At 66.1% G+C, this 113,184-nt stretch carries 108 protein-coding genes and 1 tRNA gene (1 of these 109 only partly in view); 47 read left to right on the top strand and 62 right to left on the bottom strand.

Going from position 1 to position 113,184, the window contains the following annotated elements; all coding sequences use genetic code 11:
* From E8M83_RS24965 to E8M83_RS24955, 3 genes are all read right to left on the bottom strand, one after another.
* A protein-coding gene (locus E8M83_RS24965; RefSeq protein WP_137176050.1) for an efflux RND transporter periplasmic adaptor subunit crosses the window boundary here: on the bottom strand, positions 1–472 show its beginning. It extends 689 nt beyond the left edge of the window; 472 of the gene's 1,161 nt are visible here — the first part of the coding sequence; the start codon lies at positions 470–472; the stop codon falls past the left edge of the window.
* 136 nt (positions 473–608) lie between these two features.
* Positions 609–1,415 (bottom strand): alpha/beta hydrolase, encoded by an 807-nt coding sequence (locus E8M83_RS24960; RefSeq protein ID WP_137176049.1) that lies wholly within the window; start codon positions 1,413–1,415, stop codon positions 609–611.
* Between the two features lie 85 nt (positions 1,416–1,500).
* A complete protein-coding gene (locus E8M83_RS24955) occupies positions 1,501–2,430 on the bottom strand; it encodes a LysR family transcriptional regulator (protein ID WP_137176048.1) in 930 nt (309 codons plus the stop codon).
* A gap of 198 nt (positions 2,431–2,628) precedes the next feature.
* Between E8M83_RS24955 and E8M83_RS24950 the strand changes: the two genes are divergently transcribed.
* The gene (locus E8M83_RS24950) at positions 2,629–3,549 is read left to right on the top strand and encodes a LysR family transcriptional regulator (protein ID WP_229491909.1); all 921 of its coding nucleotides are present in this window, start codon (positions 2,629–2,631) and stop codon (positions 3,547–3,549) included.
* A 27-nt stretch (positions 3,550–3,576) separates the two neighbouring features.
* On the opposite strand, the gene E8M83_RS24945 is transcribed toward E8M83_RS24950, so the two are convergent.
* Genes E8M83_RS24945 through E8M83_RS24930 form a run of 4 tightly spaced genes read right to left on the bottom strand, consistent with a single transcriptional unit; the run spans position 3,577 to position 7,666 of the window.
* A complete protein-coding gene (locus E8M83_RS24945; protein WP_137176047.1) occupies positions 3,577–4,377 on the bottom strand; it encodes a TatD family hydrolase in 801 nt (266 codons plus the stop codon).
* A gap of 3 nt (positions 4,378–4,380) precedes the next feature.
* Positions 4,381–5,076: a lipoprotein-releasing ABC transporter ATP-binding protein LolD gene (gene lolD / locus E8M83_RS24940; protein ID WP_137176046.1), complete on the bottom strand. Its 696-nt coding sequence runs from the start codon at positions 5,074–5,076 to the stop codon at positions 4,381–4,383.
* A complete protein-coding gene (locus tag E8M83_RS24935; protein ID WP_137176045.1) occupies positions 5,069–6,334 on the bottom strand; it encodes a lipoprotein-releasing ABC transporter permease subunit in 1,266 nt (421 codons plus the stop codon). Before E8M83_RS24935 ends, lolD begins: the two co-directional genes overlap by 8 nt.
* 48 nt (positions 6,335–6,382) lie before the next feature.
* Positions 6,383–7,666 carry a lipoprotein-releasing ABC transporter permease subunit gene (locus E8M83_RS24930; protein ID WP_137176044.1) on the bottom strand — a complete coding sequence of 428 codons (1,284 nt, stop codon included), beginning with the start codon at positions 7,664–7,666 and terminating at the stop codon, positions 6,383–6,385.
* 176 nt (positions 7,667–7,842) lie between these two features.
* Between E8M83_RS24930 and E8M83_RS24925 the strand changes: the two genes are divergently transcribed.
* Positions 7,843–8,859, top strand: coding sequence for a hypothetical protein (locus E8M83_RS24925; protein ID WP_137176043.1), 1,017 nt, complete (start codon positions 7,843–7,845; stop codon positions 8,857–8,859).
* A 7-nt stretch (positions 8,860–8,866) separates the two neighbouring features.
* Positions 8,867–10,570 (top strand): single-stranded-DNA-specific exonuclease RecJ, encoded by a 1,704-nt coding sequence (gene recJ, locus E8M83_RS24920; RefSeq protein ID WP_137176042.1) that lies wholly within the window; start codon positions 8,867–8,869, stop codon positions 10,568–10,570.
* 2 nt (positions 10,571–10,572) lie between these two features.
* Here recJ and E8M83_RS24915 read toward each other — a convergent pair whose 3' ends face one another.
* Positions 10,573–11,334 (bottom strand): YdcF family protein, encoded by a 762-nt coding sequence (locus E8M83_RS24915; RefSeq protein ID WP_137176041.1) that lies wholly within the window; start codon positions 11,332–11,334, stop codon positions 10,573–10,575.
* 133 nt (positions 11,335–11,467) lie between these two features.
* Here E8M83_RS24915 and E8M83_RS24910 point away from each other — a divergent pair, with 133 nt between their 5' ends.
* Positions 11,468–12,580, top strand: a complete 1,113-nt coding sequence (locus tag E8M83_RS24910; RefSeq protein WP_137176040.1) for a metallophosphoesterase — start codon at positions 11,468–11,470, stop codon at positions 12,578–12,580.
* 3 nt (positions 12,581–12,583) lie between these two features.
* On the opposite strand, the gene E8M83_RS24905 is transcribed toward E8M83_RS24910, so the two are convergent.
* Positions 12,584–13,720, bottom strand: coding sequence for an MBL fold metallo-hydrolase (locus E8M83_RS24905; RefSeq protein ID WP_229491907.1), 1,137 nt, complete (start codon positions 13,718–13,720; stop codon positions 12,584–12,586).
* A gap of 328 nt (positions 13,721–14,048) precedes the next feature.
* On the opposite strand from E8M83_RS24905, the gene E8M83_RS24900 reads away from it, so the two are divergent.
* The 3 genes from E8M83_RS24900 to E8M83_RS24890 are packed head-to-tail and all read left to right on the top strand — an operon-like array spanning position 14,049 to position 16,757.
* Positions 14,049–15,212 carry an exo-alpha-sialidase gene (locus E8M83_RS24900; protein WP_137176039.1) on the top strand — a complete coding sequence of 388 codons (1,164 nt, stop codon included), beginning with the start codon at positions 14,049–14,051 and terminating at the stop codon, positions 15,210–15,212.
* Entirely contained in the window at positions 15,212–15,931 is a 720-nt protein-coding gene (locus E8M83_RS24895; protein ID WP_137176082.1) for a hypothetical protein, read from the top strand. The genes E8M83_RS24900 and E8M83_RS24895 overlap by 1 nt, the downstream gene beginning before the upstream one ends.
* A 4-nt stretch (positions 15,932–15,935) precedes the next feature.
* A complete protein-coding gene (locus E8M83_RS24890) occupies positions 15,936–16,757 on the top strand; it encodes a hypothetical protein (RefSeq protein ID WP_137176038.1) in 822 nt (273 codons plus the stop codon).
* An 80-nt stretch (positions 16,758–16,837) separates the two neighbouring features.
* Here the strand turns inward: E8M83_RS24890 and E8M83_RS24885 are convergent, their stop codons facing one another.
* Complete coding sequence (locus E8M83_RS24885; RefSeq protein ID WP_137176037.1) at positions 16,838–17,035, bottom strand: hypothetical protein; 198 nt, start codon at positions 17,033–17,035, stop codon at positions 16,838–16,840.
* Between the two features lie 75 nt (positions 17,036–17,110).
* Here E8M83_RS24885 and E8M83_RS24880 point away from each other — a divergent pair, with 75 nt between their 5' ends.
* On the top strand, positions 17,111–17,524 hold the full coding sequence (locus E8M83_RS24880; RefSeq protein WP_229491905.1) for a PACE efflux transporter: 414 nt from the start codon (positions 17,111–17,113) through the stop codon (positions 17,522–17,524).
* A gap of 6 nt (positions 17,525–17,530) precedes the next feature.
* On the opposite strand, the gene E8M83_RS24875 is transcribed toward E8M83_RS24880, so the two are convergent.
* Positions 17,531–17,974 (bottom strand): DUF4440 domain-containing protein, encoded by a 444-nt coding sequence (locus tag E8M83_RS24875; RefSeq protein ID WP_137176036.1) that lies wholly within the window; start codon positions 17,972–17,974, stop codon positions 17,531–17,533.
* A gap of 125 nt (positions 17,975–18,099) precedes the next feature.
* Here E8M83_RS24875 and E8M83_RS24870 point away from each other — a divergent pair, with 125 nt between their 5' ends.
* From E8M83_RS24870 to E8M83_RS24860, 3 genes are read left to right on the top strand one after another with little or no spacing between them, the layout of a single operon-like run.
* A complete protein-coding gene (locus tag E8M83_RS24870) occupies positions 18,100–18,537 on the top strand; it encodes an antitoxin Xre/MbcA/ParS toxin-binding domain-containing protein (protein WP_137176035.1) in 438 nt (145 codons plus the stop codon).
* An 11-nt stretch (positions 18,538–18,548) separates the two neighbouring features.
* A complete protein-coding gene (locus E8M83_RS24865; RefSeq protein ID WP_137176081.1) occupies positions 18,549–19,223 on the top strand; it encodes an RES family NAD+ phosphorylase in 675 nt (224 codons plus the stop codon).
* Between the two features lie 11 nt (positions 19,224–19,234).
* Positions 19,235–19,555 (top strand): DUF2288 domain-containing protein, encoded by a 321-nt coding sequence (locus E8M83_RS24860; protein WP_137176034.1) that lies wholly within the window; start codon positions 19,235–19,237, stop codon positions 19,553–19,555.
* Positions 19,556–19,672: 117 nt separating this feature from the next.
* On the opposite strand, the gene E8M83_RS24855 is transcribed toward E8M83_RS24860, so the two are convergent.
* The gene (locus E8M83_RS24855; protein WP_137176033.1) at positions 19,673–21,685 is read right to left on the bottom strand and encodes a bifunctional 2',3'-cyclic-nucleotide 2'-phosphodiesterase/3'-nucleotidase; all 2,013 of its coding nucleotides are present in this window, start codon (positions 21,683–21,685) and stop codon (positions 19,673–19,675) included.
* 133 nt (positions 21,686–21,818) lie between these two features.
* Between E8M83_RS24855 and prfB the strand changes: the two genes are divergently transcribed.
* The 3 genes from prfB to lysS all read left to right on the top strand — a co-directional run bounded on the left by prfB (position 21,819) and on the right by lysS (position 25,168).
* A protein-coding gene (prfB, locus tag E8M83_RS24850) for a peptide chain release factor 2 (RefSeq protein WP_137176032.1) occupies positions 21,819–22,923 on the top strand; the annotation gives its coding sequence in 2 pieces (ribosomal slippage) (positions 21,819–21,899 and positions 21,901–22,923; 1,104 coding nt in all).
* Between the two features lie 14 nt (positions 22,924–22,937).
* On the top strand, positions 22,938–23,603 hold the full coding sequence (locus E8M83_RS24845) for an HAD family phosphatase (RefSeq protein WP_137176031.1): 666 nt from the start codon (positions 22,938–22,940) through the stop codon (positions 23,601–23,603).
* 26 nt (positions 23,604–23,629) lie between these two features.
* The gene (lysS, locus tag E8M83_RS24840) at positions 23,630–25,168 is read left to right on the top strand and encodes a lysine--tRNA ligase (protein ID WP_137176030.1); all 1,539 of its coding nucleotides are present in this window, start codon (positions 23,630–23,632) and stop codon (positions 25,166–25,168) included.
* A 59-nt stretch (positions 25,169–25,227) separates the two neighbouring features.
* On the opposite strand, the gene ppnN is transcribed toward lysS, so the two are convergent.
* On the bottom strand, positions 25,228–26,634 hold the full coding sequence (ppnN, locus tag E8M83_RS24835) for a nucleotide 5'-monophosphate nucleosidase PpnN (protein WP_137176029.1): 1,407 nt from the start codon (positions 26,632–26,634) through the stop codon (positions 25,228–25,230).
* A gap of 255 nt (positions 26,635–26,889) precedes the next feature.
* Between ppnN and E8M83_RS24830 the strand changes: the two genes are divergently transcribed.
* Entirely contained in the window at positions 26,890–28,395 is a 1,506-nt protein-coding gene (locus tag E8M83_RS24830; RefSeq protein ID WP_137176028.1) for a peptide MFS transporter, read from the top strand.
* Positions 28,396–28,460: 65 nt separating this feature from the next.
* On the opposite strand, the gene E8M83_RS24825 is transcribed toward E8M83_RS24830, so the two are convergent.
* Positions 28,461–29,360: a LysR substrate-binding domain-containing protein gene (locus E8M83_RS24825; protein WP_137176027.1), complete on the bottom strand. Its 900-nt coding sequence runs from the start codon at positions 29,358–29,360 to the stop codon at positions 28,461–28,463.
* Positions 29,361–29,464: 104 nt separating this feature from the next.
* Between E8M83_RS24825 and E8M83_RS24820 the strand changes: the two genes are divergently transcribed.
* Complete coding sequence (locus E8M83_RS24820; protein WP_137176026.1) at positions 29,465–30,376, top strand: NAD-dependent epimerase/dehydratase family protein; 912 nt, start codon at positions 29,465–29,467, stop codon at positions 30,374–30,376.
* A gap of 54 nt (positions 30,377–30,430) precedes the next feature.
* Here the strand turns inward: E8M83_RS24820 and E8M83_RS24815 are convergent, their stop codons facing one another.
* Positions 30,431–32,701, bottom strand: a complete 2,271-nt coding sequence (locus E8M83_RS24815) for an OPT family oligopeptide transporter (RefSeq protein ID WP_137176025.1) — start codon at positions 32,699–32,701, stop codon at positions 30,431–30,433.
* A 209-nt stretch (positions 32,702–32,910) separates the two neighbouring features.
* Between E8M83_RS24815 and E8M83_RS24810 the strand changes: the two genes are divergently transcribed.
* The 11 genes from E8M83_RS24810 (at position 32,911) to E8M83_RS24760 (ending at position 43,581) form a co-directional block, all read left to right on the top strand.
* On the top strand, positions 32,911–35,328 hold the full coding sequence (locus E8M83_RS24810; RefSeq protein WP_137176080.1) for a penicillin-binding protein 1A: 2,418 nt from the start codon (positions 32,911–32,913) through the stop codon (positions 35,326–35,328).
* 96 nt (positions 35,329–35,424) lie between these two features.
* Positions 35,425–35,784, top strand: a complete 360-nt coding sequence (locus tag E8M83_RS24805; RefSeq protein ID WP_137176024.1) for a DUF1428 domain-containing protein — start codon at positions 35,425–35,427, stop codon at positions 35,782–35,784.
* Between the two features lie 83 nt (positions 35,785–35,867).
* Positions 35,868–36,227 carry a DUF1428 domain-containing protein gene (locus E8M83_RS24800; RefSeq protein ID WP_137176023.1) on the top strand — a complete coding sequence of 120 codons (360 nt, stop codon included), beginning with the start codon at positions 35,868–35,870 and terminating at the stop codon, positions 36,225–36,227.
* A gap of 134 nt (positions 36,228–36,361) precedes the next feature.
* A complete protein-coding gene (locus E8M83_RS24795; protein ID WP_137176022.1) occupies positions 36,362–36,754 on the top strand; it encodes a phosphonate transporter in 393 nt (130 codons plus the stop codon).
* Positions 36,751–37,569 (top strand): PAS domain S-box protein, encoded by an 819-nt coding sequence (locus E8M83_RS24790; protein ID WP_137176021.1) that lies wholly within the window; start codon positions 36,751–36,753, stop codon positions 37,567–37,569. Before E8M83_RS24795 ends, E8M83_RS24790 begins: the two co-directional genes overlap by 4 nt.
* Positions 37,559–39,325, top strand: coding sequence for a bifunctional diguanylate cyclase/phosphodiesterase (locus E8M83_RS24785; RefSeq protein WP_137176020.1), 1,767 nt, complete (start codon positions 37,559–37,561; stop codon positions 39,323–39,325). The genes E8M83_RS24790 and E8M83_RS24785 overlap by 11 nt, the downstream gene beginning before the upstream one ends.
* 118 nt (positions 39,326–39,443) lie before the next feature.
* The gene (locus tag E8M83_RS24780; RefSeq protein WP_137176019.1) at positions 39,444–39,707 is read left to right on the top strand and encodes a hypothetical protein; all 264 of its coding nucleotides are present in this window, start codon (positions 39,444–39,446) and stop codon (positions 39,705–39,707) included.
* Between the two features lie 125 nt (positions 39,708–39,832).
* Entirely contained in the window at positions 39,833–40,099 is a 267-nt protein-coding gene (locus E8M83_RS24775) for a hypothetical protein (RefSeq protein WP_137176018.1), read from the top strand.
* Positions 40,100–40,212: 113 nt separating this feature from the next.
* Positions 40,213–41,202, top strand: a complete 990-nt coding sequence (locus E8M83_RS24770; RefSeq protein WP_137176017.1) for an HDOD domain-containing protein — start codon at positions 40,213–40,215, stop codon at positions 41,200–41,202.
* Positions 41,203–41,235: 33 nt separating this feature from the next.
* Positions 41,236–42,564: an MFS transporter gene (locus E8M83_RS24765; RefSeq protein ID WP_137176016.1), complete on the top strand. Its 1,329-nt coding sequence runs from the start codon at positions 41,236–41,238 to the stop codon at positions 42,562–42,564.
* Between the two features lie 30 nt (positions 42,565–42,594).
* Positions 42,595–43,581, top strand: a complete 987-nt coding sequence (locus tag E8M83_RS24760; RefSeq protein WP_137176015.1) for a 5'-nucleotidase — start codon at positions 42,595–42,597, stop codon at positions 43,579–43,581.
* Here E8M83_RS24760 and E8M83_RS24755 read toward each other — a convergent pair.
* Both E8M83_RS24755 and E8M83_RS24750 read right to left on the bottom strand, forming a co-directional pair.
* A complete protein-coding gene (locus E8M83_RS24755; RefSeq protein WP_137176014.1) occupies positions 43,535–44,854 on the bottom strand; it encodes a GDSL-type esterase/lipase family protein in 1,320 nt (439 codons plus the stop codon). The genes E8M83_RS24760 and E8M83_RS24755 overlap by 47 nt on opposite strands.
* A 75-nt stretch (positions 44,855–44,929) precedes the next feature.
* Positions 44,930–45,601 (bottom strand): class I SAM-dependent methyltransferase, encoded by a 672-nt coding sequence (locus E8M83_RS24750; protein ID WP_137176013.1) that lies wholly within the window; start codon positions 45,599–45,601, stop codon positions 44,930–44,932.
* Positions 45,602–45,759: 158 nt separating this feature from the next.
* Here E8M83_RS24750 and mfd point away from each other — a divergent pair, with 158 nt between their 5' ends.
* From mfd to E8M83_RS24730, 4 genes are all read left to right on the top strand, one after another.
* Positions 45,760–49,206, top strand: coding sequence for a transcription-repair coupling factor (gene mfd, locus E8M83_RS24745; RefSeq protein WP_137176012.1), 3,447 nt, complete (start codon positions 45,760–45,762; stop codon positions 49,204–49,206).
* Positions 49,207–49,220: 14 nt separating this feature from the next.
* The gene (serB, locus tag E8M83_RS24740) at positions 49,221–50,069 is read left to right on the top strand and encodes a phosphoserine phosphatase SerB (protein ID WP_137176011.1); all 849 of its coding nucleotides are present in this window, start codon (positions 49,221–49,223) and stop codon (positions 50,067–50,069) included.
* A 272-nt stretch (positions 50,070–50,341) separates the two neighbouring features.
* Complete coding sequence (locus tag E8M83_RS24735) at positions 50,342–51,667, top strand: SGNH/GDSL hydrolase family protein (RefSeq protein ID WP_137176010.1); 1,326 nt, start codon at positions 50,342–50,344, stop codon at positions 51,665–51,667.
* A gap of 97 nt (positions 51,668–51,764) precedes the next feature.
* Complete coding sequence (locus E8M83_RS24730) at positions 51,765–52,226, top strand: hypothetical protein (RefSeq protein WP_137176009.1); 462 nt, start codon at positions 51,765–51,767, stop codon at positions 52,224–52,226.
* Positions 52,227–52,361: 135 nt separating this feature from the next.
* On the opposite strand, the gene E8M83_RS26015 is transcribed toward E8M83_RS24730, so the two are convergent.
* The 5 genes from E8M83_RS26015 to E8M83_RS24710 form a co-directional block, all read right to left on the bottom strand.
* Positions 52,362–52,508 (bottom strand): hypothetical protein, encoded by a 147-nt coding sequence (locus E8M83_RS26015; RefSeq protein WP_170976917.1) that lies wholly within the window; start codon positions 52,506–52,508, stop codon positions 52,362–52,364.
* A 28-nt stretch (positions 52,509–52,536) separates the two neighbouring features.
* Positions 52,537–52,923 (bottom strand): cupin domain-containing protein, encoded by a 387-nt coding sequence (locus E8M83_RS24725; protein WP_137176008.1) that lies wholly within the window; start codon positions 52,921–52,923, stop codon positions 52,537–52,539.
* Between the two features lie 135 nt (positions 52,924–53,058).
* Positions 53,059–53,448, bottom strand: coding sequence for a hypothetical protein (locus tag E8M83_RS24720; protein ID WP_137176079.1), 390 nt, complete (start codon positions 53,446–53,448; stop codon positions 53,059–53,061).
* A 53-nt stretch (positions 53,449–53,501) separates the two neighbouring features.
* A complete protein-coding gene (locus E8M83_RS24715; RefSeq protein WP_137176078.1) occupies positions 53,502–54,320 on the bottom strand; it encodes a Mut7-C RNAse domain-containing protein in 819 nt (272 codons plus the stop codon).
* A 23-nt stretch (positions 54,321–54,343) separates the two neighbouring features.
* Positions 54,344–55,099 carry a DUF72 domain-containing protein gene (locus tag E8M83_RS24710; protein WP_137176007.1) on the bottom strand — a complete coding sequence of 252 codons (756 nt, stop codon included), beginning with the start codon at positions 55,097–55,099 and terminating at the stop codon, positions 54,344–54,346.
* Positions 55,100–55,232: 133 nt separating this feature from the next.
* Here E8M83_RS24710 and trxC point away from each other — a divergent pair, with 133 nt between their 5' ends.
* Entirely contained in the window at positions 55,233–55,670 is a 438-nt protein-coding gene (gene trxC / locus E8M83_RS24705) for a thioredoxin TrxC (protein ID WP_137176006.1), read from the top strand.
* 100 nt (positions 55,671–55,770) lie between these two features.
* Positions 55,771–56,133 carry a hypothetical protein gene (locus tag E8M83_RS24700; protein ID WP_137176005.1) on the top strand — a complete coding sequence of 121 codons (363 nt, stop codon included), beginning with the start codon at positions 55,771–55,773 and terminating at the stop codon, positions 56,131–56,133.
* A 33-nt stretch (positions 56,134–56,166) separates the two neighbouring features.
* On the opposite strand, the gene E8M83_RS24695 is transcribed toward E8M83_RS24700, so the two are convergent.
* The 4 genes from E8M83_RS24695 to phaC form a co-directional block, all read right to left on the bottom strand.
* Positions 56,167–57,330, bottom strand: coding sequence for a cystathionine beta-lyase (locus E8M83_RS24695; RefSeq protein ID WP_137176004.1), 1,164 nt, complete (start codon positions 57,328–57,330; stop codon positions 56,167–56,169).
* A 32-nt stretch (positions 57,331–57,362) separates the two neighbouring features.
* The gene (gene rimO, locus E8M83_RS24690; protein ID WP_229491897.1) at positions 57,363–58,823 is read right to left on the bottom strand and encodes a 30S ribosomal protein S12 methylthiotransferase RimO; all 1,461 of its coding nucleotides are present in this window, start codon (positions 58,821–58,823) and stop codon (positions 57,363–57,365) included.
* A gap of 99 nt (positions 58,824–58,922) precedes the next feature.
* Positions 58,923–59,489, bottom strand: a complete 567-nt coding sequence (phaR, locus tag E8M83_RS24685; RefSeq protein ID WP_137176003.1) for a polyhydroxyalkanoate synthesis repressor PhaR — start codon at positions 59,487–59,489, stop codon at positions 58,923–58,925.
* Positions 59,490–59,694: 205 nt separating this feature from the next.
* Positions 59,695–61,446: a class I poly(R)-hydroxyalkanoic acid synthase gene (gene phaC / locus E8M83_RS24680; protein ID WP_137176002.1), complete on the bottom strand. Its 1,752-nt coding sequence runs from the start codon at positions 61,444–61,446 to the stop codon at positions 59,695–59,697.
* Positions 61,447–61,497: 51 nt separating this feature from the next.
* On the opposite strand from phaC, the gene E8M83_RS24675 reads away from it, so the two are divergent.
* Positions 61,498–61,749 (top strand): hypothetical protein, encoded by a 252-nt coding sequence (locus E8M83_RS24675; protein WP_137176001.1) that lies wholly within the window; start codon positions 61,498–61,500, stop codon positions 61,747–61,749.
* A gap of 26 nt (positions 61,750–61,775) precedes the next feature.
* On the opposite strand, the gene pgeF is transcribed toward E8M83_RS24675, so the two are convergent.
* Together pgeF and E8M83_RS24665 are read right to left on the bottom strand one after the other, a co-directional pair.
* Positions 61,776–62,567, bottom strand: a complete 792-nt coding sequence (gene pgeF, locus E8M83_RS24670) for a peptidoglycan editing factor PgeF (RefSeq protein WP_137176000.1) — start codon at positions 62,565–62,567, stop codon at positions 61,776–61,778.
* Positions 62,564–63,658: an RluA family pseudouridine synthase gene (locus E8M83_RS24665; protein ID WP_137175999.1), complete on the bottom strand. Its 1,095-nt coding sequence runs from the start codon at positions 63,656–63,658 to the stop codon at positions 62,564–62,566. The genes pgeF and E8M83_RS24665 overlap by 4 nt, the downstream gene beginning before the upstream one ends.
* 64 nt (positions 63,659–63,722) lie before the next feature.
* Here E8M83_RS24665 and E8M83_RS24660 point away from each other — a divergent pair, with 64 nt between their 5' ends.
* A complete protein-coding gene (locus E8M83_RS24660) occupies positions 63,723–64,625 on the top strand; it encodes an outer membrane protein assembly factor BamD (RefSeq protein ID WP_137175998.1) in 903 nt (300 codons plus the stop codon).
* Between the two features lie 41 nt (positions 64,626–64,666).
* Here the strand turns inward: E8M83_RS24660 and yaaA are convergent, their stop codons facing one another.
* Positions 64,667–65,437 carry a peroxide stress protein YaaA gene (gene yaaA, locus E8M83_RS24655; RefSeq protein WP_137175997.1) on the bottom strand — a complete coding sequence of 257 codons (771 nt, stop codon included), beginning with the start codon at positions 65,435–65,437 and terminating at the stop codon, positions 64,667–64,669.
* Positions 65,438–65,473: 36 nt separating this feature from the next.
* Here yaaA and E8M83_RS24650 point away from each other — a divergent pair, with 36 nt between their 5' ends.
* Together E8M83_RS24650 and E8M83_RS24645 are read left to right on the top strand one after the other, a co-directional pair.
* Positions 65,474–65,929 carry a putative toxin-antitoxin system toxin component, PIN family gene (locus E8M83_RS24650; protein WP_137175996.1) on the top strand — a complete coding sequence of 152 codons (456 nt, stop codon included), beginning with the start codon at positions 65,474–65,476 and terminating at the stop codon, positions 65,927–65,929.
* Between the two features lie 28 nt (positions 65,930–65,957).
* A complete protein-coding gene (locus E8M83_RS24645; RefSeq protein ID WP_137175995.1) occupies positions 65,958–67,115 on the top strand; it encodes a pyridoxal phosphate-dependent aminotransferase in 1,158 nt (385 codons plus the stop codon).
* Between the two features lie 3 nt (positions 67,116–67,118).
* Here the strand turns inward: E8M83_RS24645 and E8M83_RS24640 are convergent, their stop codons facing one another.
* The 16 genes from E8M83_RS24640 to E8M83_RS24565 form a co-directional block, all read right to left on the bottom strand.
* Entirely contained in the window at positions 67,119–67,595 is a 477-nt protein-coding gene (locus E8M83_RS24640) for a hypothetical protein (RefSeq protein WP_137175994.1), read from the bottom strand.
* A 107-nt stretch (positions 67,596–67,702) separates the two neighbouring features.
* The gene (locus E8M83_RS24635) at positions 67,703–69,034 is read right to left on the bottom strand and encodes a hemolysin family protein (protein ID WP_137175993.1); all 1,332 of its coding nucleotides are present in this window, start codon (positions 69,032–69,034) and stop codon (positions 67,703–67,705) included.
* Positions 69,035–69,204: 170 nt separating this feature from the next.
* The gene (locus E8M83_RS24630; protein ID WP_137175992.1) at positions 69,205–69,561 is read right to left on the bottom strand and encodes a translation initiation factor Sui1; all 357 of its coding nucleotides are present in this window, start codon (positions 69,559–69,561) and stop codon (positions 69,205–69,207) included.
* A 43-nt stretch (positions 69,562–69,604) separates the two neighbouring features.
* Positions 69,605–70,954, bottom strand: a complete 1,350-nt coding sequence (locus E8M83_RS24625; protein ID WP_170976916.1) for a TonB C-terminal domain-containing protein — start codon at positions 70,952–70,954, stop codon at positions 69,605–69,607.
* 116 nt (positions 70,955–71,070) lie between these two features.
* Complete coding sequence (locus E8M83_RS24620) at positions 71,071–71,274, bottom strand: hypothetical protein (protein ID WP_137175990.1); 204 nt, start codon at positions 71,272–71,274, stop codon at positions 71,071–71,073.
* 12 nt (positions 71,275–71,286) lie between these two features.
* The gene (locus E8M83_RS24615) at positions 71,287–72,183 is read right to left on the bottom strand and encodes an SPFH domain-containing protein (RefSeq protein WP_137175989.1); all 897 of its coding nucleotides are present in this window, start codon (positions 72,181–72,183) and stop codon (positions 71,287–71,289) included.
* A gap of 99 nt (positions 72,184–72,282) precedes the next feature.
* On the bottom strand, positions 72,283–73,296 hold the full coding sequence (locus E8M83_RS24610) for a lipopolysaccharide assembly protein LapB (RefSeq protein ID WP_137175988.1): 1,014 nt from the start codon (positions 73,294–73,296) through the stop codon (positions 72,283–72,285).
* Positions 73,293–74,183, bottom strand: a complete 891-nt coding sequence (locus tag E8M83_RS24605) for an ExeA family protein (protein WP_137175987.1) — start codon at positions 74,181–74,183, stop codon at positions 73,293–73,295. The genes E8M83_RS24610 and E8M83_RS24605 overlap by 4 nt, the downstream gene beginning before the upstream one ends.
* Positions 74,183–75,991 (bottom strand): pilus (MSHA type) biogenesis protein MshL, encoded by a 1,809-nt coding sequence (gene mshL, locus E8M83_RS24600; protein WP_137175986.1) that lies wholly within the window; start codon positions 75,989–75,991, stop codon positions 74,183–74,185. Before mshL ends, E8M83_RS24605 begins: the two co-directional genes overlap by 1 nt.
* Positions 75,992–76,005: 14 nt before the next feature.
* Positions 76,006–76,356: a hypothetical protein gene (locus E8M83_RS24595; protein WP_229491891.1), complete on the bottom strand. Its 351-nt coding sequence runs from the start codon at positions 76,354–76,356 to the stop codon at positions 76,006–76,008.
* On the bottom strand, positions 76,353–77,039 hold the full coding sequence (gene gspM / locus E8M83_RS24590) for a type II secretion system protein GspM (RefSeq protein WP_137175984.1): 687 nt from the start codon (positions 77,037–77,039) through the stop codon (positions 76,353–76,355). The genes E8M83_RS24595 and gspM overlap by 4 nt, the downstream gene beginning before the upstream one ends.
* Positions 77,036–77,695 (bottom strand): PilN domain-containing protein, encoded by a 660-nt coding sequence (locus E8M83_RS24585; RefSeq protein ID WP_137175983.1) that lies wholly within the window; start codon positions 77,693–77,695, stop codon positions 77,036–77,038. The genes gspM and E8M83_RS24585 overlap by 4 nt, the downstream gene beginning before the upstream one ends.
* Positions 77,692–78,624, bottom strand: a complete 933-nt coding sequence (pilM, locus tag E8M83_RS24580; RefSeq protein ID WP_137175982.1) for a type IV pilus biogenesis protein PilM — start codon at positions 78,622–78,624, stop codon at positions 77,692–77,694. Before pilM ends, E8M83_RS24585 begins: the two co-directional genes overlap by 4 nt.
* A 195-nt stretch (positions 78,625–78,819) precedes the next feature.
* Positions 78,820–79,260: a type II secretion system protein gene (locus E8M83_RS26555; protein WP_170976915.1), complete on the bottom strand. Its 441-nt coding sequence runs from the start codon at positions 79,258–79,260 to the stop codon at positions 78,820–78,822.
* A gap of 216 nt (positions 79,261–79,476) precedes the next feature.
* Entirely contained in the window at positions 79,477–80,709 is a 1,233-nt protein-coding gene (locus E8M83_RS24570) for a type II secretion system F family protein (RefSeq protein WP_137175980.1), read from the bottom strand.
* Between the two features lie 16 nt (positions 80,710–80,725).
* Positions 80,726–82,429 (bottom strand): GspE/PulE family protein, encoded by a 1,704-nt coding sequence (locus E8M83_RS24565; RefSeq protein WP_137175979.1) that lies wholly within the window; start codon positions 82,427–82,429, stop codon positions 80,726–80,728.
* 300 nt (positions 82,430–82,729) lie between these two features.
* Here E8M83_RS24565 and E8M83_RS24560 point away from each other — a divergent pair, with 300 nt between their 5' ends.
* Positions 82,730–86,851, top strand: coding sequence for a response regulator (locus E8M83_RS24560; protein WP_137175978.1), 4,122 nt, complete (start codon positions 82,730–82,732; stop codon positions 86,849–86,851).
* Positions 86,848–87,813, top strand: a complete 966-nt coding sequence (locus tag E8M83_RS24555) for a diguanylate cyclase domain-containing protein (protein WP_137175977.1) — start codon at positions 86,848–86,850, stop codon at positions 87,811–87,813. Before E8M83_RS24560 ends, E8M83_RS24555 begins: the two co-directional genes overlap by 4 nt.
* 62 nt (positions 87,814–87,875) lie before the next feature.
* Here the strand turns inward: E8M83_RS24555 and E8M83_RS24550 are convergent, their stop codons facing one another.
* The 11 genes from E8M83_RS24550 to E8M83_RS24500 all read right to left on the bottom strand — a co-directional run bounded on the left by E8M83_RS24550 (position 87,876) and on the right by E8M83_RS24500 (position 99,865).
* Positions 87,876–88,331, bottom strand: coding sequence for a MaoC family dehydratase (locus tag E8M83_RS24550; protein ID WP_137175976.1), 456 nt, complete (start codon positions 88,329–88,331; stop codon positions 87,876–87,878).
* Positions 88,331–88,864: a MaoC family dehydratase gene (locus E8M83_RS24545; RefSeq protein WP_137175975.1), complete on the bottom strand. Its 534-nt coding sequence runs from the start codon at positions 88,862–88,864 to the stop codon at positions 88,331–88,333. The genes E8M83_RS24550 and E8M83_RS24545 overlap by 1 nt, the downstream gene beginning before the upstream one ends.
* The gene (locus E8M83_RS24540; RefSeq protein WP_137175974.1) at positions 88,861–90,030 is read right to left on the bottom strand and encodes an acyl-CoA dehydrogenase family protein; all 1,170 of its coding nucleotides are present in this window, start codon (positions 90,028–90,030) and stop codon (positions 88,861–88,863) included. Before E8M83_RS24540 ends, E8M83_RS24545 begins: the two co-directional genes overlap by 4 nt.
* 7 nt (positions 90,031–90,037) lie before the next feature.
* The gene (locus E8M83_RS24535) at positions 90,038–91,240 is read right to left on the bottom strand and encodes an acyl-CoA dehydrogenase family protein (protein WP_137175973.1); all 1,203 of its coding nucleotides are present in this window, start codon (positions 91,238–91,240) and stop codon (positions 90,038–90,040) included.
* 119 nt (positions 91,241–91,359) lie between these two features.
* Positions 91,360–92,121 carry a PEP-CTERM sorting domain-containing protein gene (locus tag E8M83_RS24530; protein ID WP_137175972.1) on the bottom strand — a complete coding sequence of 254 codons (762 nt, stop codon included), beginning with the start codon at positions 92,119–92,121 and terminating at the stop codon, positions 91,360–91,362.
* A gap of 378 nt (positions 92,122–92,499) precedes the next feature.
* Positions 92,500–94,806, bottom strand: coding sequence for a carboxy terminal-processing peptidase (locus tag E8M83_RS24525; RefSeq protein WP_137175971.1), 2,307 nt, complete (start codon positions 94,804–94,806; stop codon positions 92,500–92,502).
* Positions 94,807–94,989: 183 nt separating this feature from the next.
* On the bottom strand, positions 94,990–95,568 hold the full coding sequence (locus E8M83_RS24520) for a hypothetical protein (protein WP_229491889.1): 579 nt from the start codon (positions 95,566–95,568) through the stop codon (positions 94,990–94,992).
* A 4-nt stretch (positions 95,569–95,572) separates the two neighbouring features.
* Positions 95,573–96,124, bottom strand: coding sequence for a thymidine kinase (locus E8M83_RS24515; RefSeq protein WP_137175970.1), 552 nt, complete (start codon positions 96,122–96,124; stop codon positions 95,573–95,575).
* Positions 96,125–96,235: 111 nt separating this feature from the next.
* A complete protein-coding gene (locus E8M83_RS24510; protein ID WP_307721873.1) occupies positions 96,236–96,763 on the bottom strand; it encodes a sugar O-acetyltransferase in 528 nt (175 codons plus the stop codon).
* 43 nt (positions 96,764–96,806) lie between these two features.
* Complete coding sequence (locus E8M83_RS24505; protein WP_137175968.1) at positions 96,807–99,050, bottom strand: penicillin acylase family protein; 2,244 nt, start codon at positions 99,048–99,050, stop codon at positions 96,807–96,809.
* A gap of 23 nt (positions 99,051–99,073) precedes the next feature.
* Positions 99,074–99,865 carry a hypothetical protein gene (locus E8M83_RS24500; protein WP_137175967.1) on the bottom strand — a complete coding sequence of 264 codons (792 nt, stop codon included), beginning with the start codon at positions 99,863–99,865 and terminating at the stop codon, positions 99,074–99,076.
* Positions 99,866–100,074: 209 nt separating this feature from the next.
* Between E8M83_RS24500 and E8M83_RS24495 the strand changes: the two genes are divergently transcribed.
* Positions 100,075–100,161: transfer RNA gene (locus E8M83_RS24495), tRNA-Leu, on the top strand.
* Between the two features lie 231 nt (positions 100,162–100,392).
* Here E8M83_RS24495 and E8M83_RS24490 read toward each other — a convergent pair.
* Positions 100,393–101,223 (bottom strand): oxidoreductase, encoded by an 831-nt coding sequence (locus E8M83_RS24490; protein ID WP_137175966.1) that lies wholly within the window; start codon positions 101,221–101,223, stop codon positions 100,393–100,395.
* A gap of 16 nt (positions 101,224–101,239) precedes the next feature.
* Positions 101,240–102,250 carry an alpha/beta hydrolase gene (locus E8M83_RS24485; RefSeq protein WP_137175965.1) on the bottom strand — a complete coding sequence of 337 codons (1,011 nt, stop codon included), beginning with the start codon at positions 102,248–102,250 and terminating at the stop codon, positions 101,240–101,242.
* A 149-nt stretch (positions 102,251–102,399) separates the two neighbouring features.
* On the opposite strand from E8M83_RS24485, the gene E8M83_RS24480 reads away from it, so the two are divergent.
* From E8M83_RS24480 to paoC, 6 genes are all read left to right on the top strand, one after another.
* A complete protein-coding gene (locus tag E8M83_RS24480; RefSeq protein ID WP_307721872.1) occupies positions 102,400–103,011 on the top strand; it encodes a TetR/AcrR family transcriptional regulator in 612 nt (203 codons plus the stop codon).
* Between the two features lie 382 nt (positions 103,012–103,393).
* Positions 103,394–104,242: a universal stress protein gene (locus E8M83_RS24475; RefSeq protein ID WP_137175963.1), complete on the top strand. Its 849-nt coding sequence runs from the start codon at positions 103,394–103,396 to the stop codon at positions 104,240–104,242.
* Positions 104,243–104,251: 9 nt separating this feature from the next.
* Positions 104,252–106,054, top strand: a complete 1,803-nt coding sequence (locus E8M83_RS24470) for an alpha/beta hydrolase (RefSeq protein WP_137175962.1) — start codon at positions 104,252–104,254, stop codon at positions 106,052–106,054.
* 269 nt (positions 106,055–106,323) lie between these two features.
* Positions 106,324–106,983 (top strand): aldehyde dehydrogenase iron-sulfur subunit PaoA, encoded by a 660-nt coding sequence (paoA, locus tag E8M83_RS24465; protein ID WP_137175961.1) that lies wholly within the window; start codon positions 106,324–106,326, stop codon positions 106,981–106,983.
* Positions 106,980–107,933, top strand: a complete 954-nt coding sequence (locus E8M83_RS24460) for a xanthine dehydrogenase family protein subunit M (protein WP_137175960.1) — start codon at positions 106,980–106,982, stop codon at positions 107,931–107,933. The genes paoA and E8M83_RS24460 overlap by 4 nt, the downstream gene beginning before the upstream one ends.
* Before the next feature lie 4 nt (positions 107,934–107,937).
* Positions 107,938–110,145 carry an aldehyde oxidoreductase molybdenum-binding subunit PaoC gene (gene paoC, locus E8M83_RS24455; protein ID WP_137175959.1) on the top strand — a complete coding sequence of 736 codons (2,208 nt, stop codon included), beginning with the start codon at positions 107,938–107,940 and terminating at the stop codon, positions 110,143–110,145.
* Between the two features lie 4 nt (positions 110,146–110,149).
* Here the strand turns inward: paoC and E8M83_RS24450 are convergent, their stop codons facing one another.
* From E8M83_RS24450 to E8M83_RS24440, 3 genes are all read right to left on the bottom strand, one after another.
* Positions 110,150–111,127 (bottom strand): GGDEF domain-containing protein, encoded by a 978-nt coding sequence (locus E8M83_RS24450; RefSeq protein ID WP_137175958.1) that lies wholly within the window; start codon positions 111,125–111,127, stop codon positions 110,150–110,152.
* A 99-nt stretch (positions 111,128–111,226) separates the two neighbouring features.
* Positions 111,227–111,436 (bottom strand): hypothetical protein, encoded by a 210-nt coding sequence (locus E8M83_RS24445; protein WP_137175957.1) that lies wholly within the window; start codon positions 111,434–111,436, stop codon positions 111,227–111,229.
* Entirely contained in the window at positions 111,437–111,841 is a 405-nt protein-coding gene (locus tag E8M83_RS24440; RefSeq protein ID WP_137175956.1) for a hypothetical protein, read from the bottom strand. It lies immediately after the preceding gene.
* A gap of 122 nt (positions 111,842–111,963) precedes the next feature.
* On the opposite strand from E8M83_RS24440, the gene E8M83_RS24435 reads away from it, so the two are divergent.
* Entirely contained in the window at positions 111,964–112,644 is a 681-nt protein-coding gene (locus E8M83_RS24435; RefSeq protein WP_137175955.1) for an SOS response-associated peptidase, read from the top strand.
* 68 nt (positions 112,645–112,712) lie between these two features.
* Here the strand turns inward: E8M83_RS24435 and E8M83_RS24430 are convergent.
* A partial coding sequence (locus tag E8M83_RS24430; protein WP_307721871.1) for a choice-of-anchor Q domain-containing protein occupies positions 112,713–113,184 on the bottom strand: 472 nt, incomplete at its 5' end.

Genomic DNA, 113,184 nt, shown 5'->3' with positions numbered 1-113,184 from the left:
TGAAACCGGACGCCTTTTCATCGTATTCGCGCTGGGCGATGGCGCGGTCTTCCAGCAGGCGCTCGGAGCGCCCGAGTTCGAGCTGCGCCAGGTCGGCCCTGGCCCTGGCCGAGGCCAGGGCCGCTTCGCCGTGGTCGAGTTCAGCCTGGTAGGGACGCGGATCGATCTCGAACAGCAGCTCGCCCTTCTTGACCATGTGGCCGGGACGAACCTTGATCGCGGTAAGGTAGCCGCCCACGCGGGGACGCACGTCGACCCGCTCGATCGCCTCAAGGCGACCGGAGAAATGCTGGGTCTCGGTATGCTCGCGTTCCACGACCTTGGCTGCCGCGACCGACGCCGCCGCAGGCGCCGGCGCTTCGGCCTTGCCATGGGCGTTGCAGCCTGACAGGCCAAGCGAAGCCAGCGCGGTCAGCACAAGTGCGGCAAGGACGGTCAGCAGATGCTTGCTGACTGGGGATATCTTTCTCATGATGCTTCCTTTACTTAAAATGACGGGCAAAAGGGGGCCCGCCGGGGCAATGCCGGTGAAAAAAAACGTCGGATTGTGTGGGGGGGGGGCGGCGCGGGCGGCGGGCAAGCCAGCCGGGCGCCGTGGACGAATGCCGCTATTCCTGCCGGCGCATGCCGCCGCCGGCAAAATTGGCGACTTCGTCGACTGCCATGGCGCGGCAGGCGCAGTCGTTGCGGGCGCTCTCGTCGAAGCGGGGTATCGGCGGCAGCCGCAACACCCGGGTCGGCACGCCAGCCGCGATCAGGCGCGCGCCGTATTGTTCGGCCTCATCCATCAGCGGATCGTTCTCGGCCGACAGGATCAGGGCCGGCGGCAACTGGCGCAGGCGGCTGGTGTGCAACGGCGAGGCATAGGGATGGAAGCGGTCGGCCGCGCGCGGCAGATAGTCCTTGTAGCCCGCTTCGAGCGCCTGCGCCATGCGCAGCGTGCCGGCCTGGTCGTTCTCGGTGGCGCGCATCGAGCGGCTCGACAGGCTGGGGTCGAGCATGGGTGTGATCAGCACCTGCCCTGCCAACGCGGGGCCGCCGCGGTCGCGCGCAATCAGCGCCGCGCCCGCTGCCAGGTTGGCGCCGGCTTCGATGCCGGCCACGAGCAGCCGGCGCCCGCTCCATTCCAGTTCAGGGGCGTGGGAGACGACCCATTCGAGCACCGCATAGGCATCGTCGACCGCTGCCGGGAACGGGCTCTGGCTGGCCAGCGTATAGTTGGCGGCCAGCACCGACAGACCTGGGGCAGCATGCGCCAGCAGTTGCAGGAAACGGTCGGCGTCCTCGAGGTCGCCGCCGCAAAAGCCACCGCTGTGCAGGAACACCATCAGCGCGTCGGCCGGGCCGTTGCTGTAGAGACGTGCCGCCAGCGGCGACGCGGCCCCTTGCACCACCATGTCACTTACCTTGTTCATGAATTCTGCTCCTGGGTTTTTTACCGTGAGCAAACTATAGGTCAGCGGGCTGTCCGGATAAACCAGCCGGCAACGAACCGACTGTTCAACCCGCCAAACAATCGCGCTGGAACGCGAGGCCAGACGCCGACAGTTCGGCCAGCCAATCGACAAACACGCCGACCTTGGCCGACAGTTGGCGGTTGCGGGCAAACACCACGTGCAGGGCCACGCCATCGAGCGACCAATCGGGCAGCAGCGGCTCGAGTCGTCCGGCCGCGACCTCGCGCTCACCGGCAAAGCGGGTGGTGCGCAGCAGGCCGAGCCCGGCGATGGCGGCCTCGATGCCGGCGTCGGCGTCGTTGACGGCCAGGTGGATCGGGACCTCGGCTTGCACCTGCTCTGCGCAGCGTCGCAAGGTCAGTTGCGCCGTGTTGGCGCGCTTGCCCGAGAAAGCGCCGATGCCACGGTGTCGGGCCAGGTCGTCCGGATGCTGGGGCCGTCCGGTCTGGTCCAGGTAGGCGGGCGAGGCGTAGAGCCCAAAGCCGAGGCTGCCGACGCGGCGCGCCACCAGGCTTTTGTCGGCCAGTTCACCGCACTGGATTGCGCAATCGGCGCCCGCCTCCAGCCCATCCGCGCGTTGCCCGCTGCTGCCGATGTCGAGCAGGATGTCCGGATAGCGGGAAAAGAAACCGGGCAGATGGGGAATCAGTTCGCCCGCCAGGAGTGCAGGCACGTCGATCCTCAGCAAGCCACCCGGCATATGGCGGGCACGTGACATGGCGTCTTCGGCCTCTTGCATGTCAGCGAGGATCTGCATGGAGCGGTCGTAGAAGGCGGCGCCGTCGGGCGTCACGCTGACCTGACGCGTGGTGCGATTCAGGAGCTGTACGCCGAGCATCTGCTCCAGTTCCTTGATCAGGATGGTGACGGTGGTCTTCGGCAAACCCATCTGCTCGGCGGTGCGCACGAACCTGCCCTGGTCGACCACATTGATGAACACCTCCATCGCCAGCAATTTGTTTACCGTGCCCATGCCACTAAAACTCCGATTAATTTAGTCGGAATTAATGATAGAGCGGTTTTGCGAACCTGGCAAGGCAGCATCTGCCTGGCAAAGAAGGCTTGCTCAACGGCGCATTCAGCGTTACGATATAACTACGACAAGATGAGTCGTAGTTACAGAAAGGCTGATAGGGAGATTGGCCGGAGCGTGCATATACGGGGAGACAAGGTGACAACGATCAATAAATTCCAGGCGATGGAAGTGTTTACGACCGTCGTCGAACACGGTAGTTTCGTGCGCGCCGCCGATACCCTGGACCTGCCCAAGGCCACTGTCACGAGGCTGATCCAGGCACTCGAACGGATGCTCGGCGTCAAATTGCTGCATCGGTCCACCCGGCTGGTGAGCGTGACGCCCGACGGCGCCCTGTTCTACGAACGCTGCGCGCGCATCCTGGGCGAAGTGCGCGAGGCCGAGGAGTCGATGTCGCGCGCCAACCAGAGGCCGAGCGGCCTGCTGCGCGTGGACACGCCCAAGCTGCTGGCAGGCGAATTGATTGCGCGCCTTCCGCATTTCCTTGCCCGCTACCCCGACATCCAGCTCGAGTTCGGCTCCAGCAACCATGCCGCCAACCTGGTCGAGGACAATATCGACTGCTCGATACACACCGGAAAGCTGCCCGATTCCGACCTGGTGGCGCGCCGCGTCGGCAATCTCACCTACGGCATCTATGCCTCACCCGCCTACATTGCCGGCCACGGCCGCCCGCTACACCCCGACGACCTGGAACGCCATCGCAGCATCGGCATGTCCGGATGCAGGCACGCCAGGGCGGTGCAGTGGGAATTGTCGCACGGCGGCGAGCGCCTGCTTGCGGCCGTTCCGCTGCAGATAGCGGTCAACGACAGCAAGGCGGCACTGGACGCCGCCGTGGCCGGGCTGGGACTGCTGCAAACGACGCATTTCGCCGCGGAGCGCGCGGTGGCCGCCGGGCTGCTGGAGCCCTTGCTGCCCGCCTGGCAGGCCGATCCGGTCGCCCTGCACGTCGTCTACCCCCACAATCGCCATCTGTCGGTCAAGGTCCGGGTGTTTGTCGAGTGGATGGCGGAACTGTTCGCCAGCCATCATGCGATCCGGCGTGCAGCCTGACACCGGCGCCTGGACCGTGCCGCCGCCTCAGGCCAACAGCGGCGCCAGGCGCGGAATGGCTGCCAGCGACGCGCGCCAGGCCGCTTCCCGCACCTCGTCCACGCCAATCCCGCGCAGTTCGGCCAGCGTCGCGCCGATGCCGGGAAGTTGATCGGGACTGTTGCGGCCCGGATGGATCCAGCTCGGCGCGATGTCGGGCGAGTCGGTTTCCAGCACGATAGCCGCCAGAGGCAGCTCGGCCGCCAGGCGGCGGATCTGCAGCGCACGCGTGAAGGTCATATTGCCGCCGAATCCCAGGTGGAATCCGAGGTCAATATAATTCTGCGCCTGCTGGAAGCTGCCGTTGAACGCATGGGCGATTCCCCCAGGCGGCCGAATCTGGCGCAGGTGCTTGAGCACCTGGTCTTGCGAGCGCCGCACATGGGTCAATACCGGCAGGCCGAAGTCGCGCGCGATGCGCAGCTGTTCGCGAAAGAAGCGCTCCTGCTTGTCGCGCATCTCGGGCGTGGTCAGCTCCGGGATGAAGAAATCCAGGCCGATCTCGCCGATGCCGACGAAGCGCGGATCGTTCAGAGCGTCTTTAACCCGCGTGCGCAGGTAGTCCAGGTCGTCGTCGCGCGCCTGCGGCACGCAGATCGGGTGGATGCCGAGCGCGTAGCAGGCGTTCGGGCTGGCGTGCCCAAGGCTCGCCACGGCATCGAAATTGCCCCGCTCGACCGCCACGATCACGATCATCGACACCCCGGCCTGTTGCGCCTTCAAGGCCACGCCGATGCCGTCGCCGCCGTACTCGCGGGCATCCAGGTGGACGTGGGTATCGATCCACATGACTCAGCCTTGCGCCGGCTGCAGGCCGTGCTCGGTCATGCGCAACACGCGGTCGCAGCGGCGCGCCAGTTCCATATCGTGGGTCACGATCACGAAGGCGGTACCGAGGGTGCGCGACAATTCGAGCATCAGGTCGAAGATGACTTGCGCCGTGGTGTGATCGAGGTTGCCGGTCGGTTCGTCGGCCAGCACGCAAGCCGGCTGCGTCACCAGCGCGCGCGCCAGCGCCACCCGCTGGCGTTCACCGCCGGACAGCTCGCCCGGACGGTGCACCACGCGCTTGCCCAGGCCCACGCGCTCCAGGATCGCCTGCGCGCGCTCGAGCGCCACCGGGCGCGCCTCACGCCGGATCAGGAGCGGCATCATGACGTTGTCGAGCGCCGTGAATTCTGGCAGCAGGTGGTGGAACTGGTAGACGAAGCCCAGCGCCGTGTTGCGCAACTCGCCGCGGCGCGCTTCGGACAGGGTCGCGAAATCCTCGCCCTTCAGGGTCACCGAGCCGCTGCTCGGCGTATCCAGGCCGCCCAGCAGGTGCAGCAAGGTCGATTTGCCGGAACCCGAGGCGCCGACGATGGCGACCCGCTCGCCGCGCTGGATGGCGAAATCGATCCCCTGGATTACGCGGACCTCGGCGTCGCCTTGCCTGAAGCTTTTACCAAGGCCGCGGCAAGCGAGGATGGGCGTCGTGACCTCACTCATAACGCAAGGCCTCCGCCGGTTTCACTCGCGAGGCCGCCCAGCTCGGATACAGCGTGGCGGCAAAGGCCAGCAGCACCGAGATGACGCCGATGATGGCGACGTCCGGACCATGCAGGTCGGATGGCACGGTACTGATCAAATATATATCTTTGGACAAGAACTCCACTCCCAGCAAACGTTCGATGAACGGGACGATGACATCGATGTTCAGGCTCACCGTCACGCCCATGGCGACGCCGGCCAGCGTCCCCAGCACGCCGACCACCGCGCCCTGCACCATGAAGATCTTCATGATCGATTGCGGCGACGATCCGAGCGTACGCAGGATCGCGATATCGGCCTGCTTCTCGGTCACCGTCATCACCAGGCTCGAGACCAGGTTGAAGGCGGCCACCGCGATGATCAGGGTGAGGATAATGAACATCATCTTCTTTTCGGTCTGTACCGCAGCGTACCAGTTGGCGTTGAGCTTGGGCCAGTCGCGCACCACCAGGTCGCCGCTCATCTGGCCCTTGAGCTGTTCTGCCACCTCGGGCGCCTCGCGCATGTTCGCGATGCGCAGGCGCAGGCCCGACGGCGCCTGCAGGCGTTCCAGGCGCTGGGCATCCTCGACGTGGATGAAGGACAGCGCCGCATCGAAATCGAAGTGCCCGGCCTCGAAGATCCCGGCGACCGTGAAACTGCGCGTGCGCGGCACCATGCCGGCCGGCGTGACCTGGCCCTGGGCCAGCACCATCGTGACCTTGTCGCCCATGCCGACGCCCAGCGCGCGCGCCAGCGCATAGCCCAGCACGATATTGAACTGGCCCGGCTTGAGCGCATCGAAGCTGCCGGCGCGCACCTGCCGGGCCACCGTGGACACCCGGTCTTCTTCGCCCGGCAACACGCCGCGCACGATCGAAGGCCGCATCACGCCGTCGCGCACCAGGAGGCCCTGGGTCTCGACGAAAGGCGCCGCGCCCAACACGTTGGGATTGCGCAGCGCCTCCCTGGCCGAGGCGCGCCAGTCCGGCAGGCTGCCGGACGCGTCGAACACCTCGATATGGGCCAGCACCGACAGCATGCGGTCGGTGACCTGCTTCTGAAAGCCGTTCATCACCGACAGCACGATGATCAGCGCCGCCACGCCGAGCGCGATGCCGGCCACCGATATCAGCGAAATGAAGGAGATAAAGCTGCTGCGCCCGCTGCGCCTGCCGGCGCGCGTATAGCGCAGGCCGACCTGCCACTCATACGGCAGTTTGTGGATGATACTCATGCGTTTCCGTGTTCAAGATGTGGGCGGCGACAAACCATCGATCGACGTTCACTCATACCGCAGCGCCTCGGCCGGTTTCACGCGCGAGGCGGCCCAGCTCGGGTAGATGGTGGCCAGGAAGGACAGCACCACGGCCACGCCGCCGATCCAGCCGACGTCGCGCCACAGCAGCTCGGACGGCATCTCGCTGATCAGGTAGACCTCTTGCGACAGGAAGTGCACGCCCAGCAGGCGCTCGATGGCCGGCACGATCACGTCGACGTTCAGCGCCACCAGCACGCCCAGGCCCACGCCGAGCAAGGCGCCCAGCAAGCCGACCAGCGTGCCCTGCACCATGAAGATCTTCATGATGCCGCGCGGCGAAGCGCCCAGCGTGCGCAGGATGGCGATGTCGGCCTGCTTGTCCTTGACCGTCATGACCAGGGTCGACACCAGGTTGAAGGCGGCCACCGCCACGATCATGGTGAGAATAATGAACATCATGTTCTTTTGCGATTGCACGGCGGCAAACCAGACGGTATTCACCTTGGTCCAGTCGCGCATGATCAGGTCGCCCGCCATCGACTGTTGCAGCTCATAGGCCACGCGCGGCGCCTGCTGCAGGTCGGCCAGGCGCAGGCGCAGGCCGGCCGGCATCGTGGCGCCGGTCACAGCCTCGGCATCGGCGATATTCACCAGGGCCAGCGTCGAATCGAATTCGAAGTGGCCGGCCTCGAAGATGCCGGACACGGTCAATGCGCGCGTGCGCGGCAGCGGATTTTCGCCGGGCGAAGCGGCGCCGCCCAGGATGCCGCTGCTGGCCACCAGCAGCGATACGCGGTCGCCCACCTCGACCCCGAGCGACTTGGCCAGCGCACGGCCCAGCACGATATTGAAGGAGCCCGGCCGCAGCGAATCGCAGCTGCCCTCTTTCATCTGCCTGGCGACGTCCGAGACCCTGGCCTCTTCGACCGGTTCCACGCCGCGCAGCAGCGCCGGCTTCATGACGCCGTCGACCAGCAGCATCGATTGCGCATCCAGGAAGGGCGCCGCGGCGCGCACCTCGGGGTGGCGCAGCACCTGAGCGCTGGTGGTGCGCCAGTCCGGCAGCGCCCCGCGCGCGTCGAAGATCTCGACGTGGGCCAGCATCGACAGCATGCGGGTGGTGACTTCCTTCTGGAAGCCGTTCATCACCGACAGCACCACGATCAGGGCGGCCACGCCCAGGGCGATGCCGGCCACCGACGCCATCGAGATGAAGGAAATAAAGCTGTTGCGGCCGCTGCGCTTGCCGGCGCGGGTGTAGCGCAGGCCGATCTGCCATTCGTAGGGAAGTTGTTGGGTGATGCTCATGGTTGGGTATTGCTCACGCTATCCGTTCGGTTCTTGTTCTTCTGGCTTCGCCAACCCGGCAGTTTGCCAGACAAACCACTTTTGTGGCGCGGATTATCAAAAAACCATGTGCAAACGCCTGTCGGCAAGCCAAGATCGAACCCGCCGAGCGGCCGATTTTGGCCTAGAATAGCGGGATGGCTCATATTACGCTTGTCCTGCCGTTCGCTCTTCCGCTCCCCGAATTCGCTCCCGACCTGATCCGCGCCCTGCAGGCGCCGGCCCTGGGTGCGCTGCTATCGCGCACCTCGAAGGTCGAACGCGCCCCGCGGCCAGACCTCGCCCACGCCCTGCCGCACGAAAGCTGGCTGGCGCGCGCGCTGGGCCTTGGCCATGACGGTCGGGCGCCCTTCGCCGTCGCCGCCATGCGCGGGCTGGAGCTCGATCCTGGCGCCGGCCGCTGGCATATCGTCACGCCGGCCCACATCCAGATCGCGCGCAGCCACCTCATGATGGCCGATATCCGGCAGGTCATCCTGAGCGACGAAGACGGCCGCGCCCTGTTCGAAGCGGCGCGCAGCCTGTGCGAAGAGATCGGCCACGAACTGCACTACGGCGACGCCCACACCTGGTTCCTGCGCGCCGACGACTGGACGGGTTTCGACACCGCCAGCCCGGATACTGTCGCCAATATGGACCTGACCGACTTCATGCCCAAGGGCGCCCAGGCGCAAGCCTACCGCCGGCTGCAGAACGAGGTGCAGATGGCCTGGCATGCGCACCCCGTCAATGCCGCGCGCGAGGCGCGCCGGCTGCCGGTGGTGAACGCGTTCTGGGTGTGGGGCGCGGCCACGCAAGCGCCGGCCCGCCCCACACCGATGGCCAGCTACGCCGTCCCCGGCTGGCTGGCTGCGATGAGCACCCAGCGCCTCGATACGCTCGAGCGCCTGGACGGGGTGCTGGCGCAAGACGGCCTGGTGGTGGCCGGTACCCTCGGCGAGGCCGCGCTGGCCGCCGACTGGAACGGCTGGCTGCAAGGCATGCAGCACCTCGAAGAATCCCTGTTCGCGCCGCTGCTGGCCGCCGTCAAGGATGGCCGCGTGAAGTCGCTGCGCCTGGTGCTGTCCAGCCGCGAAGGGCTGCTCGAAGCGACGACCACCGCGATGGCGCAGCGCAAATTCTGGCGCAGCCCGACACTCGACTTACTGACCTGACCGCCACTTGACCACCAAGACCCGCATCTCCACCCGCCCCTGCCCGTTCCGCATCTCGGAACTGCTGCGCCAGGATGGCGTCCACCCGGTGCTCGCGCGCATCTACGCCGCGCGCGGCCTGGAGCATGTGCGCGAGCTCTCGAGCGAGCTGGCGGCGCTGTCGCCGCCGGCCGGCCTCTTGCACATCGACGCGGCCGCCGTCTTCCTGGCCGACGCCATCCAGGCCGGCAAGCGCATGACCATCGTCGCCGACTACGACTGCGACGGCGCCACCGCCTGCGCGGTCGCCCTGCGCGGCCTGCGCGCGATGGGCGCGCAAGTCGACTATTTCGTCCCCAACCGCGTGGTGCACGGCTATGGCCTGACGCCCGAGATCGTCGAGATCACCGCGCGCGAAAAGAACCCCGACATCATCGTCACCGTCGACAACGGCATCGCCAGCATCGAGGGCGTACTCGAGGCCAACCGCCGCAATATCGAGGTGGTCGTCACCGACCATCACCTGCCGGGCGACGCCCTGCCGCCGGCGCGCGTGATCGTCAACCCGAACCAGCCCGAGTGCGGCTTCCCGAGCAAGCACCTGGCCGGCGTCGGCGTCGTGTTCTACGTGCTGCTGGCGCTGCGCGCCGAGCTGCGCCGGCGTGGCGTGTTCGACGCCCAGACGCAACCGAAGCTCGACAACCTGCTCGACCTGGTGGCGCTGGGTACCGTGGCCGACGTGGTCAAGCTCGACGCCAACAACCGCATCCTGGTCGCGCAAGGCCTCAAACGCATGCGCGCCGGCCGCATGCACGCTGGAGTGGCGGCGCTGTTTCGCGTGGCCGGCCGCGAAGCGCGCTGCGCCTCGCCGTTCGACCTGGGTTTTGCCGTCGGTCCGCGCCTGAACGCCGCCGGCCGGCTGGAAGACATGGCGCTTGGCATCGAGTGCCTGACCACCGACGACGAGGGCCGCGCCTGGGCCATCGCCCAGCAGCTCAACGAGATCAACCTCAAGCGGCGCGAGATCGAGGCCGAGATGCAGGACACCGCCCTCATCCACCTCGACAGCTTCGAGCCCACCAGCGCCAGCACCATCGCCGTGTTCGACGACGGCTGGCACCAGGGCGTGATCGGCATCGTCGCGTCGCGCCTGAAGGAAAAATTCTACCGGCCGACGATCACCTTCGCCCCTGCCGGCGATGGCTGGATCAAGGGTTCGGGCAGGTCGATCCCGGGCTTCCACCTGCGCGACGCGCTCGACCTGGTGTCCAAGCGCGTGCCTGGCCTGATCGACAAGTTCGGCGGCCACGCGATGGCGGCCGGCCTGTCGATCCGCCATGACGCCTTCGGCCACTTCTGCCAGGCTTTCGAGGCGGTCGGCCAGGCCTGGCTGACCGAGGCCCAGCTCGAGCGCATCGTCGAGACCGACGGTCCGCTCGAAGACGAGTTCTATTCGACCCAGTTCATCGCGCTGATGGACGACCAGGTCTGGGGCCAGGGCTTTGCGCCCCCCGTGTTCTGCGACGAATTCCGCGTGGTCAGCCAGCGCATCCTGAAAGAGCGCCACCTGAAACTGCTGCTGGAAAAGAACGGCCGCCGCTACGATGCGATCTGGTTCGGGCATCCGGAGAGTTTGCCGGAACGGGCGCGGGTCGCGTTCAGGCTCGATGCCAATGAGTACAATGGGGTGACCAAGGTGCAGTTGCTGGTCGAGCACGCGGAACCGGCCTAGGATTATTCCCGCCCTCCGAGGCGATACCAGGCAATCCCGAGCAGCTCATACGACGCATACCACGAGCGGCGCATGCCTTCGGCGCTCGGCAGCCAGGCGCCGATGCCGCGTGCCTGGTCGCCGAAGAACATCGTCGGCGCGTCCGTCACCTGCAGTCCGCCGCGCTGGAACACGGTGCGGGCGCGTTCCATATGCATCGCATCGGTCACCAGCAGCACGCGCTCGACGCCATCCGGGCGTAGCAGCGCGGCGCTGAAGGCGGCATTCTCCGCCGTGTTGCGCGCGCGCTTCTCGATCCAGCGCACCGGCACCCCGAAATCCTCGCGTAGTGCGCGGGCCATCGCATCGGCAAGACTCGCGGCGCCCGGGCGCGGCTCGCCGCCGGTCACCAGGATCGGCAGGCCGGTGCGCCGGTGCAGATGGGCCGCGTAGCGCAGGCGCCCCAGGGCGATATAGTCCGGGATGTCGCGATCGCCATACTCGGGCGCCTCTTGCAGCCGGCCGGCAGACAGCACCACGATCGCCTGCGCGTCCGTGTTCTCGGGCGAGCGCAGCGGTGTCGTCATCGCATCGAGTGGCGCGACCAGCAAGCGCGCGCCGGCATTACTCGACAAGAAGGCCAACAGCGCCAGCGCGCCACCGGCGACGATGTTGCCAAAGCGTCGCCAGCGCCGGCGCAGCAGCAGGCCAAGGGCAATCAGCAGGAACAGGCCGGTGGGAAGAAGAAGCAGGATGTGCGCGGTCGCGCTGAGCAATTCTTTCACTGGACGGTCGTGGTGGACGGGGACAAGGCAGTATAAACGTCAAGATAATTCCCGGCGACATGAACATTGCGTTCCCGCTATGATTGCCCGGTTCTGGACTACCAAGGCCGGCCAGGTTCCGGCGTAAGTACGCATGTTTTCACTCATCCTCAATGGCATCGGCACGCTGATGCACTTCTATGTGGCGCACCGCCTGTATGCGCTCGCGCCGGTGCGCAAGCGGATCGGCGCGCGCTGGTGGTGGCTGGGCGCTGTCGTCGTCTGGGCCGTCTACCTGTTCGGGGTGCGGCTGGGCGACGCCGCCCTCGACTGGCGCTGGTGGCCGGGCCAATTCGCCATGACCTGGCTCGGCGTCCTGTTCGTCATGACGCAATACCTGCTGGTGGCCGATCTCGTGACCGGCTTCGGGCTCTGGCTGCGCCAGTGGGCGCCTCGGATCCTTGCGGCCGGCGCCATCGCCGGCGTGTCGATCAGCGCCTTCGCCATCTTCCAGGCCGTGCGCGCCCCGGCCATCGTCGCACACGAACTGACGCTGGCCGGCCTGCCGAAGGATCTGGACGGCATGACCCTGGTTGCGATCAGCGATACCCACCTGGGCGCGCAGCGCCGCGCCGCCTGGCTCGGCAAGCGGATCGACCAGATCAATGCGCTGGCCCCAAGCGTGGTCGTGATGCTGGGCGACCAGGTCGAGGACGAGCCGATCAACGACGACCAGCTGGCGCCGGTCTTGCGACGCCTGCGCGCGCCGCTGGGCATATGGGCGGTGACGGGCAACCACGAATACTATGGCGACGCCGGCGGCACGATCGCCGAATTCGCCGCCGGCGGCGTCAAATGGCTGCGCGACGAACGGGTCGAGATCGCGCCCGGCCTGCACCTGGCGGGCCTGGACGACATCGGCCGCGCCATGCGTGGCGGCGGCGACATCTACGCCGGACTGGGACGCACGATCCCGAGCCGCCTGGAAGGCGCCACCATCTTGCTGGCGCACATCCCGGCGCCCGGCCTGGTCGAGCGCGCTGCCAGGGAAGGCGTGAGCCTGATGCTGTCGGGGCACACCCACGGCGGCCAGATCTGGCCGTTCAGCTACCTGGTCCAGCGCGAGTTTCCGCACCTGGTGGGCGTGCACCGCGAAGGCGATATGCAGCTGCTGATCAGCCGCGGCGCCGGCGGCTGGGGGCCGCGCATGCGGCTATGGCAGCCGGGCGAGATTCTCAAGCTGACCTTGCGCGCGCCGCAAACCTGATCGCTATCGTGCGGACGGCGGTGCGGACGGCGGTGCGGACGGCGGTGGGGACGGCGGCGGCGACGGCGGCCGGTACGTCTCCCCGATCTTCATGACAAAAAACGCATCGTCGGCCACGCCCTGCGCCTTGCGCGCGATGGCCAGGTCGATCGCGGCCTGGCCCAGCCGCTCCTGCCCCATCGGATACGTCCCCCAGTGCATGCCGACGCTGCGCTCGATGCGCAGCTCGCGGTGGATGCGCACCGCTTCGTCCGGGCTGACGTGCGAATTGCGGTACCAGATCGGCTGGTAGGCGCCGATGCCCACCGCCGCCAGGTCGAAGCCGTCGAAACGCGCGGCGATGTCCTGGATATCCTTCGAATACCCGAGGTCGCCCGAGAAGAAGAACGAGAACCCGGGCCGGGTCACCGCGAAGCCGCCCCACAGCGTTTCGTTGCGGTCCCACAGCGAGCGCGCCGACCAGTGGTGCACCGGCAGCAGGTGCAGTTCGAGCCCCTGGTAGACCGTCTTGTCCCACCAGTCCAGCTTGACGATGCGAGAGCGGTCGCCGCCGGTCACGTTCTTTTCGAGCCAGATATCGACGCCCAACGGCGCCACCAGCAGCGGCGGGCCGCCGGCCTGCCGGTACAGCTGGCGCAGCGAATCGCGCGACAGGTGGTCGTAGTGCGAGTGGCTGATCAGGATGACGTCGATGCGCGGCAGGTCGGCGATCGCCACGCCCGGCGGCTGGTGCCTTTTCGGGCCGGCGAAGGACAGCGGCGAAGCGCGTTCGTCGAACACCGGGTCGAGCAGGATATTGACGCCGGTGCCGGTCTGGAACAGGAAGGTCGCATGCCCGATCCAGGTCAGCGCCGGCGTGTCGCGGTTGGCGTGTATGAAGGCAAGATCGGGCGCCACGGTCGGGATCGGCGCGCTTGGCGCGCGCACCGATTCGTCTTGTGTCCAGTTCTTGATGCGCGCCGCCCAGCCCTCGAAAAAGCCGAGCTGGGGCCGCTGGTAGGCCGGATTGTTCGGATAGTTGTTGGCAAAGCCTTCAGGCCGGTGATGCGACTTGCTTGAGTCGAAATAAGGATTTTGGTTCGCACATCCCGTCCCGAGCAGGGCAAGGAACAAGATGAGGTATGCGGGTAAAGTACGCATGCGGCATGCCAAGGCTGTCGAAACCGCAAGTATAGGCCGAGTGTCGTGCCTGTTATCAAAAAATTGCCGAGAAGCGCAAGATTCGTTGGCAAGCTTGCCATGATCTGCCGGTCTTTCGGTGGCAGCGACGCGTAACGACGCGAATTTCAGCGCGATTCTGGCCTCTGCCTGATGTGTTTTTCGCGGCTTTCCGGTACGATAGCGCCTTTTGCTGGCCGGCTATTTAGCGTCAGCAATCCCGCAGCGTGACAGCATCGCTCCCGGGACCCTCGATGTCAGAGCCCGCCAGTGCAGGACGCAGCTGCTGGGTTCCCTCTACTGGAAGCGAATGGAGAATCCCCAGATCCCTCAGCCGCGCCCCCGCAATCTCGTCTTGCTCGGCTGTGTGTTGCTCGTGCTGCTCATGCTCGGCGCCGAAGGCCTGCGCTGGATGCGCAGCGCTCACGCCGCCGCCCAGCCGAGCCTGGCCGGCGCCGCCCATGGCGGTCCGGTGACGCTCACCGAGCTGTCCAGCACCCATATCCCCGCACCGCACGGCATGCCGTCGGCCCACGCCAGTTCGATGACGCCGCTGCCGGGCAACCGCATGCTGGCCTTCTGGTGGGCCGGCAGCCGCGAGAGCGGCCCCGACGTCAAGGTGTATGCCTCGACCTGGGCCAATGGCGCCTGGAGCGCGCCGTGGGTGGTCGCCAGCCGCGAATCGCTGGGCGCCGAACTGGGCTTCGGCGTGCGCCGCATCGGCAATCCGGTCGCCTGGACCGACCGCGACGGCAAGATCCACCTGTACGTGGTGGCCACCGGCCTGGGCGGCTGGGCCGCATCGCGCATCGCCCATATCGTGTCGCAAGACCAGGGCGCCAGCTTCCGCATGCGCCGCGTGCTGCCGACTTCGCCGCTATTCAATACCAGCGCCCTGGTGCGTACCTCGCCGCTGGCGCTCAGCGATGGCGGCTGGTGGCTGCCGGTCTATTTCGAGATCGGCAACAAGTATCCGATGCTGATGGCCTTCGACGCCCAGGGCAACCCGACCTCGCTGGCGCGCATCGGCCAGACCACCTCGACCCTGCAGCCGGCCATCGTGGCCGTCTCGAAGACCGAGGTGCGCGCCCTGCTGCGCGACGACAGCGAAGCGCGCCGCATGCAGCATGCGACGAGTATCGACGGCGGCGCCAGCTGGCAAGACCTGCCGGCGCTCGACCTGCCGAACCATAACACCTCGATGGCGGCGATTCGCCTGGCCAGCGGCCAGTTCCTGATGCTGCACAATCACGCGGCGGACGACGCCTCGGCGCGCAGCGTCCTGCGCCTGTCGATCTCGGAAGACATGCGCAGCTGGCGCACGGTCGCCGACATCGCCAGGGGCAAGGCCGGCGACGAATTCTCGTATCCGACCCTGCAGCAGGTCGGCGACGAACTGCACGTCACCTATACCTGGCAGCGCCAGGCGATCGCCCACCACCGCTACCGCATCCAGGCTGGAGGCACGATGTGATGAACCTGCCGGATCTTTCCCTGCAAATCCTGTACGGCCGCCTGGGCTGGGCCATCGTGCTTGCCACCCTGGCGTGCGCGCTGTGGCGCCGCCTGGTCCCGCAATCGGCCCAAATGTCGCGCGTGGCGCTGGCGACGGTGCTGGCCGTGTCGCTGGCGGCAATGGCCCTGCCGGGCGAGCTGTCGCCGGCTTGGTGGCTGGGCCTGGCCTTCCAGTACCCGAGCGGCCTGCTGGTTGGCTGCTGCCTGTTGCGCCTGGCCGAGCGCTGGAACGGCATCCGCCGCAGCCAGGCCATGCCGCAGGCGCTGGCCGGGGTGCTCGTCGTCGTCGGCGCCCTGCTGTACATCGACGCCGTCGGCTTCTTGGCGCGCGGCTTCTATTACGCCGGCTTCGGCGCGGCAGCGGCGCCGCTGTTCGGCATCGTCGCGGCGCTCGGCTGCGTGCTGGCGATCGTGCGCGGCCATGCGCGCGGTCCGGCGGCGAGCCTGCTCGGCGCGCTCGCCCTCTTCGCCCTGCTGCGCCTGCCGACCGGCAACCTGTGGGATGCCGTGATCGACCCGCTGCTGTGGGGCTGGGCCGTGGTCGCCCTGCTGGCCGCCGCCCTGCGCCGTACCGGACGCCGCGCCTCGGACCGGGTGGCCGAACCGGACCCTGCCCCAGCGCCGGGGCCCGCACTGCAGCCGCTGGCAACAGAACAATTTTCGTCTTTGAAGGAGTAACTTAGTGGTAGATAACAAATGGTACAAGCATCCGGTGATCGTCTCGGCCACCGTCATCAACGCATTCTGCCTGCTGCTGGCCCTGATCTGGGCAAACAATCCGCATGAACTGGCGCGCCTGCTGGTGGAAGACGGCATCGTCGAATGGATGCAGTTCCTGGCGTTCTCGCTCACTTCTGGCCTGCTGGGCTATGTCGCGATCGACCGCTGGAAAACCGAGGGCTTCAATCTCGGCGTGCTGGTGCTGGCCGGCCTGACCGGCCTGGTCGCCCTGGCCGCACTGGAAGAGATCAGCTGGTTCCAGCGCATCCTGCAGATCCAGTCGCCGGAGTGGTTCCTGCAAAATAACCGCCAGGCCGAGACCAATCTGCATAACCTCGGCTTTGGCAAGGAAAGCCTGCACAAGGCGGTGCTGCTCAAGATCATCGTGATCACGGGCCTGATCCACAACCTGTTCCTGCCGCTGCTGGCGCGCAAGCGTCCGGCCATCCGCGCCTTCGTCGAGCGCTTCGGCCTGTACCTGCCGCCGCTGGCCGCCTCGGTGCCTTACCTGATCCTGGTGATCCTGTCGCACCTGCTGGTCGACCATCCGCGCAAGGGCGAACTGGGCGAGACCTTCGGCGCCGTGCACTATATGGCCACCGTGTTCGGCGCTTATTTCGTTGGCGTCAACTACGGCAAGAAGCCGCTGTTCGAAGGCATCAATGCGCGCCGCGTGTCGGTGCTGTTCACGGTGCTGATGTTCTATCTCTTGATGACCGGCTGGATGCTCAGCGCGGGCGCAGGCGCCGATGCGGCGCTGGCCACCGGCCTGGGCGCGGACTAAAAACCTGGCGCGCACCGTCGTGCCATGAAGCCATCCGGATCGCTTCGATGCGCCACCGCCCATCGAAGCGATCCGTCCCGTCAGTCGCCACCCTGGCGATACCCGGCACATACCTGCCCCATGAAATCGACCACGGCCCTGATGCGCGCGCTGCTGCGCATCGACAGCCAGATATCCTGGCCGAGTTCGGGGATGTGGGGAAGCGGAGCCACCAGGTTCTCCTGGTCGGCCGCCAGGAAGGTCGCCAATACGCCGACCTCGGTTTCTCTCCTGTGCATACATTGATCGTGTATGCGATGATGCGGCCCCCACGTTTTACAGAGGAATGTTCTTTATGCGTAATCTGCGCGACCGTGTTCGACACGCTCCTGTTCGAGGCAGTCGCCCTCGCCATTTTCATCCCCGGATCGGCGGCGCTGTTCGACCAGCCGGTCGATCATATGGGCGTGATCGGCATCGCCTCGGCCACCATCGCGACCGTCTGGAACTTCGTCTTCAATATGGGGTTCGACCGCGCCATGCTGCGCCTGCGCGGCAGCGTCGAGAAAACGATGGCGATCCGCGTCGCCCATACTTTCCTGTTCGAAGCGGGACTAGTCGTGATGCTGATTCCCCTCATCGCCTGGTACCTGGGCATCGGCCTGTGGGCGGCGCTGGTGATGGACCTGGCGATCGTCACCTTCTACCTGGTGTACGGCTTCCTGTTCAACCTGGCCTATGACCGTATATTTCCGATCGCAACGCTGGGTGCGCCACGTGGCGCGTAGCCGGGCTTACTTCCTGCAGTCGCAACCACGGTCGAACACGACCGCCCAGCGCCCCGGCGCTTCGAGCCGCCACACCGAGTTGTAGCTGCCGATCCGGCGCCCGGCGGCATCGCGGATCGGGCCGGTGCTATAGGCCAGCGTGCCCGATTCGACCACCTCCACCTGTTCCGGCTCCCACGAGAACGGCGGCTGCGCGCCGTCGTAATGGGGACGCCAGGCTCTCATCACCGCCTCCTTGCCGCGCAGGGCGCCGTCGGCCGTCATGAAGACCGCCTCGCGCGACAGGTATTTCGCGAACCCTTCGAAATCGCGCGCCGCCATCGTGGCGGCGAAGGCACGCTCATGTTCCATCACCTGGCTGCGCACATCCTGGGTCGACAAGCGCGCCTGCCCGGCCGCAGCGGCAGCCACGAGGCAGACGACGATCAGTGACAGGGAGCTCAGGCGCATGGGATCAGGTCAGAATCTTTGCTGTTTGGCAATGAGGCGATTTTGTCACGCAGCGGCCCGCTTGACAACCGGTCCTTGCATGCAATACTAAATCGGAGTATAAACAATCCTATATCGGAGGAATCATGAGCCTGGCCTATGCCTACCCCAAGAGCCGCTTCGAACCGGCGACCCTGGTCGACCTCAATTCGCGGGCCGAGCGCGAGCGCCTGTCGCAGTCGGCACTGAAAGGTTTCTTCAAGCTGGCAGCGGCCTGGAGCCTGCGCGACGACGATGCGCGCGAGCTGCTGGGCGGCCTTTCGTCATCCGCCTTCTACGACTGGAAGAAGAACCCCGACCGGCTGCTCGAAGTCGACCGCATCACGCGCATCTCCTACCTGCTCGGCATCTACAAAAGCCTGCACATCCTGTACGGCGACAAATTGGCCGACGAATGGGTCCAGCTGCCGAATACCAACCCCGTATTTGCCGGCCGCACGCCGCTCGCCTTCATGCTCGGCGGCGGCCTGCTCGCGATGCAAAGCGTGCGCCGCCTGCTCGATGCCCGGCGCGGTGGCCTGTGAGCCTGAAACTGATGCCGCGGCTCACGCTGCTGCGCAAGAACGATACCTGCCGCCTGATCCCCTCGCGCTTCGCCGACATGGAAGACTCGGTGCTGGCGCCGCTCGCAGAGAGCGACGACATCCTGCGCGACCTGTTCGACCTCGATAACGCGACCAATGACCGCCTGCGCGGCGAGTCCGGGCTGTTGCCGGGCATCGGCATGGACGAACTGGTATTCGGCGTGCCGAACTTCCGCATCATCAATGCGGCCTTCACCTATGCGCGGCCCGAGGGCAGCCGTTTCAACGACGGCGAGCGTGGGGCCTGGTATTGCGGCTTCGATGCCGAGACCTCGCTGGCCGAGGTCATCTTCCACAAGACGGTCGAATACGCCGAGATCGGCCGTTTCGACGACAGCGTCAGCTACCAGTGCCTGCTAGCCGATTTCAGCGCCAGCTTTCACGATGTGCGCGGGATTGCCGCCTATGAGGATTGCCTGGATCCGGCCAGCTACGTCGCGTCGCAGGCGCTGGCGAACGAGCTGCTCGAGGGCGGATCGATGGGCGTCATCTATCCCAGCGTGCGGCATCCAGGCGGTACTTGCCTGGCCTGTTTCCGGCCGGCGCTGGTTGGCAATGTGCGCAAGGCGCAGACCTATCGGTTAACATGGGCGGGTTCGCCGCATCCTGCGGTCGAGATTCCTTGAACAGATTCACCATGAAAACCAAACCCGAGAACGACACCGAACTGCATGACAAGATCAACCGCGAGACCGGCCGCGTCAAATGGAGCGAGCTGGAACGCCACTTCGCCAGCGGGTCGGTGATCTGGGTCAGCGAGGCGCTGGACCTGATCGAGGTCGCCCTGCGCATCGCCCACGACGACCGCGAGAGCGTGACGCGCTGGATGAACGAAGGGGCCGTGGCCAAGGTCAGCGATGCGCAGGCACAGGGCTGGCTGCAAGCCGATGAAGTGCTGTGGGCGTCGGTGGTGAGCCCCTTCGTGCTGGTGCAGCCGGAGAAGAAGCAGTTGCATTGACGTGATGCCGTAGGGTTGGCGGCTTTGCCGCCGACGCGTCGATTGCTAACTGCTCCTATATCGTACCGAATGATCTAGCCGCCAACGATCACCGCGTCGGCGGCGCAGCCGCCAACCCTACTTCGACAGATCCACCGCGTACAGCGCGGTGCCCTTGCCGCTGCCATCGTCGGCCTGTAACTGGCTGACGTTATCGATGCCCGCCTCTTGCGCCAGCCCGACCAGGTCCGGCGCCGAATGGAACACCACCGGCCCCGCCGTCTTGACCGGCGCAAAGCGCCAGCTGCGCGCCGAGCCCTGCGCCTTGCGGCCCAGTTCCTTCGCATTGCGGATGTAGTCGATCAGGATGTCGCGGTTATTGTCCGGCGATGCCAGTACCACATTGCTGCCATCCAGGCCCGGGAAGCCGCCGCCACCGCTGGCGCGGTAGTTATTGGTCGCCACCAGGAATTCCTGGCTCGCGTCGACCGGCTTGCCCTGGTAAGACAGCTTGCGGATCCGGTCGCCCGGCGCACGCGTCACGTCGATTTCGTAGCGCACGTCGGGCGAGGTGATCGTGTCGAAGTTGAAGCTCGGGAAGCGGGCATTGACCAGCTCCTGCGCCTCGCTCTTCGAAGGGTCGATCGTGTTGAAGCGCCCCGCCGCCGTCTCGAGCCAGGCCTTGAGGCCCGCGCCGTCGACCTTGACCGCATACAGCGAGTTCGGGAACAGGTACAGGTCGGCCGCATTGTTCAGCGCCAGGTCGCCCGCCGGGACGTCGGTGTAATCGGCGACGGTCGGGAAGCCGGCCTTGAACGGCGCCGTCACCGACAGCACCGGCAACTTCGCGTACTGCGGCAGGTTGGCCTGCACGTACTTGCCGACGTATTCGGCCTGGGCGCGGTTCACCACTTCCAGCGCCGATGGGTCGCCGACGTCGGCGAAATAGGTCGTCATGCGAAACGCCGAGCGGCCGACCGGCGTCTTCACGTAGGCGATGGTCGCCTCGTGCTCGGCGCGTACCAGCGCCGTGACCTGCGCATCCGGCTCGACGAAGGTCTTGGGCGCGGTCTGGGTCGAACGCGCTTCGACCACGGTCTTGTCCTGCTCGACGGTCCAGCGCTTGCCGTCGGATTTCAGATGGAGTTGAACCACCCCCAGATGCTTGCCCCACTGGCTCGGCATCACGGCCGGCACGCCGTGCACCAGGCCGCGCACCTTGTCCACGCCGGGCAGGTTGAACTGGGGCACGCTGCTGTCCTTGTTCGGGAACAGCTGGTGCGAATGGCCCATCAGTACCACGTCGACACCCGGCACCTTCGCCAGGTGCCAGTTGGTGTGTTCCATCTTCGGCGAATAGGCCGCATCGTCCAGGCCCGAATGGCCCAGCACCACCACCAGCTCGGCGCCCTTCTTGCGCATCTCGGGGATGTAGCGCTCGGCGCTGGCGCGGATGTCCACGGGTGTGACACGGCCCTCGAGCCAGCGCTTGTCCCATGACATGATCTCCGGCGGCGTAAAGCCGATGATGCCGACCTTGACGGTGCTTTCGACCCGCTTGCCGTCCTTGCCGGTCGCGACGATCTTCTTGTCGATGATCTTGTACGGGGCGAACAGCGGCTGGTTCGTCTGCAGGCTATGGATGTTCGCCAGCACGATCGGGAAGTCCGGGCCCGCGCATGGCCTGGCCTGCGGCTGGACGTCCTTGACCTTGAAGCTGCTGCCGGTGATCTGGTTCAGGAATGGCAGGCCGTAGTTGAACTCGTGGTTGCCGACCGTGCCACCCTCGTAGCCGAGCGCGTTCATGATCTTGTAGATGCCCAGCACCTGGTCGCAGCCCGGCGGTTTCACCAGCGCCTGGTAGTCGGCGAAGGCCGTGCCCTGGATCGTGTCGCCATTGTCGAGCAACAGCGTGTTGGCGAACTCCTTGCGCGCCTGGCGGATGAGTGTCGCGGTGCGGTCGAAGCCGATCGAGGCGTCCGGCGCCAGCTTGTAGTAATCGTAGCCGACCACGTTCGAGTGCAGGTCGGAGGTCTCGAGCACGGCCAGCAAGGCGGTCGAACCGTTTGGCGCCTGGGCGGCGTAGACGGGAAGGATGAGCAGCAGCGGCGCGAAGGCGATGCCGATTTGGTAACGCAAATGGCGGTTCATGGGGAATCCGGGAAACGAGACGGGGCGATGATACGGCAGCGGCGACCGCCATGGCAATCCATACGGCGTCATCAAGCGGTCGTCGGGTATAATCCCCGGTTCGATTCAACCAACTAATGAGACTGCCGAGACCATGGAAGCCGAACGCATCAACGCCATTTCCGCCCTGCTGACCGACCTGACGGGTCGTGAGGCCGAACTTCGGAGGTATCTTTGACTTCGATAAGAAGTCGGAGAAACTAGAGCAGGTCAACCAGGAGATGGAAGATCCATCGATCTGGAACGACCAGAAGAAAGCCCAGGAAATGGGCAAAGAGAAGAAGGCGCTGGAAGGCGTCGTGCACGTGCTCGAGAAGGCCAAGGCCGACCTGGCCGATGCACGCGACCTGTTCGACATGGCGCGCGAAGAAGGCGACGACGACACCATCGAAGCGGTGTCGGGCGACCTCGAAGGCGTCCAGAAGATCATCGAGGCGATGGAGTTCCGCCGCATGTTCAGCAACCCGATGGACCATGCCAGCTGCTTCATCGACATCCAGGCCGGCGCCGGCGGCACCGAGGCGCAAGACTGGGCCTCGATGCTGCTGCGTCAATACCTGCGCTACTGCGAACGCAAGGGCTTCAAGGCCGAGATCCTCGAACAGTCCGAGGGCGAGGTCGCGGGCATCAAGACCGCCACCATCAAGGTCGACGGCGAATACGCCTATGGCCACCTGCGCACCGAGACCGGCGTGCACCGCCTGGTGCGCAAGTCGCCGTTCGATTCGGCCAACGGCCGCCACACCTCGTTCACCTCGCTGTTCGTGTACCCGGAAGTGGACGACTCGATCGAGATCGAGATCAACCCGGCCGACGTGCGCATCGATACCTACCGCGCATCGGGCGCCGGCGGCCAGCACATCAACAAGACCGATTCTGCGGTGCGGCTGACGCACGGCCCATCGGGTATCGTCGTCCAGTGCCAGAACGACCGCTCGCAGCACCGCAACAAGGCCGAGGCCTGGGACATGCTGCGCGCCAAGCTGTACGAGCTCGAACTGCGTAACCGCATGAGCGAGCAGCAGAAGCTCGAGGACTCGAAGACCGACGTCGGCTGGGGCCACCAGATCCGCTCGTACGTGCTCGACCAGTCGCGCATCAAGGACTTGCGCACCGGTTTCGAGACGGGCAATACCAAGAACGTGCTCGACGGCGATCTGGACGATTTCATTTCCGCATCCCTCAAGCAGAACGTTTAACAGGTAGAGACCCGATGACCACACCCGCGCGCGCGCTGATCTTCGACATGGATGGCACCATCGTCGACAATATGGACTTCCACACCCAGGCGTGGATCACCTTCTTCGCGCGGCGGGGGCAGACCATCGAGCCGGACGCGTTCTTTCGCGACACCGCCGGCCGCCAGGGCAAGGAAATCCTGCGCCATTACCTGGGCGACGAGCTTGGCGACGACGAACTGGCCACGCTGAACCACGAGAAGGAAGTGCTGTATCGCGAGCTGTACGCCCCGCACCGCCGCACCCTTCCCGGCTTCGACGCCTTCATCGATGCAGGCGCCGCCAAAGGCTGGAAGCTGGCCGTGGCCACCTCTGCGTCGCCTGGCAGCGCCAGCTTCATTCTCGACGAGATGGACCTGCATCGCCGCTTCGACGCGGTGGTGGTCGGCACGGTCGACGTCCCGCGCGGCAAACCCCATCCGGACGTGTTCCTGAAGGCGGCCGACCGCTGCGCGACGATGCCGGCCCAGTGCATCGTGTTCGAGGACGCGCCCTTGGGCGTGGAAGCGGCGCACCGCGCCGGCATGCGCGCGGTGGTGCTCACCACCACCCTGCCGGCCGAGGCGTTTGCCGAATTCGACAATGTCATCGCCATCGTCAACGATTTCACGCAGCTGGACGTTGAATCGCTGCTCGCATGAACATCCAACACCAGAACCAATCAAACATGAACACCGAAAACCAAGAACAGGTCCAGCCAGCCGGCGCCGATGAAAACAAGATCATGGCCGAGCGCCGTGTCAAGCTGGCCGCGATCCGCGACAAAGGCATCGCCTTCCCGAACGACTTCGTCCCGCAGCACAAGGCCGCCGACCTGGTCGAGAGCTACAACGGCAAATCCCGCGAAGAATTCGAAGCCGAACCGGTCGCCGTCGTGCTGGCCGGCCGCATGATGCTGCGCCGCGAAGCAGGCAAGAAAGCCGCCTTCGCGACCCTGCAAGACAGTTCCGGCCCGGCCGCCAACGGCCGTATCCAGGTCTATATCGCCCTCGATAACGCGGGTGAAGATGCAATGGAAGCGCTGCGCAGCTACGACCTGGGCGACATCCTGGGCGTGGAAGGCACCCTGTTCAAGACCAAGACCGACGAGCTGACCGTCAAGGTCAGCCAGCTGCGCCTGATCGCCAAGGCGATCCGTCCGCTGCCGGACAAATTCCACGGCCTGGCCGACCAGGAGACCAAGTACCGCCAGCGCTACGTCGACCTGATCATGAACGAAGACACGCGCCGCACCTTCAAGGCACGTACCGCCGCGATGTCGTCGATGCGCCGCTTCATGGAAAAGAACGGCTTCATGGAAGTCGAGACCCCGATGCTGCACCCGATCCCGGGCGGCGCCGCGGCCAAGCCTTTCGTCACCCACCACAATGCGCTGGACATGGAAATGTACCTGCGCATCGCGCCCGAGCTGTACCTGAAGCGCCTGGTGGTCGGCGGCTTCGACCGCGTGTTCGAGGTCAACCGCAACTTCCGCAACGAAGGTGTCTCGGTTCGCCACAACCCTGAGTTCACGATGATGGAATTCTATGCGGCCTACACCGACTACAAGTGGATCATGAACTTCACCGAAGAAGTGATCCGCCAGGCCGCGATCGACGCCCACGGCAGCGCCGTGCTGACCTATGGCGGGCGCGAGCTCGACCTGTCCAAGCCCTTCCAGCGCCTGACCATCGTCGAGGCGATCGACAAGTACGCGCCGGGCTATGCGCCGGAACAGCTGAACGACGCCGAGTTCATCAAGACCGAGCTCAAGACGAAGTTCGGCGTCAAGCCATTCGCCACCGCCGGCCTGGGCGCGCTGCAGCTGGCGCTGTTCGAAGAGACCGCCGAAGCGCTGCTGTGGGAACCGACCTTCATCGTCGACTACCCGGCTGAAGTCTCGCCGCTGGCGCGCGCGTCGGACACGCGCGAAGGCGTGACCGAGCGCTTCGAGCTGTTCATGGTCGGCCGCGAGATCGCCAACGGCTTCTCGGAGCTGAACGACCCCGAAGACCAGGCCGCGCGCTTCCTGGCCCAGGTGGCCGCCAAGGACGCGGGCGACGACGAGGCGATGTTCTACGACGCCGACTACATCCGCGCGCTGGAATACGGCATGCCGCCGGCCGGCGGCTGCGGCATCGGCATCGATCGCCTGATGATGCTGATCACCGACTCGCCGAACATCCGCGACGTGCTGCTGTTCCCGCATCTGCGCAAGGAAGACTGATACAGGAAAGCCGCCGAAAGGCGGCTTTCTTTATCGGCGCCGATACTGCCGGCCCCACTTTATTGCACGATCGTATAGCACGGCGTATACGCCTTGCCCGGCAGCTTCATGCGGCTCTGTTCCACGAACGACGCCAGCAGCGCATCCATCGGGGCCATGATCTCGGCCTCGCCACTGATCTCGTACTTGCCGTACTGCTCGATCGCGCGGATTCCCTCTTCCTTCACGTTCCCGGCCACCACCCCTGAAAACGCGCGGCGCAGATTGGCCGCCAGGAGATGCGTCGGAATGCCGCGGTGCAGGTCGAGGTTGCGCATATTCTCGTGCGTCGGCCGGAACGGCTTCTGGAACTCATGGTCGATCTTGAGGCGCCAATTATAGTAATAGGCGTCGCTGTTCGCCTTGCGGAAGGCGCGCACCTCTTGCACGCCGGCCTGCATCGCGCGCGCGACCGCGTCCGGGTCGTCGATGATGATCTGGTAGCGCCGCTGCGCCGCCTCGCCCAGGGTCACGCCCAGGAAAGCGTCGATCTGGGTGAAATAGTCGCGGCTCGACGCCGGCCCGGTAAAGATCAGCGGGAACGGGATCTCGGCGTTATCCGGGTGCAGCAGGATGCCCAGGATGTACAGGATCTCTTCGGCGGTGCCGGCGCCGCCCGGGAACACGACGATGCCATGGCCGGTGCGCACGAAGGCCTCGAGACGCTTCTCGATATCGGGCATGATCACCAGGTCGTTGACGATCGGATTGGGCGACTCGGCCGCGATGATGCCCGGCTCCGAGATGCCGAGATAACGGCCGCTGCCCAGGCGCTGCTTGGAGTGGCCGATGGTGGCGCCCTTCATCGGGCCTTTCATGGCGCCCGGTCCGCAGCCGGTGCAGATGTCCATCTCGCGCAGGCCCAGCGCATAGCCGACCTTCTTGGTGTAGTTGTATTCGATGCGGCTGATCGAGTGGCCGCCCCAGCACACCACCAGGTTGGGATTACGCTGCGGCTGCAGGACATTGGCGTTGCGCAGGATGTGGAATACCGCGTCAGTGATGCCTTCGCTGCGGGTCAGGTCGAATTTGGGGTTGTCGGTGACGTCGAAATTCACGAACACGATATCGCGCAGCACCGAGAACAGGTGTTCGTGGATGCCACGGATCATCTTGCCATCGACAAAAGCATTGCCAGGGGCGTTACGGATATCGAGCTTGATGCCGCGCTCGCGCTGCAGGATGCTGATCTCGAAGGACGCATAGCGCTCCAGCAGCTCCTTGCCGTCATCGATGTCGCTGCCGGTATTCAGTACGGCCAGCGCGCATTTTCGAAATACATCGTACAGGCCGGCCTGGCCGGTTTCGAGCAGCTTGGCCACTTCGGCCTTGGACAGCACTTCGAGCCGGCCTTGCGGCGAAATCAGGGTGTCGACCAGTTGCAGGCTTTCGGGTGAGACAAGTGTATCGACTACTTCGTGGGTCATGATCCTGTTTTCCTCTTCTCTTCAAAGAAACGTTACAGCCTATACAGCAATATACGCCAAACCGTGGCGCCGCGTGCCCCAAAACCGTGAGCCGCGCGGGGTGCAGTGCACCATCTTCGAACCGTATTAACACATCTGGAAAAAGATTTCTTGTGATGAAGAATATGCACTAGAATGCCTGCCTATTGGAATGTTCGACCTTCGAATGGCTCCATATAACTATTACTCTGTCATTACATTTTCGGGAGGAACCGCATGAGCGGTGCAGCTACTACACCCGCCAGCCGACCTCTTCCAGAATTCAAGCAGATCATGGGCCATCCAGCACCGCTGTGGATGCTGTTCATGACCGAATTCTGGGAGCGTTTCGCTTTCTATGGCATTCGTTGGGCACTCGTCCTTTATATCGTCGCCCAGTTCTACGGCGGCGACGCGGCCGGCCAGGCCGACGCCAACCTCACCTACGGTTCCTACCTCGCGCTGGTGTATGCCGGCGCCGTCTTCGGCGGCTACGTGGCCGACCGCGTCATCGGCTACCAGCGCTCGATCCTGGTCGGCGCCATCTTCATGGCAGCCGGCCTGTTCATGATTTCGATCCCGAACCATGACGTGTTCAAGCTCGGCCTGGCGACCATCATCGTCGGCAACGGCATGTTCAAGCCGAATATCTCGACCATGGTCGGCCAGCTGTATTCGCTGAACGATACCCGCCGCGATTCGGGCTTCACCATCTTCTACATGGGCATCAACGTCGGCGCCTTCTTCGCACCGATCCTGACCCAGATCCTGGCTGAGAAGGTGTTCGGCACCCAGGCCATGCCATCGTACAAGATCGTGTTCCTGGCCTCGGGCATCGGCATGCTGATCTCGCTGTTCTGGTTCTACGTCGGCCGCAAGTCCCTGAAGGGCATCGGCGCGCCGATCGGCGACCTGGCCAATCCGAAGCGCCTGATCTTCACCATCATCGGCGCCCTGGTCGTGATCCCGGTCATGTACCTGCTGCTGCAGGCCGGCGCCAACAACCTGCAAGTGCTGCTGACCATCCTGTTCATCGGCCTGGCAGCGATGCTGGTCATGGAAGGCATCCGCGAAGGCAAGGTCGCGCGCGACAAGACCTGGGCCATGATGATCATCTTCTTCTTCAACATCCTGTTCTGGTGCTTCTTCGAGCAGGCGGGCAGCTCGTTCACCTTCCTGGCCGACAATATCGTCGACCGCAACTTCGGTGACTGGACCTTCCCGGTCGCCTGGTTCCAGTCGGTGAACTCGGTCGCCATCATCGTGTTCGCGCCGATCATCGCCGCGATCTGGGTGTGGCTGGGCAAGCGCAATTCGAACCCGTCGATTCCGCGCAAGTTCGGTCTCGGCCTGGTGTTCAACGCGCTGGCCTTTGGCCTCTTGATGTACGCGCTGTCGCAGCTGATCAACGACAACGGCAAGATCCCGTTCTGGACCCTGTTTGCGGTCTACGTGATCCAGTCGATCGGTGAGCTGTGCCTGTCGCCGATCGGCCTGTCGATGGTGACCAAGCTGGCCCCGACCCGCCTGGTGGGCCTGGGCATGGGCGGCTGGTTCCTGTCGACCGGTATCGGCAACAACCTGTCGGGCATCTTCGCCTCGCACGTCTCGGGCGATACCGGCATGTCGGTGACCTCGGCACTGGGCGGCTACAGCTTCGGCTTCTGGTCGCTGCTGGGCGGCGGCGTGCTGCTGCTGCTGCTGGCGCCGGTGATCCAGAAACTGATGCATGGCGTGAAGTAACAGCGTCCTGATTCAGTGAGAGCGGCGGCCTCGGGCCGCCGTTTTTCATTCATGCTTCACGGATTCTAGCGATGATCGAGATGCGCGCTCATGGCCGCCATCTCGGCCACCATCCATTCATGGAAGCGCCGGACCTTCAGCATGTGTTCCTTGTGCGGGTTGGCGAGAAAACGATAGCCGTTCGCAAACGGCACGCTGCGGCACGGAATCTGGCGCAATGCGCCGGAAGCGATGTCCTGGAACGCGATCCCGTACGGCACCAGGGCCACGCCCTGCCCGGCCACCGCCGCCTGCACCAGCACGCCCCAATGGCTGTAGGCACGCGAGAAATCGTACTTGCCCTTGAGCGCACGGTTTTCGTTGAGCAGCTGCAGCCAGGCTTCGGGCGAATGCACGATCAACAGGCGGTGCTCGCCCAGGTCGGCCAGGGTCAGCGCGGCCTGGCCAGGGGCCAGCAGTTCGGGGCTGTAGGCCGGCACCAGGCGCTCGCGAAACAGCACCGTCGGATCGCCATCGGTCACCGTGCCATAGCGGATCGCGACGTCGGTGCTGTCGGCCTGCAGGTCGACCGGGGCGTCGTTAGAATCGAGCCGGATGTCGAGTTCGGGATACAGCTTGGTAAACCGGTGCATGCGCGGCACCAGCCACTTGATCGCGAACGAGTGGGTGGTGGCAATGCGCAGCACGGCTTCTTCGTCGCCGCTTTGCAAGGCGGTGACCTTGGCGCGCAGGTCGCCCAGCATGCGGGCGGTGGCGATCGCCAGCTCCTGTCCCTTCTCGGTGAGCGCGATGTGGCGCGGATGCCGCACGAATAACGCGAACCCGATATTTTCCTCGAGCTGCTTGACCTGCAGGCTGACCGCCGCGGGAGTCTTGTGCAGCTCGCGCGCGGCCAGCTTGAAGCTGCCCCAGCGCGCGGCGCACTCGAAGTCGATCAGGCCGGAGAGGCTGCGCAATGCCTTCACGCAGACCTCATGGCTAAGTTTTTCTTATTCATTGGCATGTCTTTTTCTCGTTTGAAGAATTGTACTGCGGCTAGGAAAATGGTGGCGATCATACAAGGAACGCCATGCCCAAGAATATCCTCGTCATCGGTGGAACCCGGTTTTTCGGCAAGCTGCTGGTGCAGCGCCTGGTCCGGGCTGGCCATCACGTCACCATCGCCAGCCGCGCCTACGCGCCGGACCCCTTCGGCGCACGCATCACGCGGGTGCGCGTCGATCGCCGCAACGAGCAGGCCATGCAGGCCGCATTCGGCGGCAAGCAATTCGATATCGTCTACGACCAGATGTGCCATTCGCCGCTCGACGCGGCCATCTCGAGCCGGGTCTTCAAGGGCAAGGTCGGGCGCTACATCATGACGTCGACGGTCGACGTCTATCGCGCGCTGGAACCTCAATCGCAAGCCTTCGACGAAGAATCGCTGCACGTCGACGCCCAGCCGATCGACACCGGCTATCCATGGCACGATCCGGCCCGCGCCGGCGACAGCCAGGTCGCCGGCAAGGTCCAGGCCGAAGCCTATCTGTACCGCGCCGGCGGCATGCCGGTGGTGAGCGTACGCATGGCGCACGTGCTGGGCGGGGTCGACGATTACACCGGTCGCCTCGCTCACTACGTCGACCAGGTGCGCCAGGGTGCCGTGCTTCCTTATACCAGCGCCAGGGCGCGTACGTCCTTCATCGAGGCGCGCGAGGCGGCCGACTTCCTGGCCTGGGCCGGCGCCGAGGCGTTTACCGGACCGGTGAACGCGGCAGCCGACGGCGCGCTGTCCGCCTACGAGCTGCATGGCCGCGTGGCGGCGGCGCTGCAGGCGACTGCGCGCACGCGCAAGGTGGCGACAGGCAGCGCATCGCCTTTCGACCTGCTCACGCCGCTGGTGCTCGATACTTCGCGCGCCAAGTCGCTGGGATACCGGTTCAGCCATATCGACGACTGGATCGACAGCGCGATTCGCCAGCACGACCTGGCCCACGTCTGAACAGTCGTCTCCAATGAACGACGCCGGCTCGAAGCCGGCGTCGTTCATTGGCGCCTACGTCTTGTTCGCCTTCTCGCGCGCCACCCAGTACAGCAGCACGACGATGGCGGCATACGGAATCATGCTGAGCCAGTTCGCGGCCACGCCCTCGAAGAACGGGTTCGACGCCGCCGCCCAGCGGCCGATCGCGGCATCGAAGTCGGTGAACACGCCGGCCGTGACGGCGATGATGATGCCGGCCAGCGCGCCGCCGGCGATGTAGCCCGAAGCCAGCAGCACGCCCGCGCTGCGGTCGCCCGCCGCCTGGCGTTCTTCTTCATTGAGATGGGCATTCTGCGGCAGCTTGTTGTTGCGGCGGTCGGCCAGCCAGCGCACGGTGCCGCCGATCGCGATCGGCAAGGTCGCGACCAATGGCAGGTAGACGCCGACCGAGAACGCCAGCGAGGCGATGCCCGCCATCTCGAGCACGATCGCGATCATCACGCCGAACAGCACCAGGGTCCACGGCAGCTCCTGGTCCAGGATGCCCTTGATGATGTAGGACATCAGCACGGCCTTCGGTGCATCGTATTTCTTCACCTCGGTGCCGTCCGGACGCGTGTTGTGATGGCCGTTGATGCCCGGGTCGACCAGGTACACCACCTTGCCAGCCTCGTCGACGAAGTACTTGCCGGCCGGGCCGCCCACCGTATCCGTCTTGTGCCAGACTTTATACGTGTTCGCATCGTCCCTGGCCTGCGGGCCTTGCAGCTGGGCGGTGTCGCTCAGCTTCGAGGCGTCCACCGTCAGGCCTGGCGCCACCTGGGCCGCCGGCACGTAGACGGTGCCGGCCTCGTTCAGCTTGAGCAGGATCGGGCCCAGGATCAGGGCCGAGGCAAACGCGCCGCACAGGATCGCGTACTGCTGCATGCGCGGGGTCGAGCCGACCAGGTAGCCGGTCTTGAGGTCTTGCGAGGTGGTGCCGGCGTTGCTGGCGGCGATGCAGACGATGGCGCCGACCGACAAGGCGGTCACATAATACTGCCCGCCGGTCCAGCCCAGCACCAGGAAGATCAGGCAGGTGAACAGCAGGGTCGCCACCGCCATGCCCGAGATCGGGTTCGACGACGAGCCGATCTCGCCGGTCAGGCGCGAGGACACGGTGGCGAACAGGAAGCCGAACACCAGTATCAGGACCGCGCCCAGCACGTTCATGTGCAGCGGGGTCGCCAATGAGATGATGGCGATGATGGACAAGCAGCCGATCACGACCCACTTCATAGGGATGTCGCGGTCGGTGCGCAGCGACTGGTCGCCCTTGCTGCCCTGCTTGACGCCGGCCAGGCCGCCGCGCAGGCCGTTCCAGATCGTCGGCAGCGAGCGCGCCAGCGAGATCAGGCCACCGGCCGCCACCGCGCCGGCGCCGATGTACAGGATATAGGCAGCGCGGATGTCGTCGCCCGTCATGTTGCGGATCGGGATGGTCGCCGGCGACAGCGGCACGGTCGCCAGCTCGCCGAAGAACTTGATCATCGGGACCAGCAGCAGCGATGCGAGCACGCCGCCGGCCGCCATCGTGTAGGCGATGCGCGGGCCGATGATGTAGCCGACGCCGACCAGCTCGGGCGAGATCTCGGCGCCGATGCTGCCGGTCTTGAGCGGCGCGCCGAACTCGAAGTTGACGGTGTCGCGCCAGCCTTTGAACGATACGCAGAGGGTCTTGTACAGGATGCCGATGCCGAAGCCGCCGAAGATCAGCATTGCGCGGCGCCTGGCCGTCTTCATGGCGTCGCTGCCTTCCACGGTCGCTTCGTCGCGCACCTCGCCCGCGACATCGCGCGAGGCGTCGGTGGCGGCGGCCTTGAGCACCTCGGCGCAAGCCGTGCCTTCCGGGTACTTCAGTTCGCGGTGCTGGTCGACGATCAAGGTGCGGCGCAGCGGGATCATCATCAGGATGCCGAGCAGGCCGCCCAGCACGCCCACCAGCATCACGCGCGAGATCTCGAGGTCGAAGCCGAGGATCATAATCGCCGGCATGGTCACGCCCAGGCCGAAGGCCAGCGATTCGCCGGCCGAGCCGGCGGTCTGGGCCACGCTGTTCTCGAGGATCGTCGATTCGCGCGCGCCGAGCTTTTTCGCCACGCCGAACAGGGTGATCGCGATCACCGCCACCGGGATCGAGGCGCTGACCGTGAGACCCACTTTCAACACCAGGTAGAGCGAGGACGCGCCGAAGATCATGCCCAGGATGACGCCCATGATCAGGGCGCGCGGGGTCATTTCGGCCAGCTGGGCGGTGGCGGGGATGTAGGGCTTGAAGCCCGCCGGGTTCGAATCGAGTGGCATGCATTTCCTTCGTTGCTGGACAGGCCCGCCGTGCCGCCAGGCGGACCAAAACGAGAATATCGCACATGCACGAACGGAAAGAAAGTCTCGATTGAAACCGGATTATAATCGGCCGCTCATGGCCCCCAGGATGGTCGCACCGTGAGAGTACAGCAGTGAGCGCAACCAAGAAGCAGTCCAGCAAGCAGTCCGGCAAGACCCTGTTCGGCATGAAGCGCCTGCACGCCTTCATCCTTGTCGCATTGACCGCGGTCCTGCTGCCGATCGCCGCCGCCGTGGTCTACGCGATGACGGCGATCCTGCCCAAGGTGCCGCCGATCGACGCGGTAACCGACTACCGGCCCAAGATCCCGCTGCGCATCTACACCGCCGACAATGTGCTGATCGGCCAGTTCGGCGTCGAGCACCGCGATTTCGTACCGATCTCGAAGATCCCGCCGATGATGAAGAGCGCCGTGCTGGCGATCGAGGACACGCGCTTCTATGAACACGGCGGCATCGACTTCATCCGCGCGCTGGGCGCGGCCCGCGCCAACCTGCGCGGCGGCTTTCGCCAGGGCGCATCGACCATCACGATGCAGGTGGCGCGCAACTTCTTTTTAACCAACGAGAAGACGATCGAGCGTAAGCTGACCGAGATCGCGCTGGCCTACAAGATCGAGGACTCGCTCAGCAAGGACCAGATCCTCGAGCTGTACATGAACCAGATCTACCTGGGCCAGCGCTCCTACGGCTTCTCGAGCGCGGCGCGCAGCTATTTCGGCAAGAGCCTGGACGGGCTCACCCTGGCCGAAACCGCGATGCTGGCCGGCCTGCCGCAGAACCCGGCGCGCACCAATCCGGTGTCCAATCCAAAACGCGCCCAGGCGCGCCAGCACGCCATCCTCAAGCGCCTGCACGAACTGGGCGAGGTCGACGACGCCCAGTACCGCCAGGCGCTGGCCGAACCGCTGCGCGTCAAGCGCGACGCCGGGCAATCCTACGCCACCCGCGCCGAATACGTGGCCGAGCTGGCGCGCCAGGCGGTCTACCAGCAGTTTGGCGAGGAATCGTACACGCGCGGGATCACCGTCACCACCACCATCCTGGCGGCCGAGCAGGACGCCGCCTACGATTCGGTGCGGCGCAATGTGCTGGCCTACGACCAGCGCCACGGATACCGCGGCCCGGAGGCGCGCATCGAGCTGCCGGGCGATGCCGACGAACGCGAGGAAGCCGTGGTCGAGGCGCTGCAGAAGCGCCCCGGCAGCGACGGCCTGCTGCCCGCCGTCGTGCTCAAGGCCAGCGCGCAGGAAGTGCTGGTCGATACGCTGTCGGGCGAAGACATCGTCGTCAAGGGTGACGGTCTGAAGTTCGTGGCCAATGCCTTGTCCAGCAAGGCGCGCGAGAACACCAGGATCGCGCCGGGCGCGGTGGTCCGCATCCAGAAGGGCAAGGACGGCAGTTGGGCGATCACCCAGGTGCCGCAGGTGGCGGCGGCCTTCGTGGCGATCGACGCCGACAGCGGCGCCTACCACGCCCTGGTCGGCGGCTTCGACTACAACCTGCAGAAGTTCAACCACGTGACCCAGGCCTGGCGCCAGCCGGGATCGAGCATCAAGCCGTTCGTGTATTCGGCGGCGCTGGAAAAAGGCTATTCGCCGACCACCCGCATCCTGGACGAGCCGATCGAGCTGCCCGGCGCGACCCTGGAGACGCCATGGACGCCGCAGAACGACGACGGCAAGTTCGACGGCGAAGTCAGCCTGCGCCAGGCGCTGGTCAAATCGAAGAATGTGCCGACGGTACGCGTGCTGCGCGCGGTGTCGGTCGATTTCGCCCACCAGTACCTGGAACACTTCGGCTTCGACCTGGCGCGCCATCCGAAGAACTACACGATGGCGCTCGGCACCGGCGCCGTCACGCCGCTGCAGCTGGCCGGCGGCTATGCGGTCTTTGCCAACGGCGGCTACCGCGTCAAGCCCTATTTGATTGCCCGCATCCAGGACGGCAATGGCGCCATCATCCTCGAGAACAGGCCGCCCGCCGCCAGGGACGAAGCCAACCGCGCGGTCACGGCGCGCAATGCCTTCGTGGTCGACAGCATGCTGCGCGACGTAACCCGTTTCGGCACCGCCGCGGCCTCGGCCAAACAACTGGGACGGCAAGACCTGGCCGGCAAGACCGGCACCACCAACGATGCGATCGACGGCTGGTTCGCCGGCTATGCGGGCAATGTGGTGGCCGTGTCGTGGATGGGCTACGACGAACCGCGCTCGCTGGGCGGGCGCGAGTTCGGCTCGACGCTGGCGATGCCGATCTGGATCGACTATATGCGGGTGGCGCTGGCCAAGGTGGCGCCCGTCGAACGCACCCCGCCCGAGGACGTCGTGCACGACGGCGAGGACTGGATCTACCCCGAGTTCATCGACGCGACCGAGACGCGCACGATCGACATCGAACAGGCGCCGCCGTTGGAGCCGCCGGGGCAGCCGATGGATCTGCCGCCCGGCAGCCAGGAAGTGCCGCCCGACGCATCGCCGTTCGACGAGCGGCCCGCCATCGAGGCCCTGCCGCCGGTGGCGCCGCCCGCCCCGGCGCAACCGCCTCCGCCGCCAAACCCGCCTGCGCAGAACACCCTGTGGTAATCTTCCCGGTTCCCGGCACAGCAAGCGGGAACCTGGCGCGAGGTCGCGCGGATGTATCGCTGCGGTTCGTGCGTCCAATCTTTTGAGGAGACACCCATGGCCTATGTAGACGGTTTCGTCCTGCCCCTGCCCAAGTCGAAACTCGACCAGTACCGTGAAATGAGCAACAAATGCGCCGACATCTGGCGCGAACACGGCGCCCTCGAGTACCGCGAATGCATTGCCGACGACGTCCCGGACGGCAAGATCACTTCCTTCCCCCAGAGCGTCAAGCTCGAAGACGGCGAAGCAGTCGTCTTTTCGTGGATCGTCTACGAGTCGCGTGCGCACCGCGATGAAGTCAACGGCAAGGTCGAGAAAGACCCGCGCATGGCCGACATGATGCTGCCCGGTTTCATGCCCTTCGACGGCAAGCGTTTGATCTATGGTGGCTTCGAGATGTTCATCGACCGATAGTGGGAAACTTGTGCGCGGGCGGCCGGTCAGACCCTGGCGGCCCACGCATCACTTTCTGCATTACCCCTTACAGGAGAAGAATCATGGCGTACGTCGACGGTTTTGTGCTTCCCCTTCCCACCTCGAAAATCGATGAATACCGCGCCCAGGCCAGCCTGGCCGGCCAGGTCTGGCGCGAGCACGGCGCGCTCGAATACCGCGAATGGATCGCCGACGACGTCAAGCCCGGCCAGCACACCTCGTTCCCGCAGAGCGTCAAGCTCGAAGACGGCGAGACCGTCATCCTGGCCTGGGCGGTCTACGAATCGCGCAGCCATCGTGACGCCGTGCTCGAGAAAGTCATGCAAGACCCGCGCATGGCTGACATGATGAAGCCGGGCGGCGTGCCCTTCGACGGCAAGCGCATGTTCTTTGGCGGATTCGAGAACCTGGTCGACGTCTGAGCCGGCCAGTGTGTCGGGAACGGCACGGCGCGTGAGAAATGTGACGTGAAAAGGTGCGCACAATTGACACCGCACCTTTTCACATGCCAACATTCATTTCTCACATTCAATAGCCGCGTCCCGGCCTTCGACTCATGACCGATACGCCCATCGCCTTCGACGCCCCCGACCTCGCCGCCCGCCTCGACCGATGCACGCCCGAACAACTCGATGCGCTCGCATTCGGCGTGATCGGCTTCGGCGCCGACACCAACGTCACGCTGTATAACGCCTTCGAATCGCAGGCGGCCGGCCTGTCGCCCCAGCGCGTGCTGGGCCAGCCGTTGTTCACCAACGTCGCGCCCTGCATGAACAATTTCATGGTGGCCCAGCGCTTCGAGGACGCCCACGAAGAGCAAAGCGTGCTGGACGCGACGATCGACTACGTCCTGACCCTGCGCATGCGCCCGGTCAAGGTTGCGCTGCGCCTGCTGGCCAATCCCGGCAGCGGCACGCGCTACGTGCTGGTCCAGCGCCAGCCGCGATGAATCACGACCCCGCCGCGGCCAGCGCCGAGCACGAGGCGCTGCTCCAGTTCCTGTACCTGGCGCCGGTGGGCCTGGTGCAGGCCAATATCGATGGCGAGGTCGCCATGATGAACCCGATCGCCGCCCAGCTCCTGATGCCGCTCTCGCGCAACGGGGGGCTGGACAACCTGTTCGTGGCGCTCGACAACGTCGCGCCCGAACTGCGCGGCGCCGCCGTGCGCCATACCGAACCCCATGGCAAGGTGTGCGACGGCCTGCACGTCTACCTGGACGCCGGCAGCGGCGCCGGGCGCGGGCCGCAGGTGCTGTCGCTCACCCTGCTCAAGCTCGACGCCGAGCGCCTGATGGCGGTCATCTGCGACATCACCGAGCAGCTGCGGCGCGACCGCCGGCTGCGCCAGAACGAGGCCTGGCTCGACACCATCCTGGCCGGGGTCAAGGATTATGCGCTGGCGAGCGTCGACCTGCAGGGCCGGATCTGCGACTGGAACCCGAGCATCGGGCGCGTCACCGGATTCGGTCCCGAGGCGGTCGGCCAGCCGTTCACGATCTTCTATCCGCCGGGAGCGCTCGCGCTCGAGTACCGCCAGGACCGCCTGCGCGAGGCCGATGCCAGTGGCTGGTCGCTCGACGAGGGCCGGCGCGTACGCGCCGACGGCGGAACGTTCTGGGGCAGCACGCTGGTTGCGCCGCTGCCAGACCGCGAACCGCTACCCGGGGAGGCCGGCGGCCCCGCCTATTGCCTGATCCTGCGCGATATCGGCGAGCGCAGGGACATCGCCGAGCGCCACCAGGAGAACGCAGATGCAGCATGAGCCGGGCGATGCCTATGAAGCGCTGGTGCAGTTCCTGTACCGGGCCCCGATCGGCCTGGCCCAGACCGCGCTCGACGGCGCAGTCGAGCTGCTCAACCCGATGGCCTCGAACCTCCTGATGCCGCTCGCCACGGACGCCGGGCTGGACAACCTGTTCGACGTGCTGGCGCCAGTCGCGCCGCAGTTGCCGGCCATGGTGCAAGCCTTCATCGAGCCGTCCGGCATGATCTGCGAGGGCCTGCGCCTGCCGGTGGGCGTGCAACACGCCGCCAACGGCCCGCCGCAGGTGCTGTCGCTGAACCTGACCAAGCTCGATCCCGAGCGCCTGATGGCGACCCTGGCCGACGTCACCCTGGAGGTCCAGCGCGAGCAAGAGATGCTGTCGCGCCGCCTGCACAGCGCCGCCCGCACCGACAGCCTGACCCGCATGCCCAACCGCGAGGCGGTGCGCGAAGAGCTGCAGCGCCTGCTCGCGCGGGCGCAGGACGGGCACGGGTTCGCGGTCCTCACCCTGAACTGCGACCGCTTCCGCCAGCTCAACGACAGCCTGGGCCAGCCCGGCGGCGACCAGCTCCTGATGCACATGGCCGACCGCCTGCGCGGCGCCCTGCGCCCGCCCACCAGCCGGCGCGAGCCGGGCCCGCGCAGCAGCCAGCTGGCGGCGCGCATCGGCGGCGACGAGTTCGTGGTGGTGCTCGATGGCCTGCGCATGCGGCTGGACGCCGAGCGGGTCGCACAGCGCCTGCTCGACGTGCTGGCCCAACCCTATGTCATCGGCGGCCACGAGATCGTCTGCCACGCCAGCCTGGGCCTGGCCTGGGGCCTCGATGCGGCGGCGCTCGGCCAGCACGATCCCGACAGCCTGCTGCGCGACGCCGGCATCGCCATGGTCGAAGCCAAGCGCGCCGGCGGCAACCGCCACGCGGTATTCGAGGCCTCGATGCGCGAGCGCGCGGCGCGCCGCGCGGATATCGAAGCCGACCTGCGCCAGGCGCTGGCCGACGAACAGCTGTTCGTGGTGTACCAGCCGGTGGTGCGCCTGCTGCCGGACGACGGCGTCGACCGCGCGGCCGGGGTCGAGGCGCTGGTGCGCTGGCGCCATCCGCAGCGCGGCATCGTGCCGCCCATCGAATTCATCCAGGTCGCCGAAGAGTGCGGCCTGATCGGGGCGCTGGGCGACTTCGTGCTGGAGCGCGCCTGCCGCGACTTCATGGACTGGCAGGCGCGCCTGGGCGCCGCGGCGCCGCGCCTGATGGCGGTCAACCTGTCGCGCGCCCAGCTCGGCCAGGCCGGCTGGATCGACAGCGTCGGCCGCGTGCTGCGAGAGACCGGCATGCCGCCGCCCTGTCTGCAGCTCGAAGTCACCGAAAGCCTCGCGGCCCAGGACCAGGATACCCAGGCCCGGCTGCACGAGCTGAAGGCGCTGGGCGTCCAGCTCGCGCTGGACGACTTCGGCACCGGCTATTCATCGCTGTCGAGCCTGCACCTGCTGCCGGTGGATACGGTCAAGATCGATCGCTCCTTCGTGTGCCAGGCAGATACGAGTTACCACCACCGCGTGCTGATCGAGGCCACCGTGAAAGTGGCGCAGAGCCTGGGCATGAAGACAGTGGCCGAAGGCATCGAGACACAATCGCAACTGGACGTGGTGCGCGAGCAGCGCTGCGACAAGGTGCAGGGATATTATTTCAGCCGCCCGCTACCGGCGGCCGAGCTGCTGGACTGGCTGGCTCTCGAAGTTGCCCTGCCCGGATGAAGCTGAGGCTGACGCCTGACTGGCGCGCAATCCTACATGGGTAGCCGATGTGTTCCTATTCTCGTACGCAGCTCGCGTTACGAAAATGGAAACACTCACGCACCCAAGGAGAAGCACCATGAAACGCACTGTCCAAACCGCAGTTCTCGCAGGCATGATGGCTTTCGGCCTGGCTGCCTGCAACACTACCGATACCACCACCGATTCGATGAGCGGCTCGAGCAGCAGCGGCGCGGCCATCGGCAGCGGCGTGCAGACGCCGAGCACCAATGGCGGGACCAATAGCTGGAACTCGGGCGCGAACGGCGCCACCGGCGTCAATGCCGCCTCGGGCACGACCAGCAACAACGAGCAGACCACCGAGACGCCTGTCAGCCGCTGACGTGGACTCAGCCTGACCCGCGGTATATGTGGGTCAGGTCCTACAGGTATTGACGTTTTCTTCCTATTTCATACCTACGGCTGACCTCGCATGATGGGCCTGTTCACCAATCAAGGAGAAGCACGATGAAGAAGCTCCACACCGTTCTGCTGGGCGGCATGATGGCCTTTGCCCTGGCCGCCTGCAACACCACCGACACCGCCAGCGACACCAGCGGCTCGTCCTCGGTGGGCACGACGCAAGCCGGTTCGACCGGCAACCCGACCGTCGACGCACAGATGGGCATCAGCCCGAACGATGTGCAGAACACCGGTCCGGCCAATGCCACCGGCACTGCCACCACCCCGACCAATACCGGTCACACCACGACCGGCTCGAACAACGGCCAGTAAGCAGCAACGCCCATATCGGCCAGGACCGGCCCGGCGCCGCGCAAGCGGCGGCCGGGCCGTTTGCATTCACGCTAGAATGGTCGCATGGCCCCTCCTTTGAATTCCGTCTACCCATGAAGCGCTGGCTCGCACGCCTGTTCGGCGCGCCCGCAGCGGCTCACCCAATCCCTGCCGGCGCCGAGGTCGTCCCCGAACATCCCGGCGCGGTGGCCGAAGCAGCCGTCCCCGAACAGATCGACCTCGACCTCGCCTTCTTTCACTGGCTGGCCGGCCCGCATGTGAGCGGACGCCCTGCCGCCGACGGCCCCCTGCTCGACGAACTGGCGCGCCTGGCGCGCGACCCCGAAAGCGCCGCGGCCCTGGTGCCGCGGGTGCCGGCCGTGATCCCGCAACTGCTGCGCAGCCTGCGCGACCAGGACAGCAGCGCCGGCGCGCTGGCGCGCCAGGTGGCCCAGGATCCGGTGCTGGTCGCCGAGGTCATCCGCGAGGTGAACAGCCCGTATTACCAGCCCGCGTCGCCGATCCGCAACCTCGAAGGGGCGGTGCTGCTGCTCGGCCAGAACGGCTTGCGCATGCTGCTGGCGCGGGTCGCCTTCCGCCCGATCATCAGCCAGCAGGCCGGCCCGCTGGCGCGGCTGGTGGCGCCGCCGCTATGGAGCCAGTCCGAGAAATGCGCGCAAGCCGCCAGCCTGCTCGCGCCGCGCCACGGCGCCGATCCCTTCGAGGCCTACCTCGCGGGCCTGATGCACAACGTCGGGCTGGTGGTGGCCTTTCGCGTCATCGAGCAGCTGGTGCCGCCCGGCGGCCTGCCCGACGGCGACGTTTTCGGCGCGCGCCTGGTATCTTCAGCGCGCCTGATGTCGGCCCGCATCGCCGACCAGTGGCAACTGCCGCCGGCGATCGGCCACGCGATCGCCCACCTGGGCGACGAGGGCGCCCTGCCGCTTCTCTTGTTCGATGCCGACCGGCTGGCCAAGCTGCACATGCTCGCCAGGGGTGGCCAGCCCGTCTTCGTGCGCGCGGCGCTCGCGCTGCCTCCTGAGGCACGGGCCGCGTACGACCGGCTCGCCGAGGGCGCCGACGGTGAGGCGGAGCCCTCCTAGGCGCCGATGATCGCAATGAGTGGAGACCGCACCATGCAAGACGATGGCCGCGCCATGGGCGCAGTCAATGTTCAGGATTTCCTGAACCAGAACCGGCTCACGCCCTTCCAGTGGATGATCTTCGCCCTGTGCTTCCTGATCGTGCTGCTGGACGGTTTCGACACCGCCGCCATCGGCTTCATCGCGCCGTCCCTGATCGGCGAGTGGGGCGTGTCGCGCCAGGCGCTGGCGCCGGTGCTGAGCGCGGCGCTGTTCGGGCTGGCCACCGGCGCCGTGCTGGCCGGCCCCCTGTCCGACCGCGTCGGCCGCAAGCTGGTGCTGAGCGTGTCGGTGCTCCTGTTCGGCGCGGCCTGCGCCTGGTCGGCGTTCGCGGGCAACCTCACCGAGCTGGCCACGCTGCGCTTCGTTACCGGCATCGGCCTGGGCGCGGCGATGCCGAATGCCGTCACGCTGATGAGCGAGTACTGCCCGGACCGGCGTCGCGCGATGCTGACCAATGCGATGTTCTGCGGCTTCCCGCTGGGCGCCGCCCTGGGCGGCTTCCTGGCGGCCTGGATGATCCCGCACTGGGGCTGGCGCAGCGTGCTGCTGCTGGGCGGCGTGGCGCCGGTGCTGCTCGCAATCGTGATCGCGTTGATGTTGCCCGAATCGGTGCGCTTCTTGCTGGCGCGCGGTGGCCGCCAGGAGCAGGTCCGCGCAGCGCTGCGCCGCATCTCGGCCAGCGCCGACCAGGCCGTGGCGTTTGTCACGACCGAAACAACAGCGGCTGGCAGCGGCATCGGCGTGATCATGTCGCGCCCCTACCGGCTCGGCACCATGATGCTGTGGCTGGCCTATTTCATGGGCCTCGTGATCTTCTACGCGCTGATCAACTGGATGCCCCTGCTATTGAAGGATGCAGGCCTGTCGACGCATCACGCGACCCTGGTCGCGGCGCTGTTCCCGCTGGGCGGCGTGGGCGCGGTCTTGTCCGGCTGGCTGATGGACCGCTACAACGCCAACCTGGTGGTCGCGACCGGATTCGCGCTGACCGCGGCCAGCATCTTCGCCATCGGCCAGAGCGCCGGCAACCTCGGCCTCTTGACGACCGTGGTCTTCGTCGCCGGCGTGGTCATGAACACCGCGCAATCGTCGCTGCCGGCGCTTGCGGCTTCGTTCTATCCGACCCGGGGCCGGGCCACCGGCGTGTCGTGGATGATGGGCTTCGGGCGCCTGGGCGGCATCGCCGGCTCGTTCCTGGTCGCCGAGCTGGCGCGCCTGCAGTTCGGGATCGGCGCGATCTTCGGCGTGGTCGCATTGGCCGGCGCCGCGGCGGCGGTAGCGCTGCTGGTCAAAATGGCGAGCGGGCCCGATAATGGATAGGTCAACCGACTGACCGCACAGGAACGCAGCATGCCATTTCCCATCGAAGACAAGCTCGTGATCGGCGTCGCCTCCAGCGCGCTGTTCGACCTGGCAGAATCGCACCAGGTCTATCTCGACCACGGGCCCGACGAATACCGGGCCTACCAGGAGCGCCAGCGCGACGTGGTGCTGGATCGCGGCGTGGCGTTTCCCTTCATCCGGCGCTTCCTGAGCATCAACCAATGCTTCCCGCAGCAGGCGCCGGTCGAGGTGGTGCTGTTTTCGCGGAACTCGCCCGAGACGGGCTTGCGCGTGATGCGCTCGATCGCCCACTACGGCCTGGATATCTCGCGCGCCGTCTTCATGACCGGCAAGTCGCCCTACCCCTATCTGCCGGCCTTCAATGCCGCGCTGTTCCTGAGCGCGAACGAGGAAGACGTCAAGAGCGCGATCGACGTCGATTACCCGGCCGGCCTGGTGCTGCCCTCGCGCATCGCGGACGACCAGGACGATATCGAGCTGCGGGTGGCCTTCGACTTCGACGGCGTATTGGCCGACGACGAATCCGAGACTGTTTTCAAGCGCGACGGCCTGGGCGAATTCCACGCCCACGAGACCCTGCACATGGCGCGCCCGCACCAGCCCGGGCCGCTGGCCGGCATGTTCCGCAAGCTGGCCATGCTGCAGCAGCTCGAGAAACAGGCCGAGCGCGACGATCCGGATTACCGCCGCATCGTGCGCATCGCCATCATCACGGCGCGCAGCGCGCCGGCCCACGAACGCGTGGTGACCACCCTGGGCAGCTGGGGCGTCTCGGCCGACGAAACCTTCTTCCTGGGCGGGATGGACAAGAGCCGCGTGCTGTCGGTGTTCAAGCCGCACATCTTCTTCGACGACCAGCTCACCCACCTCAAGTCAGGCCCGGGCGGCACGATCCCGATGGTGCACGTGCCGTTCGGGATCGCCAACCGGCGCGCCACCGACCTGGCTACAGGCGCGGCAGCGCCATCAGGCGCTCCAGTTCCGGCTGCATAGCCTTGGCCCAGATGGCGTACCCTGCTTCGTTCGGGTGCAGCCAGTCCGGCATGATATCGACCGACAGCGCGCCATCCGCACGCAGGAAGGCCTGGTTGACGTCGAGGTAGAACACCTGGCGGCCGTCGGCCAGCCCTGGCAATCGCGCGTTGATCTGGGCGTTGAGGCCACGCAGCGGGCCATCGCTTGCCGCGTCGCGCGGGAAGATCGCCAGCAGCAGGATCCGGGTGCGCGGCAGGCGCCGTTTAAGTTCTTCGAGATTGCGTTCGATGCCGGCCGCCGTGATGGCAGGGAAATCCCTGCGATGGCCGGTGTTGTTGGTCCCGATCAGCAGCACCGCCACCTTGGGATCGATGCCATCGACCTCGCCGTGCTGCAGGCGCCACAGGACGTTCTCGGTGCGGTCGCCGCCGAAGCCCAGCGCCAGCGCATGGTGGCGTGCGTAATACTGCTGCCAGACGTGCGCGCCTTCCTTTTCCCAGCCCTGGGTGATCGAATCGCCGATGAAGACCAGTTGCGGGCACTTGCCCTCGGCGACCATGCGCTTGACCTCGTCGAGCTTCTGGCGATGGCGCGGCAGCCACCAGGAGATCGACCAGGATTCGTTGAGGGTATCGGGCGTGACGGCCACCGTGCGCCAGTCGGGGCATGGGGTATTCGGCGTGCCCGTTTGCGCGAACGCGACGTTGGCGATGGCGACCTGGCCGCTGCCGGTGCCTTCGAGCTGGAACGGGTGTTTCACGGCGCGAAAATCATCGCCGTCGCGGGCAAAGCACGACATCGACAGGACGATGCGCTGCCAGCCCTTGCCCTGGGCGGCGCGGCCGGGAACGACATACGAGACGTGGCGGTCGCAGTCGTCACCGCAGCCGACCCTGAACACGATCCCGCCCCCGTCCAGCGCATCGACCTTGAAATCGAAGGCCAGGGTGCCGCGTTCGAGGTAGGGTCGCAGGTCGAACGATGGCCCGGCAAAGCGCACGCCGCTTTTCCAGATATTTTTCCAGCGCAGGGTCAAGGCCTGGGCCCCGGCCGGCCCCGCGCTGCGCGCGAGCGCGATCTCGCTGCCCGGGAACTTGTCGGCAATCGCCGCCTTGGCGTCGACCCGCTCGCCGTGCAGGACGTGCGTGGACTCCGGCGCCACCGCCGCCACCTCGATTCGAGGGCGCGGCGCGCCGTCGAACAGCACCAGCCCGGCGGGCGGCGCAGCGTTCGCCACGGCGGGCAGCATGGATGCGATCGAAAGGGTCAAGGCGGCAAGGCCTGCGCGCATGGGGTCTCCTGTATTTATGGTCGTGGAACCCCGATCATGCGCGACTTTCAGCTCGACCACAACCATGCGGGGATCTCAGCTATTGCAGACCCAGCCCCGGAATACCCCGCCGACATAGAACACCTCGACCCCGGTGAACCCGGCATGTGTCAAGAGCGCCTCGTCTTCTTGCGGCGCCAGCACCGACAGGCCGGTCTCGATGCCTTCACGCCGCTGGCGCGCCAGGTCGGCCGGCACACCGCCGGCCACCGCAAAGGCTTCGTCGCGCGCCATCCAGCGCGCGCGCTCCGCTGCCGCTGCCGCCATACTCATATGCATGACGACAAAGGGACTGCCCGGCCTGAGCCTGGCGTGGATGGCCTGGAGCGCATGGCGGCGCTCGGCCGCCGGCATGAAGTGCATGGTCAGCAGGCAGGCCGCCGCGTCGAACGGCCCCTCCGGCGCCGCATCCACATACCCCTGGTGCAGGCGCACCCGCCCGGCATGTGGCGCGAGCAGCTGGCGCGCCAGGTCGAGCATCGCGGCGGCCGGGTCGACGCCGTCGAATGTCCATCCCGGCCGGGCGTCGGCGAAGGCCTTCAGCTCCAGGCCACCGCCGGCGCCGAGCACCAGCACCCGCGCATCCGGCGGCGCGCGCTCGGCCAGCAAGACATGCGCCATGCGCTGCATGTCGGCAAAGCCGGGGACGAATTTCGGCGGGCCTTCGTGGTAGCGCGCGACCATGGCCGGATCGTGGAAATGGGACATCGGGTTTCTCCTCGAAATTTCATGTAACTTAGAATATTACGTAAACGCCGGCGAAGCAAGTGCAAGCGCTGGCGCCAGGCCCGATACGCCACGGCGGCCGCTGGCGCCTTCGTCTATAATTAACGTCTACTTTTGACGCGAACGTAACAGCACGCTGCATGCCCTTCGATCTCAAGAAGCACCTCCCCAAACCAGGCCACCGTTTTGTCCTGCCGCTGGCTCACGGCTCTTCCGATGCCTATGCCCTCGCCACCGCTGCGCTGGCGCTCAAGGAGCGCGGCCAGATGCTGACCGTGGTCGTCGCCAATGCGAGCGACGGCCAGCGCCTGCTGGACGAAATCCCCTGGTTTGCCGAAGGCAAGCTGTCCTGCCACCTGCTGCCCGACTGGGAAACGCTGCCTTACGATGCGTTCTCGCCGCACCAGGATCTGGTGTCGGAACGCCTGGCCACCCTGCACGAGATCCGCAACGGCCAGTGCGACGTGCTGGTGGTGCCGGCAACCACGGCGCTGGTGCGCCTGGCGCCGCCATCCTTCCTGGCCGCCTATACCTTCTTCTTCCGCCAGGGAGAGCGGCTGGACGAGGCCAGGCTGAAAGCCCAGCTGACGCTCGCAGGCTATACCCATGTGTCGCAGGTGATGTCGCCCGGCGAATACTCGGTGCGCGGCGGCCTGATCGACCTGTTCCCGATGGGCTCCGTCCTGCCCTACCGGCTCGACCTGTTCGGCGACGAGATCGAATCGATCCGCACCTTCGACGCCGACACCCAGCGCTCGCTGTATCCGGTGAAAGAAGTGCGCCTGCTGCCGGGCCGCGAATTCCCGATGGACGATGCGGCGAGGACAAGCTTCCGCGGCCGCTGGCGCGAGCGCTTCGAGGGCGACCCGACCCGTTCGCCGATCTACCGCGACATCGGCAACGGCATCGCCTCGGCCGGCATCGAGTACTACCTGCCGCTGTTCTTCGAAGAGACGGCCAATCTGTTCAACTACCTGCCCGACGAAGCGCCGGTGGCCCTGGTCGGCGACATCGACGCCGCGATCCAGCGCTTCTGGCTCGATACCGAATCGCGCTACCGCTTCCTGAAAAGCGACCGCGAACGGCCGATCCTCGAACCGCACGAGCTGTTCCTCGGCGCCGAGCAGTTCTTCACCTGCATCAAGCCACACGGCCGCTGGAATATCGCGCGCGACCCGGCCGCCCCGGCTTCCGAACTGTCGGCCCCGATCCCCGATATCGCCATCAACCGGCGCCTGGACGATCCGCTGACCAATCTGCGCGCTTACCTCTTGCGCGGCGAGACGCGCGTGATGATCTGCGCCGACTCGGCCGGCCGCCGCGAGACCCTGCAGCAGTACTTCAGCGAATACAAGCTCGACCTGGCGCCGGTCGAAGGCTTCGAGGGTTTCCGCCAGGGCGATGCCAGGCTGGCGCTCGGCGTGGCGCCGCTGCAGGCCGGCTTCGAACTGCTCGACGAAGCCTCTGGCCGCCTGGTGTTCATCACCGAGACCGAGCTGTATGCGGGTTCGGGCCGGCGCGCCGGCAAGAAGAAACAGGAAGCGACCAGCCAGGTCGAATCGATGGTGCGCGACCTGTCGGAGCTCAAGATCGGCGATCCGGTGGTCCACATCAACCACGGCATCGGGCGCTATATGGGCCTGACCAGCATGGACCTGGGCGAAGGCGAGACCGAATTTTTGCACCTGGAATACGCCAAGGACACCAAGCTGTACGTCCCGGTATCGCAGCTGCACGTGATCTCGCGCTACTCCGGCACCTCGCCCGAGGATGCGCCGCTGCACTCGCTCGGTTCGGGCCAGTGGGAAAAGGCCAAGCGCAAGGCCGCCGAGCAGGTGCGCGACACCGCCGCCGAGCTCTTGAACCTGTACGCGCGCCGCGCGGCGCGCCAGGGCCATGCCTTCGAATACTCGAGCGTCGATTACGAGAACTTCGCCCAGAGCTTCGGCTTCGACGAGACACCCGACCAGGCCGAGGCGATCCACAACGTCATCAAGGACATGACCTCGGGCCGCCCGATGGACCGCCTGGTGTGCGGCGATGTCGGCTTCGGCAAGACCGAGGTCGCCCTGCGCGCCGCCTTCATCGCGGTCATGGGCGGCAAGCAGGTCGCGATCCTGGCGCCGACCACGCTGCTGGCCGAGCAGCACGCCCAGACCTTCGCCGACCGCTTCGCCGACTGGCCGGTCAAGATCGCCGAGCTGTCGCGTTTTCGAACCGGCAAGGAGATCAACAATGCGATCAAGGGCATGGCCGACGGCACGCTCGACATCGTCATCGGCACCCACAAGCTGCTGTCGCCGGATGTGAAATTCACGCGCCTGGGCCTGGTGATCATCGACGAGGAGCACCGCTTTGGCGTGCGCCAGAAAGAGGCGCTCAAGGCCCTGCGCGCCGAGGTCGACGTGCTGACCCTGACCGCGACCCCGATCCCGCGCACGCTCGGCATGGCGCTCGAAGGCCTGCGCGACTTCTCGATCATCGCCACCGCGCCGCAGAAGCGCCTGGCGATCAAGACGTTTGTCCGTAGCGAAGACGGCTCGATCATCCGCGAAGCCTGCCTGCGTGAGCTCAAGCGCGGCGGCCAGATCTACTTCTTGCACAACGAAGTCGACACCATCGAGAACCGCCGCGCGATGCTGCAAGAGCTGCTGCCCGAGGCGCGCATCGGCGTGGCCCACGGCCAGATGCACGAGCGCGACCTCGAGAAGGTCATGCGCGACTTCGTGGCGCAGCGCTTCAACATCCTCTTGTGCACGACCATCATCGAGACCGGCATCGACGTGCCGACCGCGAACACGATCATCATGCACCGCGCCGACAAGTTCGGCCTGGCCCAGCTGCACCAGCTGCGCGGCCGGGTCGGCCGTTCGCACCACCAGGCCTATGCCTACCTGCTGGTGAACGACGTGTCTAACCTGACCAAGCAGTCGCAGCGCCGCCTGGACGCGATCCAGCAGATGGAAGAACTGGGCAGCGGCTTCTATCTCGCCATGCACGACCTCGAGATCCGCGGCGCCGGCGAGGTGCTGGGCGATAACCAGTCGGGCGAGATGCTCGAGATCGGCTTCCAGCTGTATTCGGATATGCTGAGCGAGGCGGTGCGCGCGCTCAAGGCCGGCAAGGAGCCCGACCTGGCGGCGCCGCTGTCCTCGACCACCGAGATCAACCTGCACGTGCCGGCCCTGCTGCCGGCCGACTACTGCGGCGACGTCCACGAGCGCCTGTCGATCTACAAGCGCCTGGCCAACTGCGAAAGCCCGGACCGCATCGATTCGATGCAAGAAGAGCTGATCGACCGCTTCGGCAAGATGCCGGATGCGGTGAAAGCGCTGGTCGAAACGCACCGCCTGCGCATCGCCGCCAAGAGCGTGGGAATCGTCAAGATCGACGCCCACGGCGAAGCGGCCAGCCTGCAGTTCATGGAAAAGCCGCCAATCGACCCGATCAAGATCATCACGCTGATCCAGAAGAACCGGCAGGTCAAGCTGGCCGGCCAGGACAAGCTGCGCATCACGGCCAGCATGCCCGACCTGGCGGCGCGCGTGAACCAGATCAAACAGACCATCAAACAACTGCTCGCCTGACGAGAACGAAATTCATGACCACGAACCTGGTGCTGCAAGGACCGCAGGCTGATCTGGAAACCCTCGAACGCCTGGCGCGCCTGGCCAATCCGCAACGCCTGGCCCCGCTCGGCGGGCACGCACTGCGCGCCGAAGGCGTGGCCTACAGCGCCACGCTCAAGCACGAGATCGACGCCGCCGCCTTCGAGGCCGGCGTGGACGCTACTTTCATCGCGGCGGGACGCACGCTGGCCGACTTCAGGCTGGTGGCGATGGACATGGATTCGACCCTGATCACCATCGAGTGCATCGACGAGATCGCAGACATGCAGGGACTCAAGCCGCAGGTGGCGGCGATCACCGAGGCGGCGATGCGTGGCGAACTCGATTTCTCCGAGAGCCTGGCGCGGCGCGTGGCCCTGCTCGAAGGGCTGGACGCGCGCGCGCTGCAGCGCGTCTACGATGAGCGCCTCGCGATCTCGCCGGGCGGCGAAGCGATGCTGCGGGCGGTGCAGGCGGCGGGCCTGAAAACCCTGCTGGTGTCGGGCGGCTTCACCTTCTTTACCGAGCGCCTCGGGACGCGCCTGGGCCTGGACACAACCCACGCCAATGTGCTGGAAGTCGTCGACGGCCGGCTGAGCGGCCGGGTGCTGGGCGGCATTGTCGACGCCGAGGAAAAGAAGCGCACCGTGGAGCGGGTGTGCGCGGAACTCGGCATCGATCCATCGCAAGCCATCGTCATGGGCGACGGCGCCAACGACCTGAAAATGATGGGCATCGCCGGCTTGTCGGTCGCCTTCCGCGCCAAGCCCGTGGTGCGCGAGCAGGCCAGCGTCGCCCTGAATTTCTCGGGCCTCGACGGGCTCCTCACTATCCTGTCCTGAGCCGGGGGCGGCCCGCTCGACGGCGCCGGCGTCATCGCTGGCGCCACCGTGGGAACAACGCGTGGGCCATGTTCCGGCGGCGTTTGCCGCATCGCCCTTCCTGGGCATCCGCTGATTTTTAGAATTGGCAATCCTTCCCATCAGAAATCCGCACGACCCAGCGCAAAGGATGTGCGCGACAGGCCACGCGCCGCTGGCGCTCTGCGCTATCTTGGTTTGGCGGTCGAACCGCAATCGCGCCCACTCTCCAGGACCTTCTTCAGGAGCCCGCCATGTCCAGCACGGAATTCTGTGTCTCCGATTCCCCCGCCAGTCCCGCCCCTACGCATGCGCAAGACAGCCCTGGCGTCGACCGGGGCCGACGACGTGTCCTGCTTGCCGCACCGGTCGTGGCCGGCGCGCTTGTCGTGCCAACGGGCGACGCCAGGGCCCAGACAGGGATCCCCGAGCGCTGGAGTGCGGGCTGGGGTTGCGCGCCGGCCGGCCCGCCGCCGCCCGCCTCGCTGCTGACCTTTGCCAACCAGACCTTGCGCCTGATCGTGCGCACCAGCCTTGGCGGCAACCGCATCCGCATCCGGCTCTCGAACGAGATGGGCGATACCGAGCTGCGGCTCGGCAGCGCGCGCGTGGCCTTGCGCGCCGGCGGCGCCGTCATCACCGCCGGCACCAGCCGCCAACTGACTTTCAGCGGCCGCACCAATGTGACCATTCCGGCCGGCGCCCCGGCGGTGTCCGATCCGGTCTCGCTGCCGATCGCGCCATTCACCGACCTCGCCATCAGCCTCTACTTCCCCGGCACGGTGCAGGCGACCACGATCCACAACGCCGCCTACCAGGCGAGCTACGCGTCGACCACGGGCGACTTCGGCGCGCAGACGTCGCTGCCGATCCAGCGCGCCTTCGCATCCTGGCCCTTCCTCACCGAGGTCGATGTCGATCGCGCCGCGCCGGTGCTGGTGGCGGCGGGCGATTCCGTCACCGATGGCGTGGGCAGCACGTCCAATGGCAACCGGCGCTGGCCCGACTACCTGGCGCGCCGCATCCAGGTCGAGCTCGGCAACGACCGCATCGGCGTCGTCAACCGCGGCATCTCGGCCAACCGCATGCTGGCCAATACCGCCACCGCACTACTGGCCGGCAACGACCTGCTCGAGCGCTTCGACCGCGACGTGCTGGCCACCGCCGGCGTGCGCGGGCTGGCGGTGCTGATCGGCATCAACGACATCGTCTACAGCCCGCCATCGGCGCCGATCCCGGCCGACGATCTCATCGCCGGCTACCTGCAGCTGATCGCACGCGCGCATCTGCACGGTATTCCCGTGCTGGGGGCGACCTTGCCGCCGTTTTTTGGCTTCGTCTATTACACGCCGGCGCGCGAGGCGGTGCGGCAGGCGGTCAATGCCTGGATGCGCAGCGCGCTGCCGTTCGACCTGCTGGCCGATGTCGACCTGGCGCTGCGCGACCCCGACGTGCCGCAGCGATTGCTTGCCGCGTACGACAGCGGCGATCGGCTGCATCCGAACGATGTCGGCTACGAGGCGCTGGCCGGCGCGGTGCCCTTGCCGGCGCTGTGGTCGCTGATGGGGGGCACCGGCTAATGGTGCGGCAGCAAGCGCCCGGCGCCATGTAACAGGGTGTAATTCTGCTGCACACTGGTCCGGTAATCCGTATGATGGCAGCATCAGGAGGACCGCCATGAAAAATATCGCCATCATTCTCGGATCGTTGGGCCTGCTGGCCGGCTGCGCCGCGCCCGGCCCAACCTATACCTATGCACAGCCGTCCGACCCTAGCCAGTGGCGGGTTGTGTCCGTTACTCCGGTGCCGGTTGGCACGGGCGCCCAGGTTGCCGCTTCCGGCCAGGGTGGCGTCGTGACATCGACGCCGGTGGCTGCTCCCCGGTCAACGGGCTGGACGACCACGTCGGTGACGCCGGTTTACCGCACACAGCAGCCGGTGATCGTCCAGCAGCAGCCGGTGTGGGTACAGCAGCAACCGGTGTATGTGCCGCAGCCGGTGTATGTCGAGCAGCCGCGTTATTGGTATCCGCCGATTTCGATCGGGCTGGGGTTTGATTTTGGACGCAGCAGCTGGCGCGGACACCGCGGGCGTGGCTGGGGTGGACATATCGGGACGCGCTGGCCTTATGGCTGGTAATCACCAACGAAGCCGGCTGATGCCGGCTTTTTTAATGTTCCCGCAATGGCAGCGAACAACGTCGGCATTATGTCTCTGCTTTTACCCAGTAGGAAGCTCTCTCCGCACACGGCCCCCCGCTTCAACCTTGCCATCTCAGGACTGTGCTCGGGTCTGCTTCTGGAACTCGGCGACAATCTGGTTCTGGCCGCTGACGTAGCTGCCGTAAGGCTGGCCTGAATCATTTGGACCGAACTGAAAGGCCGCGCGAACAATCAACGCGTGGACGGCATAGCCGCCCACGTTACTCATAGTGCGCAATCTGATGACATCAATGCCCGTGCTGACGCTCGTACTCGTCCGCCTCAGCCTTGGTCGCATGCACGATGCCATCCGGATGCTCCGGCGGCGTGTACAGCGTGTACAAACGCATCGGCTCGGTCTTCGAGGTATTGATGACGTTATGCTCGGTGCCAGCCGGGATCACGACCGCGACGCCGTCTTCCAGCTTGTGTTCTTCGCCGTCCAGCAGCGCCACGCCCTCGCCCGCTTCGACGCGGATGAACTGGTCGTGGCCATCGTGGTGCTCCAGGCCGATCTCTTCGCCCGGCTGCAGGGTCATGATGACGAGCTGGCTGCGCTTGGTGGTATAGAGCACTTCGCGGAAGTTGTTTCCGGCAAGCGCTTTTTCTTCGATATTGATGCTATAGCCCGACATGGGTTTCTCCAAAATGCTGCGCGCAGGCGCATGGCCGCGTGCGGAGGTTCACGGACGGCAGATGCCGTTCTGTCATCGATTGTATAAGAGCCGGACGATTTTTGCGCGCAGCGCCGTCCCTACCTGAACTAGACTTCAGCCTGCGCCGAACAGGTCGTGCGCATCGAGAATGGCCCAGGCGATCTCGGGCCGCTCGACCAGGCGGCGACGCACTGCCGCCGGCACCGACTGACGGATCTTCTTGCACAGTCCAGGGCGCTCCTCGAGCACGACCACGATCCCGCGCACCGTACGCACCTCATTCGGCCCGGGCGCGATGCGCAGCTCGGCGCCCACATTCTTGTGAATCAGCTTTTGTACGTGCTGCAAATCGGCATAGCTGTCGACACGCCCGATGCGCTCGATCAGCTTTTGCTCTTGCTGGCGCGTGATCAAGAGCGGCCGCTGGTCGGCCGCGGAGTCGGCCAGTACCTGTTCGCGTTCGCACACGCAGGCACCTGGCGGGCACTCGACGCGCAAGGGCATGCCGGCCAAAGCGGCCGGCGAAATCGGTGGTACTGCGGCAGAAGTAGTCACGCTCACGGATGGAAATCGGATTCCTCGGACGATTCTACATCGGCAAAGTCTTCCAGGGCGCCTTCCTTGCGCTGCGCTACCGCAGCCAGCAGCGCCGCCATGCGCTTGTAGTGCGAGCCCTTCCAGTACACCCGCAGGCAGTTGTCGCAGATGGTGAAGCTGTCGTGCAGCGCGCCCACCGATTCCGGCAGGCGGGCGGCCACGCTCGCCTTGTCGACCTCGCGCAGCGCCACATTGCAGTGCAGGCACAGCGAAAACGGCCGCGCGCCGCCGGCCAGGTCGAGCCTGTCGAACAGCTCGCGCAATTGCTGCGGCGGGTCGAGCGCGTGGATATAGCAACCATGGACGATCGAGCGCCGCTTGAGCAGTTCGCGGTCGCGCGTCAGCACGATCCGGTCGTCGTTCTCGGCCAGGTCTTCGACGTCGTCGTCATGATAGTGATTGTCGTACAAGGTGTCGTAGCCGGCCATGCGCAACAGGCGGGCCAGGCCGCCCAGGTGCGAATCGGCGACGAAGCGCATGCGTTCGCGCTGTCGCTCGCGCAGGCGTTCCTGTGCAATGCCGCCGTGCGGGCCGACCTCGATCAATTCGAAGCGCGAGTACACGGCGACGTGGTCGCCGTCTTCCAGCACCCGGTCGAAGCCGCTCTCGTCGCCATTGACCAGCACCATCTCCACCTCGGTATGCGGCACGCCCAATGCCTCGATCATGTGCTTGGTGGTCGACTGGCGTGCGCATTCGGCAGCGAAGGTGCGGCCGCGCCGGTCGCGCGGCAAGAACTCGCCCAATTCCTGATAGAAACGAAACGTTGCGGTCACCATGATGTCGACAGTATCTCGCAATCTTAACTTACCTGCACAACCTGTCCGTGCACCAATTCCAAGGCATTCGGAACGGAAGCGCCCTCCGCCGTATTATCGAAGATACACCACACCTTGCGCCCCCGCGCGACAAGTGCATCGAACTCGGCCCGCCAGCGCGCGATCTCTTCTTGCGGATAGCGCGAGTAATAGATGCGCGGCGTGCCGTGCAGGCGCACATAGGCTTCCTGCTCGCTCGTTGGCTCATGCGGCCCCGGCTGGCCGGCAGCCGGGTCGGCGATTACGCGGATCACGCCGCACTCGCGCAGCAAGGCGGTTGCCGGATCGGAAAACCAGCTCGCGTGGCGCGCCTCGAAAGCGATGCTGCAGCCGAAGCGGGCGCGCAGGCCGTCGAAGAAGGCGTGCGCCGGCGCGTCCGTAAAACCGAAGCGCGGCGGCAGTTGCACCAGCAGGCAGCCGAGCTTGTTGCCCAGCATGCCCGCCTCGCCCTGGAAGCGGTCGAGCTGATCGTCGACCTCGACCAGGCGTGACTCATGGGTCATCGCGCGCGGCACCTTGACCGCAAAGCGGAAGTCGTCCGGGACGCTGGCGGCCCACCGTGCATAGGTTTCCGGCTTGTGCGGCTTATAGAACGAGGAATTGATTTCCACCGTAGGGAAGACGGCGGCGTAGCGCTCCAGGTGGCTGCCCTCGGCGGGAAAGGCGTCGAAGCAGGCCTTCGGCAGGCTCCAGCCGGCGCAGCCAACGAGCAGGCGGCCGGTCGATTCGGATTGAGGCATTGGACTGTCGTGATCGTGTCGTTTCCACGATTCTATGCAAGTCGCTCCGCGAGCGGCGCATGGCTGGGCCGGCGACGCGAATGCCCGACGGCGCTTACAATGCCGTCATCTTTTCAACCGAAGGAGATCCACCATGAGCGAGCCGCTCCACGTCGTCTGCCCGCACTGCGATGCGGTCAACCGCATGCCCCAGGCAAGGCTGCAGGATGCCCCTACGTGCGGCAAATGTTCGCAAGCCATCTTCACCGGCCGTCCGCTGGACGTCGACAGCGCCCGCTTCGAACGCCACATCGGCCGCAACGACCTGCCGGTGCTGGTCGACTTCTGGGCTGAATGGTGCGGCCCCTGCAAGATGATGGCGCCAGCCTACGCCCAGGCCGCCCAGCGGCTCGAGCCGCAGGTGCGCCTGCTGAAGGTCGATACCGAGCGCGCGCAAGACCTGTCGGCGCGCTTCGCGATCCGCAGCATCCCGACCCTGGCCCTGTTCCGCGGCGGGCGAGAAATCGCTCGCCAGTCGGGCGCCATGGATGCGGGGCGGCTGGTGGCGTGGGTCCAGCAGCATGCAGGGTGAGTCTTTCCTGATTCCGGCCGGAACAAGCCGACAGGGCCGCGCTCGACGCTGCTACAATGGCAACAAACGGGATCGTCCCCGTCCTTCATAAGGAGCCACTATGTCGCAAGAACTGGTTATGGAACGAGGCGTCGAGGACAGCAAGCACTGGGCCCGCATCCTGTACGTGATCCACGCGCTCACCTTCTTCTTCTCACTCGGGATGCTGTCGATCGTCCCGGTGATCGTCAATTACATCAAGCGTCCGGAGACCGCCGGCACGATCGTGCACAGCCATCACACCTGGATGATCCGCTCGTTCTGGTGGTATGTGGCCTGGATGGCGGTCGGTGGCGTGCTGTTCATCACCGTCATCGGCATCCCGGTCGCCTATCTGCTGTGGTTCGTGGTCTGGATCTGGAAAGCCTACCGCCTGGTGCGCGGCTTCCTCGACCTGAACAATAACCGGGCGATGCCGGTATAAAAACGAATGGGGCCGACGAGGCCCCATTTTCATTCAAAGCTGGCCGAATGCCTGCTCGAGATCGGCGATCAGGTCGCTCGGCTCTTCCAGCCCCACATTGAAGCGCACCAGCACGCCCGGATCACTCCACTTGTCGCGCAGGCTCTTGATCCGGTACGGCATCACCAGGCTGTTCGGCCCGCCCCAGCTGTAACCGATGCCGAACAGGGTCAAGGCGTCGACCATGCGGTCGACCCGGGCTTCATCGTAGCGTGGGTCGAAGACCACCGAGAACAGGCCGCCGGCGCCGGTAAAATCCCGTTTCCAGAACGCGTGTCCAGGGCAATCCTCGAAGGCCGGATGCAGCACCTTCGCCACTTCGGGCCGCGCCTTGAACCAGGCCGCCAGCAGCCGTGCGCTCGCGTCGTGGCGCTCGAAGCGCAGCTTCATGGTCGGCAGGCCGCGCTGGACCAGGTAGGCGTCGTCCGGGCTCACGCCCATGCCGAGCCGCATATGGGCCTGCGCGATACGGTCGTTCAGTCCACGATCGCGCGTGATCACGGCGCCCATCAACAGGTCCGCCCCGCCCGACTGGTACTTGGTCAGCGCATGCATGACGATGTCGACGCCGTGGTCGAAGCCGCGCAGCGCCAGCCCGGCCGCCCAGGTATTGTCCAGCGCGACGATCACGCCACGCTCGTGGGCAGCGTTGCACAGCGCCGGCAGGTCCGGCACTTCCATCGACACCGAACCCGGCGCCTCGGTCCACAGCAATCTGGTGTTCGGCTGGATCAGGCCGGCGATGCCGGCGCCGATCATCGGATCGTAGTAACGCGCGGACACGCCGAAATCCTGGGTCAGCCAACGCCCCAGTTCGCGGTTCGGGTTGTAGACGTTATCCGGCAGCAGCACGTCGTCGCCGCTCTTGAGGAGGGCGAAATCGACCATCGCGATCGCCGCCAGGCCCGAAGGCGTCAACAGGCAGTGCGCGCCGCCCTCGATCTCGGCCAGCTTGCCTTCGAGCGTAAACGTGGTCGGCGTGCCGTGCAGGCCATAGGTGTAAGCCTGCTTGTCGCGCCATTCGGTCGAGCGCATCGCGGCGGTGTTCGGGAACAGCACGGTCGATGCGCGGTGGATGCCGGGAGGGAAGGCATCGAAGCCGCCCGGCGCGACGTAGTCGCTATGGATCAGGGTGGTCTGGATCGACTTCTTGTTCATATGCGGTCGCGCTGGGCCTTACGTAAAATGCTTCAGACTGGCGTGGCCCACAGGTCGTGGGCGTCTGCCTTGGTGATCACGACGTCGGCGAACTGGCCCACCGCGAGCTTGTTCTTGCCCGGCACCAGCGGACGCTTGATGTGGACCACGCCATCGATTTCCGGCGCATCCGCGCTTGACCTGCCGATCGCTTCGCGCGGGCCGACTTCGTCGACCAGCACGCGCACGGTCTTGCCGACCTTGGCCTGCAGGCGCTTGGCCGAGATGTCTTCTTGCAGCAGCATGACGCGGGCGCGGCGTTCTTCGCGCACTTCTTCGGGCACCGGATTGGCCAGCTCGTTGGCGGTCGCGCCTTCGACCGGCGAATAGGCAAAGCAGCCCAGGCGGTCGATCTGCGCTTCTTTCAGGAAGTCGAGCAGGTATTCGAACTCGGCCTCGGTCTCGCCCGGGAAGCCGGCAATAAAAGTAGAGCGGATCGTCAGGTCCGGGTTCATCTTGCGCCAGTTGAGGATGCGCTCGAGGTTCTTCTCGCCGCTGGCCGGACGCTTCATGCGCTTTAACACATCCGGATGCGCGTGCTGCATCGGGATGTCGAGGTAAGGCAGCACGTGGCCGTCGCCCATGAACGGGATCGCATGGTCGACGTGCGGGTAAGGATAGACGTAGTGCAGGCGCACCCAGGCGTCGTACTGGCGCGCCAGCTGGCCCAGCGCCTCGACCAATTGGGTCATGTGGGTCTTGATCGGCCGGCCGTTCCAGAAGCCGGTGCGGAACTTGACGTCGACGCCGTAGGCGGACGTATCTTGCGAGATCACCAGGAGCTCCTTGACGCCGGCCTTGAACAGGTTCTCGGCCTCGACCAGCACCTCGTCGATGCGGCGCGATACCAGGTCGCCGCGCATGGACGGAATGATGCAGAAGCTGCAGCGGTGGTTGCAACCCTCGGAGATCTTCAGGTAGGCGTAGTGCTTCGGGGTCAGCTTGACGCCGTGGTCCGGCACCAGGTCGATGAACGGATCGTGCGGTTTCGGCAGGTGCAGGTGCACCGACGCCATCACTTCGGTGACGGCGTGCGGGCCGGTCACGGCCAGCACCTTCGGGTGCACCTTGGTGATGATGTCGTCGCCCGCCGCATCCTTCTTGGCGCCCAGGCAGCCGGTCACGATCACTTTGCCGTTCTCGGCCAGCGCTTCGCCGATCGCGTCCAGCGACTCCTGCACCGCGGCGTCGATGAAGCCGCAGGTGTTGACGATCACCAGGTCGGCGCCGTCGTAGGACTTGGCGGTCTGGTAGCCTTCGGCGCGCAGCTGGGTCAGGATCTGCTCGGAATCGACCAGCGCCTTCGGGCAGCCGAGCGAGACAAAACCGACCGTCGGCGCAGTCACACCGGCGGCCGGCGTCGGAATGACGATGGCCGGGGCCTTGGCGGCAGCAGCGATGCTGCTTGCGCTGTTGCTCGGGTTGGCAGAAGGATTACGACGGAGTTCAGGCATGGGCGGACGACAAATGATTTGGGCAATCCGCGATTGTACCTGAACCCGGGGACCCGGTGGGGGTCGCGGGCCGGTGTGTTGCAGCGCTGTGCTAGATGCTTACTTCTTGTCGGTCGGATTGGTCGGCATGCCCGGGAACGGGAATGCGCCGAACATCGCCTTGCTCTGGTTCTGCATCTGCTCTTGCATCTGCAGGAACAGGTTCTTGCTCTGGTCGATGTAGTTGTTCATCATGCCCTGCATCATCGGGCCCTGGACGTTCATGAACTGGGTCCACATCTCGGGGCTGAACGGTTTGCCTTCGAGCGCGCCGGCGGCATTGCTGGTGAACTTGTTCTGGATGTCGGTGAAGGCTTGCACGTTCTTTTCCAGGTAAGAACCCATCATGCCCTGCATCGCGTGGCCGTAGTAGCGGATGATCTGGGCCAGGACCGAGCTCGAGAACATCGGCACGCCGTTCGCTTCTTCTTCCAGGATGATTTGCAAGAGGATGCTGCGGGTCAGGTCTTCACTGCTCTTGGCATCGACCACCGTAAACTCATCGGCATCGAGCACGAGTTGTTTGACGTCGGAAAGAGTAATGTATGAACTGGTCTGCGTATCGTACAGGCGACGGTTCGGGTATTTCTTGATCAGGCGTTCCGTACTTTTCTTCACACTGCTCATCTCTCGTTCCATAGGTTGCGCCGCGGCTTCGTGAACCACGTACTTAGAATTGTGTGCGCCGGCGGGGCCGGTTCGTCTCCTGGCCGTCTGCAGCCAGGTCGGCAGTAGACGGACAGCACATACCATACCACGCTATTGACGCAGGTGCAGCAATTACCAGTTTGCTTACTACCCTAGCTTTTCTGTCAATGAAACGCACAACCGTTCAATCGGCGCGCGCCTTGACATAGCGTCCGGGCGCCGGTTCCAGCGCGGAATATTGCGCATTGCCGGGCGCGGTCGGCGCCGGCACTTCCGCGCCGCCGTGTTGCGCCAGGAACTTGGCCCATTCCGGCCACCAACTGCCCTTGTTCTCGACCGCGCCGTCGAGCCAGGCCGCGTCGTCTTTCGGCTTCGATTTTCCCGTCTTGTCATTGACCCAGTAGCTGCGCTTGTTCTTGGCGGCCGGATTGATCACGCCGGCAATGTGGCCCGAAGCGCCCAGCACGAAACGGTTCGCCTTCGGATTCCTTGGATTGAGCAAGCCCATCGAGGCGTAGGCCGCTTGCCATGGCACGATATGGTCTTCCTTCGAGCCATAGACGAAGACCGGCGCCTCGATCTTGCCGAGGTCGACCGGCACGCCGCACACCGTCAGGGCGCCCGGCTGCATCAGCTTGTTCTCGAGATAGGTATTGCGCAGGTACCAGCAGAACATCGGCCCCGGCAAGTTGGTGCTGTCGGCATTCCAGTACAGCAAATCGAAGGCCGGTGGTTCCTTGCCCTTCAAATAGTTTTGCTGGACATAGTTCCATACCAGATCGTTCGGTCGCAGGGCCGAGAAGGTCGTCGCCAGGTCGCGGCCCGGCATCAGGCCGCCGCCGCCCAGGGCCTGTTCGCGCAGCGCGACCTGGGCCTCGTCGACGAAGACCTCGAGCACACCGGTATCGGAAAAGTCGAGCAGGGTCGTCAGCAGCGAGAGGCTGGCTGCCGGCTGCCGGCCGCGTGCGGCCAGCACCGCCAGCGCGGTGGCGGCGATGGTGCCGCCGACGCAGAAGCCGAACACATGGGTCTTGTCTTGTCCGCTGATCCCGGCCACCACGTCCAGCGCGCGGATCGCGCCCTTCTCGACGTAATCGTCCCAGGCCAGGTTGGCCTGGCTGCGATCAGGATTGCACCACGACACCATGAACACCGTATTGCCCTGCTCTACCGCGTAGCGCACCAGCGAATTCTCGGGCTGCAGGTCGAGGATGTAGAACTTGTTGATGCACGGCGGGATCATCAACAGCGGCACGCTATGCACGGTCGGCGTGGTTGGCGTGTACTGGATCAGCTGGAACAGCTCATTCTCATAGACGACCTGGCCCGGCGTATTGCCCACGTTGCGGCCGACCTCGAAGGCGGATTCGTCCGACTGCGAGATGCGGCCCTTTTGCAGGTCGGCCAGCATATTCGCCATGCCCTTGGTCAGACTCTCGCCCCTAGTGTCGATCATTTTCTTCTGCGCTTCCGGATTCGTCGCGAAGAAATTGGCGGGCGACATGGCGTCGACCATTTGCTGCACCGCGAAACGGATCTTCTGGCGCTCGCGCGGGCCAGCCTCGACCGCATCGGCCAGGGCCAGCATGAACTCCGAATTGAGCAGATAGGAGGCGGCCGAAAACGCCGACAGCGGGTTGGCCGACCATTCCGAGGCGGAGAAGCGCCGGTCGTGCAGCTCGGGTGTCTTGCCCGAGACAAAATCTTGCCAGAGCTGGGCGCCCTTCTTGAGGTAATCGTCGCGGATCGATTCCAGCTTGGCCGGGTCGATGCCGGCGCCCACGTCTTTCAGGAAACCGGCCAGTGGATTGGCGGATGCGGGCGGCGGCGAGAATGGCGCCATGGGCGCCAGCTTCATCCAGCCCTCCCAGGCCTTGGGATCGGTGAATTGGGACATCCAGGTTGCGGCAAAAGCTTGCGGGTCAGGCATGTTCATGTAGGCATCCGTTGTTAGAATCTCGTCTCTTCAACCAGGAAACAAAACATCATGTGGATCGTGGCCATTGCGTGGATATACGTCGTCGTACTCATGGCGGCGACCGAACCGACCGTCATCGGCGGGATCATGACCTTCGTTTTTTACTGCGCAGTCCCATTATCCATTCTTTTTTATCTGACTGGCGCAAAGCGGCGTCGGCAGCGCCGCCAGGCGGCGGCGCAACACCAAGGCAAACCCGGGAACAAGGATGCGGCTGGGGATGCCGCCGAGCCATCCGGTGCGGATGGCGACGGCGACTGAGCAGTATCGGGCAGTCCCGCAACCCCTTACTTGATCCAGATCAGGCTGGCTTGTCGGCCGGTGACGCCATCGCGGCGATAGGAATAGAAGCGCTGCGGGGCGCTGGCCGTGCACAGGCCGCCGCCATGGACGCGCTCGACGCCATCCTGCGCCAGCATCAGGCGCGCCAGGGTGAATATATCGGCCAAAAATTTACCCGACCGGCCCGGATAATCGCGGAAACAGGCACGCGCGGCCTCGCCCGGGATCGCGGCCGTGAAGGCGTCCACCACATCCTGGCCCACCTCGAAGGCGTCGGGGCCGATGGCCGGCCCCAGCCAGGCGGTGATCTCGCCCGCGCCCGCCGCACGCATCGCCTTCACCGTTTCTTTCATCACGCCGCCCGCCAGTCCGCGCCAGCCGGCATGGGCCGCGCCCACTACCTTGCCGCCCAGGTCGGCGAACAGCACCGGCAGGCAATCGGCGGTGAGAATCGCGCACACCACGCCGGGCGCGGTGGCCGTGCTGGCGTCACCCGTGCACACCGGCAGACCCGGCCCCACGGCGGCGGCATCGACCACATCGGCGCCATGCACCTGGGCGATCCAGGCAGGATGGCCCGGCAGCCAGGCTTGCAGCCGTTCGCGGTTGGCGCTCACGGCCTCGGGTTCGTCGTTGACGTGCAGCCCCAGGTTCAGGCCGCCACCGCCCTTGCCGTCGTCATACGGCGCAGTGCTGACACCGCCGTCGCGGCTGGTGGCCAGCGCGCCGACCGAGGCCGGCAGGTCTGGCCAATCCGGCCAGACCAGGTCGGCGGCTGCGAGCGCGGACTGCGTCATACGCGGTAGGTGATGACGCCGTCGTCATCGTCGTGGTCGTCGCTCTCGCTGCCGAAGTCGCCATCTTGCGGTTCCTTGATGCCCGCCTGGGCGATCAGCGCGGCGAAATCGTCGGCCAGCGGCACCGTCCATTCGCATTGCTCGCCCGTGCCCGGATGCACCAGGCCGAGACGGCGCGCCTGCAGCGCCTGGCGGTGGAATACCGGCGTCAGGTGGCGCTTGCCGTACACCGCGTCGCCCACCAGCGCAAAGCCCAGCGACTGCATGTGCACGCGGATCTGGTGCGTGCGGCCAGTCTCCAGGCGGCAGCGCACCAGCGACACCGGACGGCGATCGAGTTCGCCGCTGACCACGCGCTCGTAATGGGTGATCGCCGGCTTGGCGAACGGGCTGTTCGAGACCGCCATCTTGACCCGGTCCTTGGCGTCGCGGCCCATCGGGCTGTCGATCGTACCCGAGGCGCGCGGCGTGCCCCATACCAGCGCGAAATACTCGCGCTTGACGGTGCGCGCCTGCAGCTGGCGCACCAGGTCGGTCTGGGCGGCCAGGGTCTTGCCCACCACCATCAGGCCACTGGTATCCTTGTCCAGGCGGTGCACGATGCCGGCGCGCGGCACGCCCACCAGTTGCGGGCAGTGGTGCAGCAGGCCGTTGAGCAGGGTGCCGTTCCAGTTGCCCGAACCCGGGTGCACGACCAGGCCGGCCGGCTTGTTGACGACGATGATGTCGTCGTCCTCGTGGACGATGTTCAGTTCCATCGGCTCCGGCGCGAACGCCGTATCCTCGGGCGCCGCCTGCGGTTCGACGACGATGGTCTCGTCGCCGTAGGCGGTGTCCTTGCCGCGCGCCGGCTTGCCGTCAACCATGATGTGGCCGCTTTCGAACCATTGCTGCAGGCGGCTGCGCGAGAACTGGGGCACGAGGCCCGCCACCACCTTGTCGAGCCGCTGGCCGCAGTGTTCTTCTTGCAGCGCCAGGGTGATCGGCGACAGGTCGATGCCGGGCACGGGGGCGAACCCGGCCTCCAGTTCATCGTCAAAGTCAGGGTCAATAGGTAAATCCGCCGAATCCGGCGCAGGAGTTAATATCACGTCAGTCCCATCGGCTATAATCAGCCGTTCGTTGAATCTAGGTAAAACTTCTCTGCAAAAAGCTATGCAAAAAAAATTGTCTGTGTTGGTCGCAACTTGCGCCCTCGTCGGCCTCTCGGCATGCAGTGTTCTGCCGAAGCCTACCGACGAATCCAAAAACTGGTCGGCGGAGAAATTATACGCTGAGGCGCGTGAGGAGATGGCCGGCGGGCACTACGAAGCGGCAATTCCGCTGTTCCAGCGGCTCGAAACCAACTTCCCGTTTGGCGTCTATGCAACGCAGGCCCAGATGGAGATCGCCTACGCCCACTACAAGGCGCAAGACCAGGCCGAGGCCCTGGCCGCGGTCGAGCGCTTCATCAAGCTGCACCCGAACCACGCCCAGGTCGACTATATGTACTACCTGCGCGGCCTGATCAACTTCAACGACCAGCTGGGCTTCTTCAGCTTCGTCTATGAGCAGGATCCGACCGAGCGCGACCCGCGCGCCACCCGCGAAGCCTTCGCCGCCTTCAAGGCCCTGGTCGACAAGTACCCGAACAGCAAATATGCGCCGGACTCGATCGAACGCATGAGCTACCTGATCAATGCGATGGCGCAGTACGAAGTGCACGTGGCTAATTACTATTATCGCCGCGGCTCTTACCTGGCAGCGCTCAATCGCGCCCAGGACGCGGTGGCCAACTACACCGACGCCCCGGCCCGCGAAGAAGCGCTGTTCATCATGATCCGCAGCTACGACAAGCTGGGCATGCCCCTGCTGCGCGACGACACCCAGCGCGTGTTCCTGCTCAACTACCCTGACAGCTATTTCCTCAATCCGGGTGCACGCAGCGACGCTGCCTGGTGGAAGTTCTGGGCCAAGAACGATACCCGTCCACGCCCGACGTCGAGCGCCGATGCGCCATGGTGGAAATTCTGGGCCAAGAGCGGCCCGCGTCCTTCGCCGAAGGACGCAGTGGAGTAAGATCCCTGCCTGCCGGCGCCCTCGGGCGCCGGTTGTCCGAGTCAGGCGTCCAAGCGGCGGCGGAATACCCAGCTGTTGCCGCTCGACGCGCTCGCGTCATGGGCATAGCCGTCGATATCGAACTCTTTCAACTGCTCAGGGTCGGTAATGCCCTTGTCGGTCGCGTAACGCGCCATCATGCCGCGGGCGCGCTTGGCGAAGAACGAGATGATCTTGTACTGGCCGTTCTTCCAGTCCTGGAATACCGGCTCGATCACCGGCGCATCCAGGAGCTTCGGCTTGACCGACTTGAAGTACTCGGTCGAGGCCAGGTTGACCAAGGACTTCGATTTGGTCTCGGCCAGCTGGCGGTTCAGCGCTTCGGTGATCGTCGCGCCCCAGAACGCATACAAATCCTTGCCGCCCGGGTTCGCCAGCTTGGTGCCCATTTCCAGGCGATACGGATGCATCTGGTCCAATGGACGTAGCAGGCCGTACAGGCCGGACAGGATGCGCACGTGCCGCTGGGCATACTTCAGTCCCTTGGCATCCAGGCTTGGGGCATCGAAGCCGGTGTAGACGTCGCCATTGAACGACATGATGGCGGGACGCGCCTCGGTGTGGTCGCGCTCCCAGTGGGCATAGCGGCCAACGTTGAGCGCCGACAGCGCATCCGACAGGTGCATCAGCTCGCCGATCCGGGCCGGCGAATAGTCGCGCAGCACCGTGATCAGGCTGCTTGCCTGCGCGATGAACTCGGGAGTGGTATGTTGCTTCGTAGTCAGGGGCGATTCGAGATCGAGCGACTTGGCGGGGGACAGGACAATCAGCATGAACGACCGAAATTTTTCCAAAGATAAACAAGCATCATGATAACCGTTCCAGCAAAACCCATCGTCATCGACACCAATGTACTGCTCGACCTGTTCGTGTTCCACGATCCACGCTGGGCCGATCTGCTGGCCGCTATCGAAGCGAAGGAAGTCGACGCCGTCACGCGCGCCGAATGCCGCGACGAATACCTGGCAGTGCTGCGCTACCCGCACCTGCCGCTGGACGAAGCCGGCCGCGAACAGGCCGCGGCGCGTTTCGATTCCCTGCTGCGCCTGGTGGCGCCCGATGCGAAAGCGATCCGCCTGCCGGTATGCACCGACCGCGACGACCAGAAATTCATGGAACTGGCGCGCGACGCCGGCGCCGCGGTCCTGATCAGCAAGGACAAGGCCTTGCTCAAGCTGGGCCGCAAGACCGCGCAGGCCGGCCTGTTCCGCATCATGCTGCCCGAAGCCTGGCTCAAGGCCAGGGCCGAAGGCACGCTAGAATAAATCCATCTTTTACTTTTCGAGTGCGTCCATGAGCATCCCTACCCTGGTCACCCGCCTGCCGCAAGTAGGCACGACCGTGTTCACCCAGATGTCGCAACTGGCGCTCGAGCATGGCGCCGTCAACCTCGGCCAGGGCTTCCCCGACTTCGCCTGCGACCCGAAGCTGGTGGACCTGGTGAGCGAGGCGATGCGCGCCGGGCATAACCAGTACGCGCCCATGACCGGCGTGCCGGCGCTGCGCGAGGCGATCGCCGCCAAGATCGCGGCCACCTATGGCCACCGCTACGATCCGGCGACCGAGATCACCGTCACCGTCGGCGCCAGCCAGGCGATCCAGTCGGCGATCCTCGCCGTGGTGCATCCGGGCGATGAGGTGATCGTCATCGAGCCGGCCTACGATTGCTACGCGCCCGCGGTGGCCCTCGCCGGCGGCGTGGTGGTGCCGGTGGCGATGCTGGTCGACGAGAACGGCTACAGCGTGCCGTGGGACGCCGTGCGCGCTGCCGTCACGCCGCGCACCCGCATGATCGTGGTGAACACGCCGCACAATCCGACCGGGACCATCCTGCGCCAGCACGACCTCGATGCGCTGGCAGCGATCGTCGACGGCAGCCAGATCCTGGTGCTGTCCGACGAGGTGTACGAGCACATGGTGTACGAGGGCGAGCCGCATGCCTCGGTGTCGCGCCACCCGGTGCTGGCCGAACGCGCCTTCGTGGTGTCGAGCTTCGGCAAGGCATTCCATGTGACCGGCTGGAAGGTCGGCCACGTCGCCGCGCCGGCAGCCTTGACGGCCGAATTTCGCAAGGTCCACCAGTACAACGTCTTTTCCGTCGCCACGCCGATGCAGCACGCCATCGCGGCCTACCTGCAAGACCCGGCGCCGTGGTGCGACCTGCCCGCCTTCTACCAGGCCAAGCGCGACCTGTTCCGCGCCGGCCTGGCCGGTTCGCGCTTCACGCTGCTGCCGTCCGATGGGACCTATTTCCAGTGCGTGCGCTACGACGCCATCTCGGATCTATCGGAGGTGGCGTTCGCCAAGTGGCTCACCAGCCAGATCAAGGTGGCGGCGATTCCGGTCTCGGTGTTCTACAGCCAACCCACCGAATCGAAGATCGTGCGCTTCTGCTTCGCCAAGAAGGACGAGACGCTGCAGCTCGCGCTGGAGCGTCTCGCCCGGTTGTAGGAATCAGTAGCCGCGCGTCGGCTTGGTGGCCATGGCCACGATCGCGGCGCCGGCGGCGATAACCAGGGCATCCTCGATCAGGCCGCTGCGGGTCTGGCCCATGCGCGTCATGGCCTGCTTGCGGCCGGCGAGCGTCAGGTAGGCCAGCGGCACGGCAGTGGCGACGGCCGCCGCCGCCCCCGCCTTCTCCCTCCCTTTCGGCGCCAGCGCGGCGCCGGCGATCCCGGCGCTCATCACGCGCGCCAGCAGGCCGAGAAAGACGGTGCGGTCGGGCGCGCTCTTCATCTTGTCGCCAAGTAGCTCACCGACACCCATCGCCAGCGCGCCATATTTAAAGGTCGGGCGGTCGAGCAGGAACAACTCGCCCGAAGTACCGCGGCCGGCCAGGCGCGCGGTCGCGATGGTGGCCATGGGGGTCATGGAACGGGCGCTGGCGACGGCGCCGATCAGGATCGAGGACAGCAGGTTGCGAATCGACACGGATTGGGACTCCTGTAAGCAGGTAGGCAGCTCGCATCATGGGGCGAGCCGGACCGCTTCAGGCTACCAAAGTGCGCCATATATTGACGCACGGCTCAGCCGCCCGACTAATCCGTCAGCAGGGTCGTCGACGCCGACGACGGGTCGGCGCGCTCCAGGCGCTTGACCAGCAACTGGTCGATCCGGTAGTGGTCGACGTCGACCACCTCGAAGCGCATGTTCTCGTGTTCGACGCTGTCGGTCGGCTTGGGCACCTTGCGCAGCATGTACATCATGAAGCCGGCCGCCGTTTCATAACGCTCTTCCTCGGGCAGCGACTGCAGGTCGAGCACCCGCTTCATGTCGGCCACCGGCGTGCTGCCGTCGATCAGCCATGAGCCGTCGTCGCGCTGCATCGTCTGCTGGTCGGCTTCCAGCGGGCTGCCCCAGCGTCCCATGACGGTGACCATAATGTCGCTCAGGGTGATCACGCCAACCACGAAGGCATATTCGTTGATCACGATGGCGAAGGTCTCCTTGCTGGAGCGGAAGCGGTCGAGCATTTCGGACAAGGTCAGCGAGTCCGGGATCATCAGCACGGTGCGGATGGTCGATTCGCTCAGCTGGAACTTCGATTGATTGCCCAGCAGGCGCACCAGGATGTCGCGGGTATCGACATAGCCGACCACCCGGTCGATCACGCCGTCGCAGACCGGGAATTTGGACAGCGAGTGATTGGCGATCTTCTGGCGGATGCTCTCTTCGGGCTCGCTCAGGTCGAAGAACACGACGTTCTCGCGCGTGGTCATGGTCGACGTCACGGTGCGCGACTCGAGCTCGAACACGTTCTCGATGAAGTGCTGCTCCTGCTTCTGCAGGACACCGGCCTGGGCGCCGGCTTCGACCACCGCCGAGATCTCGTCGAAGGTGATGCGGTCTTCACGCGTCATGTCCACGCCAAAAAGGCGGAACAGCATGTTGGCGATCTTGTTCAGCGCCCACGAGAATGGCCTGAAAATCCGGATCACGAACAGCACCGGACGGATGACGGCCATTGCCGTCGTCTCGGGCGCGATCATCGCCAGGCGCTTGGGCATCAGGTCGGAGAACAGCACGAACAGGGTCGTGACGAACACGAAGGACAGGGCGAAGGCCACGTTCTCGCGGCCCGGGCCGCTGTAGAACAGCGACAGCCACTCCATGAAGAATGGCCGCAGGGCGCCCTCGCCCAGGATACCGCCGAGGATGGCGATCGCATTCAGGCCGAGCTGCGAGGCCGCGAAGAAGTCGGCCGACTGGGCCTGCAGGGCGATGACCTTGCGGGCCCGCTCGTCGCCCGCCTCGGCCAGGAGTTTCAGCTTGATTTTTCGTGCGCCCGCCAGCGCGATCTCGGTCAACGACAGGAAGCCGGCCGCCAGCACCAGCAGGGCCAGCACGGCCAAATGTTCGAACAAATTCATGGGACACCCGGGGTTTATTCTAAAGGTCGCTTTGACCGGGAGATTGCGCCACTGTCGTCCACCAAACGTGGCCGGCGGCGCCCTGGATGCTCCGCATCCAGGCAATCATGTCACTTTAGCACATGCCATGTGTTGGCATCATGCGCGATTGGCAGCCAGGCTGCAAGATCTCAGCCGCCCGCGCGTTTCGGGGCATGACCGAGTCTGGCCAGCATCGCCATCACCAGGTCGCAGTGATCGCCCTGCACTTCGATGACGCCATCCTTGACCGTCCCGCCGGAGCCGCAGGCGGTGCGCAACTGTTTGCCCAGCAGCACCAGCGCGACCGGATCGAGTGCAACGCCCTTGACCAGGGTGACGGTCTTGCCGCCCCGCCCGTTCGACTGGCGCGACACCCGCACCACGCCATCGCCCACGGGCGCCGCCCTGGCCTGGCAGGCGCAGGCCGCGAGCGGCATGCGGCATGCGGGGCACATGCGTCCATTCTCCGTGGAATAGACCAGGCCACCGTTCGAACTGCGCTTCATGTTCTGCTCACGTTTTCATGCAAGGGTTGGAATCACGGCGCCCCTACTGCAGGCGCACGGCGACGTCGAACAGCCAGGTGCGGCGTATCTCGACCACATCGTACTGCCTGGCCAGCGCAGGCGGGAAAGGACCGTAGGGCGCCTGGCTCGCGATGATCTGGCGGATGCCGTCGTCGATCGCCGCCACGCCGCTCGAGGTCACGAAGGTGACCTTTTCCACCGAGCCGTCGGCGCGCACCGCCACGGTGACGACCGGCTGCGTATGCGGCTGCTTCACCGCTTCGCGCACCATGTCCAGCGTCATGTTCATCTCGATCTTGCGGCTCATGGCTTGCGCGTACACGACCAGGTCCTGGTTGGGATCGGAACGGCCGAACAGCCAGCCGCGCCGCTGGCCGCTGACCGTCGGCTGCGGCACGCCAGCAGGACTATTGGACGGATTGCGCTGGGAGGCTTCCCGGGCAAGTTGTTCGGCGATCGCGCGCAGCCGCTCTTCGCGCGGGGCCAGCGGCGTTGGCTGTCCCTGCACGGCGGGCGCTTGGGGCGACGCGGCCTGGCTGGCTTGCGCCTGACTTGCCCGTTCCTGCTCGCGTGCCGCCTGCTCCCTTGCGGCCTGGTCCCTTACTGCCTGGTCCCGTGCCGCTTGCTCCCTTGCCGCCTGCTCCCTTGCTGCTTGCTCCCTTGCCGCCTGCTCCCTTTCCGCCTGCTCTTTTGCTGCCTGCTCTTTTGCTGCCTGCTCGCGCGCCGCCTGCTCGCGCTGCTGTTGTTCGCGGCTTGCCTGCTCCTGCCTGGCCTGCTCTTGTTGAATCGCTTCCTGTCGCGCAGCCTCGCGCCGCGCCTCTTGCTCCTGTTCCTGCCGCGCCGCTTCGTGCTGCGCCTGCCGTTCGCGCTCGCGCCGCTCGGCCGCGACCCGCTCGGCATCCACGCGTGCGGCGGCCTCGCGTTCGGCGGCCTCGCGTTCGGCCTGCGCCTGCGCCAGGGCGATCAGCTCCGCCTCGCGCGATCGGTCGACTTCCGGCAGCTCTGGCTCAGGCGCCGGTGCGGCGGTAATCTGCGGGCGTGCCGCTTCGTTCACCTCCGGCCGTGGCACATCCGGCGCCGGCACGCGCGGCACGGCCGGCGCCGCGACGGCAGCAACCGGAGCCCGGGTCGGAGCCGGAGCCGGAGCCGGAGCCGGAGCCGGGGCCGGCCTCGGGCTTGGAGCTGCGGCGGGCGCCGCCGGCGCACGGGCCGGCGCCAGCACGACCTGCAGGTCGCTGGCCGCCAGGCGCCGTTCCTGCCAGGGCAAACGCAATCCGGCGATGCCGAAGACATCGCCCTGGATCGGTATGCTCAGCAGCAGGGCGTGCAACAGCACGGACAGCACAATCCCCAGGCGCAAGCGCCACGACACGAGGGGTGGGTAGAGCTGCTTCGAGTGGGCCACGAGAATGGGAAGATGCCGTTAGGGACGCAAACCCGGCGATGCTATCACAACAACAGATCCCCGCGGGGTTCGTCTCGCACAGGCTATTCGCCGTCGCCGCTGTCGCCAGCATCGCGCTTGCCGCCGGCCCCGGGATGCTTCACGCCGCGCCGCGCCAGCCCCTCGCGCAGCATGAACTCGATCTGCGCGTTCACGCTGCGCAGGTCGCGGGCGGCGAGGCGCTGCAGTTCTTCCCACAGTGCGGGGTCGATCCGCAAGGGGAAGGCTTTTTTTCCTGGACTTGCCATGCTTGTCGACTGCTAGTTATACAAGGTGCCTGTATTCACGATTGGCTGGGTTTCCTTGTCCGAGCACAGCACGACGAGCAGGTTGCTGACCATCGCCGCCTTGCGTTCGTCGTCGAGTTGCACGATGCCGCGCTCGGACAAGCCGTTGAGCGCCGTCTCCACCATGCTCACGGCGCCATGCACGATTTTAGCGCGGGCGCTGATGATGGCCTCGGCCTGCTGGCGGCGCAGCATGACTTGCGCGATCTCGGGGGCATAGGCCAGGTGGGTCAATTTGGCGTCGAGCACCTCCACGCCCGCCGCCTCGAAGCGGGCCTGCAGTTCGACCTTGAGCGTCTCGGCCACCACGTCCATGCCGGCGCGCAGCGTGGTCTCGCCCGCGGCCAGGTCCTCGCCCTCGTCATAGGCATATTGCGAGGCCAGGTGGCGCAGCGCGGCTTCGGCCTGGATCGATACATAGCGCTCGAAATCGTCCACCTCGAACACCGCCTGGGCGGTGTCGCGCACGCGCCAGACGACCGCCGCGCTGATCTCGACCGGATTGCCGCGCTTGTCGTTGACCTTGAGCGTCGGCGCATTGAAGTTACGGGCGCGCAGCGACAGCCGGCGCTTGACGTAGAACGGGAAGGCCCAGCGCAGCCCTTCGCTGCGGTCGGTGCCGACGTACTTGCCGAACAGGGTCAGGATTGCGCTCTCGTTCGGCTGGAGCATGTACAGGCCGCCCAGGCACAGCGCTGTGGCCAGTAGCAGCGCCCCGCTGCCGATGAGGTAATACAGGCCTTGCGGCGCCTGGGCCATTCGCTGGAACAGGTAGAAGGCAGCCAGCAGCAGGACGATCCCGGCGCCGGCCGCCAGATAGCCGTTGGTCGATGCGAACGCCGATTCCCGGCGCGTGTGGGCTGCTTGCATGGTCGATCTCCTCCAGTGAGTAACATCAAAGTGATATCACTTTAGGATCACCAAATCTTTTTGTCAAGCAATTCTGGCAAGGCCGGAAGCGGCCCCGGTTCAGCGGCCCAGCTGGCGCAGCCTGCGCTCCACGAAAGCCTGCAGCTCGGGCGAGAGTGCGCCGCTCGCCTGGGCCTGCTGGAAGGCGGCCGCGGCTTCGGGATCGCGCTTCTCGGCCTGCAGCGAGATGCCCAGGCCCATCCACCACACGCCGTGCCGGGGCGCCGTGCGCAGCCCGGCCTGGTAATGCCCGGCCGCTTCGCGATGCCGGCCCTCGCGTTGCAGCACACCGGCCAGGAAGGCGTGGTAGTCGCCATTGCCGGCCGCATGCGGCAAGGTGCGCATCAGGGTCTCGATCGCGGGACCGCCCTGCTCCAGCTGCAGCCGCGCCAGCAGCATCGCCATCGACGGCTGGCCCGCGTCCAGGGCCAGCGCCGTTTGCAGCTGGCGCATCGCTTCGTCGGGACGCTTGGCCTCGATCAGCAGGCCGACCAGGGTTTGCCGCGACGGTTCGTGGCGCGGGTCGAGCTTCAACGCAGCTTGCAGGGACGCGATGGCCTCGGTGACGCGGCCATCCTCCAGCACCAGCAGCGCATGCCGGTAGGCGTTCTCGACGCGCTGCGGTGCCGTTTCGGTACGGCCGTTCACGACCGCGGGCGCCGCCGGCTTGCGTGGCGCCTGCGTACGCACGATTTCCTTGCGCGGTTTGGGAGGAAGCGCTTGCGGCTGCGGTCCTGGTTCTGGTTCTGGTTCCGGCTCCGGCGCCGCGGGCAGCGGCGCGGGCGGCGCGACATCGAGCACCTGCACCGGTGCAGTCGCGGGCATCGCCACCGGCGCCACGCTCGGTGCAGCCACGGATGCCACCACCGGCGCGGGCGACTCGCCCAGCGCACGCCAGCCGACCACACCAGCCACCGCAACAGCGGCCAGCGCGCCGCCGGCCAGCGCACCGCGCAACCACGGGGCGCGCGGCTCGGCCGCCGGCGGCAGGCGCACGTCGTCGGGCAGCGGCGCGGCGCCGGGCTGGCCGGCGCGCGCGTCGAGGTCTTGCAGCATCTTGTTAATCAGGCTCATGGCGCGAATGTCCAGGCAAGGCCGGCCGCCGCGCCGGCGACGACGGCGCCGCCCGCCAACCAGGTCCAGATCGTGCGCGTGACGCCGACCGTATCGCGCGCGGCGATGGCGACATGGCTCTTGACCACCTGCTGCTTGCCCTGGCCGTAGCTGAGCATCAGCGCCTTGTGCGCCATGATGTTGACCAGGCGCGGCACGCCCCCGCTGGCTTTATACAGGCCACGGATCGCGGCGCCCGTGAACAGGCGCGCGCCGCCGAAGCCGGCCACGCGCAGGCGATGCGCGACATAAAAGTCGAGGTCATCGCGGCTCAAGGGGCCGAGGTGATAATGAAAAGTGATGCGCTGGGCAAGCTGGCGGATCGAATCGAGTTCGAGCTTGCGGTTCAATTCCGGCTGGCCGAACAGCACGATCTGCAGCAGCTTGCGCTTCTCGGTCTCGAGATTGGTCAACAGGCGCAGCGCCTCCAGGCTTTCCACGGGAATCGCCTGCGCCTCGTCCAGGCACAGCACCACGCGCAACTCCTGGCCGGCCAGGTCGAGCAGACGCAGGTTGATGGCCTTGAGCAGTTGGTGCTGGTCGACGTCGCGCTCGAGCGGTATCTCGAGTTCGTCGGCCAGCGCCAGCATCAGGGTGCGCGGCTCCAGGTAGGGGTTCGGGATGTAGGCGGTGACGAAGCCCTCGCCCAGGGTCGCCATGAACTTGCGGCACAACAGGGTTTTACCCGTGCCGACCTCTCCCGTGATCTTGATGAAGCCTTCGCCGCCGCGCGCCGCCACCAGCAGGGTGTTCAGCGCTTCCTGCGAGCGCGGGCTGCCGAAGAAGAAGCTGGTGTCTGGCGTGATCCCGAACGGCAGCTCGCGCAGGCCGAAATGCGCCGCGTACATCAGTCGCCGCCCAGCGTGCGGCCGCGGCTGCGCGGGTCGAGCTGCTCGATACGGCGGCTGGCGTCCAGCATGTCCTGGCTCCAGTCGCTCGCGCCTTCGACGATCGTCGGTTTGATCAGCACGACCAGCTCGCGCTTCTGGCTGACCCGGTTCTTGTTGCGGAACAGCTGGCCCAGCAGCGGGATCTTGTCGGCGCCCGGCAACTGGTCGGTGTCGCCACTCGATGCCTGGCGCATCAGGCCGCCGATCGCCACCACCTGGCCGTCGCGGCCGCGCACGATGCTGTCCAGCTCCGACGTGCTCGACGCCGCCAGCGGCAGGCGCAGGGTGCCGCCCGAGCCCAGGTCGACGTCCTTGTTGACGGTCGTGACCTGGCTCACCGAAGGGTGGACATGCAGGAGAATATTCCCCTTGTCGTCGATCTGCGGCGTCACGTCGAGCACCACGCCCGAAAAGAACGGTTGCACCGTCACGGTCGGGCTGACGATGGTGCTGTTATTGGTGGTGTTGATATTGTTGGTGATGCCGGTGACGAAGAATTCGTCGGTGCCGATCTTGAGCACGGCCTTCTGGTTGTTGACCGCCGCGATGCGGGGGCTCGACAGCACGTGCACGCTGCCCTGCGACTCCAGGAAGGTGATCAGGGCCGCGAAATTATTGGTCTGGAAGGCCAAGCCAAACAGCGAACCGGCTGCGGTGGCGGCGTTCGACAGCGAGAAGCCGGTGCTGGCCGCGAGACCCGAGCCGTTGTTGATCGGGGCCGGCTGGCCACCGTTGTACGGCAGCGGCGCCAGGCTGGCGCCGGGCGCGATCATGCCGCCCGAGACGCGGTTGGCGGTGCCGCCGCGGAACGAGGCGAACGAGGCCCAGTTGATGCCGCTCTGGTAGCTGTCGGAGAGCTCCACTTCGAGGATCTTGGCTTCCAGGATCACCTGGCGGTCGACCGAGAGCTGGGTCGCCTTCAGGTAGGCATCGACGTTGCGCAACTCGTCGGGCATGGCGCGGATCACCAGCACGCCCGATTGCGGGCTGACCACCACGCTGCGTCCGCCCTCGAGCGTGCCGACGATGGCGGTGATGGATTCCTTGAGGTCTTTCCAGAAGTCGTTGTCGGAACGCGTCTGGACGTCGGTGCTGTTCAGTTGCAGCTGGCCGTTGGCGCCATTGCCGTTCTGGCCGTTCTGCCCGTTCTGGCCGCCCTGGTTGCCGAAGCCCTGGCCCATCCCGCCGTTGTTGTTATTGTTGTTATTGTTGTTATTGTTGTTGCCGGCGTCGGCGACCGAGGTCGAGGACACGCGCGTATTCGACATCCCGAGCCGCTGGGCGGTCAGGTAGTTCACGTGGAACATGCGGGTCTGCATGGTCAGCGGGCGGATGCTGATGCGGGCGCCGTCGATCTTGTAGTCGTAGCCGTACATATCGCGCACCGCTTCCAGCGTCTCGACCAGGGTCACGTCCTTGAGGTTGGCGCTGATCGTGCCGTTCACGTCTGGATGCACCAGCATATTGTAGCGGGTGCCGGCCACGATCGAACGGAAGAACTGCTGCGCCGGCACGTTGTTGAAGGCGACGTTGAAGCGTTCCTCGAGCGCCGGGCGCGCCTTGGGCAACTGGCCGGCCAGGGTCGCCGCTGGCGGCAGCAGCGCATTGGCCACCGCATCGTCGACAGCGGGACGCGGGGCCGGCTGGCTGTTGGCCTTGGCCATCTCCTGGGCGATGGCGTCGTAGGTCGCGTTCGGCGGCGCGCTCTGGCATCCGGCCAGGACCAGCGCCGCCAACGTGCAAGGGATCGTGAAAAGCTTGGTCATGATCGATTCCGTCTTCATTTGGCGGCCCGCGTCATGCCGGGCAGCGGCGCATCCAGGCGCAGCACTTGCCGTTCGCTGCCGCGCACCAGCACCACCTCGTCGGCGCTGACACGCGCCACGCGCGCGCCCTTGAAGGTTTCGCCCGGACGTACCGTTTCGCCGTCGATCACGGCCACGTGGCGGCCGCCCGCATGGCGCGCGATCAGCACCGACTGCAGGCGTGGGCCGTCGTCGACGTCGCCGGCGCTCGGTGCAATACGGTCCATGCTGGCCGGCGGACGGGTCGGGTCGAGCAGCGCTTGCGCGGATGCGGGCGCTTGGGCCAGCGCCAGGCAGGCCAGCGCGGTCAGGAACAGGTTTTTCACAGCTTCATCCATTGTCGGTCCAGGCTCAGGGTATGCAGGGTGAGCGTCAGGCGCGCGGCGGGATATTCCTCCACGTCGAGCTGGGCCCGGCCCCAGAACATCCGGGTCGGCATCGCATCGAGTGCGCTCATGTAGTCGACCATGTCGAGATAGTTGCCGCGCACCGTGACTTCGATGCCGTGGCGGTACAGCAAAGGGGCAGCGGCCGGTGCGGCCATCGGCGCGGATGCGGTGGCGGCTGGCGGCGCATTCGGTCCCGCCAGCGGTTCGACCGGCAGGGTCCGCATCGCGACCAGTTTCAGGCGCCCGTTGGCGCGCAGGATGCCGTCGACCAGGGGGGCCACGCGCTCGGGCGGCACCAGGCCGTGCTCGATCGCCAGCAGCTGGTCGCCGAGCTGGCCCATTTCCTGGCGCAGCGCATTCAGGCGCGTGCGCGACGCGGCGTCGGGGTCGAGCTGGAAGGCCTGCACGCGGCCGACGATGGCCTCGTCGATGGCGGCGATCTCGGTGCGCTGCTGGGCGATCTGGCCGCGCAACGCTTCCTGGGTCGCCGCCATTGGCGCCAGGATCAGCGCGTGGCCGACGAAGGCCAGCAGCGCGCAGGCGGCCAGGCCAACCAGCCCGCGTTCGCGCAGCGACAGCGCGTCGATGCGCGCGCGCAGTTGCAGGATCCGCTCTTTCATTTGCGGGGCTCCTCCGGCACGGATTGCAGGCTGAATTCGATATACGGCGCGGGGCGGGTGGCTGGCTTGCCCTCGGCATCCTGCACCTGCAGCGGCGCCGCCTCGCCGATCTGCAGGCTGGCGAAGGATTTACCCTGCATCAGCGGCTCGTGGGTCAGGCGGTTCAGGTAGCCGGGCACCATGGCCGGATCGACCGTGCGTCCCTTGATGCCGATCTGGGAGCCGCCCGCGTCGACCGTCACGCCGGTCAGCCACAGGCCCTGCGCGCTCTGGCGCGCCAGCGCCTTGAAGTAGCCGGCAAAGCCGCTGGTGTCGCCGAGCTCTCCGCGCGACAGCGCACCCGAGATGTGGCGCATGGCAGCCAGTTGGGCGCTCGCCTCGGCGATTTGCGCGTCCAGCGTCGTGTCCTTCTGGCGCGGCGCGAATTCGCTGTTGGCCGAGGCCAGGCGCGCCTGGCGCTTCTCGAGCTGGGCGGCGCCGCTGGCGGCCTGCTGCTGCAGTTCGGCGATTTCCATCTTGCCGATGACGGAGAGGATGGCAACGCCGGCGATGACGGCGCCGATCGCCAATGCGATGGTGGCGCTCGAGAGGATCTGTTTCTGCGGCTGGAACGCCGGATTGAACAGATTGATCTGCTGGCGTGTGATCGTACTCATGCGCCCTCGCCTTCGCGCAGCGCGGCGCCGATCGCCAGGAAGAAGCGCTGCTGCTGCGCCTTGTCCGCCAGCTCGGGCGTGCGCGACAGGTCGAACAAGGTGGCCAGGTCGAGCGTCTCGACCGGCGTGTACAGGTTGCTCGACAGGTATTCATCGAGGCCGCTCACGGGCGACGGGCCCAGGACCAGCTTGGCGATGCTGATGAAGGAATACTGGCGCTCGAAATGGTCGAGCGAGCGTTGCAGTTCGAGGGTGATCTTGTCGAAGCTCTGGTGCTTGCGGTCGTGATCCGGCTCGAGCAACTGGGCCAGGGTGACGTCGAAGCGGCGCGACAGGTACAGCTCGCCGCGATAGGACACCGTCAGCAGGCCGCCATCGTCGCCGAACGACAGCATGGCGATGCCACGGCCTTCAGGTTCGAGCATGGCCGACACATTACGCTGCGCCATCTCCGGGATGTCGATCGCGTGCAGCTCGACTTTCGCATCCAGGAACAGCTTCTGGCGCGGCTGGATCACCGTGTTGCGGGCAGCGACCGCGAACACCGATTGCTGGGCACGCGAATTGGCGTCGAGCGGGATGTCGAGCACGTCGATGGTGGCTTCCGAGGGCGGAAAATCGAGGACGTCTTTCAGGCGCCAGCGGATGGCGGTCTTGAGTTCTTCTCGCGGCACGTTCGGCGCTTCGACGTTGAGGATCTGGTATTCGCCGCCAGACAACAGCATGACCACGTGGCGCAAGGCAGCCTGCCCGTCGCGCGCAGCCTTGTCGACAGTTTCTACGGTCGCCTGGCCAGGAACGAGGGCGGCAAGTCGCAGCACAGGCTTGGCGCCGGCAATGCGCTTGACGCTGGCAATGGCGAACCCGTCGCGCGTCGCGGCAAGCGCCAGCCAGTCCTCTTTCTTTTTTGTTTTTTTAAACAAGCGCATGCGCACGGCGGAGGTCGTAAAACTGGGCGATGCCCGTGGGAACTTGATTATAGACAAGACGTCCCGGAAAAATCACGAAATGTCGCCAAGTCTGAAAAAATGAATGTTTCCGTGGCTGTCTGGCACAGCCTGGCCGTGACACTGACAAAAAACAGGCGCTGACTGGCAGCGCCTGTTTCCCAACTCTTACCTGGATTATTCGCAGGTGCCGACGGTCGCCACGATGACAGGTACTGGCGAGTTACCGTTCGCCTCGGTATACGTGACCTTGCACGTTTCATCCAGTGCTGCCGGCGCGCCCTTGGCACGCACGGTGGTGGTCTGGCCATTCGTGTCGATCCGGAAATCGTTATCCGACAGGCCAGCAGCGATCTTGATTGCTGCCGCACTCGGATAGCCATTGACGATGGCGATATCCACGCCTTCAGCCTTGACCGGGGTCGTATTCGTGATCAGCCATTTGCCGTGAATCATCGACGACGCCGATGCGATCGACCCTTTCGCGCCCTGCAGCGCCGCAGCGCGCGCATCGCCGCTCAGGTTGGCAAACTTCGGCAGCGCAGTCGCTGCCAGGATGCCCAAGATGACGATCACCACGATCAGTTCGATCAGGGTGAAACCACTCTGCGTTTTCATGTTGAAACTGGTTTTCATTCTTCTTTCTCCGTAACGATGGTATGGACGAGTGGTCGTCCTGCTGGGTACTGCATTGCTGAACAATTCTACCGTGAGAATGTGCAATATTGATGTCTTGACGGCAAAAGGATCGCCTGAAAGCAATGTTTCGTTGATGTAATTTTAAGTTTCATCAAGCCAGTGCGTTCTTTTTGCAACAGCGTCGCGTCCCGTTGCTTATTTCTGATGCAGCGCCGCCTCGCCGAGATCCCAGATCGGCAAGAAAATCCCCAACGCCAGGATCAGCACCATCACGCCCAGGAAGGTGATCAGGATCGGCTCGATCTGGCTCGACAGGGTCTTGAGTTCGTAGTCGACCTCGCGCTCGTACATCTGCCCGATCTCGTCCATCAGGTCATCGATCGACCCGGTTTCTTCGCCCACCGCGATCATCTGCAGCACGATCGGCGTGAACACATTCGCCGCCGTCGAGGTGCGCAGGATGCTGTCGCCGCGCTCGACGCCGTCGCGCATCTGTTCGATGCGCGAACTCAGGTAGGCGTTGTCGGCGGTCTGCGACACCACGGTCAGCGCATGCACGATCGGCACCCCGCTGCGCATCGACAGCGCGAAACTGCGCGCGAAGCGGGCCATGGTGCCCTTGTGGATGATCTTGCCGGCGATCGGCAGGCGCAGCTTGTAGCGGTCCCACGCCAGCCGCCCCTGCGCGGTGCGGGTCCAGGCCCGGAAACCGAACCAGCCGATGACCGCGGCGCCCGCAAGCGCCGGCCACCACTTGATGGTGAAGCCCGACGTCGCCAGCAGGATGCGCGTCATGAGCGGCAGCTCAGCGCCGAAGGACTTGAACACCGAGGCAAACTGCGGGATGACGAAGATGTTGACCACGACCATGGCGATGGCCATCGCGATCACCACGAAGCTCGGATAGCGCAGCGCCGTCTTGACCCGATCGCGCATGTCGCGGTCGAATTCCAGGTGGTCGAACAGGCGCAGGAAGACTTCCTCGAGGCGCCCGGTCATCTCGCCCACCTTCACCATCGACAGGTAGAACGGAGAAAAACACTGTGGATGGCGCATCATGGCGGCCGAGAGTTCGCGCCCGGCGTCGAGCGACTCGCGCAAATCCTTGATCACGCGCCCGAATGCCGGGCTGATCGCCGATTCCTGCAATCCCGCCAGGCCACGCATGATCGGCACGCCCGACTTGAGCAGCGTATGGATCTGGCGGCTGAACAGCTGCACGTCCATCGACGTGACCTTCTTTTCGAACAGGCGCTCGCGCCAACCGAGGCCGCCGGTGCTCGCGGCCTTTCTTGTCACGGATATCTCGATCGGCGTGACGCCGCTGCCGAACAGCTGGTCGGCCACGGCGCCGCTGTCGGCGCCTTCCAGGACGCCGTGTACCGGCTCGCCGCGTGCGTTGCGGCCCTTGTAGGCGAAATATGGCATGAATCAGTCGCAGGCCTTAGTCGTCCATCTGGTTACTGACCCGCATCGCCTCGGCGATCGTCGAGCGGCCCTGCACCGCCAGGCTCACCGCATGGCGGCGCAGGGTCTCGCCGCGCATCTCGGTGTGGGCGACCTTGAGGAAGTGGCCGGGATCGGGGTGATTCACGGCGTCGGTCACGGCGCGCGTCATCTCCAGCAATTCATACACCCCGGTGCGGCCGCGATAACCGGTGCCGTTGCAGTGCGAGCAGCCCTTGCCGTGATAGAAGCGGGTGCTGGCGGCATGCTCGCCCAGTTCGGCGCGCAGCCAGTCGATCTCGTTGGCGGCCGGCTGGTAGTCGACCGTGCAGCTCTCGCAGATCACGCGCACCAGGCGCTGGGCCAGCACCGCCTGCAAGGAGCCGCTGACCATGTAGCGCGGCACGCCCATGTCCATCAGGCGCAGCGGCGTGGACGCCGCGTCGTTGGTGTGCAGGGTCGACAGCACCAGGTGGCCGGTCATCGCGGCGCGCAGGCCGATGGCGGCGGTTTCCTGGTCGCGCATCTCGCCGACCAGCACGATGTCCGGGTCTTGCCGCAGCGCCGAGCGCAGCACGCGCGCGAACGACAGGTCGATCTTGTCGTTGACCTGCACCTGGTTGATGCCGGACAGCCGGTACTCCACCGGATCCTCGACCGTGATGAGCTTCTTCTCGACCGAGTTCAGTTCTGACAGGGCGCTGTACAGGGTCGTGGTCTTGCCGCTGCCGGTCGGCCCGGTCACCAGCACCAGGCCGTTGGGCCGCGCCACGATGGCGCGAAAACGCTCGACCAGGCGCGCCGGCATGCCGATCGCATCCAGGCGCAGGTTGGCGCTGACCTGGTTCAGCAGGCGCATGACCACCGATTCGCCGTACTGGGTCGGCATGGTCGACAGGCGCACGTCGATGCGCTGGTTGCGCACCTTGACCGCGAAGCGGCCGTCCTGCGGCAGGCGTTTTTCGGAGATGTCGAGGTCGGCCATCAACTTGAGGCGCAACGCCAGCGGCGTGGCGACCTTGAGGTCGGCCTCGGTCTGCAGGTGCAGCACGCCGTCGATGCGAAAGCGGATCTGCAGCCGCCCGTCCTGCGGCTCGATGTGGATGTCGGAGGCGCGCACCTGCGCCGCATCGTCGAACACCGATTGCAGCAGCTTGACGATCGGCGCTTCCTCGAGTCCCGGATTGGCGGCCAGCGCGCCGAAGTCGATCGAGGCGTCGCCCAGGTCGGCCTCGACCTCGCGCGCCAGGCCCGTGATCTCGCCCGTGCGGCGGTAGATGCGGTCGATCGCCGCCAGCACCTCGGTCTCGTTGACCACCGCCAGTTCGACGCCCTTCTTGAGCAGGCGCGCGATCTCGTCGTAGGCAAACAGGTCGGTCGGGTCGGATACCCCGACCAGCATCGCATCAACCCGGTCTTCGAGCACCAGCGCGCGGAAGCGCCGCGCCGCCGTCTCGGGCAGCAGGCGCACCAGGTCGGCGTTGATGTTGTAGAACTTGAGATTCAGGTAGGGAATGTCCAGCTGGCGCGCCAGGGCGCCCGAGATCTGCTCTTCGGTGACGAAGCCGCTTTCCACGAACACGCGGCCCAGCTTGCGGCCGGTGCGCTTCTGGTCGGCGAGCGCCTGCTGGAGTTGTTCTTCGCTCAACAGCTTCTGTTGCATCAGCACTTCGCCGAGGCGAACTTTCTCTGGCCTTGCCATACCATCCCTGGGGTGAATTCTTTCAGGGTAGATTCTAATGCCTGAGGGAACAATAGTGACTATCGGCATCATCCCGCGGCGATATTCTGTCTCGGATATGCCGCGCAATGCTTGCCTGATGGTAGCAATCGGCCAACGACCGGTCTTCGCGACCCGTTCCATAAAGACAAATATGGCCGGACCGTCATGTTGCGGACTCAAGACGTTCGGCCCGCCGGGGCCGCGCTCCGCTATGCTGCATGGATGAGGGCCGCTACCATGTCGCCTGCCCCGCTCATCACCCCTCAACCAGGAGCCATATTGTCGTTCGCCCGCCTGCCGCTACCCTCGATCCGTGCCAAGCTGTACATCCTGGTGCTGGCGTGCGCGCTGCCGATCCTGCTCGGCTATATCGCCCTGGCGCGCGATGCGGCCGTGCGCGAACGCGACCACGTCGCGCGCGACGCCCGCACCGTGGCCGAGGTACTGGCGGCGGCGGTCGACCGCGACATCGAGAGTGGCGAGACCGCGGCACGGGTGCTGGCCAAGACCGCGATGATGGCCAAGGGCGACATGGCCGCCATCCACGGCGTGGCGCGCAGCCTGCTGCGGCCTGACTTCCCGGCCCAGGCCTTCGTATTGAGCCTGCCGAACGGCATGCCGCTGATCAGCACCCGCTATCCGCTCGGCGCGGCGCTGCCGCGCAACGGCAACGAGGCCGACATCCGGCGCGTGGCCGAGACCGGCGGCACCGTGGCCTCGGGCCTGCACCGGCTGGACGACGGCGACCAGTTTGCGCTGTCGATCGACGTGCCGATCTGGCACGAGGGCCAGGTGCGCTTCGTGCTGTCGGTGCACCTGCGCGCGCGCCGCATGGCCGAACTGCTCGACCGCCAGCACCTGCCGGACGGCTGGATCGCCGAGATCCACGACCGGCGCCTGCTGGCGGTCGCGCGCAGCGCGGGCGCCGGCGCCGGCTCTCACATCGGCATGCCGATGGCGCCGGCGCTGGCCGCCGCCGTGGCGCGCGGCAGCCCCGGCATCGTCGAACTGCCACAGGAGGGCGGTCCGCCGACCTTCGCCGCCTTCGCGCGTTCGCCCGTGCACGGCTGGCTGGTGGCGATCCGCTATCCGCACGATGCGGCCGGCGACCTGCTCGGGCAGTCGATGCCCAAGACCGTGGCCGCCATCGCCGGCCTGCTGGCGATCAGCCTGGCCCTGGCCTGGGCGCTGGGCGGCTCGATCGCGCGCGCGGTGCAGGGCCTGGCCGGCCCCGCCGAGCAACTGGGCCGCGGCGAGCCGCTGGTCTTGCCGCCATCGGACATTCGCGAAGTCGAGACGGTCGCGCGCGCACTGCGCCGGGTCGACGCCGAACTGCAGGAGCACCGGCGCGGCCTCGAGACCCTGGTGGCCGAACGCACCCAGGAACTCGAGCGCTCCAAGGCGCAACTGGAAACCGTGTATGCCTCGATCCCCGTCGGGCTGTGCTTCATGGACACCTCGCTGCGCATGGTCATGGTCAACGACTACCTGGCCGACATCAATGGCCGCCCGTCGCGCGAGCACGCCGGCCGCACCCTGCCCGAGCTGCTAGGGCCAAGAGGCGAGGAACTCGAGACCAATTACCGGCGCGTGATCGGCACCGGCCGCCCCCTGGTCGAGGTCGAGGCCACCACCGACACCCCGGCGGCGCCGGGCGTGATGCGCCACTGGATCTCGAGCTACTTCCCGGTCTTCGGTCCCGACCATCGGCTGATGGGCGTGAACGCGGTGGTGCTCGACATCACCGAGCGCAAGCAGCAACAGCAGCGTGAACGCGACCACCAGGAGATGTTCCGCGCCCTGTTCGAGGCGGCCGGCGACGCCCACCTGCTGCTGGCCTATGGCGCCGGCTTCGTCAGCGCCAACCAGGCCGCGGCCGACCTGTTCGGCTTTCGCGATCCGGTTGCCCTGCTCGACGAATCGCCCGCCAGCCTGTCGCCGCTGCTGCAGGCCGACGGCCGCCCGAGCAACGAGGTGGCGATCGAGTACATGCGGCGCACGCTGGACGAGGGCGGCGCCGCCTTCGAATGGATCCACCTGCGCGCCGACGGCAGCCAGTTCATCGCCGACGTGCTGCTGACCCGGGTCGACATCGGCGGGGTCGGCATGATGCAGGCCACGGTGCGCGACATCAGCACCCGGGTCGCGGCCGAGGCGGCGGCGCGCGCCACCGGCGCCCAGCTCGAGGCCGCGCTGCGCCTGGCCGAACAGGCCAGCCGCGCCAAGAGCGAGTTCCTGGCGAATATGAGCCATGAACTGCGCACCCCGATGAATGCGATCGTCGGCCTGGCGCGCCTGCTCGAAGAAGGTCACTTGGGCCAGCGCGAACGCGGCTACGTGGCGCGCATGCGCACCGCCGCCCGTTCGCTGCTGGGCATGCTGAGCGACCTGCTCGACTTCTCGCGCATCGAGGCCGGCCAGCTGACGCTGGAGCGCATCCCGCTGCGCATCGACGAGATCCTGGCCAGCATCGCGGTCCTCAACGGCCCCGGCGCCTGGGCCAAGGGCGTCGAGCTGGCGTTCGTGGTGGACCACGGCGTGCCGCCGCTGCTAAACGGCGACCCGGTGCGGCTCGAGCAGGTGCTGCTCAACCTGGTCGGCAACGCGGTCAAGTTCACCGAGCGCGGCGAGATCGTGCTGTCGATCGCATTGCTCGGCGCGGCGGATGGCCGGGTGCGCCTGGGCTTCGAGGTGCGCGACACCGGCATCGGCATCTCGCCCGAGGTGCAGGCCGGCATCTTCGAGGTGTTTTCCCAGGCCGACAGTTCGACCGTGCGCAAATACGGCGGCGCCGGACTGGGGCTGTCGATCTCGCGCCGGCTGGTGGAGCTGGCCGGCGGCGTCTTGCGGCTGGAAAGCAGCCTGGGCACCGGCGCCGCCTTCCGCTTCGAGCTCGCGTTCCCCGTGGCCGAACCCGCTGTCCTGGCGCCGGCGATCGAAGACGATGCGCTGCGGGTACTGGTCGCCGACGACAATGCCAGCGCGCGCGATGCCCTGGCCACGGCCTGCGCCGACTTCGGCTGGCGGGTGGACACCGCGCCCGATGGCGACGCCGCCCTCGACGCCCTGTGCGCGCAGCGCTACGACCTGGCCTTCGTCGACAGCGCCATGCCGGGCCTCGATGGGCTGCCGCTGATCGCCGCCGCGCGCAAGGCCGGCGCCCACCTGCCCCGCGTGTGCCTGCTGGCGCCCGATCCCGATACCGAGCGCTACGCCGAACTGGCCGACGAGCTGGCCGACGGGCTGCACTTCGCGGCCGTGCTGGGCAAACCCTTTACCCGCGCCAGCCTGCGCGCGGCCGTCGCCCGGATGCTGGGCGGTGCCCACGCCGGCGCCCCGGCGCCGGCCGGTACGCCGCTGGCCGGGGCGCTGCGCGGCCTGCGCGTGCTGCTGGTCGAGGATAACCTGATCAACCAGGAAGTGGCGGGCTTCATCCTGGCCCACGCCGGCGCCACGCTCGACATCGCCGCCAACGGCCGCGCCGCCCTCAGCATGCTGCTCGAGGACGCCGCTTACGACGTGGTGCTGATGGACTTGCAGATGCCGGTGATGAACGGCTTCGAGGCCACCGCCGCGATCCGCGCCGCCGGCCTCGCGCTGCCGATCGTGGCCATGACCGCGAATGCGATGGACGACGACCGCCGACGCTCGCTCGACGCCGGCATGCAGGCCCACCTGGCCAAGCCGATCGATGTCGACGCCCTGGTCGCGACCCTGGCCCGGGTGACCCGGCCGATGGGGCCGCAGCAACCGGACCCCGTCGCAGGCACGGCGCCGCCGCAGCCGCTGTTACCGCTGCCGCACCTGCCCGGCATCGACCTGAAGTCCACCCTGCCGCGCTTTGCCGGCAGCTTCGAGCGCTTCTGCGAGCTGTTCGCGCGCTTCGCCGACGGCCAGGCGCGCACCTTCGGCGAGCTGCGCGCGCAGGTCGAGGCAGGGGATCGCACCGGCGCCGGCCAGCTGGCGCACCGGCTGCGCGGCGTGACCGCCAACCTCGGCGCGAACGGCGCCGCCGACGCCGCCCATGCCCTGGAACAGGCGCTGCGCGATGCCGACGACGGCACCGTGCGCCTGCGCCTGGCCGACCTCGGCCGCGCGCTCGATGCGGTGGTCGCGACCGCCCGCGAGCTGGCGCCGCCGCAGCACGAGCGGGAGCCGGCATCCGCGCTACCCTCGATGGATGACGGCGCCACGCTGCATGATGCACTGGCGCGCCTGCTCCACCTGCTGGAGAATAACAATATGAAGGCGATGGCGGCCGAGGGCGCCCTGCGGCCGGCGCTGGCGGCCGCGGCCGGGCAACAGGCGGCGGCGGCACTGACCGAGGCCATCGCCACCCTGCGCTTCGACGAGGCGGCGCGCCAGGTGATCGACCTCATGAAGCGAAAGGGCACACCATGAGCTGGACCGAGATGGCACGCAATGGCCGCATCCTGGTGGTCGACGATGCGATGGAAAACATCCAGATCCTGCACGGGGCGCTGCAGGAAGAGCAAGAAGTGCTGTTCGCGCTCAGCGGCGAGCGCGCGCTGGAGCTGGCGCGCAGCCAGCAGCCCGACCTGATCCTGGTCGACGCCGTGATGCCCGACATGGACGGCTACGCGGTGTGCGCGGCCCTGCGCGCGGCGCCCGAGACCTGCGACATCCCGGTGATCTTCGTCACCGCACTCAAGACGCCCGAGGACGAGACGCGCGCGCTCGACGCCGGCGCGGCCGACTTCATCACCAAGCCCGTCAACGCGGCCGTGGTGCGTGCCCGCGTGCGCACCCACCTGACCGTCAAGCGCCAGGCCGACGCCCTGCGCGCCCTGACCCTGACCGATCCGCTGACCGGCGTGGCCAACCGCCGCGCCTTCGACGAACGCCTGGAAGCCGAGTGGCGGCGCTGCGCGCGCGCCGGCTTGCCGGTGGCGCTGATCCTGGCCGACGTCGACCATTTCAAGGCCTATAACGACCACTACGGCCACCAGGCCGGCGACGCCTGCCTGGTGCAGGTGGCCGCGGCGCTGCGGCGCGGGGCCGGCCGCACCCACGACCTGGTCGCGCGCTACGGCGGCGAGGAATTCGCGATCCTGCTGCCCCAGCTCGACGCCGTCGGCGCCGAGGGCGTGGCCCACCGCCTGCTGGACGAGCTGGCCCGGCTGGGCATGCCGCATGCGGCCTCGCCAACCGCGCCGCACCTGACGATGAGCATGGGACTATCGAGCCTGGTGCCGCGCGACGGCCAGGGCGCCGACAGCCTGGTTGCCAGCGCCGACGCCCTGCTCTACCAGGCCAAGGCGGCGGGACGCAACCGTTATCGGATCGGCGGCGCTGGTGCGGACGGCGGCGCGGCCGGCACGGACAGCAATGTCGGCTTGTAACCAGCCGGGCCGCGTTGGGCGTGATAGCGGCGCCTCAAGCTGCAGGGTGTGACAGTGGCGCGTCAGGCGTAGCAGCGAATCAGGAACTCTGCCGCGCACACCGGTTTGGCGGCGCCCTCGGCCTCGATCGTCACATCCCAGGTAAATTGCCAGCCACCGGCGACCGCATCGGCGCCGCGCAGCAGCCAGCGCCCGCGCACCCGGCTGCCGGCCGGCAGCGGACTCGGGAAGCGCACCTTGTTCAGGCCATAGTTCACGCCCATGCGCATGCCGTCGATTGCCAGCGCGCTGCCGAGCATGGCCGGCAGCAGCGAGAGGGTCAGGAAGCCGTGCGCCACAGTCTGGCCGAACGGCGACTCGCGCCTGCAGCGCTCGGGGTCGAGGTGGATCCATTGGTGGTCGTCGGTCGCATCGGCGAAGGTGGCGATGCGGTCTTGCCCGACCTCGAACCAGTCGGAGACGGCGACCTCGCTGCCGATATGCGCCGGCAGCGCGTCGAGCGCGATCGTAGTGGCCATCAATCCTCCGTCGCGGGACGGCGCCCGTACATGCTCATGCCGTCGACCGTGCACACGTCGACGCCGTGCTGGTTGGTGGCGATCCAGGTCGACCAGACGACGCCGCGATCGGGCCTGGTGCTGGAGGCCTTGACCTGGCGCGTGAGGTAGCGCACGCGCAGCGTGTCGCCGGCGCGCACCGGCTGCAGCCAGCGTACGCCGTCCAGGCCGGGCGAACCCATGCCCGAGGCCGAATTGAGCAGGCCGTCGACCACCATCCGCATCATCATGCTGCAGGTATGCCAGCCGCTGGCGATCAGGCCGCCGTACAGCGATGCCTGCGCGGCCGCCGCGTCGACGTGGAAGGACTGCGGATCGAACTCGCGCGCGAAGGCGAGGATCTCGGCTTCGGTGACGGTGCGCTGGCCCAGGTCGATCTGCTGGCCGGGGTGGAAGTCTTCAAAATACCAGCGCTTGCCGGCCAGCGCGCCCGCGCCCTGGTTGTCTGTTGCGCCTGCCGGCATGCCTGCCGCGCCGTCTGGTGCTGCCCTCATGCGGCCTCCCTGAAGCCTGGTTGCGCAATGAAGCGCTCCAGATGGTGGTCCATATCGCCCAGCGTCAGTTCGATCAGCGACAGGCGCTTGAAATAGTGCGAGGCCGGCAGCTCGTCGGTCACGCCCATGCCGCCATGCAGCTGGATGGCGTTCTGGCCGATGAAGCGCGCAGCCAGGCCCACGCGGTACTTGGCGGCCGACACGACGCGCCGGCGCGCTGCAGCATCGGGGCCCGGATTAGCACCCGCATCGCCCCGCGTGCGCGCCAGGGTCAGCGCTGCCAGCAAGGCCATCGAACGCGCCTGTTCCAGGTGGATCGCCATATCGGCCATGCGGTGCTGCAAGGCCTGGAACTTGCCGATCGGCGCGCCGAACTGCTGGCGCGTCTTGAGATACTCGAGCGTCGTGTCGAACAGCGCCTGCATCGCCCCCAGCGCCTCGGCGCACAGCAGGCCGGCGCCATAGTCGAGCGCCGCATCGAGGATGGCGCCGCCCTCGCCCGCGCGCCCGATTACCGCATCTGCGCCCACCACCACGCCATCGAGCGCGATCGTGGCCGCGCGCAAGCCATCGAGTGTGCGGTAACTGGTAACGCCCAGGCCCGCACTTTCGGCCGGCACCGCGAACAGGGTCACGCCATCGATGCCTCGCCCCGCGCCGGCAAGCCGCGCCGACACCACCAGCACGCCGGCCGCTGCGCCATGCAGCACCACGCGCTTTTCGCCATGCAGGCGGTAGCCGCCATCGACGGTCTGGGCGCAAGTGGCGATGTCGAAGGCGTCGTGCCGTGACTGACGTTCGCCCAATGCACAGGCGAGTTTCAGTTCACCCCCAGCCACCCCCTCGAGCAAGGCGCCGTGCGCGCCGCCCAGGCGCAGGAACTCGGCGCCCAGCACCGTCGCCATATACGGTTCGACCACCAGTCCACGGCCGAGTTCCTGCATGACGCCGAACATCGCGACGGCGTCACCACCGAAGCCGCCGTGCTCCTCGGCCACCGGCAGCGCCGTCAGGCCCAGTTCCACCATGGTGGCCCAGGCGTCGGGCGACACGCCGGCATCGGAATGGACGATCGCGCGCCGCGCATCGAAGCGGTAATCGCGTCCGATCCAGCGCCGGATCGCATCGGCCAGCTGCAACTGCTCCTGGTTCAGTTCGAAATGCATGCCGTCCTCACAGTCCCAGGATCATCTGGGAGATGATATTGCGTTGGATTTCGTTCGACCCGCCATAGATCGAGGTCTTGCGGTAATTGAAGTAGTAGCCTGCGAGTGGCGCCGCATCGTCGTCGCCCGCGAGCGCGTGTTCGCGGCCGCCATCCAGGTAGGCTGGATCGAAAGGCAGTGCCAGCGGGCCGGCCGCTTCCACCATCAGCTCGGTGAGCGCCTGCTGGATCTCGGTGCCCTTCACCTTCAGCATCGACGCTTCGGGGCCGGGCGCGGACTCGCCCCTGGCCAGCACGCGCAGCACCGTCATCTCGAGCGCCATCAGTTCGATCTCGAGCGCTGCCACCCTGGCGCCGAACAGGGGATCGTCCAGCAGCGGCCGACCGCGCTTCTGTTCGCGTAATGCCAGGCGCTTGACGAAGGCCAGTTCGCGCTTGGAGCGTCCGACCGCGGCGATGCCGGTGCGCTCATGGCCCAGCAGGTATTTGGCATAGGTCCAGCCGCGGTTTTCCTGGCCCACCAGGTTGGCGACCGGCACCCGCACATTGTCGAAGAAGACTTCGTTGACCTCATGGTCTTCGTCGAGCATCGCGATCGGGCGCACCGTCACGCCGGGGCTGCGCATATCGATCAACAGGAAGGAAATGCCCTCTTGCTTGCGCACGCCGGCATCGGTGCGCACCAGGCAGAAAATCATGTCGGCATGCTGGGCCAGCGTGGTCCAGGTCTTCTGGCCGTTGACGATGTAATGGTCGCCTTCACCATCTGTCGCACGGCGCGCACTGGTCTTGAGCGCGGCCAGGTCCGAGCCGGCGCCGGGTTCCGAATATCCCTGGCACCACCAGTCCTCGCAGGACAGGATGCGCGGCAGGTAATATGCCTTCTGCTGCTGGTTGCCGAAGGCCATGATCACGGGCGCGACCATATTGACGCCGAACGGCAGGACCGGCGGCGTGCCGGCCAATGCGCATTCCTCCTCGAACAGGTGGCGCTGCACCGGCGTCCAGCCGGGGCCGCCGTACTCGACCGGCCAGCCGGGCGCGGCCCAGCCCTGGGCGGCCAGGATGCGGTGCCAGCGAACGTAGTCGTCGCGCTGCAGGCGCAGGTGCTGGCGCACCTTGTGCTGGACTTCTGGCGGGAGGTTCGAGGCGAGGAAGGCGCGGACCTGGTCGCGAAAGGCCAGGTCCTCGTCGGAGTAAAGCAGGTCCATGCGGTCTCCTTGTTGTTGTCGTCTTGAATAGCACGATCGTTCACAAGGATTGTACCTGAATCGGGCGCGCCGCCAAGCGTGGGCGGCGCGGTGCCGAGCCTGATCAGGCTCGGCGGATATTACTTGGTGCGGCGACGCGAGAAGGCGCCAGCGCCGACCAGGCCGGCCAGCATCAGGGCGATCGTGCCCGGTTCTGGCACGGCGTTGATTTCGTCGGGCAGTGCGCCGATCTCGTCCTGGACTGGCAACTGGAACACCGGATCGGCGCCAGGGCCCGGCACGACGACGCTACCGCCGCCGCTGTCGTTGCCCGAACCCGGTGCTGCCGGGCCGCTGCCATTGCCTGGAGCGGTGTTGCCATTGCCCGGCGCTGCATTGCCACCGCCCGGCGCGCTGCTGCCGCCACCCGGAGCCGGATTGCCGCCGCCCGCAGGAAAACCGCCGCCCGGGACCGGACCGGCATCGCCGACCGGACCGCCTGGCGCCGCGCCGCCGCCGGCATTCTGGCCAGGCAGGATCTTGACGTCATCGCCGTCATTGATCACCGACACGGAGTTGCCGTAACGGGCTGCCAGCAGGCCATTACCGCCGCTCAAAACATAATTGGCGTCGATGCCTTGCTGGACAAACAGTCTTTGTGCGTCGGCAGAAGACAGGCTGGCGCTGGCCTTTCCGACCAGCGCGCTCGACAGGTCACCGTTCGCGCTGTGCGCGACGCCGCCGACCAGGCTGACGTCATTGCCCAGCACGCCGGAACCGATCACACTGCTGCCGTTGCCGGCGGTCCATCCATTCTGGAAGCCTGTCGTCGAAACGACGTCTGCCTGGGCCGCACCGGCGCTTGCCAGAAGCCCAGCAACAACGAGATGGCGAATTAGCATGAAGATAACTCCTAAGGTAAGTAAGGATTATTATTTTTACAACCACGGAGTCATCGTAGCACAACTGTCAAAAACTCAAGTTTTGACCGAAATCAAATCGTGCATAGAAGTTTATTGCTGAGTTGTAGCAAAAATAGACTATTTAACTGCGTAGTTTAGGATATTCAATTTACCGAGATCAAAGTTCACGGAAGAGTTCTTTCTGCCAACCCAGCGATCTTTCTCCATGCAACCCTGTTAACCTTGCTAGCCTCGCAAACACCATCCCTGCGTCGCTACAACATCAATTGACCACGGAAAATAAAAAGACTGCATCCGGTGAGGGATGCAGCCTTTCTCAAGGGCAGCGCGCAAACGGCGCTGCGTCACGGTACAAATTTACTTGCTGTCGGCGACCGTCATATACGGCATGACGCGCAATGCCATCCGGCTATCCGTCTTGAGCATGCCAACCTCGTCAGCCAGGATGTTCGCGGCCTCTTGCAGCATCACGTCCTTGGCATCCTTGGCCGCCTTTTCGGCTGCCAGTTCGGCCTGCAGATTGCGCTCGTCGTATTGCAGGCCGTCGTCCTGGCGCGGGGTGCCGCGCAAGGCGACCACCGATTTCTCGGGCTTGGTCGGATCCGGCGTCTCGGCGCGCTTCTCGTTGCTGCCGGGGCCGCTTGCCGGCTCGTCCGGCGTCGTGGAGGTACCCGCCAGGCGCGCCTCGCGCATCTTCGAACGTGCATCCTGGGCATCGCGTTCCTTGCGGCGCACGGCTTCGTTCAGCGAGATCACGTTTTCCTTGCGCAGCTTGAGGACCTCGTTGATGTCTTCTTGCAGGAACTGGAAGTCCTTGTCGTTGGCGATGCGTTCTTCGTGGCGCTTCTGCAGTGGCGCGACGAGTTCCTTGAGATCGCCCAGCGGCATGTATTGCGCCGGCTTGATCGCGACCCAGGGCAGCGCGTTGTCATACGACGATTCGCCGAAGGATTCCATATCGGTCAGCACCGGCAGCTTGATGTCCGGCGTCACGCCGCGCAGCTGGGTGGTGCCGCCATTGATACGGAAGAACTGGGCGATGGTCATCTTGAGCTCGCCATAACGCATCTTTTCGTTCGGCGCAAAGCGGTCGAGGTCGATCAGGGTCTGGACCGTGCCCTTGCCGAAGCTCGGTTCGCCGATCACCAGGCCGCGACCGTAATCCTGGATCGCCGCGGCGAAGATCTCGGACGCCGAGGCCGAACCGCGGTTGATCATGACGCCCATCGGACCATCCCAGGCCAGTCCCGGCTTGGTGTCGCTTTCGACTTCGACCCGCCCCTCGGCGGTGCGCTGCATCACGACCGGGCCCTTGTCGATGAACAGGCCGGTCAGTTCGACCGCCTCGATCAGCGAGCCGCCGCCGTTGTTGCGCAGGTCGATCAGGACGTTGTCGACCTTGTCTTTCTTGAGTTCGGCCAGGATGCGCTCGACGTCGCGGGTCGCACTGCGGAAATCACGGTCGCCCTTGCGGCGCGCCTCGAAATCCTGGTAGAAGGTCGGCAGCGAGATGACGCCGATGCGGCGCTCGACGCCGTTGTCCTTGACCTTGATGATCGACTTCTTGGCGGCCTGCTCTTCCATGCTGATCTTGTTGCGCACCAGGGAGACGGTGACATGCTTTGCGTCCACGCCGCCATCGCCCGGGATCACGTCGAGACGCACGGTCGTGCCCTTCTTGCCGCGCACCAGCGCCACCACGTCGTCCAGGCGCCAGCCCAGCACGTCGACGAATGGCTTGTTGTCCTGGGCCACGCCGACGATGCGGTCGCCGACCTTCAGCTTGCCCGATTTCTCGGCCGGGCTGCCCGGCACGATCTGGCGGATGATGGTGTAGTCGTCGCGCGACTCCAGCGAGCAACCGATGCCTTCGAGCGACAGGCGCATGGCGATGTCGAAGTTGTCGGCCGAGCGCGGCCCGAGGTAGTTGGTGTGCGGCTCGATCGCGGTCGCGTAGGCGTTCATGAACATCTGGAACACGTCCTCGTTGTTCAGCTTGCGGATGCGGTTGACGTAGTTGTCGTAGCGCTTGTCCAGCGTTTCGCGGATCGATTTGTCATCCTTGCCGGCCAGCTTGAGGCGCAGCCAGTCGTTCTTGACGCGCTTGCGCCACAGGTCGCGGATCTCGTCTTCGCTCTTGGCCCAGGCTGCCTTTTCGCGGTCGAGCTCCATGGTTTCGTCGGTACTGAAGTCGAACTTGGTCTTGAGCAGGCCGCGCGCATAGGCCATGCGTTCGGCAAAGCGTTTCTGGTACAGGTTGTAGATGGCGAACGGCGCGGTCAGGTCTTCGTTATTGATGGCATCGTCCATCCTGGTGCGCAGATCGGCGAAACCGTCGAGGTCGGCCTGCGAAAAGTACAGTTTCTCGCCATCGAGGCCGTCGAAATAACTATCGAAGATCTTGACCGACATCGCGTCGTCGAGCGGCACCGGGCTGTAATGGTAGCGGCCCAGCACGCGCGAGGCCCACAGGGCGGCCTGGCTCTGGGCGGCGATCGGCTTCATCTCGAGCGAATTGGGAGCGGCGGCCTTGGGACTGGCGGCCTTCTTGGCAGAATCGGCGGGCGCCGGCGTTGCGATGGCAGCCGATTTCTCTGGCTGCGCCGTCACCACATGGGCGGACATGGCAAATGCCATGGCGGCGATGAGCACGTGCTTCTTCATTCTGCATTTCTCCGAACGTGAATCCTTGCGGATGCGACATGACCACATATCGATAAGCCAGCCATACCGCGCTTTGCGGTCCATTCTACAGGATAGAACTGCCTGCCAGAGGCGGCTTGTCCCGCTTGAAACGCCGGAATCGCCCGCAATTAAGCCTGCCGTAAGCGATTTTTCGCCAAGTATTTACGCCTTGATAATACCTAGCACTTCTTCCCTGAAATACCAGCATGCCAGGGCCAGCGCCAGCAGCGGCGCCCAGGGCCAGGAACGGGCCGCCAGCTTCCAGTCGACCGGGGACGGCCAGAACGACAGGAACTGGGGCGCAAGAAAGAACATGATGGCCAGGTCGAGCGGTTCGAAGGCCAGGCCGCCGCGGGTGCGCCACCAGGCCACGCCGAGCGGCACCAGCAGCACCAGCAACGGGGCCAGCGCGGCCGGGGCCGCGTTATACCAGCGCAGGTTGGCGAAGGTGACCGAGCCGAGCTCCCAATTGTGCCCTCCCTTGGGCTGCTTGATCCGGCGCGGGAACACGCTCATGCCGACCGGTTCGGCATTGGTCAACAGGCCGACCGAGAAGTGCGCGAGTTCATGGCACAGGGTGCCGGCAGTGGTGAAGACGAAGAACGCCGGATGGGCGCTGGAGGCAATCCACAGCAGCACCGCCAGCGCGGCCGAGGGAATAAGGTACAGGAAGATGTCGAGTGCGGGCCCCGTCGCGGCGCAGGCGGCGGCCGGAAGCCATGCGCTGCAGCCGGGCATCATCGCCTTACCTGCCGTAGAAGCAGCGGCCGCAGGCCTGGCGGTAGCTTTCGTTGCCGCCGATGCTGACCTGCTCGCCTTCGCGGATGCGCCGACCCTGCTCGTCGACCCGGATATTCATGGTCGCCTTCTTGCCGCAGGTGCAGATATTCTTGATTTCCTCGATATCGTCGGCCAGCGCCAGCAGGTAGGCCGAACCGGGGAAGGGTTCGCCGCGAAAGTCACTGCGCAAGCCGTAGCAGATGACGGGCACGCCGCGCACCTGGGCCAGCTGGTGCAGTTGCCCGACCTGGGCGCTGGTAAGGAATTGCGATTCGTCGACCAGCAGGCAGGCCACGCCCGACACTTGCTCGAGGAAATTGGTATCGGCATCGAAGACCTCGGCGCTGCGCTGCGCGCCCAGGCGCGAGGTGACCAGTCCGACGCCATAGCGGTTATCGATCGCGGCCGTGTAGAGCTTGACCCGCTGGCCCTGCTCTTCGTAGTTATGGGCGACCTGCAACAGGGCAGTCGATTTGCCGGCGTTCATCGCCGAGTACCTGAAATAGAGTTTGGCCACTGCCCTGTCCTGCCTTGCTGTCCTTTGATGCGAAGCCGCGATTATAGCAAGCGGCAAACGACCGCGGCCAGCCATCGGCCCCCTTCGACATGCCGGATCGCCGGGCCATTGCTAGCCGGGGATCGGCTGCGCAGGATTGCCCGCGACCTGGGCGCCGGGCGCGACATCGTGGGTAACCACGCTGCCGGCACCGACGATGGCATCGTCGCCGATCGTCACGCCGGCGAGGATGATGGCGCCGCCGCCGATCCAGGCATTACGCCCGATGGTGACCGCACGCCCGGACTCGAAACCGGCGCGGCGCAGGGCCGGATCGCGCGGGTGGTCGGCGGTATAGATGTGCACGCCCGGCCCAATGCGGCAATCGTCGCCGATGACGATCGGTGCAACGTCGAGGAAGACGCAATCGAAATTGACGAACACCCGCGCGCCGAGCGTGATGTGCCAGCCATAGTCGCAGTGAAATGGCGGACGCACGGTGGTGCCATGCCCCACCCGCGCGATCCGCTCGCCCAGCAGGGCTTGCCAGCTGGCGGGCTCGCCCAGCGCGGCGTTGTAGCGCGCCAGCCAGCCCGCCGTGGCATTCTGCTCGGCGCGCAATTCAGGATCGCTGGCGTGATACTGCATGCCAGCCAACATTTTTTGTTTTTCGCTCAGTTCCACACGTTCCTTTCTGTTGCTATTACTGACCCGGATGATATTTGCGTTCCAGGCTGCGTTCGATATCTTCCTTGTAGAACAGCACATCCTTGAACTCGCCGCGCGCATACATCGCGGCCTGGTCGCTAAAGTGCGGCGAGCGCGGATCGCCGCTCTGGCCGCCAGCCAGGATGCTCTTGGCCTTGATGCGCGGACCGAACTCGACCGCTGCCACGAAGCTGTTGCCGCGGTCGCCGTAGATGCGCTTGGTAGTTTGCTTGGCCGACATGCCGAACGAGGCCAGCGAACCCCAGTTGGCCGAGGCGAAGGCCACCGGAATGCTCGGCTTGCTGTCGTCGTACTGCTGGTCGACGTCGCCACTGAGGCGCTGGAAGCGGTTGATCTCGCCCCATGGCGTGCGCCAGTCGCCGAAGTCGGCCTGCAGCTTGTTCGAGGCGCGCACCAGGGCATCGAGGCGCTCGGCCGGGCTCAGGCGGGTGGCGATATAGTCGACCGCCGGCATGTTCTCGGCACGTGCACGCGCGCCATGCTCTGCCACCATATCTTGCCCCCAATAAACCGCCAGCGAAGTCGGTACCGAGTCGATCGCATAGCGCAGGTTCCAGTTGCGCAGCACGGCGATCTGCTCGAGCAGCGCAGCCTTGCGCGGATCGCTCTCGTGCAGCGCCTCATGGTCGGCCACTACTGCCGGCACCAGCGGCTCGAACGCCGCCAGGCGCGTGTCGTAGGAAGCAGCGATCAGGCCATTGATGTCGAGCCCTTTCGCACCGCTGAACACGCGCTCGGCATTGCGGCCACGCGCATTTTCGGGCAACGACCACATATACGCCGGGTAGTTCGCGCATTTGGGGCTGCTGCCTGCACCGGCCGCATTACACGGCCAGTTATTCGTATTGGAGATGTAACCGCTGGCCGGGTTCAGCAGGGTGATCGTTTCCTTGATCTCGTGCAGACCCTGCCACTCGGTGGCCGGATTGCTGCCGTCGACCGGCTTGGTCCAGTCGAAGCGCGGATCGCGTTTCGGGATGAAATTGCCGTGGAAGTAGGCGATATTGCCCTGGGCATCGGCGTACACCGTGTTGTTCGAGGAATTGGTCCGCAATTCCATCGCCTTGTAGAAGGCGTTGTAGTCGCGCGCCTTGGTGCGGGTATATGACTGGGTCAGCGCATTGAGCGGGTCGTCCATCATCTTGACCGAGACCCATTGCTTGCCCTCCTGGCGCACCACCGGGCCGTGGTGGGTGAAATAAGCGGTGACGGTGCGGCTGGCCATGGCGCCGTTCGCGGTTTTATACGGCAGGTTGATCTGTGCGGTGCGCATCCGGCCTTCGTGCTTGCCGTATTTATAGAAGAACTCGCCGTCGCGCTCGACCACGGTCTCGAGGTATTCGTCGATCACGTCGCCGCCGCCCGAGGTGTGCATCCAGCCCAGCTTGTCGTTGAACCCCTGGTAGATGAAGAACTGGCCCCAGGTCACGGCGCCATAGGCATTCAGGCCCTCTTCGCTGACCATGTGCACTTCGGGACGGAAATAGAACGAGGTGTGCGGATTGATCATCAGCAGCGCATGGCCGTTGGCCGAGCGCTTCGGCGCGATGGCAAAGCCGTTCGAGCCGCGCGGTTCCGGGTCAAAACCCTTGTCGGCGCCCTGCTGGGCAAGCACGGGACGCTTGCTATAGAAGCGTTCCAGTTCCTTGAGGTCGATCGACTCGATGTCGCCGCCGATGCTGCCTTCGCTGAAGGTCAAGGCCATCCAGGGCTCGAAGCGGGTCAGCAGCTTGGGTTTCACCTCCGGATGGGTGTGCAGATAATAGTTCAGGCCATCGGCGAAGGAGTTCATCAGGTTCTTCAGCCAGGCCGGGCTGGCGGCGTACTTGGCCTGCATGTCCGCCGGCTGGATATACATCTTCATGCGCAGGTCGCGCCAGATTTCCTTCTCGCCCTCGACCTCGGCCAGGCGCCCCATCGCATTGATGTAGTTCAGTTCGACCCGGTTGAAATCGTCCTCGGCCTGGGCGTACAGCATGCCGAACACGGTGTCGGCATCGGTCTGGCCGAAGATGTGCGGGATGCCCCACTTGTCGCGCATGATCGTCACCCGTTGGGCGGCCGCCTTCCAGCGCGCGACGTCGGCGGCGCTGAAAGCCTGCGTGGCGGGCGCGGCATCGACCGGCGCCCTGGCTGGCGCGACGGCGAACGCCGGCGCCGCGACGGCGGCGAGAAGGCTGCTGAGCAGGACCGGCGTGAGCGAGCGTGGCATGGGCATCGGGTATCTTCCTTCAGGTCGTGTTATTCGTCGTCCAGGCCGGCATAGGCCAGGCGCTGCTTGAGCCGCTGGTTGTCGGTGAACAGGGTCGCCAGCCGATCCTTCAGGCTGGCCACTTCCTTGCGCAGGGCCGCCAGCTCGTCTTCGGGATCGAGCTCGACCTTTTCCTTGCGCGGCCTGGTGGCCATCTTCTGTTCGCGCACCTGGCGCGCGGCCTGCTGCAATTCCTTGCGGCCGCCAGCGACGGCGGCGATCTGCTGCTCTTCCGGCAGCTGCGCCACGTTGGCGGCGGCATTGATCGAGATGGCGCCGGTGCGCACCGCCTCGCGCAGCTGCGGGGTGGCGGCCTTCTGGATGCGCTCGATCTGGCTGATGGTATTGCTCGAGACGCGGGCGGCGCGCGCCACGTCCTCGCGCGTGCTCCACGGCGGCGAGCCATCGTCGGCCGCCGCGTTCTTGTCGCCCTCTTCCTGCGGTGGCAGCTCGGCCACGCGGGCGGCGACGAGCTCTTTCTTGCGCAGGGCCAGCACGCCGCGCTGGAAGTCCGACACGCTGCGGCGCGCCAGGTGGTTGTCGATCATCCACAGCATCACGTCTTCGAGCGAGGCGAAGTTGTTGTTGTGGACGGTGCGGAAGGGGATGCCGTGCTTCTGGCAAATTTCGTAGCGGTTATGGCCGTCGATCAGCGTATCGCGCCAAAGCACCAGCGCATCGCGGCAGCCTTCGGCCAGGAGGCTGCGCTCGAGCGCGCCGTATTCGATGTCGGTGAGCGGGTCGACGAAAGCCCGCAGTTCGTCGTTGATCGTGATGTTCAATGGATTTCCTTGCATAGTCTTGCCTGAGGTAGCGCCCGCTTGGGAGGCGCCGGATGGCATGCTACACCATCGGGGCGAGGGTTCCAAAGATGCAAGAGATCGGCAGGAAGAGATTGGCGAGCGTTCATGCCTGCCTGGGGGCTTATCAAGAGTATAAAGTTGCCAAACCGCTCCGAATCGAGCACGCTTGTGCTAGAATCTCGGGCGTTGCCCGGATGGTGAAACTGGTAGACACCGCAGACTTAAAATCTGCTGCCAGCAATGGCGTGCCGGTTCGATTCCGGCTCCGGGCACCAGTACATTCGTCACTCGATGTTCATCGAGTATGAAGCTCCATACTATGCTGATCAGGTTAATTTCTGGTAGGCATCGTCGACCTGGTCAGCTCGGACTGGCAAATGCTCGTACCCGGTGACGAGACCGCCCATGCCAGGAAGAAGGCTGCCGTCGAGCCGAGCCGAAGGTCGAAGCGGAGCCACTTGCCGCCCGCACCAACCAGGCTCCGTCCTGAGCGGCCCGCTCTCGCATCAATCGAAGTCGGTCGCGAGCGAAACCTGCCGCCATGCGTCGAGGTCTTCGCGCAATGACACCAGCTTGCGATCGACCACGCCATGGGCCACCGGCCCCAGCGGCAGGTGCAAGGGCGGCGCGTCGCTGTCAACCGCGCGCAGGATCACCTCCACCGCCTTGCCCGGATCGCCCGCCTGCCTGCCATCGTTGCTCTCACGATAGATTCGCCGCTGGCCCGCGGTTTGCTCGTAGTCCCCGATCCGGCGCTCGGCCACGGTCATCGACCGCCCCAGGAAGCCAGTACGAAACGGCCCCGGCTCGACGATGATGACACGCAGCCCCAGCGGCCGCAGTTCCTGGTCCAGCGACTCGGACAAGCCTTCCACCGCGAACTTGGACGCGGCGTAATAGCCCGAGCCAGCCCCGCCGGATATCCCGGCGATCGACGACAGGTTGACGATGCGCCCGCCCGGTCGGCTCCGCATGACCGGCAATGCCGCGCGCGTCGTTTCGATCAACCCGAACAGGTTGACCTCGAACATGGGCCGGTACTCGCCGGGCTCCACTTCCTCGACGGCGCCATACAGGCCATAGCCGGCATTATTGACCAGCACGTCGAGCCCGCCGAAGCTTTCGACAGCAAGCAACACGGCGGCATGCGCCGTGTCCGGGCGCGTCACGTCGAGCGCACACACGCGCACCGTCTCGGGAAACTGCCGCGCCAACGCATGCAGCGCTTGCGGATCGCGCGCCGTCGCCACCAGGCGGTCGCCACGCGCGGCGACTGCCTGCGCCAGGGTTTGCCCCAGCCCGCTCGAGCAGCCGGTAATCAGCCAGGTCTTCGTCATAATTTCTCCCTTTCAATCAATTCGAGGTTTCCGTCCGCTCCACGAGCCAGCGCAACACTGGCGCCAGCGCCTGATCCGAATTCTTCTCATAAATAAGACCATGGCCATTGCCATGCACGCCGTGGTCGGGCAGGTGCAGTAGCTCGGCCGAGGCCCCGGCGACATTGAGGAAGTCCGCCGTCGGCGGGCTGGCGGCGGCGAAGGCCGAGGCCTCCGCCGTCACGATCAGGATCGGCAAGCCAAGGAGCGAAGGCAGGCGCAGGCTGCCCGGCGGTGCATTGCGGACTGTCTCGGCATCGGCCACCGGTGGCTCGAAGCGCAGCGGCGCCGCCGTCGGTCCCCACCGCATGGGCCCGATATTCGGAATATCGGCGAACGGCGGCCCCATGGGCTCGATCGCAGCAATTGCCTTGACCAGCGCCGGCCGGCGGTCGGCCACCAGCCACCCGTCCGGTCCGGATGCTGAATGCGTCACCAGGATCGCCGGACCAATACGGTCGAGCAAGGCGGCCATGCGGTCGGCGTCGAGGGTCTGCGACAGTTCCAGGTCGGCCGGCAAGGGCCCATAACCGGCGATGAATTCGTCCATCGCCTGCGCGTCGTCCGCTGCGAACGGCCACTGCGTATGCCGCCCATCGTCGCCCGGGAAATAGATACGCTCGCCACCCTCGTAGGAAAACGCCGGCCCCATCTCGCCGAGCGTGAGCGTATGGAAAGGCGAACGGCCATGTCCGGGCCGGTCGACGACCAGCACCGCGTAACCGGCCTCGACTAGGCGCTGCGCCCAGCCCGGCCGGCCATCCGGCGTATCGAACCACTCCGTGCCCTGCAAACCACCGCCGTGCATCAGCACGATCGGATACGGCCGGGTCACCGTCTGCGGCGCTTCCCATTCGACGTACATCGGGCCGCGCTGATACGTCGCCCCGCCCCGCCCGACACGCTCGCCCGGAATCCAGAAATGCCCGCGTCGCACCGTCCTTGCGGGCGACACCGTCCACGGCGCAAACAATCCATCCTCTGCCATTCTTTTTGCTCCAGTCAATAGTCGCCGGGTATTCCTGACGATATTTGTATTGATCGGTACATTACTGGCGCAGGCGCGACATTGTCAAGCACTTATATATCGAATAGTATGGAAGTCATGACGACTCACGGGACTACGCTATGGCCACAATGGGACGCCCACGCACCTTCGATCGCGACCAGGCGATCGAGCAGGCGATGCACATCTTCTGGGAGAACGGCTACGAATCGACCTCGCTCGCCCAGCTCAAGGCCGGAATCGGCAACGGCATCGCCGCGCCCAGCTTCTACGCCGCCTTCGGCTCCAAGGAAGCATTGTTCCAGGAATGCACGCAACGCTATCTCGCCACCCACGCGCGGGTGACGGACGCCCTGTGGGACGCAACGCTTGCCCCGCGCGACGCCATCGAGACCACCTTGCGCAGTTCGGCCAGGATGCAGTGCGAGCGCGGCCACCCGAAAGGCTGCATGGTCGGGCTGGGCTTCATGAGTGCCCCGTCCGCCGACAACGCGGCCGTCACGGCGCCCCTGACCCGCTCGCGGGAGCGGACGCGGGCCGGCATCGCCGCCTGTGTCCAGCGCGGCGTCGACAGTGGTCAATTGCGCGCCGACACTAAGGTGGGGGCGCTGGCGACGGTGTTCGACGCCTTCCTGCTGGGGCTCTCCACCCTGGCCCGCGACGGCGTAGGCCATGCGCTGATGGATGCGGCCATCACCGGCGTCATGTCGGCATGGGATGCATCCCGGGCAGCGCCGCGCTAGCCGCACGCGGCTCGATCTGCGCCGAAGATAAAAAAAGGCCGCTGCCGCACGAAGCAGGCAACGGCCAAGTCCTCGGCAGGGCCGAGATGGAGACACAAGAGAACCGACCACATCGCCGGTAATGACTCTAGTATGCGGCCGCCCCACGCAGTCACAAGGCCCAAAAGAGGTAATCTTTACCGCGCCCTTGCGTCAGAGAATTCGTACGCATTCCAGGCAGGCCACGCCACCCTGTTCTTTCCTTCTTTTTTGATTCACATCAACCACGTTCCTGACACGCAGCAAAACCGGGAATAAAGTGCACTTCGGGTAATCCAAGTGGATAGGCTCCCATGGCGCCCATCCGCCCGCGTCCGCTTTTACCGAAAAGAAAGGAACGAGCATGTACAAGACCATCGTGGTTCACGTCGACGGCAGTCCCGAACAAGAGGCGCGCCTGCGCGCCGGCGCCGCACTGGCCAATACCTTCGACGCCCACCTCGTCGGCAGCGCCGCCACCGGCATTTCCTGGTTCGACTATTCCCTGCTGGTGGGCTCGATGGGCGCGCCGATGATGCCCGAGTCCGATTTCAACGGGGTACGCGAAGCGGTCGAGGCGCGCCTGCAAGCGTTCAGCACCGCGGTCCAGCGCCAGGGCGTCAACAGCTTCGAGACCCGCATGCTCGAAGACGATGCGCGCTACGCCCTGCTGCTCGAATCGCGCTACGCCGACCTGGTGATCGTCAGCCGCGACGCCGAGCCGATCGCCGTGCCGGGCATCCCGGCCCAGGCCCGCGGCTTGCCAGAATATATAGCGCTGCACGGCGCGCGCCCGGTGCTGGTGGTGCCGCCCGGCTGGAAAGACCGGCCACTGCCCGGCACCGCCGTCGTCGGCTGGGATGGCAGCATGCAGGCGATCCGGGCGATTTCCGCCGCCCTGCCACTGCTGCGCCAGGCCGACGCGGTCAAACTCGCCCTGGTCAATCCAGGCTCCATGGCCGAGATGCACGGCGAAGAGCCGGGCGCCGACATGGCGCTGCACCTGGCGCGCCATGGGGTCAAGGTCGATGTCGTCATCGAGACCACACGCAGCAGCACCGGCGAAGCGCTTCTCAAGGTGGCGCGCGAGCACGACGCCGGCCTGCTGGTGACGGGCGCCTTCGGCCATAGCCGCTACCGGGAGTTCGTCCTCGGCGGCGTCACCCGCGCGCTCCTGGCCGCCAGCACCACGCCGCTGCTGGTTGCGCACTGAGCGCACTGCATGCCGCGACCACGCGATATGGCGCCCGATACCCGCCCCGACGCCGCCGGCAGCAGCCGCCGCCTCGAAGGCAGCGCCTGGCTTGGCGGCACCCATCGCCACGCCAGGGTCGCCGGCGGCGGGCAAGTGCATGCCGACCTGGTCCTGTGGGCCTGGCTCGGGCGCATGACCGGCAACCTCTCGCCGGCCGCGCTCGGCATGGCCTGGTTCGACTGGGCCAGCCACCTCATGATGTCGCCCGACAAGCAGCACGAACTGGCGAGTGATGCCGTCCTCGGCTGGCAGCGCTGGCTGCAGTATCTCGCCACGCCGGCCAGCGATGCGACCGACCCGGTGCGTCCGCTGGCCCAGGATAGACGCTTCAGCGACCCGGCCTGGGGCAATTGGCCCTGGCATCAGCTCAGCCAGGGTTTCCTGCTGAGCCAGCAATGGTGGCACCGCGCCACCTCCACCGTGCGCGGGGTGGCGCCGCACCACGCCGACGTCGTCACCTTCGTGGCGCGACAAATGCTCGATTGCGTGGCGCCGTCCAACTTCGTCACCACCAACCCGGTCGTGCAGCGGGCGGTGCTGGCCAGCGGCGGCATGAACCTGGCCAATGGCGGCGTGCGCGCCTGGCGCGATGTGCAAGCCCTGCTCGACAAAAAGCCGCGCGTGGTCAACTATCGTCCGGGCCACGAAGTCGCCATCACGCCTGGCAAGGTGGCGATGCAGAACCGGCTGATCGAGCTGCTGCGCTACGATCCGGTCGGCCCCACCGTGCACGAGGTGCCGCTCCTGATCGTGCCGGCCTGGATCATGAAGTTCTATATCCTCGACCTGTCGCCGCATAACTCCCTGGTGCGCTACCTGGTAGAACGCGGTCACACGGTGTATATGGTGTCCTGGAAAAACCCGCAAGCCGACGACCGCGATCTCACGATGGACGATTACCGCCAGCTGGGCATCATGGCTGCGCTCGACGCCATCGTGGCCCAGACCGGGGCCAGCAGGATCAATGCGGCCGGCTATTGCCTGGGCGGCACCCTGCTCGCGATCGCCGCCGCCGCGATGGCGCGCGACCACGACCGGCGGCTGGCCAGCATCTCGCTGCTGGCGGCCCAGGTCGACTTTACCGAGCCGGGCGAATTGTCGCTGTTCATCGACGACAGCCAGGTCAGCTTCCTCGAAGCGGCGATGTGGCAGCAGGGATACCTCGACACGCGCCAGATGGCCGGCGCCTTCCAGCTGCTGCGTTCCAACGACCTGATCTGGTCGCGGCGCCTGCGCCACTACCTGCTCGACCTGCCCGAGCAAGAAACCGACCTGATGTCCTGGAATGCCGACGCCACCCGCATGCCCTACCGCATGCATTCCGAATACCTGCACCGGCTTTTCCTGCGCAACAGCCTGGCCGGTTCGCGCTACCTGGCGGGCGGCCACCCCGTTTCGCTGAGCGATATCGACGCCCCGATCTGCGCCGTCGGCACGCTCACCGACCATGTCGCACCCTGGCGCTCGGTCTACAAGATCATTCCGCTGACCGATACCGAGATCACCTTCATCCTTACCAGCGGCGGCCACAACGCCGGCGTGGTCTCGCCGCCGGGGAGCGTCAATCGCAGTTACCAGGTCGCCGTGCACCGCCATGACGACCCGTATCTCGATCCCGACCGCTGGCTGGCGCGCGTGCCCCAGGTCGAGGGCAGTTGGTGGCCAGCATGGGATCAATGGCTCAAGCGCCATGCCGGCAAGCATGTGCCACCACCGGCGCCGATGCCGGGTGCAACGCCCGCGCCGGGCGACTACGTGCTCCAGCAATAGGCCAAGCACATCCTTTCGCACCCGGCGCAGCTCTCCCCATCCGTCGGCCGGCGTGGCTGTCGCATTGGCGCCACCTCCCGCGCCACCTTGCGGCGCGACGATATGTACAGCCAGCCAGGTACTTCAGGTTTCAAGGGAGCGCGGCCTTTCAGGCGGCTGCTTTAGAATCAAAACGACAACCCCGCAAGGCCTTCCACACCCATCGGCGCAGACGTATTGACGCCGAGCTTGGGCGTGGGCAACGCAACCAAGTGAAGGAAGCCACCAGCATGAACCCACTCAGCGACGTCAAGCTTACCCGGCGCGACCTGTTGATCGCCGGCGCCCTGTCGGCATCCACCGCCGCCGTACCGCTCGCCAATGCCCAGCCGGCCGCGAACCAGGCGGCGAACGAAGCCAATACGACCCCGGAGCCGGTCACCACCGGCGTCACCTTCACCGTCAACGGCAAGCAGGTGACCCTGCAGCTGGACACCCGCACCAGCCTGCTCGACGCCCTGCGCGAGCACCTGCACCTGACCGGCTCGAAAAAAGGCTGCGACCAGGGCCAGTGCGGCGCCTGCACCGTCATCATGGACGGCCGCCGCATCAATTCCTGCCTGTCGCTGGCGGTCATGCACGAGGGCGCCAACATCACCACCATCGAAGGCCTCGGCACGCCCGACAAGCTGCACCCGATGCAGGCCGCCTTCATCAAGCACGACGGCTACCAGTGCGGCTACTGTACCCCCGGGCAGATCTGTTCCAGCGTGTCCGTGCTCGAGGAAATCCGCCAGGGCATCCCGAGCCACGTGACCGCCGACCTGAATGTGAAACCGCTGCTCTCCGTCGAGGAAATCCGCGAGCGCCTGAGCGGCAATATCTGTCGATGTGGCGCCTACTCGAATATCATCGATGCGATCACCGAGGTGGGAGGGGTCAAGGCATGAAGGCATTCACCTACCAGCGCGCCACTTCGCCGGCCCAGGCCGCCCAACTGGTCGCCCGCACGCCCAACGCCCGCTTCATCGCCGGTGGCACCAACCTGCTCGACCTCATGAAGCTCGAGATCGAGACGCCGACCGCGCTGGTCGACGTCAATGGCCTGGGCTTCGACAGCATTGAAGCGACGGCCGACGGCGGCCTGCGCGTGGGCGCCCTGGTGCGCAATACCGACCTGGCGGCCGACGCCCGCGTGCGCAAGGACTACGCCGTGCTGTCGCGCGCCCTGCTGGCCGGCGCCTCGACCCAGTTGCGCAACAAGGCGACGACCTCGGGCAACTTGCTGCAGCGCACCCGCTGCCCTTATTTCTACGACACGGCGCAGAAGTGCAACAAGCGCCAGCCGGGCAGCGGCTGCGCCGCGATCGGCGGCTTCACCCGCCACCACGCGGTGGTCGGCGCCAGCGACGCCTGCATCGCCACCCACCCGAGCGATATGGCGATCGCCATGCGCCTGCTCGATGCCGAAGTCGAGACCGTCAAGGCCGACGGCAGCGTGCGCAGCATCCCGATCGCCGACTTCCACCGCCTGCCGGGCAACACCCCGCATATCGAGACCGTGCTCGAGCCGGGTGAGTTGATCACCTCCGTCAAATTGCCCAAGCCCTTGGGCGGCGTGCATGCCTACCGCAAGGTGCGTGACCGCGCCTCCTACGCTTTCGCCCTGGTGTCAGTCGCCACCGTGATCCTGCCCGACGGCAGCGGGCGCGTGGCGGTCGGCGGCGTGGCCCACAAGCCGTGGCGGGTCGAAGAGGCCGAACAGCAGATGGCGCAAGGCGCCAAGGCGGTCGCGGATCGCCTGATGGCCGGCGCCCGCACCACCGAAGACAATGCCTTCAAGGTGGCCCTGGTGCATCGCACCCTGGCCGAAGCAATCGGCGCAGCGAAGAAAGGCTGATCCCATGAAATTCACGACACCCGCCACCACCAATCCCATCGACCGCCTGCGCTACGTCGGCCAGCCGCTCGACCGCATCGATGGCCCGCTCAAGTGCACCGGCACGGCGCCCTACGCCTATGAGCACCACAAGGAAGTCCCCAACGCCGCCCACGGTTTCGTGGTGGGCTCCCCCATCGCCAAAGGCCGCATCACCGCGGTCGAGATCGACGACGCGCGCCGCGCCCCCGGCGTGCTGGCCGTGGTCACCGCCGCCAATGCCGGCAAACTCGGCAAGGGCGACATGAACGTCGCCCACCTGCTGGCCGGGCCGAAGATCGAGCACTACCACCAGGCCGTCGCGCTGGTGGTGGCCGAGACCTTCGAGCAGGCGCGCGCCGCCGCTGTCCTGGTGCGCGTCAAGTACGTCGAAGAGAAAGGCCGCTTCGACCTCGCCGCCGAGAAGGACAAGGCGGTCAAGCCCGACTGGGAATCCGACCCTCCTGACTCCAGGGCCGGCAACTTCCAGCGCGGCTTCGACACCGCGCCGGTCAAGCTCGACGCCACCTACATGACGCCCGACCAGTCGCACGCGATGATGGAGCCGCACGCCTCCACCGCCGTCTGGGAAGGCGACAGGCTGACGGTGTGGACCTCGAACCAGATGATCAACTGGGCCGTCAAGGACTTGTCCAAGACCCTGAACATCCCGCAAGACAAGGTACGCGTGATCTCGCCCTATGTCGGCGGGGGCTTCGGCTCCAAGCTGTTCCTGCGCGCCGACGCCCTGCTCGCCTCATTGGGCGCGCGCGCGGCCAGGCGCCCGGTCAAGGTGGCATTGCACCGTCACCTCATCTTCAACAACACCACCCACCGCCCGGCGACGATCCAGCGCATCCGCATCGGCGCCGGCCGCGACGGCCGCATCGTCGCCATCGGCCATGAATCGTGGAACGGCAACCTGCCCAAGGGTAGTTCGGAGGTCGCGACCCAGCAGACCCGCCTGCTGTACGCCGGCGCCGACCGCATGACCGCGACCCGCGTCGCCATGCTCGACCTGCCCGAGGGGAATGCGATGCGCGCGCCGGGCGAGGCGCCGGGCATGATGGCGCTCGAAGTCGCGATCGACGAGATGGCCGAAAAACTGAAAATCGACCCGGTCCAGTTCCGCATCCTCAACGACACCAAGGTCGATCCCGAAAAGCCGATCCGCAAGTTCTCCGAGCGCCGCTTCATCGACTGCATGCGCATGGGCGCCGAGAAGTTTGGCTGGAACAAGCGCAACCCCAAGCCGGGCCAGACCCGCGACGGCCGCTGGCTGGTCGGCTACGGCGTAGCCTCGGCCTTCCGCAACAGCCCGGTCATGAAGTCGGCGGCGCGCGTGCGGCTCACCGGCGACGGCAAGGTGATCGTCGAAACCGACATGACCGATATCGGCACCGGCAGCTACACCATCATCGGCCAGACCGCGGCCGAGATGCTGGGCGTGCCGCTCGAACGCGTCGAGGTGCGGCTGGGCGATTCGAGCTTCCCGACATCTGCCGGTTCCGGCGGCCAGTGGGGCGCGAACAGCTCGACCTCGGGCGTGTACGCCGCCTGCGCCAAGTTGCGCGAGCAGGTCGCGGCCAAACTCGGCGTCAATGAGCGCGAGGCCGAATTCGTCGATGGCGCAGTACGCGCCGGTGGCCGCAGCCAGCCATTGGCGCAGGCCGCCGCCGGCGGCGAACTGGTGGCCGAGGACACGATCGAGTTTTCCGGCGGGCTGGACAAGAAGAACCAGCTGTCCACCTTCGGCGCCCACTTCGTCGAGGTCGCGGTCGATGCGCTGTCCGGTGAAGTTCGTGTCCGGCGCATGCTGGCCGTGTGCGCGGCCGGCCGCATCCTCAACCCGAAGCAGGCGCGCAGCCAGGTGATCGGCGCCATGACGATGGGCGTGGGGGCTGCGCTGATGGAGCACCTGGTGGTCGATAAACGCCTCGGCTTCTTCGCCAATCACGACCTGGCCACCTACGAGGTGCCGGTGCACGCCGATATCCCGCACCAGGAAGTCGTGTTCCTCGACGAGGCGGACGAGCTGTCCTCGCCCATGAAAGCCAAGGGCGTCGGCGAACTCGGGATCTGCGGCGTAGCCGCCGCGGTGGCCAACGCGATCTACAACGCCACCGGGGTGCGGATACGCGAATACCCGATCACGCTCGACAAGCTGATCGAGAAGATGCCGCTGTCGGCGTAAGGTGTCAGGCGGCGGCGTCCACGACGTCGCCGTCGGCCACGACGCGGTTGCGCCCGCCGCGCTTGGCCGCGTACAAGGCCTTGTCGGCGGCCTCGATCAGCGCTTCCGGATCCTTCAGCCGCTCACGGTCGAAGGCGGCCACGCCGATGCTGAGCGTAACCTTCGGATGGTGGGCGGCGGGCGCCTGCTCCAGCCCCAGGCCGGCGATGTGGACGCGGACCCGGTCGGCCAGCACGCGCGCCTGTGCGAGCGTGGTGTCGGGCAGCACGGCCGCGAACTCTTCGCCGCCGTAGCGCGCGGCCAGGTCGGCCGGGCGCTTGAGCATGCCGGCCAGTTCCTGGGCCACCAGGGTCAGGCAGCTGTCGCCCTGCTGGTGGCCGAAGTGGTCGTTATAGGCCTTGAACGAATCGATGTCGACCAGCAGCAGCGCCAGCGTGCCGTCGCCGCGCAGCGCGCGCCGCAGCTCGCGGTCGAGCGCCACGTCGAAGTGGCGCCGGTTGGCGATGCCCGTCAGGCCGTCGATATACGAACGCGCACGCAGCGACTCCGCGTGTTCCAGCAGGCGCCGTTCGCGCACCGCCGCGCCGCTCACATCGCGGATCTCGATCATGCAGTAGCGCTGGCCCTCTTCGTCGAAGGGCGTGACCGCGATCGCCTGGTCGATCAGCGCGCCATCGAAGCTGCCCGGCTCGCGCAACGGGAATGGCGAGCGCTTGCCCGACGGCGGCACGTGCTCGGTAGTCGTCCCTTCGAGCAGTGCAGCCAGGACGGCCGCCTCGACCCGCGAACCGCGCAGGTCGGGAAAGACGTCGATCAGCGCGTGGCCCTGCACGCGCGCCGCGCCGCGGCCCGAACGCGGCACCAGCCAGCCATTCCAGACGACGATGCACCCTTCGCGGTCGAGCACGATCACACCGCAGTCGACGAGATTGAGCACCCGCAACGGCAGGCTGCTGATGGTTTCTGGCTGGCTTGGATTCACGGATCGGCAGATGTTGAATTTGGGAAACAATTCAAATCATACCGGAAATCCATGGACTTGCGGAAGAGACAAGATTGGCGCCGGCCGCGGCGCCCGGCGTCACGGCGGGGATTGCAGCATATGCCAGGCCATCGCCACGCAGACGATCGCCACGAACAGCAGCAGCCCATACACAAAGATGCGCATCGAATTGGCCAGCCCGGTCACGGCACGGTTGGCGCTGTCATTGAGCTTGCCGCGTCGGCGCGCCCCGTTCAGCAGCATCGAGATGAAGACGAACAGGGTCGCGCAGATCAGTACCAGTTTCATCTAGGTCCGGACGGCGACGAGGATCAGGGCCACTACGGCCAGCAGCGCCGACAGGCCGGCGGTCACGCCAAGCCAGGTGATTTTCTGGCGCTGCACATCCATCTTGGCGATGAGCTGGGCATTCTGGTCGGCCAGGTTGGCGATCAGCTCGGACGCCGAGCGCATCTGGTTGCGCAAGTCGTTCAGCGCCGCATCGCTCTGCTCGGAACGCGCGACCAGCAGGCCGATGATGTCGTCTTCTTGTGCGGCCATTTCGGGGCTCAAGCCGGTCGCGGGGTCTAACGCGCCCGATTTGCGATTGACCGTGTCCCACAAGCGGCGCGCGCCGGTCGCCACCTGGGGCGCGGCGCTGATCACGTCGCTCCAGGGAACGGTCTTCAATACGGTCCACCAGCCTGCTGCCATACCTGCTCCTTGTCAATCAGATTATCCCGGAGCATACCATCGCGGGACGGCGCGGCCAAACGCCGCACGCCTCGTGCGCCTGGCGCGTGCTGCCTTCGAAGGGCTTGCGCTAAGATCGGATCATGTGTGGACGATTCGACCAGAGCCAGACGGCTCGCAACTATGCCAGCGCGATCGGCTGGCTCGACGCCGTGTACGACAGCGAATCGGCGCCGGCCTACAATGTGCCGCCCGGCACCTACCGGCCTGTGCTGCATATCCAGGACGGCGAGAGGCGGGTGGACGATGTGTACTGGAGTTACCAGGCGCGCTGGGCCAAGGGCAAGGTGCCGGTGACGATCAATGCGCGCATGGACAAGCTCACCAACCGCTACTGGCGCGGCCTGCTCAAGTCGGGCCGGGCGCTGGTGCCGGCCGAGGGCTGGTATGAGTGGACCGGCGAAAAAGGCCATAAACAGCCGTGGCATGTCCATCGCAAGGACGGGGCGCCGCTGTTCATGCTGGCCCTGGCCAATTTCGGCACGTTTACCGAGAACCGGGCCGAGGCCGGTTTTGTGCTGGTGACCGACGACGCCACCGGCGGCATGCTCGACATCCATGACCGGCGCCCGGTGGTGCTCGATGCGCGCGACGCCGAGACCTGGCTCGATCCGGCCTTGTCGGGCGAGGAGGCGCTGGACTTCGCGCGCCGCACCGCCCTGCCGTCGGATGCCTTCGAATGGCATCCGGTCAGCACGCTGGTGAACCGGGCCGGAGTCGGCGGGGCCGAGGTGGCGCAGCCGATCGATACCGAAACTGAATAAAAAAGCCCGGACGCTTGCACGTCCGGGCCAGTCACAACGGCGCCGATGGCGCCAGCGCTACCTGTCGATCAGCGCTGGTAGGCGCCGAGGTCAATGCTGCTGCCGCGTGCCTTGCCGTCGATATCGTTCTTTGGCGCATAGGTCGCCAGGCCGCGGCCGACTGCTGGCGAACTTGCCGTCAGCTTGTAGTCCGGGGTGGCGGCGGTACGCGAGTAGCCTGCGAACAGCGGTTCCGAGCTGATGGTCCCGGTATGGGTCAGGCCATTGCGCAGCTGGAAGTTATAGGTCGTGTTCTTCGTGACCAGGTTGTTCTTGTAGGTATTGCCTTTACCCGTGGTCCCCTGCTCCGAGATGCCGTACTTGTTGTCGTACACGATGTTGTTGTGCACGTGAACGTTGTTGGCGCCCGCCTTTGTAAAGTAGAAGTCGCCGCCGCCCACGATGATGCCGAACACCGACGAGCTCACGGTATTGTTGACGATCTGCAGGTCGGTCGCATCGTGCCACAGGTGGATCGCGGCCGAACCGACGCGATACACG

It is taken from the genome of Massilia sp. HP4 (assembly GCF_005222695.1).
Taxonomy (GTDB): Bacteria; Pseudomonadota; Gammaproteobacteria; order Burkholderiales; family Burkholderiaceae_D; genus Telluria.
This window is presented reverse-complemented; position numbering and strand designations above follow the sequence as displayed.

Bases quoted from the DNA above. Each gene is read 5' to 3' on its own strand.
- trxC (WP_137176006.1), top strand. From the start codon at position 55,233: ATGAGCGAGCCGCTCCACGTCGTCTGCCCGCACTGCGATGCGGTCAAC.
- E8M83_RS24645 (WP_137175995.1), top strand. From the start codon at position 65,958: ATGAGCATCCCTACCCTGGTCACCCGCCTGCCGCAAGTAGGCACGACC.
- E8M83_RS24660 (WP_137175998.1), top strand. From the start codon at position 63,723: ATGCAAAAAAAATTGTCTGTGTTGGTCGCAACTTGCGCCCTCGTCGGC.
- E8M83_RS24540 (WP_137175974.1), bottom strand. From the start codon at position 90,030: ATGCATTTCGAACTGAACCAGGAGCAGTTGCAGCTGGCCGATGCGATC.
- E8M83_RS24635 (WP_137175993.1), bottom strand. From the start codon at position 69,034: ATGAATTTGTTCGAACATTTGGCCGTGCTGGCCCTGCTGGTGCTGGCG.
- lysS (WP_137176030.1), top strand. From the start codon at position 23,630: ATGAACACCGAAAACCAAGAACAGGTCCAGCCAGCCGGCGCCGATGAA.
- E8M83_RS24435 (WP_137175955.1), top strand. From the start codon at position 111,964: ATGTGTGGACGATTCGACCAGAGCCAGACGGCTCGCAACTATGCCAGC.
- E8M83_RS24570 (WP_137175980.1), bottom strand. From the start codon at position 80,709: ATGCCATATTTCGCCTACAAGGGCCGCAACGCACGCGGCGAGCCGGTA.
- E8M83_RS24795 (WP_137176022.1), top strand. From the start codon at position 36,362: ATGACCGATACGCCCATCGCCTTCGACGCCCCCGACCTCGCCGCCCGC.
- rimO (WP_229491897.1), bottom strand. From the start codon at position 58,823: ATGCCTGAACTCCGTCGTAATCCTTCTGCCAACCCGAGCAACAGCGCA.
- E8M83_RS24700 (WP_137176005.1), top strand. From the start codon at position 55,771: ATGTCGCAAGAACTGGTTATGGAACGAGGCGTCGAGGACAGCAAGCAC.
- E8M83_RS24865 (WP_137176081.1), top strand. From the start codon at position 18,549: ATGCCGCGGCTCACGCTGCTGCGCAAGAACGATACCTGCCGCCTGATC.
- E8M83_RS24720 (WP_137176079.1), bottom strand. From the start codon at position 53,448: ATGCCCTTGCGCGTCGAGTGCCCGCCAGGTGCCTGCGTGTGCGAACGC.
- E8M83_RS24530 (WP_137175972.1), bottom strand. From the start codon at position 92,121: ATGCTAATTCGCCATCTCGTTGTTGCTGGGCTTCTGGCAAGCGCCGGT.
- E8M83_RS24555 (WP_137175977.1), top strand. From the start codon at position 86,848: ATGAGCTGGACCGAGATGGCACGCAATGGCCGCATCCTGGTGGTCGAC.
- E8M83_RS24885 (WP_137176037.1), bottom strand. From the start codon at position 17,035: ATGCACAGGAGAGAAACCGAGGTCGGCGTATTGGCGACCTTCCTGGCG.
- E8M83_RS24735 (WP_137176010.1), top strand. From the start codon at position 50,342: ATGTCCAGCACGGAATTCTGTGTCTCCGATTCCCCCGCCAGTCCCGCC.
- E8M83_RS24715 (WP_137176078.1), bottom strand. From the start codon at position 54,320: ATGGTGACCGCAACGTTTCGTTTCTATCAGGAATTGGGCGAGTTCTTG.
- E8M83_RS24620 (WP_137175990.1), bottom strand. From the start codon at position 71,274: ATGGCAAGTCCAGGAAAAAAAGCCTTCCCCTTGCGGATCGACCCCGCA.
- E8M83_RS24610 (WP_137175988.1), bottom strand. From the start codon at position 73,296: ATGAGCCTGATTAACAAGATGCTGCAAGACCTCGACGCGCGCGCCGGC.
- E8M83_RS24780 (WP_137176019.1), top strand. From the start codon at position 39,444: ATGAAACGCACTGTCCAAACCGCAGTTCTCGCAGGCATGATGGCTTTC.
- E8M83_RS24925 (WP_137176043.1), top strand. From the start codon at position 7,843: ATGGCTCATATTACGCTTGTCCTGCCGTTCGCTCTTCCGCTCCCCGAA.
- E8M83_RS24900 (WP_137176039.1), top strand. From the start codon at position 14,049: ATGGAGAATCCCCAGATCCCTCAGCCGCGCCCCCGCAATCTCGTCTTG.
- E8M83_RS24440 (WP_137175956.1), bottom strand. From the start codon at position 111,841: ATGGCAGCAGGCTGGTGGACCGTATTGAAGACCGTTCCCTGGAGCGAC.
- phaR (WP_137176003.1), bottom strand. From the start codon at position 59,489: ATGAGCAGTGTGAAGAAAAGTACGGAACGCCTGATCAAGAAATACCCG.
- E8M83_RS24445 (WP_137175957.1), bottom strand. From the start codon at position 111,436: ATGAAACTGGTACTGATCTGCGCGACCCTGTTCGTCTTCATCTCGATG.
- yaaA (WP_137175997.1), bottom strand. From the start codon at position 65,437: ATGCTGATTGTCCTGTCCCCCGCCAAGTCGCTCGATCTCGAATCGCCC.
- lolD (WP_137176046.1), bottom strand. From the start codon at position 5,076: ATGAGTGAGGTCACGACGCCCATCCTCGCTTGCCGCGGCCTTGGTAAA.
- E8M83_RS24475 (WP_137175963.1), top strand. From the start codon at position 103,394: ATGTACAAGACCATCGTGGTTCACGTCGACGGCAGTCCCGAACAAGAG.
- E8M83_RS24815 (WP_137176025.1), bottom strand. From the start codon at position 32,701: ATGCCACTCGATTCGAACCCGGCGGGCTTCAAGCCCTACATCCCCGCC.
- E8M83_RS24855 (WP_137176033.1), bottom strand. From the start codon at position 21,685: ATGAACCGCCATTTGCGTTACCAAATCGGCATCGCCTTCGCGCCGCTG.
- E8M83_RS24830 (WP_137176028.1), top strand. From the start codon at position 26,890: ATGAGCGGTGCAGCTACTACACCCGCCAGCCGACCTCTTCCAGAATTC.
- pilM (WP_137175982.1), bottom strand. From the start codon at position 78,624: ATGCGCTTGTTTAAAAAAACAAAAAAGAAAGAGGACTGGCTGGCGCTT.
- E8M83_RS24905 (WP_229491907.1), bottom strand. From the start codon at position 13,720: ATGCGTACTTTACCCGCATACCTCATCTTGTTCCTTGCCCTGCTCGGG.
- mshL (WP_137175986.1), bottom strand. From the start codon at position 75,991: ATGACCAAGCTTTTCACGATCCCTTGCACGTTGGCGGCGCTGGTCCTG.
- E8M83_RS24510 (WP_307721873.1), bottom strand. From the start codon at position 96,763: ATGTTGGCTGGCATGCAGTATCACGCCAGCGATCCTGAATTGCGCGCC.
- E8M83_RS24750 (WP_137176013.1), bottom strand. From the start codon at position 45,601: ATGTCCCATTTCCACGATCCGGCCATGGTCGCGCGCTACCACGAAGGC.
- E8M83_RS24910 (WP_137176040.1), top strand. From the start codon at position 11,468: ATGTTTTCACTCATCCTCAATGGCATCGGCACGCTGATGCACTTCTAT.
- E8M83_RS24710 (WP_137176007.1), bottom strand. From the start codon at position 55,099: ATGCCTCAATCCGAATCGACCGGCCGCCTGCTCGTTGGCTGCGCCGGC.
- E8M83_RS24675 (WP_137176001.1), top strand. From the start codon at position 61,498: ATGTGGATCGTGGCCATTGCGTGGATATACGTCGTCGTACTCATGGCG.
- E8M83_RS24790 (WP_137176021.1), top strand. From the start codon at position 36,751: ATGAATCACGACCCCGCCGCGGCCAGCGCCGAGCACGAGGCGCTGCTC.
- E8M83_RS24785 (WP_137176020.1), top strand. From the start codon at position 37,559: ATGCAGCATGAGCCGGGCGATGCCTATGAAGCGCTGGTGCAGTTCCTG.
- E8M83_RS24760 (WP_137176015.1), top strand. From the start codon at position 42,595: ATGCCATTTCCCATCGAAGACAAGCTCGTGATCGGCGTCGCCTCCAGC.
- E8M83_RS24955 (WP_137176048.1), bottom strand. From the start codon at position 2,430: ATGGGCACGGTAAACAAATTGCTGGCGATGGAGGTGTTCATCAATGTG.
- E8M83_RS26555 (WP_170976915.1), bottom strand. From the start codon at position 79,260: ATGAAAACGCAGAGTGGTTTCACCCTGATCGAACTGATCGTGGTGATC.
- E8M83_RS24935 (WP_137176045.1), bottom strand. From the start codon at position 6,334: ATGAGTATCATCCACAAACTGCCGTATGAGTGGCAGGTCGGCCTGCGC.
- E8M83_RS24565 (WP_137175979.1), bottom strand. From the start codon at position 82,429: ATGGCAAGGCCAGAGAAAGTTCGCCTCGGCGAAGTGCTGATGCAACAG.
- E8M83_RS24535 (WP_137175973.1), bottom strand. From the start codon at position 91,240: ATGGACCTGCTTTACTCCGACGAGGACCTGGCCTTTCGCGACCAGGTC.
- paoC (WP_137175959.1), top strand. From the start codon at position 107,938: ATGAAATTCACGACACCCGCCACCACCAATCCCATCGACCGCCTGCGC.
- mfd (WP_137176012.1), top strand. From the start codon at position 45,760: ATGCCCTTCGATCTCAAGAAGCACCTCCCCAAACCAGGCCACCGTTTT.
- E8M83_RS24460 (WP_137175960.1), top strand. From the start codon at position 106,980: ATGAAGGCATTCACCTACCAGCGCGCCACTTCGCCGGCCCAGGCCGCC.
- E8M83_RS24520 (WP_229491889.1), bottom strand. From the start codon at position 95,568: ATGATGCCCGGCTGCAGCGCATGGCTTCCGGCCGCCGCCTGCGCCGCG.
- E8M83_RS24585 (WP_137175983.1), bottom strand. From the start codon at position 77,695: ATGAGTACGATCACACGCCAGCAGATCAATCTGTTCAATCCGGCGTTC.
- phaC (WP_137176002.1), bottom strand. From the start codon at position 61,446: ATGAACATGCCTGACCCGCAAGCTTTTGCCGCAACCTGGATGTCCCAA.
- E8M83_RS24775 (WP_137176018.1), top strand. From the start codon at position 39,833: ATGAAGAAGCTCCACACCGTTCTGCTGGGCGGCATGATGGCCTTTGCC.
- E8M83_RS24860 (WP_137176034.1), top strand. From the start codon at position 19,235: ATGAAAACCAAACCCGAGAACGACACCGAACTGCATGACAAGATCAAC.
- E8M83_RS24810 (WP_137176080.1), top strand. From the start codon at position 32,911: ATGAAGCGCCTGCACGCCTTCATCCTTGTCGCATTGACCGCGGTCCTG.
- E8M83_RS24730 (WP_137176009.1), top strand. From the start codon at position 51,765: ATGAAAAATATCGCCATCATTCTCGGATCGTTGGGCCTGCTGGCCGGC.
- paoA (WP_137175961.1), top strand. From the start codon at position 106,324: ATGAACCCACTCAGCGACGTCAAGCTTACCCGGCGCGACCTGTTGATC.
- E8M83_RS24480 (WP_307721872.1), top strand. From the start codon at position 102,400: ATGGGACGCCCACGCACCTTCGATCGCGACCAGGCGATCGAGCAGGCG.
- E8M83_RS24805 (WP_137176024.1), top strand. From the start codon at position 35,425: ATGGCCTATGTAGACGGTTTCGTCCTGCCCCTGCCCAAGTCGAAACTC.
- serB (WP_137176011.1), top strand. From the start codon at position 49,221: ATGACCACGAACCTGGTGCTGCAAGGACCGCAGGCTGATCTGGAAACC.
- E8M83_RS24755 (WP_137176014.1), bottom strand. From the start codon at position 44,854: ATGCGCGCAGGCCTTGCCGCCTTGACCCTTTCGATCGCATCCATGCTG.
- gspM (WP_137175984.1), bottom strand. From the start codon at position 77,039: ATGAAAGAGCGGATCCTGCAACTGCGCGCGCGCATCGACGCGCTGTCG.
- E8M83_RS24505 (WP_137175968.1), bottom strand. From the start codon at position 99,050: ATGCCCATGCCACGCTCGCTCACGCCGGTCCTGCTCAGCAGCCTTCTC.
- E8M83_RS24875 (WP_137176036.1), bottom strand. From the start codon at position 17,974: ATGCGCCTGAGCTCCCTGTCACTGATCGTCGTCTGCCTCGTGGCTGCC.
- E8M83_RS24605 (WP_137175987.1), bottom strand. From the start codon at position 74,183: ATGTACGCGGCGCATTTCGGCCTGCGCGAGCTGCCGTTCGGGATCACG.
- E8M83_RS24960 (WP_137176049.1), bottom strand. From the start codon at position 1,415: ATGAACAAGGTAAGTGACATGGTGGTGCAAGGGGCCGCGTCGCCGCTG.
- E8M83_RS24470 (WP_137175962.1), top strand. From the start codon at position 104,252: ATGCCGCGACCACGCGATATGGCGCCCGATACCCGCCCCGACGCCGCC.
- E8M83_RS24650 (WP_137175996.1), top strand. From the start codon at position 65,474: ATGATAACCGTTCCAGCAAAACCCATCGTCATCGACACCAATGTACTG.
- E8M83_RS24870 (WP_137176035.1), top strand. From the start codon at position 18,100: ATGAGCCTGGCCTATGCCTACCCCAAGAGCCGCTTCGAACCGGCGACC.
- E8M83_RS24485 (WP_137175965.1), bottom strand. From the start codon at position 102,250: ATGGCAGAGGATGGATTGTTTGCGCCGTGGACGGTGTCGCCCGCAAGG.
- E8M83_RS24770 (WP_137176017.1), top strand. From the start codon at position 40,213: ATGAAGCGCTGGCTCGCACGCCTGTTCGGCGCGCCCGCAGCGGCTCAC.
- ppnN (WP_137176029.1), bottom strand. From the start codon at position 26,634: ATGACCCACGAAGTAGTCGATACACTTGTCTCACCCGAAAGCCTGCAA.
- E8M83_RS24820 (WP_137176026.1), top strand. From the start codon at position 29,465: ATGCCCAAGAATATCCTCGTCATCGGTGGAACCCGGTTTTTCGGCAAG.
- E8M83_RS24845 (WP_137176031.1), top strand. From the start codon at position 22,938: ATGACCACACCCGCGCGCGCGCTGATCTTCGACATGGATGGCACCATC.
- pgeF (WP_137176000.1), bottom strand. From the start codon at position 62,567: ATGACGCAGTCCGCGCTCGCAGCCGCCGACCTGGTCTGGCCGGATTGG.
- E8M83_RS24630 (WP_137175992.1), bottom strand. From the start codon at position 69,561: ATGAAGCGCAGTTCGAACGGTGGCCTGGTCTATTCCACGGAGAATGGA.
- E8M83_RS24725 (WP_137176008.1), bottom strand. From the start codon at position 52,923: ATGTCGGGCTATAGCATCAATATCGAAGAAAAAGCGCTTGCCGGAAAC.
- E8M83_RS24545 (WP_137175975.1), bottom strand. From the start codon at position 88,864: ATGAGGGCAGCACCAGACGGCGCGGCAGGCATGCCGGCAGGCGCAACA.
- E8M83_RS24525 (WP_137175971.1), bottom strand. From the start codon at position 94,806: ATGAAGAAGCACGTGCTCATCGCCGCCATGGCATTTGCCATGTCCGCC.
- E8M83_RS24930 (WP_137176044.1), bottom strand. From the start codon at position 7,666: ATGAGCATCACCCAACAACTTCCCTACGAATGGCAGATCGGCCTGCGC.
- E8M83_RS24895 (WP_137176082.1), top strand. From the start codon at position 15,212: ATGAACCTGCCGGATCTTTCCCTGCAAATCCTGTACGGCCGCCTGGGC.
- E8M83_RS24800 (WP_137176023.1), top strand. From the start codon at position 35,868: ATGGCGTACGTCGACGGTTTTGTGCTTCCCCTTCCCACCTCGAAAATC.
- E8M83_RS24945 (WP_137176047.1), bottom strand. From the start codon at position 4,377: ATGTGGATCGATACCCACGTCCACCTGGATGCCCGCGAGTACGGCGGC.
- E8M83_RS24615 (WP_137175989.1), bottom strand. From the start codon at position 72,183: ATGCAAGCAGCCCACACGCGCCGGGAATCGGCGTTCGCATCGACCAAC.
- E8M83_RS24695 (WP_137176004.1), bottom strand. From the start codon at position 57,330: ATGAACAAGAAGTCGATCCAGACCACCCTGATCCATAGCGACTACGTC.
- E8M83_RS24490 (WP_137175966.1), bottom strand. From the start codon at position 101,223: ATGACGAAGACCTGGCTGATTACCGGCTGCTCGAGCGGGCTGGGGCAA.
- E8M83_RS24550 (WP_137175976.1), bottom strand. From the start codon at position 88,331: ATGGCCACTACGATCGCGCTCGACGCGCTGCCGGCGCATATCGGCAGC.
- E8M83_RS24765 (WP_137176016.1), top strand. From the start codon at position 41,236: ATGCAAGACGATGGCCGCGCCATGGGCGCAGTCAATGTTCAGGATTTC.